The sequence below is a fragment of the Streptomyces sp. NPDC045846 genome, assembly GCF_056431605.1.
In genome coordinates this window covers 1-115,343 of the sequence record NZ_JBWKKJ010000012.1, presented here as the reverse complement: position 1 = coordinate 115,343, position 115,343 = coordinate 1, and the positions used below count along the sequence as shown (strand labels likewise).

Annotated in this window: 89 protein-coding genes, 1 tRNA gene, 1 rRNA gene and 1 pseudogene (1 of these 92 running past the window's edge); 28 read left to right on the top strand and 64 right to left on the bottom strand. The window is 71.5% G+C overall.

Annotated features, from left to right (window positions below):
• The 3 genes from AC07F3_RS30970 to AC07F3_RS30960 all read right to left on the bottom strand — a co-directional run.
• A protein-coding gene (locus tag AC07F3_RS30970) for an ABC transporter substrate-binding protein (protein ID WP_479117725.1) crosses the window boundary here: on the bottom strand, nucleotides 1–1,328 show its 5' portion. 91 nt of this gene lie to the left of the window's left edge; 1,328 of the gene's 1,419 nt are visible here — the first part of the coding sequence; the start codon lies at nucleotides 1,326–1,328; its stop codon lies beyond the left edge, outside the window.
• Nucleotides 1,329–1,540: 212 nt separating this feature from the next.
• On the bottom strand, nucleotides 1,541–2,548 hold the full coding sequence (locus AC07F3_RS30965) for a LacI family DNA-binding transcriptional regulator (RefSeq protein ID WP_479117724.1): 1,008 nt from the start codon (nucleotides 2,546–2,548) through the stop codon (nucleotides 1,541–1,543).
• Between the two features lie 138 nt (nucleotides 2,549–2,686).
• Complete coding sequence (locus AC07F3_RS30960) at nucleotides 2,687–6,994, bottom strand: discoidin domain-containing protein (protein ID WP_479117723.1); 4,308 nt, start codon at nucleotides 6,992–6,994, stop codon at nucleotides 2,687–2,689.
• A 420-nt stretch (nucleotides 6,995–7,414) separates the two neighbouring features.
• Between AC07F3_RS30960 and AC07F3_RS30955 the strand changes: the two genes are divergently transcribed.
• On the top strand, nucleotides 7,415–9,088 hold the full coding sequence (locus AC07F3_RS30955; RefSeq protein WP_479117722.1) for a sensor histidine kinase: 1,674 nt from the start codon (nucleotides 7,415–7,417) through the stop codon (nucleotides 9,086–9,088).
• Nucleotides 9,085–9,762 carry a response regulator gene (locus AC07F3_RS30950; protein ID WP_479117721.1) on the top strand — a complete coding sequence of 226 codons (678 nt, stop codon included), beginning with the start codon at nucleotides 9,085–9,087 and terminating at the stop codon, nucleotides 9,760–9,762. The genes AC07F3_RS30955 and AC07F3_RS30950 overlap by 4 nt, the downstream gene beginning before the upstream one ends.
• A 44-nt stretch (nucleotides 9,763–9,806) precedes the next feature.
• Here AC07F3_RS30950 and AC07F3_RS30945 read toward each other — a convergent pair whose 3' ends face one another.
• The 3 genes from AC07F3_RS30945 to AC07F3_RS30935 all read right to left on the bottom strand — a co-directional run bounded on the left by AC07F3_RS30945 (nucleotide 9,807) and on the right by AC07F3_RS30935 (nucleotide 12,671).
• The gene (locus tag AC07F3_RS30945; RefSeq protein ID WP_479117844.1) at nucleotides 9,807–10,799 is read right to left on the bottom strand and encodes an ABC transporter substrate-binding protein; all 993 of its coding nucleotides are present in this window, start codon (nucleotides 10,797–10,799) and stop codon (nucleotides 9,807–9,809) included.
• A 206-nt stretch (nucleotides 10,800–11,005) separates the two neighbouring features.
• Entirely contained in the window at nucleotides 11,006–11,866 is an 861-nt protein-coding gene (locus AC07F3_RS30940) for an ABC transporter permease (protein WP_479117720.1), read from the bottom strand.
• Nucleotides 11,856–12,671 (bottom strand): ABC transporter ATP-binding protein, encoded by an 816-nt coding sequence (locus tag AC07F3_RS30935; protein ID WP_479117719.1) that lies wholly within the window; start codon nucleotides 12,669–12,671, stop codon nucleotides 11,856–11,858. The genes AC07F3_RS30940 and AC07F3_RS30935 overlap by 11 nt, the downstream gene beginning before the upstream one ends.
• Before the next feature lie 160 nt (nucleotides 12,672–12,831).
• Here AC07F3_RS30935 and AC07F3_RS30930 point away from each other — a divergent pair, with 160 nt between their 5' ends.
• Nucleotides 12,832–13,515, top strand: a complete 684-nt coding sequence (locus AC07F3_RS30930; RefSeq protein WP_479117843.1) for a response regulator — start codon at nucleotides 12,832–12,834, stop codon at nucleotides 13,513–13,515.
• 83 nt (nucleotides 13,516–13,598) lie between these two features.
• Here the strand turns inward: AC07F3_RS30930 and AC07F3_RS30925 are convergent, their stop codons facing one another.
• The 6 genes from AC07F3_RS30925 to AC07F3_RS30900 form a co-directional block, all read right to left on the bottom strand.
• A complete protein-coding gene (locus tag AC07F3_RS30925) occupies nucleotides 13,599–15,191 on the bottom strand; it encodes a solute symporter family protein (protein ID WP_479117718.1) in 1,593 nt (530 codons plus the stop codon).
• A gap of 2 nt (nucleotides 15,192–15,193) precedes the next feature.
• Complete coding sequence (locus AC07F3_RS30920; protein WP_479117717.1) at nucleotides 15,194–15,772, bottom strand: DUF485 domain-containing protein; 579 nt, start codon at nucleotides 15,770–15,772, stop codon at nucleotides 15,194–15,196.
• A gap of 116 nt (nucleotides 15,773–15,888) precedes the next feature.
• Nucleotides 15,889–16,578 (bottom strand): response regulator transcription factor, encoded by a 690-nt coding sequence (locus AC07F3_RS30915; RefSeq protein ID WP_479117716.1) that lies wholly within the window; start codon nucleotides 16,576–16,578, stop codon nucleotides 15,889–15,891.
• Nucleotides 16,575–17,759, bottom strand: coding sequence for a sensor histidine kinase (locus AC07F3_RS30910; RefSeq protein WP_479117715.1), 1,185 nt, complete (start codon nucleotides 17,757–17,759; stop codon nucleotides 16,575–16,577). The genes AC07F3_RS30915 and AC07F3_RS30910 overlap by 4 nt, the downstream gene beginning before the upstream one ends.
• Nucleotides 17,756–18,274 carry a DUF1453 domain-containing protein gene (locus AC07F3_RS30905; RefSeq protein WP_479117714.1) on the bottom strand — a complete coding sequence of 173 codons (519 nt, stop codon included), beginning with the start codon at nucleotides 18,272–18,274 and terminating at the stop codon, nucleotides 17,756–17,758. Before AC07F3_RS30905 ends, AC07F3_RS30910 begins: the two co-directional genes overlap by 4 nt.
• 224 nt (nucleotides 18,275–18,498) lie before the next feature.
• Nucleotides 18,499–20,619: a DNA gyrase/topoisomerase IV subunit B gene (locus AC07F3_RS30900; RefSeq protein ID WP_479117713.1), complete on the bottom strand. Its 2,121-nt coding sequence runs from the start codon at nucleotides 20,617–20,619 to the stop codon at nucleotides 18,499–18,501.
• 433 nt (nucleotides 20,620–21,052) lie between these two features.
• Between AC07F3_RS30900 and AC07F3_RS30895 the strand changes: the two genes are divergently transcribed.
• A complete protein-coding gene (locus AC07F3_RS30895; RefSeq protein WP_053725523.1) occupies nucleotides 21,053–21,283 on the top strand; it encodes a DUF7455 domain-containing protein in 231 nt (76 codons plus the stop codon).
• A gap of 111 nt (nucleotides 21,284–21,394) precedes the next feature.
• Here the strand turns inward: AC07F3_RS30895 and AC07F3_RS30890 are convergent, their stop codons facing one another.
• The 7 genes from AC07F3_RS30890 to AC07F3_RS30860 form a co-directional block, all read right to left on the bottom strand.
• A complete protein-coding gene (locus AC07F3_RS30890) occupies nucleotides 21,395–22,207 on the bottom strand; it encodes a S1 family peptidase (protein ID WP_479117712.1) in 813 nt (270 codons plus the stop codon).
• Nucleotides 22,208–22,338: 131 nt separating this feature from the next.
• Nucleotides 22,339–23,892, bottom strand: a complete 1,554-nt coding sequence (locus AC07F3_RS30885) for an RNA polymerase sigma factor (RefSeq protein ID WP_479117711.1) — start codon at nucleotides 23,890–23,892, stop codon at nucleotides 22,339–22,341.
• A 322-nt stretch (nucleotides 23,893–24,214) separates the two neighbouring features.
• Nucleotides 24,215–25,099: a FadR/GntR family transcriptional regulator gene (locus tag AC07F3_RS30880; RefSeq protein ID WP_479117710.1), complete on the bottom strand. Its 885-nt coding sequence runs from the start codon at nucleotides 25,097–25,099 to the stop codon at nucleotides 24,215–24,217.
• A gap of 160 nt (nucleotides 25,100–25,259) precedes the next feature.
• Nucleotides 25,260–26,981, bottom strand: coding sequence for an ATP-binding cassette domain-containing protein (locus tag AC07F3_RS30875; protein WP_479117709.1), 1,722 nt, complete (start codon nucleotides 26,979–26,981; stop codon nucleotides 25,260–25,262).
• A 605-nt stretch (nucleotides 26,982–27,586) separates the two neighbouring features.
• Complete coding sequence (locus tag AC07F3_RS30870) at nucleotides 27,587–28,351, bottom strand: NUDIX hydrolase (protein WP_479117708.1); 765 nt, start codon at nucleotides 28,349–28,351, stop codon at nucleotides 27,587–27,589.
• Between the two features lie 95 nt (nucleotides 28,352–28,446).
• Nucleotides 28,447–30,480: a glycogen debranching N-terminal domain-containing protein gene (locus AC07F3_RS30865; RefSeq protein ID WP_479117707.1), complete on the bottom strand. Its 2,034-nt coding sequence runs from the start codon at nucleotides 30,478–30,480 to the stop codon at nucleotides 28,447–28,449.
• Between the two features lie 341 nt (nucleotides 30,481–30,821).
• Nucleotides 30,822–32,774 carry a DUF4192 family protein gene (locus AC07F3_RS30860; protein ID WP_479117706.1) on the bottom strand — a complete coding sequence of 651 codons (1,953 nt, stop codon included), beginning with the start codon at nucleotides 32,772–32,774 and terminating at the stop codon, nucleotides 30,822–30,824.
• Between the two features lie 471 nt (nucleotides 32,775–33,245).
• On the opposite strand from AC07F3_RS30860, the gene AC07F3_RS30855 reads away from it, so the two are divergent.
• Together AC07F3_RS30855 and AC07F3_RS30850 are read left to right on the top strand one after the other, a co-directional pair.
• A complete protein-coding gene (locus AC07F3_RS30855; RefSeq protein WP_479117705.1) occupies nucleotides 33,246–35,417 on the top strand; it encodes a RecQ family ATP-dependent DNA helicase in 2,172 nt (723 codons plus the stop codon).
• 217 nt (nucleotides 35,418–35,634) lie between these two features.
• Nucleotides 35,635–36,276, top strand: coding sequence for a hypothetical protein (locus AC07F3_RS30850; RefSeq protein WP_479117704.1), 642 nt, complete (start codon nucleotides 35,635–35,637; stop codon nucleotides 36,274–36,276).
• Nucleotides 36,277–36,478: 202 nt separating this feature from the next.
• Here the strand turns inward: AC07F3_RS30850 and AC07F3_RS30845 are convergent, their stop codons facing one another.
• The 6 genes from AC07F3_RS30845 to AC07F3_RS30820 form a co-directional block, all read right to left on the bottom strand.
• A complete protein-coding gene (locus AC07F3_RS30845; protein ID WP_479117703.1) occupies nucleotides 36,479–37,099 on the bottom strand; it encodes a hypothetical protein in 621 nt (206 codons plus the stop codon).
• Nucleotides 37,100–37,321: 222 nt separating this feature from the next.
• Complete coding sequence (locus AC07F3_RS30840) at nucleotides 37,322–38,032, bottom strand: ribonuclease HII (protein WP_388983562.1); 711 nt, start codon at nucleotides 38,030–38,032, stop codon at nucleotides 37,322–37,324.
• 527 nt (nucleotides 38,033–38,559) lie between these two features.
• Nucleotides 38,560–39,480, bottom strand: coding sequence for an ADP-ribosylglycohydrolase family protein (locus AC07F3_RS30835; protein WP_479117702.1), 921 nt, complete (start codon nucleotides 39,478–39,480; stop codon nucleotides 38,560–38,562).
• Nucleotides 39,481–39,492: 12 nt separating this feature from the next.
• Nucleotides 39,493–40,152 (bottom strand): histidine phosphatase family protein, encoded by a 660-nt coding sequence (locus AC07F3_RS30830; protein ID WP_053726372.1) that lies wholly within the window; start codon nucleotides 40,150–40,152, stop codon nucleotides 39,493–39,495.
• Nucleotides 40,153–40,230: 78 nt separating this feature from the next.
• Nucleotides 40,231–40,836 carry a YdbC family protein gene (locus AC07F3_RS30825; RefSeq protein ID WP_479117701.1) on the bottom strand — a complete coding sequence of 202 codons (606 nt, stop codon included), beginning with the start codon at nucleotides 40,834–40,836 and terminating at the stop codon, nucleotides 40,231–40,233.
• A gap of 88 nt (nucleotides 40,837–40,924) precedes the next feature.
• Nucleotides 40,925–41,776 (bottom strand): arylamine N-acetyltransferase family protein, encoded by an 852-nt coding sequence (locus tag AC07F3_RS30820; protein WP_479117700.1) that lies wholly within the window; start codon nucleotides 41,774–41,776, stop codon nucleotides 40,925–40,927.
• Nucleotides 41,777–41,937: 161 nt separating this feature from the next.
• On the opposite strand from AC07F3_RS30820, the gene AC07F3_RS30815 reads away from it, so the two are divergent.
• On the top strand, nucleotides 41,938–42,468 hold the full coding sequence (locus AC07F3_RS30815) for a TerD family protein (RefSeq protein ID WP_479117699.1): 531 nt from the start codon (nucleotides 41,938–41,940) through the stop codon (nucleotides 42,466–42,468).
• Between the two features lie 121 nt (nucleotides 42,469–42,589).
• Here AC07F3_RS30815 and AC07F3_RS30810 read toward each other — a convergent pair whose 3' ends face one another.
• Both AC07F3_RS30810 and nrdR read right to left on the bottom strand, forming a co-directional pair.
• Complete coding sequence (locus AC07F3_RS30810) at nucleotides 42,590–45,484, bottom strand: vitamin B12-dependent ribonucleotide reductase (protein WP_479117698.1); 2,895 nt, start codon at nucleotides 45,482–45,484, stop codon at nucleotides 42,590–42,592.
• 155 nt (nucleotides 45,485–45,639) lie between these two features.
• Entirely contained in the window at nucleotides 45,640–46,161 is a 522-nt protein-coding gene (gene nrdR, locus AC07F3_RS30805) for a transcriptional regulator NrdR (protein WP_479117697.1), read from the bottom strand.
• A 555-nt stretch (nucleotides 46,162–46,716) separates the two neighbouring features.
• Between nrdR and lexA the strand changes: the two genes are divergently transcribed.
• Nucleotides 46,717–47,508, top strand: a complete 792-nt coding sequence (gene lexA, locus AC07F3_RS30800) for a transcriptional repressor LexA (RefSeq protein ID WP_114040937.1) — start codon at nucleotides 46,717–46,719, stop codon at nucleotides 47,506–47,508.
• A 110-nt stretch (nucleotides 47,509–47,618) separates the two neighbouring features.
• Here lexA and AC07F3_RS30795 read toward each other — a convergent pair whose 3' ends face one another.
• The 5 genes from AC07F3_RS30795 to AC07F3_RS30775 are packed head-to-tail and all read right to left on the bottom strand — an operon-like array spanning nucleotide 47,619 to nucleotide 55,837.
• Nucleotides 47,619–49,589 (bottom strand): ATP-dependent DNA helicase, encoded by a 1,971-nt coding sequence (locus AC07F3_RS30795; RefSeq protein ID WP_479117696.1) that lies wholly within the window; start codon nucleotides 49,587–49,589, stop codon nucleotides 47,619–47,621.
• 37 nt (nucleotides 49,590–49,626) lie between these two features.
• Nucleotides 49,627–51,555 carry an IucA/IucC family protein gene (locus AC07F3_RS30790; RefSeq protein WP_479117695.1) on the bottom strand — a complete coding sequence of 643 codons (1,929 nt, stop codon included), beginning with the start codon at nucleotides 51,553–51,555 and terminating at the stop codon, nucleotides 49,627–49,629.
• A gap of 60 nt (nucleotides 51,556–51,615) precedes the next feature.
• Nucleotides 51,616–52,491, bottom strand: a complete 876-nt coding sequence (locus AC07F3_RS30785; RefSeq protein WP_479117694.1) for a GNAT family N-acetyltransferase — start codon at nucleotides 52,489–52,491, stop codon at nucleotides 51,616–51,618.
• Between the two features lie 30 nt (nucleotides 52,492–52,521).
• Nucleotides 52,522–54,390 carry an IucA/IucC family protein gene (locus AC07F3_RS30780; protein WP_479117693.1) on the bottom strand — a complete coding sequence of 623 codons (1,869 nt, stop codon included), beginning with the start codon at nucleotides 54,388–54,390 and terminating at the stop codon, nucleotides 52,522–52,524.
• Nucleotides 54,391–54,427: 37 nt separating this feature from the next.
• Nucleotides 54,428–55,837, bottom strand: coding sequence for a diaminobutyrate--2-oxoglutarate transaminase family protein (locus AC07F3_RS30775; protein ID WP_479117692.1), 1,410 nt, complete (start codon nucleotides 55,835–55,837; stop codon nucleotides 54,428–54,430).
• A gap of 348 nt (nucleotides 55,838–56,185) precedes the next feature.
• Between AC07F3_RS30775 and AC07F3_RS30770 the strand changes: the two genes are divergently transcribed.
• Nucleotides 56,186–57,406, top strand: coding sequence for a trypsin-like serine peptidase (locus tag AC07F3_RS30770; RefSeq protein ID WP_479117691.1), 1,221 nt, complete (start codon nucleotides 56,186–56,188; stop codon nucleotides 57,404–57,406).
• Between the two features lie 172 nt (nucleotides 57,407–57,578).
• Nucleotides 57,579–58,742 carry a trypsin-like serine peptidase gene (locus AC07F3_RS30765; RefSeq protein WP_479117690.1) on the top strand — a complete coding sequence of 388 codons (1,164 nt, stop codon included), beginning with the start codon at nucleotides 57,579–57,581 and terminating at the stop codon, nucleotides 58,740–58,742.
• Between the two features lie 78 nt (nucleotides 58,743–58,820).
• Here AC07F3_RS30765 and hflX read toward each other — a convergent pair whose 3' ends face one another.
• The 6 genes from hflX to miaA all read right to left on the bottom strand — a co-directional run bounded on the left by hflX (nucleotide 58,821) and on the right by miaA (nucleotide 66,956).
• Nucleotides 58,821–60,323, bottom strand: a complete 1,503-nt coding sequence (gene hflX / locus AC07F3_RS30760) for a GTPase HflX (RefSeq protein ID WP_114040943.1) — start codon at nucleotides 60,321–60,323, stop codon at nucleotides 58,821–58,823.
• A gap of 226 nt (nucleotides 60,324–60,549) precedes the next feature.
• A complete protein-coding gene (locus tag AC07F3_RS30755) occupies nucleotides 60,550–62,013 on the bottom strand; it encodes a M1 family metallopeptidase (RefSeq protein ID WP_479117689.1) in 1,464 nt (487 codons plus the stop codon).
• Between the two features lie 106 nt (nucleotides 62,014–62,119).
• The gene (locus AC07F3_RS30750; RefSeq protein WP_479117688.1) at nucleotides 62,120–64,204 is read right to left on the bottom strand and encodes a RelA/SpoT family protein; all 2,085 of its coding nucleotides are present in this window, start codon (nucleotides 64,202–64,204) and stop codon (nucleotides 62,120–62,122) included.
• A gap of 208 nt (nucleotides 64,205–64,412) precedes the next feature.
• On the bottom strand, nucleotides 64,413–65,276 hold the full coding sequence (dapF, locus tag AC07F3_RS30745) for a diaminopimelate epimerase (RefSeq protein WP_479117687.1): 864 nt from the start codon (nucleotides 65,274–65,276) through the stop codon (nucleotides 64,413–64,415).
• A gap of 64 nt (nucleotides 65,277–65,340) precedes the next feature.
• Nucleotides 65,341–65,910 (bottom strand): hypothetical protein, encoded by a 570-nt coding sequence (locus tag AC07F3_RS30740; protein ID WP_479117842.1) that lies wholly within the window; start codon nucleotides 65,908–65,910, stop codon nucleotides 65,341–65,343.
• Between the two features lie 107 nt (nucleotides 65,911–66,017).
• Complete coding sequence (gene miaA, locus AC07F3_RS30735; protein WP_479117686.1) at nucleotides 66,018–66,956, bottom strand: tRNA (adenosine(37)-N6)-dimethylallyltransferase MiaA; 939 nt, start codon at nucleotides 66,954–66,956, stop codon at nucleotides 66,018–66,020.
• Between the two features lie 182 nt (nucleotides 66,957–67,138).
• Between miaA and AC07F3_RS30730 the strand changes: the two genes are divergently transcribed.
• Both AC07F3_RS30730 and AC07F3_RS30725 read left to right on the top strand, forming a co-directional pair.
• Nucleotides 67,139–67,429 carry a hypothetical protein gene (locus AC07F3_RS30730; RefSeq protein ID WP_479117685.1) on the top strand — a complete coding sequence of 97 codons (291 nt, stop codon included), beginning with the start codon at nucleotides 67,139–67,141 and terminating at the stop codon, nucleotides 67,427–67,429.
• A 20-nt stretch (nucleotides 67,430–67,449) separates the two neighbouring features.
• The gene (locus AC07F3_RS30725; protein WP_479117684.1) at nucleotides 67,450–67,716 is read left to right on the top strand and encodes an antitoxin; all 267 of its coding nucleotides are present in this window, start codon (nucleotides 67,450–67,452) and stop codon (nucleotides 67,714–67,716) included.
• 75 nt (nucleotides 67,717–67,791) lie between these two features.
• Here AC07F3_RS30725 and AC07F3_RS30720 read toward each other — a convergent pair whose 3' ends face one another.
• The gene (locus AC07F3_RS30720; protein WP_479117683.1) at nucleotides 67,792–68,493 is read right to left on the bottom strand and encodes a class III extradiol dioxygenase subunit B-like domain-containing protein; all 702 of its coding nucleotides are present in this window, start codon (nucleotides 68,491–68,493) and stop codon (nucleotides 67,792–67,794) included.
• A 48-nt stretch (nucleotides 68,494–68,541) separates the two neighbouring features.
• Nucleotides 68,542–70,029 (bottom strand): tRNA (N6-isopentenyl adenosine(37)-C2)-methylthiotransferase MiaB, encoded by a 1,488-nt coding sequence (miaB, locus tag AC07F3_RS30715; RefSeq protein WP_479117682.1) that lies wholly within the window; start codon nucleotides 70,027–70,029, stop codon nucleotides 68,542–68,544.
• A gap of 69 nt (nucleotides 70,030–70,098) precedes the next feature.
• Between miaB and AC07F3_RS30710 the strand changes: the two genes are divergently transcribed.
• Complete coding sequence (locus tag AC07F3_RS30710) at nucleotides 70,099–71,094, top strand: TAXI family TRAP transporter solute-binding subunit (protein ID WP_479117681.1); 996 nt, start codon at nucleotides 70,099–70,101, stop codon at nucleotides 71,092–71,094.
• A 279-nt stretch (nucleotides 71,095–71,373) separates the two neighbouring features.
• On the opposite strand, the gene AC07F3_RS30705 is transcribed toward AC07F3_RS30710, so the two are convergent.
• Nucleotides 71,374–72,777, bottom strand: coding sequence for a sensor histidine kinase (locus tag AC07F3_RS30705; RefSeq protein ID WP_479117680.1), 1,404 nt, complete (start codon nucleotides 72,775–72,777; stop codon nucleotides 71,374–71,376).
• Nucleotides 72,778–72,792: 15 nt separating this feature from the next.
• A complete protein-coding gene (locus AC07F3_RS30700) occupies nucleotides 72,793–73,494 on the bottom strand; it encodes a response regulator transcription factor (RefSeq protein ID WP_479117679.1) in 702 nt (233 codons plus the stop codon).
• 285 nt (nucleotides 73,495–73,779) lie between these two features.
• Between AC07F3_RS30700 and AC07F3_RS30695 the strand changes: the two genes are divergently transcribed.
• From AC07F3_RS30695 to AC07F3_RS30660, 8 genes are all read left to right on the top strand, one after another.
• The gene (locus AC07F3_RS30695) at nucleotides 73,780–74,565 is read left to right on the top strand and encodes an amino acid ABC transporter ATP-binding protein (protein ID WP_479117678.1); all 786 of its coding nucleotides are present in this window, start codon (nucleotides 73,780–73,782) and stop codon (nucleotides 74,563–74,565) included.
• A 337-nt stretch (nucleotides 74,566–74,902) separates the two neighbouring features.
• Nucleotides 74,903–75,823: a glutamate ABC transporter substrate-binding protein gene (locus tag AC07F3_RS30690; protein WP_479117677.1), complete on the top strand. Its 921-nt coding sequence runs from the start codon at nucleotides 74,903–74,905 to the stop codon at nucleotides 75,821–75,823.
• Nucleotides 75,824–75,917: 94 nt separating this feature from the next.
• Entirely contained in the window at nucleotides 75,918–76,565 is a 648-nt protein-coding gene (locus tag AC07F3_RS30685) for an amino acid ABC transporter permease (protein WP_479117676.1), read from the top strand.
• Nucleotides 76,562–77,458, top strand: a complete 897-nt coding sequence (locus AC07F3_RS30680; RefSeq protein WP_479117675.1) for an amino acid ABC transporter permease — start codon at nucleotides 76,562–76,564, stop codon at nucleotides 77,456–77,458. The genes AC07F3_RS30685 and AC07F3_RS30680 overlap by 4 nt, the downstream gene beginning before the upstream one ends.
• Nucleotides 77,459–77,601: 143 nt before the next feature.
• On the top strand, nucleotides 77,602–79,263 hold the full coding sequence (locus AC07F3_RS30675; RefSeq protein WP_479117674.1) for an FAD-dependent monooxygenase: 1,662 nt from the start codon (nucleotides 77,602–77,604) through the stop codon (nucleotides 79,261–79,263).
• Nucleotides 79,264–79,614: 351 nt separating this feature from the next.
• A complete protein-coding gene (locus tag AC07F3_RS30670; RefSeq protein WP_311605579.1) occupies nucleotides 79,615–79,701 on the top strand; it encodes a putative leader peptide in 87 nt (28 codons plus the stop codon).
• A gap of 90 nt (nucleotides 79,702–79,791) precedes the next feature.
• Nucleotides 79,792–80,376, top strand: a complete 585-nt coding sequence (locus tag AC07F3_RS30665; RefSeq protein WP_479117673.1) for a cupin domain-containing protein — start codon at nucleotides 79,792–79,794, stop codon at nucleotides 80,374–80,376.
• On the top strand, nucleotides 80,373–80,804 hold the full coding sequence (locus AC07F3_RS30660; protein ID WP_479117672.1) for a rhodanese-like domain-containing protein: 432 nt from the start codon (nucleotides 80,373–80,375) through the stop codon (nucleotides 80,802–80,804). The genes AC07F3_RS30665 and AC07F3_RS30660 overlap by 4 nt, the downstream gene beginning before the upstream one ends.
• Nucleotides 80,805–81,087: 283 nt before the next feature.
• Here AC07F3_RS30660 and recX read toward each other — a convergent pair.
• Nucleotides 81,088–81,780, bottom strand: a pseudogene (gene recX / locus AC07F3_RS30655) (recombination regulator RecX); the annotation flags it as partial.
• A complete protein-coding gene (recA, locus tag AC07F3_RS30650; RefSeq protein ID WP_479117671.1) occupies nucleotides 81,714–82,838 on the bottom strand; it encodes a recombinase RecA in 1,125 nt (374 codons plus the stop codon). The pseudogene recX and the gene recA, both read right to left, overlap by 67 nt.
• A 376-nt stretch (nucleotides 82,839–83,214) precedes the next feature.
• Here recA and AC07F3_RS30645 point away from each other — a divergent pair, with 376 nt between their 5' ends.
• Nucleotides 83,215–83,589 (top strand): VOC family protein, encoded by a 375-nt coding sequence (locus AC07F3_RS30645; protein ID WP_479117670.1) that lies wholly within the window; start codon nucleotides 83,215–83,217, stop codon nucleotides 83,587–83,589.
• Between the two features lie 66 nt (nucleotides 83,590–83,655).
• Here the strand turns inward: AC07F3_RS30645 and AC07F3_RS30640 are convergent, their stop codons facing one another.
• On the bottom strand, nucleotides 83,656–83,964 hold the full coding sequence (locus tag AC07F3_RS30640; RefSeq protein WP_479117669.1) for a hypothetical protein: 309 nt from the start codon (nucleotides 83,962–83,964) through the stop codon (nucleotides 83,656–83,658).
• A complete protein-coding gene (locus AC07F3_RS30635; protein WP_479117668.1) occupies nucleotides 83,961–84,716 on the bottom strand; it encodes an AzlC family ABC transporter permease in 756 nt (251 codons plus the stop codon). Before AC07F3_RS30635 ends, AC07F3_RS30640 begins: the two co-directional genes overlap by 4 nt.
• 68 nt (nucleotides 84,717–84,784) lie before the next feature.
• Between AC07F3_RS30635 and AC07F3_RS30630 the strand changes: the two genes are divergently transcribed.
• Entirely contained in the window at nucleotides 84,785–85,465 is a 681-nt protein-coding gene (locus AC07F3_RS30630; protein ID WP_479117667.1) for a CGNR zinc finger domain-containing protein, read from the top strand.
• A gap of 19 nt (nucleotides 85,466–85,484) precedes the next feature.
• Here the strand turns inward: AC07F3_RS30630 and AC07F3_RS30625 are convergent, their stop codons facing one another.
• Together AC07F3_RS30625 and AC07F3_RS30620 are read right to left on the bottom strand one after the other, a co-directional pair.
• Nucleotides 85,485–86,573, bottom strand: coding sequence for an AI-2E family transporter (locus tag AC07F3_RS30625; RefSeq protein ID WP_479117841.1), 1,089 nt, complete (start codon nucleotides 86,571–86,573; stop codon nucleotides 85,485–85,487).
• Between the two features lie 309 nt (nucleotides 86,574–86,882).
• The gene (locus AC07F3_RS30620) at nucleotides 86,883–87,077 is read right to left on the bottom strand and encodes a DUF3046 domain-containing protein (RefSeq protein ID WP_479117666.1); all 195 of its coding nucleotides are present in this window, start codon (nucleotides 87,075–87,077) and stop codon (nucleotides 86,883–86,885) included.
• 80 nt (nucleotides 87,078–87,157) lie between these two features.
• Between AC07F3_RS30620 and AC07F3_RS30615 the strand changes: the two genes are divergently transcribed.
• A complete protein-coding gene (locus tag AC07F3_RS30615) occupies nucleotides 87,158–88,090 on the top strand; it encodes a hypothetical protein (RefSeq protein ID WP_479117665.1) in 933 nt (310 codons plus the stop codon).
• A gap of 57 nt (nucleotides 88,091–88,147) precedes the next feature.
• Here AC07F3_RS30615 and AC07F3_RS30610 read toward each other — a convergent pair whose 3' ends face one another.
• The 3 genes from AC07F3_RS30610 to AC07F3_RS30600 form a co-directional block, all read right to left on the bottom strand.
• Complete coding sequence (locus tag AC07F3_RS30610) at nucleotides 88,148–88,456, bottom strand: AzlD domain-containing protein (RefSeq protein WP_114040967.1); 309 nt, start codon at nucleotides 88,454–88,456, stop codon at nucleotides 88,148–88,150.
• Entirely contained in the window at nucleotides 88,453–89,271 is an 819-nt protein-coding gene (locus AC07F3_RS30605) for an AzlC family ABC transporter permease (protein WP_479117664.1), read from the bottom strand. Before AC07F3_RS30605 ends, AC07F3_RS30610 begins: the two co-directional genes overlap by 4 nt.
• A gap of 101 nt (nucleotides 89,272–89,372) precedes the next feature.
• Entirely contained in the window at nucleotides 89,373–90,227 is an 855-nt protein-coding gene (locus AC07F3_RS30600; RefSeq protein WP_479117663.1) for an AraC family transcriptional regulator, read from the bottom strand.
• A gap of 29 nt (nucleotides 90,228–90,256) precedes the next feature.
• Between AC07F3_RS30600 and AC07F3_RS30595 the strand changes: the two genes are divergently transcribed.
• The 3 genes from AC07F3_RS30595 (at nucleotide 90,257) to AC07F3_RS30585 (ending at nucleotide 96,569) form a co-directional block, all read left to right on the top strand.
• Nucleotides 90,257–94,882: an ATP-dependent helicase gene (locus tag AC07F3_RS30595; protein WP_479117662.1), complete on the top strand. Its 4,626-nt coding sequence runs from the start codon at nucleotides 90,257–90,259 to the stop codon at nucleotides 94,880–94,882.
• Between the two features lie 92 nt (nucleotides 94,883–94,974).
• A complete protein-coding gene (locus AC07F3_RS30590; RefSeq protein ID WP_479117661.1) occupies nucleotides 94,975–95,742 on the top strand; it encodes an Fpg/Nei family DNA glycosylase in 768 nt (255 codons plus the stop codon).
• Nucleotides 95,743–95,804: 62 nt separating this feature from the next.
• Nucleotides 95,805–96,569 carry an SDR family NAD(P)-dependent oxidoreductase gene (locus AC07F3_RS30585; protein ID WP_479117660.1) on the top strand — a complete coding sequence of 255 codons (765 nt, stop codon included), beginning with the start codon at nucleotides 95,805–95,807 and terminating at the stop codon, nucleotides 96,567–96,569.
• Here AC07F3_RS30585 and AC07F3_RS30580 read toward each other — a convergent pair.
• The 10 genes from AC07F3_RS30580 to AC07F3_RS30535 all read right to left on the bottom strand — a co-directional run bounded on the left by AC07F3_RS30580 (nucleotide 96,517) and on the right by AC07F3_RS30535 (nucleotide 111,249).
• Complete coding sequence (locus tag AC07F3_RS30580) at nucleotides 96,517–96,747, bottom strand: hypothetical protein (protein ID WP_479117840.1); 231 nt, start codon at nucleotides 96,745–96,747, stop codon at nucleotides 96,517–96,519. The genes AC07F3_RS30585 and AC07F3_RS30580 overlap by 53 nt on opposite strands.
• 167 nt (nucleotides 96,748–96,914) lie before the next feature.
• Complete coding sequence (locus AC07F3_RS30575) at nucleotides 96,915–97,385, bottom strand: Dps family protein (RefSeq protein WP_479117659.1); 471 nt, start codon at nucleotides 97,383–97,385, stop codon at nucleotides 96,915–96,917.
• A gap of 202 nt (nucleotides 97,386–97,587) precedes the next feature.
• The gene (locus AC07F3_RS30570; RefSeq protein WP_053726410.1) at nucleotides 97,588–97,977 is read right to left on the bottom strand and encodes a helix-turn-helix domain-containing protein; all 390 of its coding nucleotides are present in this window, start codon (nucleotides 97,975–97,977) and stop codon (nucleotides 97,588–97,590) included.
• Between the two features lie 109 nt (nucleotides 97,978–98,086).
• Nucleotides 98,087–98,596, bottom strand: coding sequence for a CinA family protein (locus AC07F3_RS30565; RefSeq protein WP_479117658.1), 510 nt, complete (start codon nucleotides 98,594–98,596; stop codon nucleotides 98,087–98,089).
• Nucleotides 98,593–99,261 carry a CDP-diacylglycerol--glycerol-3-phosphate 3-phosphatidyltransferase gene (gene pgsA, locus AC07F3_RS30560; protein ID WP_479117657.1) on the bottom strand — a complete coding sequence of 223 codons (669 nt, stop codon included), beginning with the start codon at nucleotides 99,259–99,261 and terminating at the stop codon, nucleotides 98,593–98,595. The genes AC07F3_RS30565 and pgsA overlap by 4 nt, the downstream gene beginning before the upstream one ends.
• Nucleotides 99,258–100,727, bottom strand: a complete 1,470-nt coding sequence (gene rimO / locus AC07F3_RS30555) for a 30S ribosomal protein S12 methylthiotransferase RimO (protein ID WP_479117656.1) — start codon at nucleotides 100,725–100,727, stop codon at nucleotides 99,258–99,260. The genes pgsA and rimO overlap by 4 nt, the downstream gene beginning before the upstream one ends.
• Before the next feature lie 61 nt (nucleotides 100,728–100,788).
• Nucleotides 100,789–101,631: a helix-turn-helix domain-containing protein gene (locus tag AC07F3_RS30550; RefSeq protein WP_479117655.1), complete on the bottom strand. Its 843-nt coding sequence runs from the start codon at nucleotides 101,629–101,631 to the stop codon at nucleotides 100,789–100,791.
• A 309-nt stretch (nucleotides 101,632–101,940) separates the two neighbouring features.
• Entirely contained in the window at nucleotides 101,941–104,700 is a 2,760-nt protein-coding gene (locus tag AC07F3_RS30545; RefSeq protein ID WP_479117654.1) for a DNA translocase FtsK, read from the bottom strand.
• 122 nt (nucleotides 104,701–104,822) lie between these two features.
• The gene (locus AC07F3_RS30540) at nucleotides 104,823–105,494 is read right to left on the bottom strand and encodes a response regulator (RefSeq protein WP_114040978.1); all 672 of its coding nucleotides are present in this window, start codon (nucleotides 105,492–105,494) and stop codon (nucleotides 104,823–104,825) included.
• 244 nt (nucleotides 105,495–105,738) lie between these two features.
• On the bottom strand, nucleotides 105,739–111,249 hold the full coding sequence (locus tag AC07F3_RS30535) for a HAMP domain-containing protein (RefSeq protein WP_479117653.1): 5,511 nt from the start codon (nucleotides 111,247–111,249) through the stop codon (nucleotides 105,739–105,741).
• A 305-nt stretch (nucleotides 111,250–111,554) separates the two neighbouring features.
• Between AC07F3_RS30535 and AC07F3_RS30530 the strand changes: the two genes are divergently transcribed.
• Nucleotides 111,555–114,257: a SpoIIE family protein phosphatase gene (locus AC07F3_RS30530; protein WP_479117652.1), complete on the top strand. Its 2,703-nt coding sequence runs from the start codon at nucleotides 111,555–111,557 to the stop codon at nucleotides 114,255–114,257.
• A 56-nt stretch (nucleotides 114,258–114,313) separates the two neighbouring features.
• Here AC07F3_RS30530 and AC07F3_RS30525 read toward each other — a convergent pair.
• The 3 genes from AC07F3_RS30525 to rrf all read right to left on the bottom strand — a co-directional run.
• A tRNA-Thr gene (locus AC07F3_RS30525) sits at nucleotides 114,314–114,386 on the bottom strand.
• Between the two features lie 90 nt (nucleotides 114,387–114,476).
• Nucleotides 114,477–115,154 carry a DegT/DnrJ/EryC1/StrS family aminotransferase gene (locus AC07F3_RS30520; RefSeq protein ID WP_479117651.1) on the bottom strand — a complete coding sequence of 226 codons (678 nt, stop codon included), beginning with the start codon at nucleotides 115,152–115,154 and terminating at the stop codon, nucleotides 114,477–114,479.
• A gap of 98 nt (nucleotides 115,155–115,252) precedes the next feature.
• Nucleotides 115,253–115,343 (bottom strand): 5S ribosomal RNA (gene rrf / locus AC07F3_RS30515); the annotation flags it as partial.

The window sequence follows — 115,343 nt, the reverse complement described above, 5'->3', positions numbered from 1 at the left end:
ATCGCGTTGTCGAGGACCTTGTAGACCTCCTGCGCCTTGGGCGGCTCGGCCTTCGCGGGGACCGGCTTGGCGAGGTAGGGCGCGAAGTTGGCGACCGGCATGGTGGCGTTGTCGGTACGGGACTTGAGGTCGGCGGCCTTCACGTCGCCGGTGAAGAAGTTGGGCTGCGGCACGCCGACGGGCAGCTGGTCGGCCTTGGTGCGCGCCCAGTCGAACTGCCCCTTGCCGGGGCTGAGGTTCTTGAAGTTGAGCCAGGCGATCGCGGCCTTGATCTTGTCGGGCGAGCTGCCCTGCTTGATCATGTAGCCGTTGCCGCCGGTGAGCGTGGCCTTGCCGCCGGGGATCGGGCCCATGCCGAAGTTCTCGTACCTGGCGCCGAGTTGCTGGACCATGTACGCGATGTCGTCGGGTGCGGCGAGGAACATGCCGAGCTTGTCGGCGGTGATCTGCTTCTGGAGGTCGCCCCACTTCAGGAGCTGCGTCTTGCTCATGCTCTGGTCGCTCCAGCGCATGTCGTGCAGCTGCTGGAGGACCTGCCGGCCGGTGGCGTTGCCGAAGGCCGCCTTGCCGTCGGCGCCCACCACGTCGCCGCCGAGGCTGTAGAGGGCGGCGGTGAAGTGCCAGCCGCCGGTGTTCTCCGCGCTGTACTCGCCGTAGCCGTAGACGCCGTGGCCGAGACCGGCGATGGCCCGGGAGTCGGCGCGCACCTCGTCCCAGGTGGCCGGAGGCCGGTCCGGGTCGAGTCCGGCCTGCTGGAACAGCTTCCGGTTGATCATGATGCCCATCTGGTAGTTGCTGGTGGGCAGGCCGTACATCTTGCCGTCCTTCTTGTACACCCCCAGCACGGCCGGGTCGATGCTGTTCAGGGCCGGTACGGACTTGTCGGTGACGTAGGCCGAGATGTCGGCGGCGCCGTTGTTGTCCAGGACCTGCTGGAGATCGGTGAAGTACGTGTAGAAGACGTCCGGTTGGGACTTCGCCTTGAGGGCGGCGGTGAAGCGGGCGGGCTCCTCGCACTGGCCGGGCGTGGACTTGCCGATGATGTGGACGTTCGGATAGGTCCTGTTGAACGTCGCGACGTCCTGCTTCCACTCCCTGAGCTCGGCGGCCTTGGCGGCCGGCGGCATGCAGTCGATGGTGAGGTCCACCTTGGCCCGGGGGTCGAGCGGAGCCGCGGGGTCGCTCGACCCGCTTCCGGGCCGGTTGTCGCCGCTTCCGGTGTCGCTGCTGGTCCCGCAGGCGGCGAGGGCGGTGAGCGCGACGGCGCTGACGAGTGCGAGGGCGGTGCGGCGTCCTGGTCGTGCGGGGCTGAACGAGGTGCGTCTCATCGGAGGACCCCTTCGGGGAGGAGCGTCGAAGCCCGGCCGGCGGCAGCGGGGCGCGGCACACTCAACCACCGGCATCACATCAGCGCAATATCTCGCGCTGATTTCGTAAAACTTCGACAGTCCTGTGTCCGCACGGGATGTGCCGGGCGCACACTCCAGCGCGCCGGGCGGCAGAGGCCCGGCGCGCTGGAGGAGTACGTACAGGGAAACGGCTAGCGGGGCGCCCGCGCGGTCGAGCCGCGCACCACCAGCTCGGGCTCGAAGAGCAGCTCGCCCGGGGGCACCACGCCGCCCTGGATCTGCGCGGAAAGCAGCTCGACGGCGGCGCGGCCCATCGCCTCGATGGGCTGGCGGACCGTGGTCAGCGGGGGCTCGGTGCAGTTCATGAACGCGGAGTCGTCGTAGCCCACGACGGAGACGTCGCGGGGCACGTCGAGCCCGCGCCGGCGGGCGGCCCGCACCGCGCCGAGCGCGAGCGGGTCGCTGGCGCAGATGATGCCGGTGAACCCGCGCTCCAGGAGCCTGGAGGCCGCGGCCTGGCCGCCCTCCAGGGAGAACATGGCGCGCTCGACCCGGTCGTCGCCGAGCTCGCCGCCGGCCGCCGCCACCAGCGCGCGGGCCGCGTCCAGCTTGCGCCGCGAGGGGACGTGGTCGGGCGGCCCGAGCACCAGGCCGATGCGCTGGTGGCCGAGCGAGACCAGGTGGCGCCAGGCCTGTTCCATGGCGACCGCGTCGTCGCAGGCGACACACGGGAAGTCGAGGTGCTCGATGGCCGCGTTGATCAGGACGACGGGGACCTTGCGGTCGGCGAGCTGCTGGTAGTGCCCGTGCGGGGCCTCCAGCTGCGCGAAGAGACCGCCCGCGAAGACGACGCCGGAGACCTGCTGCTGAAGGAGCAGGTCGACGTAGTCGGCCTCGGAGACGCCGCCCTTGGTCTGGGTGCACAGCACCGGGGTGAGCCCCTGCTGCGCAAGGGCGCCGCCGATGACCTCGGCGAACGCCGGGAAGATGGGGTTCTGGAGCTCGGGCAGGACCAGGCCGACGAGCCGGGCGCGCTCGCCGCGCAGCTGGGTCGGGCGCTCGTAGCCGAGCACGTCGAGCGCCGTGAGCACGGCCTGCCGGGTGGATTCGGAGACTCCCGGTTTGCCGTTGAGCACCCGGCTGACCGTGGCCTCGCTGACTCCAACCTTCTTCGCCACCTGAGCAAGTCGTCGCGTCATGCGCGCAAGACTAGCGCAAGCCATGCAAGCGGTTTGCGTTGCCGAGAGAGCCGAGGTGCGGACGCGGCGGGGCCGGGTCGGCGGGCATGCGGGATGCCGCCCCGGGCGGCCCGGGGCGGCATCCCGCCGCGGCCTCCGTTACGGATTGACGTTGATCTTGAAGGTGGAGGTGGTGTTCCTGATGTCCTGCGCGTTGTCGCTCAGCTTCAGGTCGTTGAACGTCACCTCGCCGACGGCCGGCCCCTGACCGGGCTCGGGCAGCTCGTTGGCCCAGATGCCGAAGCCGGACTTGGCGTCGAAGGCGTCGCCGCTCTTCTTCGCGCCGCTGATGCTGACGTGGCTGAGCACGCTGTCCTTGACGGGGTACAGCGGCGTGCCGCCGTTGTACTTCGTCTGGAACATGATCCCGGAGTACGTCGGGTCGGTGATGTCCAGGTCACTGACGCGGATCCCCTGGAACACGTACTCGGCGGAGTACATCCACAGGGCCCCGAAGGCCTGGGCGCCCCAGAAGTGCCCGCCGGAACGCACCAGGGAGATGCCCTGGAAGTTCGTCGGGTCGCTGCCGAAGCCGAGCGCCGGGATCGACCCGAACTTCAGCGTGCCGATGGTCAGTCCGGGATAGGTGAGCGTGTCGGCCGCGTACAGGTTCCGGAAGGTGTTGGCGGTGCCTCCGTAGACGGCGAACCCGGCGGCGCGCCAGGTGAGCAGGGCGCTCAGGTTCTGGAAGACGTTGCCGGTCTCGTCCGCGTTGTTGATGTCGGTCGCCGGGAACAGCGCGAAGCTGTCGTCTCCGGTGGAGCGGGCCTCCACATTGCTGATGGTGTTGTCACTGCTGCCGTTGGTGAGGTTGATCCCGTCCGCGTACAGGTCGCGGACCCGGGAGTTCTCGATGGTGATGTGGTCGGTGTTGGTGCCCCAGTACAGGCACATCATGTGCTCGACCCACACGTTGTCGATCGTCATGTTCGCGACGTTCGACCAGTTGAAGACCTTGCCGGGGCCGTCGTTGCGCGAGGTGTAGTTGCCGAAGAAGCCGAAGCCGGTGAAGGAGGAGCCGTTGGCGGAGGACTGGACGTCGAACCCGGCGTCGGTGTTCTCTTGGTCGGCCGGGGTGGCGAACCGGGTGAACCAAGGTCCGGCGCCCACCACCTTGACGGCCTTGCCGTAGACCTGGAACTTGTTGCTGGTCGCGTACGTGCCCGGCGGCAGATAGACGCCGACGAGCTTGCCGGTGGTGTCCATCCGCACCTTGTCCAGGGCGTTCTGGACGTCCTGCTGAGCCGTGCCGCCCGGCACCGCGTAGGCCGCCGGGTCCGGGTTGGGCACCTGGCTGACCTGCTCCAGGTTGATGAAGTCGATCGCGTACGTGGAGGTGTTCGCGGCGTCCTTCTGGAGCCGGATGGTGCTGCCCGCCTTCACGGTGTCGCCGAGCAGGACGTTGGCCTCGTCGTAGATGTGGCGCGGTCCTCCGGCGCTCGGCGCGTTGCTGGGGCTCGCCTCGGCGCCGTACTGCCACATGTACTTCGAGGTCAGGTCGATGGCCTTGCGGAACGTGCCGTCGACATAGAGGTCCAGGCTCGCGTTGATGCCGCCACCGCCCGGCGCGTCCGGCAGGGAGAAGCGCGTCACCAGGCTGTTGGCGTCGGCCCGGGTGGTGAACTCCACGTAGTTTCCGGTGGAGTTGAGCGTGACCGCCTTGCGGCCCGAGGCTTCGCCCGCGAGGTCGCCGATGGTCCGGTTGGGCCCGACGACCTGGGCGCCGCCGCCCGTCACCCCGTCCTCCGCCTCGTAGGTGTCGTACGGCATGTTGGCACCGCGCCCGACGAAGAACGCCTGCGAGCTGGTGTTGTTGGCGCGCTTCACCGGCAGTTCGTTGGCGTCGTCCGCGATCACCACCTTCGCCGTGTACCTGCCGTTGGCGGCCGTCCAGCTGCCGAGGATCACCGGGGGCGCCGTGGCGCCCGGTGCGAGCACGCCGTCGTAGGCGCCGGTGAGCGTCTTCACCGAGGCGCCCTGGTCGTCGAGCAGCGTCAGCGTGAGGGGATGGCTGCCGCCCGCCGTGGCCAGGGTGCCCTGGTTCTTCAGCGTCACGGAGAAGGCGACCGACTGGCCCGCCGAGGGGGCGCTCGGCGACCAGTTGACCGCGGCGGCCACCAGGTCGGAGGAGTCGACCGGCTTGATGACCAGGGGGCTTCCCGTGAAGCTGTTGTTGGTCTCGTTCTGTTCGATGACGGTGTTGTCCGGATCAACGACCGCGCTCAGCGGATAGGTTCCCGCGTCGTGCGTGCCGATGGAGGCGCTCACCGTCTGCGAGGCGCCGGCCGCCAGCGCGCCCACGGTCGCGGTGGCCGCCTTGGAGCCGCCGAGCTGGAAGGCGACGGTGGTCGCGGGCGAGGCGCTCGTCCCCCTGTTGTGCACGGTCGCCGCCAGCGTCACGGCGTCCGACTCGACGGGCGCGGACGGGGCGGCCGTCAGCGCGGTGACCTCCAGATCCGGGTTGGGCGCGGGCACCCCCACGACCTGGAACTCCGCGACCTGCCCGCCCGTTGCCCCGGTGTTGGAGGTGAACTTGAGCTGGACGTCGGCGACCCGCGCCGCGACCGCAATGGCCACCGTGTTCCCGCTCGCCGGGTCGAAGGTGTAGTCCTTGGCCGCCACGAGGCCGGTGTAGGAGGAGGCGCTCTGTTCGCGCCCGAGCACCTCGATGTTCTGGGTCCGCCTGCCCCAGGCGCTGTCCGGATTGAGCTTCAGGACCACGGTGTTGGTGTCCGCGTTGGCGCCGAGCTTGACCGTGAGGGTGCTCGGGTAGCCGCCCGGCGCGCTCTCCCAGTAGGTCGCCGTGTTGTTGTCGTCGGCGTTCTCGGCGACGAAGGTGAACGCGGCGGAGGAGGCCGTGATCGGCTTGCCCACCGCGAGGTTGGAGCCGTCCCCGCTCGACGTCCCGTTGCGGGTCACGGTGTTGCTCGCGGCGGACTGGTTGCCCGCCGCGTCCTTGGCGCGCACGTAGTACGAGACGGTCACGGTGACCGGCTCGCTGTCGGTGTACGTGGTGACATCGCCCGGCACGGTCTTGAGCAGCTGGTTGTTGGCGTAGATGTCGTACCCGGTGACACCCACGTTGTCGCTCGACGCCGTCCAGGCGAGCTTGACCTGACCGGCCGCGGGCTCGGTGAAGGCCAGCCCCGAGGGCGCGGTCGGGGCCTGGGTGTCGCCCGAACTCCCCTTGCGGGTCACGCTGTTGCTGTCGCCCGACTGGTTGCCCGCGGCGTCCCTGGCCCGTACGACATAGGTGACCGTGGCGCTCGCCGGCTGGGTGTCGGTGTACGCGGTGACGTTCCCGGCGACGCTGGTGCGCAGCTCGCCGTTGGCGTAGACGTCGTATCCGGTGACCGCGGTGTCGTCGGTGGCCGCGTCCCAGGTCAGCCGGATCTGGCCGGACGACGGCTCGCTGTAGGCGAGGTTGCGCGGGGCGGTCGGCGGCTGTGTGTCGCCGGTCGCGGGGCCGTAGATCTCCAGCTCGGAGAGCTGTGCGCCGGGCTGGACGGTGTTGGCCGAGACGAGCACCCGCAGATAGCGGGTCGTGGCCGGGCCGAACGCGACGGGCACGGTGAGGCCGTTGGCCGGAGTGAAGTCGTAGCCCTGGGACGCGGTCAGATCGGTGAAGTCGGTGCCGTTGGCGCTGCCCTGGATCTTGAGGGTCTGGGTGCGGGCTCCCCAGCCGTCGGGCAGCTTGAGGACCACCTTGTCGACCGGGACGCCGGCGCCCAGGTCGGCCTGGATCCACTGCGGGAAGGCGTTGTTGGCGCTCTCCCAGTAGCTCGCCTTGTTGCCGTCGTTGGCGTTGGCCGCGGCGTAGGTCTGCGTGGAACTGCTCGCGGTGAGGGTCCTGCCGAGGGCGAGGTTGGTGCCGTCGCCGCCGCCGGCCGCGTGCACTTCGAGGGAGGAGAGCTGGGCCGCCTGCCAGCCGGTGTTCGCCGTGATGTCGATCCGCACGAACCGGGCCGTGGCGGCGGCGAGGCCGATCCTGACCGTATTGCCGGAGCTCTGGGCGAAGGCGTACGCGGACGAGCCCACCAGAGTGGTGAATCCGGTGCCGTCCGTACTGCCCTGCACGGACAGGGTCTCCTTGCGGTCACCCCAGGAGGCGGGGAGCTTCAGAACGACCTCGTCGATGCGGCTGGAGGTGCCGAGGTCGGTCTGTATCCACTGCGGGAAGGCGCTGCCCGCGCCCTCCCAGTACGTCGACTGGTCGCCGTCGGTCACGTTCTTGGCGACGTACGGTCCGTTCGCGCCGGAGGCCGACGCGGGCTTTCCCGCGGCGAGGTCCGGGCCGCCCGCCGCCGAGGCGGAGAGCACGGGCCAACCGATCATGAACAGGCTGGTGGCGAGAACCGCGGCGAGCAATCGGACCCGCGTACGCCATCTCCAACGGTGCGTTCTCATGTGTCCCCGATCTGCGCGACTAGGGGGAGGTGTCGGCCAGGGCTCCTGCCGACCAGAGTTTCTTCAGGGAAGTGCCCATGAATTTGCGCTGAGCGGTGAGAGAGTTGCAGAGATGCGTCCACGCGTCCATCCCCGCGACCGGGCAGGAAACCGTGCCTCCCGTCCCGCCCGAGGAACCGGAACGATCGCTTTCCTCAGCGTCACCGGCGCACACTGCGGCTTTCTCCACGACCCGACAGCGGCCCGCAAGATATCCGCAAACAACGCAAGCGAATTTCACCGGGCCGAGCGCCGTGAAAGGAGCCGTCGCCGAACCACCCACGGGCCTGGCGGAGGCCTCCGCCGCGGCGTTCCCGGTGATCGCACTGTGATCCGTAGGGGATTTCGGGAAGCGCCCCGGGGCGTCTAACGTGCCTACCCATGACCGCCCCACCCACCAGGACCACCCCGCGTCGGCGGCGGCTGGGCTGGCCGCGGCGCGTCTTCTCCCAGGTGCTGCTCATGCAGCTGACCATCGCCGCCGGAGTCGCCGTGCTCGCGACGGGGCTCTTCCTGGCCCCGCTCAGCGCCCAGCTCGACGACCAGGCCATGCGGCGCGCGCTCGCCATCGCCGCGTCCACCGCGGCCCAGCCGCAGGTCGCCGAGGATCTGCTGGCCTCGCGCCCGACCGCCGCCGGACCGGTGCAGGCCGAGGCGGAGCGGGTCAGGCGGGCGACGGGCGCCGAGTACGTGGTGGTCATGGACACCCGGGGCGTGCGCTGGTCGCACACCGACACCGCGCAGATCGGCAGGCCCGTCTCCACCGACCCGAGCGACGCGCTCGCGGGCCAGGACGTCATGGAGATCGACAGCGGCACCCTGGGCCGCTCGGCCCGGGGCAAGGTGCCGCTGCGGGACGCGGGCGGCCGGATCGTGGGCGCCGTCTCGGTGGGCATCGAGTACGACAGCGTGCGGGCCCGTCTCCTGAACGCGATCCCGGGCCTGCTCGCCTACGCGGGCGGAGCGCTCGCGGTGGGCGCGCTGGCCGCGTACCTGATCGCTCGACGCATCCACAAGCAGACCCGTGACCTGGCCTTCTCCGATATCTCCGGGCTGCTCGCGGAGCGCGAGGCCATGCTGCACTCCATCCGTGAAGGCGTGGTCGCGCTCGACCGGGAGGGCCGGATCCGGCTGCTCAACGACGAGGCCCAGCGCCTTCTGGGCGTCGGCCCCGAGGCCGGGGGCCGGGCGCTGGACGAGGTGCTCGGAGCGGGACGTACGACCGATGTGCTCGCCGGCCGGGTCGAGGGCAGGGACCTGCTGACCGTGCGCGGCCACCGCGTCCTGGTCGCCAACCGGATGCCCACCGACGACGGCGGCGCGGTCGCCACGCTCCGCGACCGCACCGAGCTGGAGCGGCTCGGCCGCGAGCTGGACTCGACGCGCGGCCTCATCGACGCCCTGCGCGCCCAGGACCACGAGCACGCGAACCGGCTGCACACCCTGCTCGGCCTGCTCGAGCTGGAGCTGTACGAGGAGGCCGTCGATTTCGTGACGGAGGTCGTCGGGGTGCACCGGGCCACCGCCGAGCAGGTCACCGAGAAGGTCAGGGACCCGCTGCTCGCGGCCGTCCTGGTCGGCAAGGCGACGGTCGCCGCCGAGCGCGCGGTCGCCCTGAGCCTGTCCCCCGCGACCGCGCTGCCGGACCGCCTCGTCGACCCGCGCGGCCTGGTCACGGTCACCGGCAACCTGCTGGACAACGCGCTCGACGCGACGGCCGGGACGCCCGGCGCCGAGGTCGAGGTGGAGCTGCGCGCACAGGGACGCACCGTCGTGCTGCGGGTCCGCGACAACGGGCCCGGCATCCCCGCCGAGCAGCGCGAGCTGGTCTTCACCGAGGGCTGGACCACCAAGGAGCCGCCCGCGCACGGCAAGCGGGGGCTCGGGCTCGCGCTGGTCGGCCGGTTCGCGGAGCGCATGGGCGGCAGTGCGCGGGTGGGCTCCGCCCCCGGCGGCGGGGCGGAGTTCACCGTCGTCCTGCCCGACGCGCTGAGCGAGGCACTCGACGAGCCCGCCGGGGACGACGGGCGGGACAGGGCCGTGGAGGCGCGATGATCGACGTGCTGGTCGTGGACGACGATCCCCGGGTCGCCGACATCAATGCCGCGTACGCCGGAAAGGTTCCCGGATTCCGGGTGGTCGCCCAGGCGCATTCGGCCGCGGAGGCGCTCGCGCGGATCGTCGAGCGACCGGTGGACCTGGTGCTGCTCGACCACTACCTGCCGGACGAGAACGGCCTCGCGTTCGTGCGGGAGTTGCGCAGGCTCGGCCACCACACCGACGTGATCATGGTGACGGCGGCCCGTGACGTGGCGACCGTGCAGGCCGCGATGCGCCAGGGCGCGCTCCAGTACCTGGTCAAGCCGTTCAACTTCGCCGGGCTCCGCACCAAACTGGAGGCGTACGCCGTGCTGCGCCGCACCCTGGACGGCGGCGGCGAGGCCGAACAGGCGGAGGTGGACAAGATCTTCGGCGCGCTCTCGGTGGCCGCCGAGCCCGACCTGCCCAAGGGCCACTCCCCCACCACCGCCGACCTGCTGCGCAGGGTCCTCAAGGAGGCCGAGGGCCCGCTCTCGGCGCAGGAGATCGCGGAGCGGGCCGGGGTGAGCCGCCAGACGGCCCAGCGCTATCTGAAACTCCTGGAGCGAGCGGGCCGGGTACGCCTCGGCCTGCGCTACGGCGAGACCGGCCGCCCCGAGCACCGCTACGAGTGGGCCGCCTCACTGTAGGAGGCGGCCCGGCTCCCCGGGGTTCCGTTGTCGACCCGGCGGCCTCAGCCCTGCGGGGCCTTCTTCACGAACTCCGTCGTGTACGTCTGGGAAAGATCGACCTTGGCGGACTTGAGGTTCGGATTGAACGCCTTGAGCACCCTCTCGACCGTTTCCGGGCCGTCCTTGGGCATCACGCCGTCCTTGGTGAACATCGGCAGCGTGCTCTTGATCGACTGCGCGTACAGGTCCTTGCCGCCCTTCGCGTAGTCCGCGGGCATCTTCGCCGCGATCTCCTCGGCACTGTGCGTGGACATCCAACGCAACGTCTTCACCAGGGCGTTGACCAACTTCTGCACCGTCTGCTTGTGGCCGTCGACCCACTCCGTGTTCATGTAGAGGCTGGAGGACGGATACGGCCCGCCGAGCGCCTGCCGCGAGCCCTCGGGCGTACGCATGTCGATCAGCACCTTGCCGAGCTTCTGGTCGACGAGGGTGGCGACCGTCGGGTCGGTCGTCATGCCGCCCTGGATGGAGCCCTGCTTCAGCGCGGCGATGAACGTCTGCCCCGCGCCCACCGCGACCGGCGTGAACTCGCTCGTCTTCACCCCGTCCCGCACGGCGAGGTACTTGGTGAGGAAGTCGGTCGACGAGCCGAGCCCGGTGACGCCCAGCTTCTTGCCCTTGAAGTCCTTGGGCGAACCGATGCTCCCCGCCGCCTGGTTGGAGACGACCTCCACCTCTCCGGGCGCGTGCGAGAACTGCACCACGGACTCGATCTTCTTGCCCTTGACCTGGAGATCAAGCGTGTGGTCGTAGAAGCCGACGGCGCCCTGCACGTCGCCGGAGATCAACGCGGTCTCGGCCTGCACTCCTGCGGGCTCGGTGAGCAATTCCACGTTCAGGCCCTCGGCCTTGAAGTAGCCGAGCTGCTGGGTCAGCATCGCGGGCAGGTAGATGACCTTGTCGAGGCCGCCGACCATCACCTTGATCCTGGCCTGCCCGGAGGCGCTCTTGTCGTCCGAGGCCGAACCGCCGCCACATCCGGAGAGCATCATCACGAGGGCGACACAGAGCCCGCCCGCGAGGAAGGCCGAGGGCGCGGCGCGCAGGCGCCGTCGCGCTGCGGGTCGACGGTAACTGACATGTGTCATAAGAGAGTTGTTGTCATCCGATACGGCTTCGGGGTTGCTCGGCATGGTCATCATCACGTCCCTGGGATCAGGCGGCTGTACGGGAAGGGGCGGGGAGTGGCGGGGCACTGTCAGCGCTCGCTGCCGGCCTCGGGCGGGCGCCAGCGGAACAGCCGCCGTTCGGCGAAGGTGAGCAGCCCCTCGGTGAGCAGGGCGACGACGGCGAGGATGGCCATCGCCGCGTACACCCCGGCGGCGTTGAACGTCCCCTGCGAGGCGGCCACCAGCAGGCCCAGGCCCTTGGTGGCGCCGATGTACTCGCCGACGATCGCTCCGATCAGCGCGAAGCCGAAGCTGACGTGCAGGCTGGTGAAGATCCAGGAGGTGGCGGAGGGGATGACCACCTGGAGGGTAACCCGGCGGTTGCTCGCGCCCAGGATGCGGGCGTTGTCCACCAGGTTCCGGTCGACCTCGCGCGCCCCCTGGAAGGCGTTGAAGAAGACCGGGAAGAAGACGAGCACGACGGCGGAGGCCACCTTCGAGGCGGGGCCGAGGCCGAACCAGATCAGGAAGACCGGCGCGAGCACGATGCGCGGAATGGCGTTGAAAACCTTGATGTACGGGCCGAGGACGTCGGCGAGGAAGCGGATCCGGCCCAGGGTGATGCCGAGGACGACACCTCCCGTCACGCCGAGGACCCAGCCGAGCAGCGCCTCGTAGAGCGTGTACCAGATCTGTTCCCAGAGCGATCCCTGAGCGGTGCCGTGCACGGCCCACTCCCGGATCTGGTCCCAGATCGCCGACGGCATCGAGAAGTTGAACGGGTCGATGACCCCGGCGCGGGCCAGGATCTCCCAGAGGGCGACGACCAGTGCCAGGAGCAGGACCCGGCTGCCCAGCACCAGGAGGCGGCGGTTGCGGGCGGCCCGCGCGCGGGCCCTGGTGCGCGTGCCGGCCTTGAGGCCGATCGCGGCGACGGTGTCAGGCGACATCGGCGGCACCCCGCTCCCGGGTGATGCGGACCTCTTCGCCCAGCGATTCCCAGATCTCCCGGTAGATCTCGACGAACCGGGGCTCCAGGCGCACCGATTCGACCTTGCGGGGGCGCGGCAGGTCGATGTCGAAGATCCGCTTCACGGTGGCGGGGCCCGCGGTCATCACGACGACCCGGTCGGCCAGCGCGATGGACTCCTCCAGGTCGTGCGTGACGAACACGACAGAGGCACCCGTGCCGGACCACAGATCGAGGAGCTCGTCCGACATCAGGGCCCTGGTCTGGACGTCGAGGGCCGAGAACGGCTCGTCCATCAGCAGGATCCGGGGGTCGTTGACGAAGGTCGCGGCGAGGGCGACACGCTTGCGCTGACCGCCCGAGAGCTGGTGCGGATAGCGGTCCTCGAACGCCGCGAGGCCCACCTTGGCCAGCCAGCCGCGGGCCATCTCCTTCGCCTCGGCCTTGGGTACGCCGCGAAAGCGCGGGCCCGCCATGACGTTGGAGAGCACGGTGCGCCAGGGGAAGACGGCGTCCTGCTGGAAGACGAATCCGACCTGGTCGCCGATGCCCTCGACCGGCCTCCCGGCCACCAGGACCTCACCCTCGGTGGGCTCCTCCAGGCCGCTGACCAGGGTCAGCGTGGTGGACTTCCCACAGCCGGTGGGGCCGACGACGGCCACGAACTCGCCCTGCCGCACGGTCAGATCGAGCTCCCGCACGGCGGTGTGCAGCGTCCCCGACGGCGTGCGGAACGCCTTGCCTGCGCCCCTCAGCTCGATGGCGGGGCTGGTGTCTGTGTTCATGGAGCGGGACCGTAGATGCCGCTGCGGCCAGGACGTCAGGCTTGTGGGCGCTGGACGCACTTCTGCTCGCAAACCCCTGTTGTGCTCGTTTTGCGCGCGATACAACTGCGGGGTTCGGACAGCGGGAGAACGCCATGTCGGCATGCGGGAGGAGAACGCCTTGATCGACGTCCTGGTCGTGGACGACGACTTCCGTGTCGCTGAGATCAACGCGGCCTACGTCGGGAAGGTTCCCGGGTTCCGGGTCGCGGCGCGGGCGCACAGCGCCGCCCAGGCGCTGGCCACGCTGGAACGCCAGCGGATCGATCTCGTCCTGCTCGACCACTTCCTGCCCGACGAGACCGGGCTGAGCCTGGTCCGCCGGATGCGCCAGCAGGGCCACCACACCGACGTGATCATGGTGACCTCGGCGAGCGACGTGGCGACCGTGCAGGCCGCGATGCGCCACGGCGCGCTGCACTACCTGGTCAAGCCGTTCACCTTCGCCGGGCTGAGGGCCAAGCTCGACGCGTACGCGACGTTGCGGCGCACCGTCGACCGGGCGGCGGGCCCGGCCGGGCAGGAGCCCGCGGCCCAGGACCAGGACCAGGTCGACCGGATCTTCGCGGCCCTGCGCACCGGGCTGCCCAGCCGCCACTCCGTGCCCACGGCGGAGCTGATCCGCGACGTCCTGCACACCGCGGACCATCCGCTCTCCGCACACGAGGTCGCCGACCGCACGGGCCTGAGCCGCTCCACGGCCCAGCGATACCTCCGCCTCCTCGAACAGTCCGGCCGCCTGCGGCTGACCCTGCGCTACGGCGAGACGGGCCGCCCGGAACACCGGTACGCGTGGGCGGTGTGAACCCCGACAAGGCTGAGCCGCACGGCGGTTGGGGTCCTTGCGCCAGGCCTGTTCCGCCCGCCGCACCCGTCTGTCGCGCGGACCTACACCGCTCCCGCGCCCGTCAGCGCCCGGACCTCCGCCTCCGCGTGCTTGGCCCCGTCGGGCTCCTCGTGCGAGGTCACCGTGCCGAGCCATCCCGCGAGGAACCCCAGCGGAATGGAGACGAGCCCCGGGTTCTGCAGCGGGAAGAACTGGAAGTCCACCCCGGGGAAGAGGGACTCGGGGCTGCCGGAGACCACGGGCGAGATCAGCACCAGGACCAGGGCCGGGACCAGGCCCCCGTACACCGACCACACCGCCCCGCGTGTCGTGAAGTTCCGCCAGAACAGGGAGTAGAGGAGCACCGGAAGGTTCGCGGAGGCGGCCACCGCGAAGGCCAGGCCGACCAGGAACGCGACGTTCAGATCCCGTGCGAGCAGGCCCAGCGCGATCGCGACCGCCCCGATCCCCACCGCGGCCACCCGCGCGACCGCGACCTCGCTGCGCGGCTTGGCGCGTCTGCGCCTGAGCGAGGCGTACAGGTCGTGGGCGACGGATGCCGAGGAGGCCAGCGTGATACCCGCGACGACCGCCAGGATCGTGGCGAAGGCGATGGCGGCGACCACGGCGAAGAGAACCGTTCCGCCTGCGGAACCCGCGCCGCCTCCCAGGTTGTAGGCGAGCAGCGCGACCGCCGTGTTGCCCGCGGGGTTCGACGCCTTGACCTCGTCCGAGCCGACCAGCGCTGCCGCGCCGAAGCCGAGCACGATGGTCATCAGGTAGAAGCCGCCGATGAGTCCGATGGACCAGACCACCGAGCGGCGGGCCGCCCGCGCGGTGGGCACGGTGTAGAAGCGCGAGAGGATGTGCGGCAGTCCGGCCGTGCCGAGGACCAGGGCGAGGCCCAGGCTGATGAAGTCGAACCGCGCCGTCCAGTCCCCGCCGTACTTGAGGCCGGGTGAGAGGAACTCCTTTCCGTGGCCGCTGTGTTCGGCCGCTGTGTTCAGCAGCAGGTTGATGTCGCCGTGGAAGCGCAGCAGCACCATCACGGTGAGGGTGATCGTGCCGGCCATGAGCAGGACGGCCTTCACGATCTGGATCCAGGTGGTGGCCCGCATCCCGCCGAGCGACACATAGACCACCATCAGGGCGCCGACCCCGATGACCGTCCAGTTCCGCGCGGCGTCGCTGGTGCCGCCGAGCAGCAGGGCGACCAGGCTCCCCGCGCCGACCATCTGCGCCACCAGATAGAGAACGGACACGGTGACCGAGGAAGTTCCCGCCGCGATCCGCACGGGACGTTCGCTCATGCGGGCCGCGACCACATCGGCCAGGGTGAACTTGCCGCAGTTGCGGACCAGTTCGGCGACCAGAAGCAGCACCACCAGCCAGGCCACCAGGAAGCCCACGGAGTACAGCATCCCGTCGTAGCCGAAGAGCGAGATCAGCCCGGAGATACCGAGGAAGGAGGCGGCCGACATGTAGTCACCCGCGATGGCAAAACCATTCTCCATGGGCGAGAAGAGCCGGCCGCCGGTGTAGAACTCCTCGGCCGAGCCGTGCCGGTTGCGGCTCACCCAGGTGGTGATGGCGAGCGTGGCCGCCACGAACGCGCTGAACAGCAGCAGCGCCAGAGTCTGATGGTCCCCGCCCACGATCACTTGGTCCCCCGTGTCGTTCCCTGTCCGTTGATCCGCCGGGCCCCGCGGCCCTGTTCGGTCTGCCGGCTGTGCTCGGCCCGGCGACCGCGCTCGTGGTGCCGGGGGCCGTTCTGCTGGTTCTGTTCGAACACGACCCAGCGCAGTTCCAGCGCGGCCCGGTCCCGGCGCAACCGCGCGTGGCGGGTGTACGCCCAGGTCAGCAGGAACGTCGTGAGGAACTGGGCCAGCCCCGCGACCATCGCCACATTGACCGCGCCGACCACCGGGCGGGCCATGAGGCCGGGGGCGCCGACCGCGGTGATCACATAGGCCAGGTACCAGCCGAAGAAGGCGAGGGAGGCCGGGAGGACGAACCGGCGGTAGCGGCGGCGCACCTCCTGGAAGGCGGCGCTGCGGTGCACTTCGAGATAGATCTCGGCCGGGCTGAGACGTTCGTCCTCGTCGCCGGAGTGCTGGGCGGGCACGGGGGCGGGCACCGTCTCGCCGTCCAGTTCGCCCCAACCGGAGGCGAGGGCGTCATACCAGGGGTCGTCGATCCGCGCCGCCGCCGGATCAGGCCCCTCCTGCTTCTCCACCGCACAACTCTCCTTGCCCACGACCCCGTTCGGCCGCGTGCCCAAGGATGGGCAGAGGGGGCAGGCCCTGGGCTCTCCTACGCCCCGGCTTCACCCCATTAGGTGATGGGGCGACGTCACCCCCGGGGTGGCTGGGCCAGCCCGTACCGGTAGGCGTACCGCACGGCCTGGGTCCGGTCGCGTGCTCCGGTCTTGCCGAAGATGTTGTTGATGTGGGTTTTCACGGTGGCGGTCGAGATGTGCAGGGCCCGCGAGATCTCGGGGTTGGACATTCCCTCGGCCACGAGCGCGAGCACCTCGCCCTCGCGTGCGGTGAGGCCGTCGGGCAGCTCGGCCGGCGCGGCGGGGGCGGCCGGGGGCGCTGTCACCCGCTCCAGGAGGCGGCGCTGCACCGCGGGGGCGAGCCCGGCCTGCCCGGCCAGCACGTCCTCTATCGCCTTGACGATCTCCTCGCCCCCGGCGTCCTTGGTCAGGTAGCCGCGGGCTCCGGCCTGCAGGGCCGGGAAGAGGTCGTTGTCGTCCGCGTACGTCGTGAGGATCACCACCTCCGTACCGGGATGCCCGGCCCGGATACGGCGGGTCGCCTCGACCCCGTCGCACCGCGGCATGCGCAGGTCCATCAGGACGATGTCGGGCGCCAGTCGGGCCGTGAGGGCGACCGCCTCCTCGCCGTCCCGCGCCGAGCCGACGACCTCGATGCCGGGCAGCAGCCCGAGCAGCATCACGATGCCCTCGCGCACCACGGACTGGTCGTCGGCCACGACCACCCTGATCGTCCCCCGCGCCCCGGGCTCGCCCCCGCTCATGCGGGCACCCTCAGTCTCACCACGAAACCCTCCTCGTCCGGCCCGGCCTCCAGGGTGCCGCCGAGCAGTTCGGCACGCTCCCTCATCCCCAGCAGACCGTATCCGGAGCCACTGACAGCGAGCTCCCCCGCCCGTGTGCGGCCCCCCGAGTCCCGTACCTCCAGGGCCACTTCGTCCGGCAGGTACTCCAGCCGTACGGCCACGACGGCACCCGGCGCGTGCTTGCGCACATTGGTCAGGGCCTCCTGGGCCACCCGGCGCACGGTCTGCGAGGCCTCCGGGCGCAGGGCCCTGCGCTCACCGCGCACCTGCACCCCGGCCCCCGAAGCAAGACCCGTCCCCGGTCCCGCCCCCTCGATCAGGGTGTGCAGGAAGTCCTCCACCGGGGTCATCTCGCCGCGCAGCGCGGAGAGCGCCTGGCGGGTCTCGGCAAGGCCCTCGCGTGCCATGCCCCGGGCGGCCACCACCCGTTCGAGGATCCGCTCCCGGAACTCCCCCGGCGGCTCCCGCTCGATCAGCAGCCGGGCCGCCTCCAGGTGCACCAGCTGCGCCGAGAGGCTGTGCGCCAGTACGTCATGGATCTCGCGGGCGATCCTGGCCCGCTCATCGAGCGCGGCCGACTCCGCCTCGGCCACCCGCGCGGCCCGCTCCTGGGCGAGGAGCCGCTGGGCGGTGCCGCGCGCCTCGGCGTCAAGACGCAGCACATATCCGGCGAGCCCGAGTCCGACCGAAGTGACCGCCGTCGTCAGCCAGTTGTCGTTGTTGACCAGGATGTAGGCGCCCAGTGAGGCGACCGTGCACGGAATGGCGGCGGCCAGCGGAAGCCGTTCCAGCGCCGTCACCGCGCAGGCGCACCACAGCACCAGCGCCAGCACCGGCCAGCCCGCCGCCCTGGCACCGGCCGCGGCTCCCATCACGAGCAGGAGCGAGATCAGGGAGGGCCAGAGCCGGTGGTCCAGGGTGAAGCGGAAGAGCGCGCGGGCCAGCAGTCCGCAGACCAGCACCAGGGCCACGCCCGCCACCCACGCGTAGTGGCCCGGCCCGTTGCTGAACGTGGACCAGAGCAGGGCGCCGAACGCCACGAGCCTGATGCCCCGGGTGAGATTGCGCCTGGCGCGGCTCAGGCCCTCGCGGGAGAGCGCTTCCCGCGAGGGCCAGCTGAGCCAGGTCTCTGGGGTCACACGCGGTCCTTCCACACCTGCTGGGCGGGGCTTGCTGCGGCAACACCGTACGACGCGAGGGCCGGCTGGGCCCGCCACATCAGGATGCCGCCGCGGACGAGCAGGGAGGCGGCCAGGGCGAGCAGGAGCGCGTTGGTCCCCAGGTGGATCCCGGCCAGCGCGCCGAGGCCGGCGAGGCCCACGCGCAGGGCGATGCCCAGGACCCAGATCCCGGCGGTGGCCTTGGTGCCGCGGGACCACACCGTGCCGTCGGGCTCGGTCCATATCTTCGAGGTCCAGGCCCAGCCGACCCCCATGAGCACGCCGGTCACGAGCTCGGCGCCGAGCAGGGCGACGGACCCGGCCTGGTGGTGCTGGTCGACGAGGCCGCCGTCCTTCACCGCGAAGAACACGAGGACGGCGGGGACGAGCCACCACTTCTTCCCGGAGCCGCCCACCTGCTGCGGCTTGAACTGGCGGACCAGGATCAACGCCACCACCGCGACTGCCACCAGCACGTTGAAGAGCGCGGACATCGAAGCCTCCGGACGACGAGAAGACGAGAAGACAGGAACCGTCAGGGACGGGAGCGGGCTGTGCTTACGTCTACGAAGGTACGGAAACGACCTGGTCAGAGGCATCGGAGCAGGGGTGGAGCACGGGTGGATGTTTCGTCTCCACCCACGGGTGCAGAAGCCCGGGTTCGAAAAAGCGCACCGGCCCGCGGGAAACCCGCGGGCCGGTGCGCGTCAGGCCGGGTTCACGCGTCGATGCGTGAGCGGTCCAGGGTGGCGGCGGAGCTGGTGATGAACTCCTTGCGGGGCGCGACTTCGTTGCCCATCAAGAGGTCGAAGACCTGCTCGGAGGCCTCCAGGTCACCGATGTTGATCCGGCGCAGGGTACGGAAGCGGGGGTCCATGGTCGTCTCGGCCAGCTGGTCGGCATCCATCTCGCCCAGGCCCTTGTACCGCTGAATGGCGTCCTTGTACCGCACGCCCTTGCGCTGGAACTCCAGCAGCGTGGTGCGCAGTTCGTTGTCGGAGTAGGTGTACACGTACTTGTCCTGGCCCTTCTTGGGCTGGACGAGTTCGATGCGGTGCAGCGGGGGCACGGCGGCGAACACCCGGCCCGCCTCGACCATCGGGCGCATGTAGCGCTGGAAGAGGGTCAGCAGCAGAATACGGATGTGCGCGCCGTCCACGTCGGCGTCGACCAGCAGGACGATCTTGCCGTAGCGGGCGGCATCGAGATCGAAGGTACGGCCCGAACCCGCCCCTATGACCTGGATGATCGCGCCGCACTCGGCGTTCTTCAGCATGTCCGACACGGACGCCTTCTGAACATTGAGGATCTTGCCGCGGATCGGCAGCAGCGCCTGGAACTCGGAATTGCGGGCCAGCTTGGCCGTGCCCAGCGCGGAGTCGCCCTCCACGATGAACAGCTCACTGCGCTCCACGTCATCACTGCGGCAGTCCGCCAGCTTCGCCGGCAGCGACGACGACTCCAGAGCCGTCTTGCGGCGCTGGGCCTCCTTGTGCTGCCGCGCCGCGATCCGCGTCCGCGCCGCCGCGACAATCTTGTCGAGAACAGCCCGGGCCTGCGCCTTCGCATCACGCTTCGTCGACGTCAAGAACTCCTTCAGCTCCCGCGCCACCACATTCGCCACGATCCGGTTCGCCGCCGAGGTACCCAGCACCTCCTTGGTCTGACCCTCGAACTGCGGCTCCGCCAGACGCACCGTGACCACCGCCGTCAGCCCCTCCAGCGCATCGTCCTTGACCACATCGTCCTCGGCCACCCGCAACAGCTTCGCCGACCGCAGCACCTCATTGACCGTCCGCGTCACCGACCGCTCGAACCCGCTCACATGCGTACCGCCCTTGGGCGTGGCGATGATGTTCACGAACGACCTCAGCGTGGTGTCATACCCCGTCCCCCAGCGCAGCGCGATGTCCACACCCAGCTCCCGGGTCACCTCCGTCGGCGTCATGTGCCCACGCTCGTCCAGAACCGGCACCGTCTCCTTGAACGTCCCCGACCCCGACAGCCGCACCACATCACTGACCGCCTTGTCCTGCGCCAGATACTCACAGAACTCACTGATCCCCCCGTCGAAACGGAACGTCTCCTCGGTCTTGCCCTCCCCCTCCAGACCCCGCTCGTCCCGCACCACAATCGTCAGACCCGGCACCAGAAAAGCCGTCTGCCGCGCCCGCTGATACAACGTCTCCAGCGACAACCTCGCATCCTTCAGGAAGATCTGGCGGTCGGCCCAGTAGCGCACGCGCGTGCCGGTGCGGTTCTTGGGAACGCGCTTGCCCTTGAGCAGGCCGTTGCCCGGGTCGAAGGGCGAGTCGGGGCCCTGCTCGGTGAAGATGCCGGGCACACCGCGCCGGAAGCTGATCGCGTGCGTGGCGCTGTTGCGGTCGACCTCCACGTCGAGGCGGGCCGACAGCGCGTTCACCACGGAGGCGCCCACACCGTGCAGACCACCGGACGCCGCATAGGAGCCGCCGCCGAACTTCCCGCCGGCGTGCAGCTTGGTCATGACGACCTCGACGCCCGAGAGCCCGGTCTTGGGCTCCACGTCGACGGGGATGCCCCGGCCGTTGTCACGCACCTCGACGGATTCGTCGTCGTGCAGGATCACTTCGATGTGGTCGCAGTAGCCGCCCAGGGCCTCGTCGACGGAGTTGTCGATGATCTCCCAGAGGCAGTGCATCAGGCCGCGGCTGTCCGTGGACCCGATGTACATGCCAGGTCGCTTGCGGACCGCTTCGAGGCCTTCGAGTACGAGCAGATGCCGAGCGGTGTAGTTGGAGCCGTCGCGGTCTGCCCCGCTCAGCAGCGCAGTGGACGGAACGGACGTCTCGGCGGTCACGCAGTTCGCTCCTCGCTGAATTTCAATTGCGCCCCTGTGGGTAAGGGGCCGGCGTCGGTCGCCGGTCAGAGGGTACCGAGGCCTGGTAGAGCCGTTGTAACGCCACCCTCGCGAATCCTCATGCTAGTCCAGCATCGCAAACGTGTTCGATCCCTCGTGGGGGTGATGCGGATATCACGTTCCCATTCAGGCATGAACCATTTAGGCTCCGGGCACGTCCTCATGAACAACCGGCAACCCCGCCGGGAGGGCCAAACGAGACAAGCAACGCGAAACCCGTAAAGCTCCGCAATACGGCTCATTCGCCGCCAACCGGCAGCAGACAGCCACCTTGACCAAGAACTTTCGAGGAAAAGCCACGAGCGGGAACGTTTTCGGCCTGGTTGGATGTTGACCCTGGTACGACAGCTCGTCGAGCTAGAGAAGAGGCGACGTGACTACTGTTCTGACCCCCGCGAGCCCCCTGACGGCCGCCGACCGTTGCGACCGCTGCGGCGCACAGGCCTACCTTCGCGTAGTCCTGACCAGCGGCGGCGAACTGCTCTTCTGCGCTCATCACGGACGTAAGTTCGAGCCGGAACTGAAGAAGATCGCCGCTGACATACAGGACGAGACGGACCGCCTCACGGCGGTGCCCGAGTCCGCAGGCGACGAGGATCGCTGAGACCTCGCATCACGACGAGCCAGGGCCGGTCCAGGACCGGCGACGGGCGGTCGCTTCCCGTGCAGGGGAAGTGACCGCCCGTTTCTCATGCCCGCCCGCGGTGCGGGACGCTCAGACGCCCGAGGACCACGGCACGGCCGACATCCGGGTGTAGACGCCGGGGTTCTCCGCCTGCCCGCATCCGTTCCCCCAGGAGACCAGGCCGATGAGCCGGCCCTGGGCCACCAGCGGCCCGCCGCTGTCGCCCTGACAGGCGTCGTGGCCGCCCGCAGGATCGCCCGCGCACAGCATGGTGGACCGCAGGTACGTTCCGTCGGAGTTCGCCGGGTAGGCGCGCTCACAGGCCCCGTCCTGGAGGACCGAGACCGGAGCCGAGCGCAGCGCCGTCGGATAACTGCCGCCGCCCGTGGTGTCGCCCCAGCCGTAGACCGTGGCCCGGGTGCCCGGCTGGTACCCGGGGTCCCCGGCCGGAGCCGGGGCGATCACGGAGGAGGCGGGCAGCGGACTGGCCAGGGTCAGCACCGCCAGATCGCCCGCGTTGGTCCCCGCGTCGTAGCCGGGGTTGACCCACGTGGCGCTCACCGCGATCTCCTGCCCCGCGCTCGACCGCAGCTCCGTGCGGCCCGCGATCACCTTGAGATCCCGCACCCGCGACACGTCCACGCCCAGCACGTCACTGCGCAGGCAGTGCGCCGCGGTCAGGACCTTGGTGGGCGCCACCACGGCTCCCCCGCAGAACTGGCCCGCGCGCGTACCCCCGAACCGGTCACGGCTGGAGAGCGCCACCACCCAGGGGCTGTCGGAGATCCCGACCGGCTGCCCGCCGATGACGACCTCGTCGGCGGTCGCGGACGGCGGCGCGCCCAGGGCGGTGACCGCAAGGGCGGCCGTCCCCGTGACGGCTCGGGCGATCAAGCGGCGCATAGGGTCTCCTGACTCTCGGTGACACAGGCACACCCAGAGTCATTCAGCCAGCCACGAGCCGCACCCTCGGACACGCCCGAGGGCCCGGCCTCCCACGGGAGACCGGGCCCTCGGCGACGTACGACCGCGACCTAGTCGAGGTAGTCGCGCAGGACCTGCGAACGCGACGGGTGGCGCAGCTTCGACATGGTCTTGGACTCGATCTGGCGGATCCGCTCGCGGGTCACGCCGTAGACCTTGCCGATCTCGTCCAGCGTCTTGGGCTGGCCGTCGGTGAGGCCGAAGCGCATGGAGACCACGCCCGCCTCGCGCTCGGACAGGGTGTCAAGAACCGAGTGGAGCTGCTCCTGGAGGAGCGTGAAGCTGACCGCGTCGGCGGGGACGACGGCCTCGGAGTCCTCGATGAGGTCACCGAACTCGCTGTCGCCGTCCTCACCGAGGGGGGTGTGCAGCGAGATGGGCTCACGACCGTACTTCTGGACCTCGATGACCTTCTCGGGGGTCATGTCGAGTTCCTTGGCCAGCTCCTCCGGGGTGGGCTCGCGGCCCAGGTCCTGGAGCATCTGGCGCTGGACGCGCGCGAGCTTGTTGATGACCTCGACCATGTGCACCGGAATACGGATGGTGCGGGCCTGGTCGGCCATGGCGCGGGTGATCGCCTGACGGATCCACCAGGTGGCGTACGTGGAGAACTTGTAGCCCTTGGTGTAGTCGAACTTCTCCACCGCGCGGATCAGACCGAGGTTGCCCTCCTGGATGAGGTCCAGGAAGAGCATGCCGCGGCCGGTGTAGCGCTTGGCCAGCGAGACCACCAGACGGAGGTTGGCCTCCAGGAGGTGGTTCTTGGCGCGGCGCCCGTCCTCGGCGATGATCTCCAGCTCGCGCTTGAGCTTCGGCGCCAGCTTGTCGGCGTTCGCCAGCTTGTCCTCGGCGAACAGGCCGGCCTCGATGCGCTTGGCGAGCTCGACCTCCTGCTCGGCGTTGAGGAGCGGGACCTTGCCGATCTGCTTCAGGTAGTCCTTGACCGGGTCGGCGGTGGCACCGGCGACGGCGACCTGCTGGGCGGGAGCGTCGTCCTCGTCCTCGTCGGACAGGACGAAGCCCTTGCTCTCGCCCTCGGGCTCCTCTTCGTCACCCTTGCCGGGCGCGGCGTCCTCGAGGAGCTCGTCGCCCTCGACGACCTCTTCGTCGTCGCCCTTCTTGGCGGCGGTCTTCTTCGCCGTGGCCTTCTTGGCCACCGTCTTCTTGGCGGCGGTCTTCTTGACGGCCGCCTTCTTGGCGACGGCCTTCTTGGGGGCGTCCTCGGCCTCGTCGGCCGGCACGTCCACGGTCTCGGCCGGAGCCGCGGAGGCGGCGACGGTCTTGGTGGTGGTCACGGTCGTCTTGGCCGCGACCGTCTTGGTGGCGGTGCGCTTCGCCGGGCTCTTCGCTGCGACGCTCTTCCGTGTGCGCTTCGGTGATTCCGCGGCACTGACCATCAGCGTCACACCCTCTTCCTCGAGGATCTGGTTGAGGCTGCGCAGAACATTCTTCCACTGGGTCGGCGGAATCTGGTCGGCTTCGAAGGCCCGACGCACGTCATCGCCGGCGATCTGTCCATCAGCCTTTCCCCGCTCGATGAGCGCCATCACAGACTCGGACTCGGCGATCTCCGGCGGGAGCGTACGGGATGTGCTGGCCGACACGAACAACCTCTCGAAACGATGGAAAACGGCTTCCGGCCCCGCCCAGGATCGGGCCGGAGCCGACGACCACCGGCTGGGGATGTGCCGGGGGCGCGGGCTGAACCTCGGAGCTGCACAGCGCCACGCATGGCCGCTGTATTCCCTCCTCGGCTATTACCTCTTAAGTCATCGCATGGTTCCGAGGAGTGTTACGCGCAATCTTCGTGGCCCGAGTCACACCCCAAAGACGACCAAGGGGTCACAAGGGACAGATACCCCGTATTCGAGCGCGCCGGACCCCCTCCGGGATCCGGCGGCACAGCGTGTCCGGCGGAGGCCCGGGTCAGTGCTCGCGCGGCGCGGGAACGACCCGCTCCACCTCCGGGTGGACGGTGAGCAGTTGGCGCACGGCCGTCTCGGCCGCCATGGGGTCGCCGTTGGCGAGGGCGTCCACGATCCGGCCGTGGTGCGCGAGGGAGCCGTCCGAGGGGCGGTCACAGCCGGTGACCGGGGCCCCGGAGACCTGGAGCGCGGCCGAGACGATGCCGGAGAGGTGCTCCAGCATCCGGTTGCCCGCGAGCTGGATCAGCAGGGAGTGGAACTCGGCGTCGGCCCGGGAGAACGTGATCGCGTCCCCCTGCCCCAGGGCGTGGCCCATGATCTCCACCATGTCACCGAGGCGCTGCTGGACGTCCTCGCGGCCGTGGCCCGCGGCCAGGCGCGCGGCCAGCGGCTCGATGGTCCAGCGCAGCTCGGCCAGCTCGCGCCGTTGGTCGTCGCGCTGGGGGCCGAAGGCGCGCCACTCGATGATGTCGGGGTCCAGCAGGTTCCAGTCGCTGACCGGGCGGACCCGGGTGCCGACGTTGGGCCGGGCGCTGACCAGCCCCTTGGCTTCGAGCACGCGCAGGGACTCGCGGACGACCGTGCGGGAGACCTCGAACCGATGACCGATCTCCTCCGGTACGAGCGGGCGGTCCGCGCCGAGGTCGCCGGAGACGATCATCTGGCCGAGCTGCTGGACGAGTTGACCGTGCAGGCCTCGGCCCCGGCTGCCCGCCGCGCGCCGGCCGACCCGGCCCAGCTCCGTGTCCCCGCCGTCCCAGGAGGGGGCGCCGATCCGGTCGGACGGGCGCGCCTCCCCGTAGGGGTAGCGGTCGAGTTCGCCCGGGGCGGAGAGGCCGGCGTCGGCGGTGCGGGCGGTCATCATGGTGTGCGCAAGGGTGCTCATGCACCCTTTGTCGGCGGGACCGCGGCGGCCCTTGAGGTCTTTGGTGAAAAGCACACGAAAGGGTGATCACCGCCCACCCCGCAATTGACGCTTTATCGGAAAGAAGCGGGCATTCCCAAGGGAGTTGTGGGCAGATCCTCGCTCTCTGGTGCCCAGCGGCTCACCAACGGGCCCTGGCACGCAGGCCGGTGACCAGATATGCGCAGATCAGAACGGTGAGGGACAACGCGAGCGCGGCTCCGACCGGTTCGGCGAGCAGATGCAGGACGGCGATGAGCCAGTGGTCGAACGCGTGCGGCCACCGCACCCACGCCAGGTCGCGCAGCCGGTCGGGGAGCCCGGCGACCGAGCGCACCGACCGACCCTCCACCGCCTTCCTCAGGAGCGGTACGACCAGGACGGGCACGGCCAGCACCGCGGCGAGGCCCGCGGTGGTGGCCCGGAAGATCCCCGCGGCGAGCAGTCCGGCCCAGGCGCAGCCGACCGCGAGCCCGGCCCAACTGGCGCCCAGGGCAGGCCATTCGGGCGGCGCACCCGCCATGTCGCCCCCGTACAGCAGCCGCAGGGCCTCGTGGTCGACGGCGACCGTGAGGGCGGCGATGAGGAGGGCCATCGCGGCGCTCACGGCGAGCTTGGCGCAGAGCAGGCCGAGCCGGCGCGGAACGGTGCCCCGGTCGGCGGCGAGCGCCGGGTAGCGGTACTCGTCCCCGAAGGCGAGCGCGCCGAACAGGCCCGCGCCGAGTGCAGCGGGCGGCAGCGGGAGCAGCCCGGGCCAGGCGGCGAGGAGCCGCGGCAGCGGGGTGTGCCCGCCGCGGGCGAGCAGGACGGAGAGGATCGCAGACAGCGCCAGAACGCCCGCTGCGAGCAGGAAGGTTGTGCGTACGCCGAGGAGCCTGCGCAGTTCGTAGCGCAGGGGGCGCAGCGGCGTGCGGGCCGGTCGGAGGGTGATGGGCGGTTGGGAACTCCGGGGCCGGGCGGGGCGTTCCTGTGGTGGGACGGTGACGCTCGGGCCGGGGTCGCCGATCTCGTCCGCGAGCCGGTGCAGCAGCACGCCGTTGCGGTAGGCCGTCTCCCCGACCTCCGCGCAGCTGCTGCCGTACACGGACAGGTGGTTTCCGTCCTCGGCGACCACCTCCACGGAGCGCTGGGCGGCGCGCGCCTCGCGGCTGACCAGGTCGCCGAGACGGGCGGCGTGCGGAGTGGCGACGGCGACGCGCGGCCGCAAACGGGTGCGGGCGAACGCGATGGCGTCCTGGTCCGCTACGAGCCGGCCGCCGTCGATCGTGACCACGCGGTCGGCGATCCGTGCCGCCTCCTTGGGGTCGGTGAACGTGCACAGGACGGTGCCGCCGTGATCGGCGTGACCGCGCAACAACCCGTGGAGCCAGGCGTTCTCGCGGGGCGAGAGGCCCTCGGCGGGCTCGTCGAGGAGGAGGGTGTGCGGATCGCCGAGGAGGGCGGCGGCGAGGCCCAGGCGGCGGTCCATGCCGAGTGAGAGGGTGCCAAGGCGCTGGTCGGCTAGGCCGGAGAGGCCGACGACCTCCAGCATCTCGTCGGCGCGCGACATCGGCACGCCGGCGACGGTGCACATCAGCTTGAGCTGCCCCCGGACCTTGCGGGCGGGATGGCCGGGCACGTCACCGAGGAGGGTGCCCACCTCGCGTGCCGGGTGGGCGAGTTCGTGCATGGTGCGGCCGCGAAAGTAGGTGACGCCCCGGCCCGGTTCGAGTTCGAGCATCAGGCGCAGGGCCGTCGTCCGGCCCGAGCCCGGCGCGCCGAGCAGGGCGGTGAGCTGCCCGGGTCTCGCCTCGAAGGTGAGGTCGTCCACGGCGGGCGGAAGGTCTCGACGGGGGGCGCTGGTGAGTCCGATTGCCTGGAGCATCGCTTCTCTCGCGGTAGGTGAGACCGCTCGGCGGCAGGGGGCGGGTACCGCAGCAAGATAACGCGACATTTAGGACTTTTGACGCAGGGCTGGGGCGATGCGCCTCCGGATGTCAGGCCTTTGGACGCGACGGGGCCAGGCCCGTCGACAGCCGCCCGGCGCCAGGAGCCTTCGACTCCTGGAGGAGGCCGCCCGCGCGAAGACCCGGGATGCCGGCCCGTTGGGCCGCGGAAGGAGTCCGGGTCGCCTGCGCTGCTGACACCCCCGCCGACCCGCTGCCAGGGGACCGAACCGCGACGAACTACTTGTGGTCGGTCATGGTTCCGTGCCTGCTCCTTTGGCGCTTCCCGGCGCTCGGGACGCGCGCCCGCCGTGCCTCCCGAGCAGCATGCGGTGTGGCGAGCGGCACCGGTCGGCGGGGCGGCGCCCCACCTCAGCTGTTGCGGGCGGACCGGACCGTGCCCCCGGCGCCCCTCGCATCCGTTCGGCGTGGCGACCCGCCCCCGGACATGAGGACTGAAGGACGCACGCTCTGGGCCCAACTGCTTTGGTTCGCAACGCACTTGGGCCGACGGGTCCGCCTCCCGCCACCCCGTCGCCCGGGGTCAGACCTCGGGTCGCAGCATCGGCGGGTTGAGCAGCGTCGCGCCGCCGGCCCGGAACAGCTGGGCGGGGCGGCCTCCCTGCCGGGTCGTGGTGCCGCCCGCCGGGACGAGGAAGCCCGGGGTGCCGGTCACCTTGCGGTGGAAGTTGCGCGGGTCCAGGGCGACCCCCCACACGGCCTCGTACACCCGGCGCAGCTCGCCGACGGTGAACTCGGCCGGGCAGAAGGCGGTGGCCAGCGAGGAGTACTCGATCTTCGAGCGGGCGCGTTCCACCCCGTCCGCCAGGATCTGGGCGTGGTCGAAGGCGAGCGGGGCGGGCTGCTCGCCGTCCCGGCCGAATCCGCCTTCCTGGCCGAGCAGGTCCTCGACGGGGGCCCACCGCGCACTGTGCGCGTCGCCGCCCGCGCGCGGCGCGGGCAGGTCGGGCGCGAGGGCGAGGTGGGCCACGCTGACCACCCGCATCCGGGGGTCGCGCCGGGGGTCGCCGTAGGTGGCGAGCTGTTCGAGGTGGGCGCCGTTGGCGAGCGCCGGAGCCGACGGGTCCGAGGCGCACAACCCCGTCTCCTCGCCGAGCTCCCTGGCCGCGGCGGCGGAGAGGTCCTCGTCGCCGCGGACGAATCCGCCGGGCAGCGCCCAGCGCCCCTGGAACGGTGGCTCCCCGCGGCGCACCACGAGCGCGCAGAGCGCGTGACGGCGCACGGTCAGCACGACCAGGTCGACGGTCACGGCGAAGGGCGGAAAGGCCGACGGGTCGTAGGGCGACATGCGGCGATCATAGTCGTCTGCCTGACGATAAACACTCCCTTCGACACCGCCGGACACTTCTTCTCCTGGCGCACCTCCCGGGGTGCCCATCCGGCTCACCCTCCCAACTGGAGCCACTCGGCGGCCTGCTCGACCATGGCGACGCCGAGCCTGCTGATCCGTACGGTGAACGGCGCCCCCGCGACGCTGAGGCCCGCGAGCCTGACCGCACCCAGCGGGGCCGACCTCATCGGGTGCAGCGCGACCGTTCCGGCCGGGGCGTCGGGGCGGATCCCGGCGAGGGTGGTCAGCAACTGGATGCCCGCCGCGGCCGCCACCGCCGCGGGACGGCAGGCGGCCGGATGCGGCACGGGCGCGCTGTCGGCGGTGCGCTGCTCCCCCGCGTACATCTCGGGCAGTCGGTGGCGGAACGCCTCCGCGGCGGCGAGGACGCCCCGCAGCAGGGCGACGGCCTCCTTCTCGTATCCGGCCGCCGCCAGCCCCGCGACGGCCACGGCGCTTTCGTGCACCCGCACCGCGCCGGCCCGGTGTCCGAACGGGTTGTACCCGGGCTCCCGGACCGCGAGCCCGCGCAGCCCCCAGCCCGAGTCCATCGCGGGCCCGCCGAGCAGCCGGGCCAGCTGCTCCGTCTGCACCTTGTCGAGCAGCCCGGGCGCGAGCCGGCCGCCGCCGAGCAGGCCCGTGTCCAGCAGATGCGCGGCGCCCGCGCCGAGCAGCGGCACCGGCCTCCCGTCGGCGGTGCGGCCGGCGGCGGGGCGGCCGCCGCCAAGGTCGTCCACCCAGAACTCCGCCCGGAACCGCTCCCTGAGCGCCCCGGCCCGCGAGAGCCAGGCGTCGGCCCCGGGGCGCCCGCACTCCCGCAGCAGTTCGGCGCCGAGCAGCGCGGCCCGGTGGACATGGGCCTGGGTCTCCGCGCGGACGAACCCCGCGGCCCCCGGACCCGTCTCGGCGAGGTAGCCGTCGCCGTCCAGGGTGGCGGCCAGCCAGTGCAGACAGCGCTCGGCGGCGGGCAGCAGCTCGGTCACCTCCTGTTCGGGCAGCCCCCAGCGGCGCGCCTCCGCGAGCACCACCGGAAAGGCCAGCGTGGCTTCCACCCCCGTACACCCCGGCGGCAGGTAGGGACCCGCGTCCCGGAACGGGCCCGGAATGCGCCCCAACTCTGCTTCTGGCCCCGGGAGTTGTGTGCGTGCCAAGGTCCGGAGGGTGGCTGCGGCGAGCCGGGTGGACAGCGGCAGCGCCATCCGCGCCGCCCACAGCGCCTCCGCGGGCGCCGCCCCGCACCGCCAGGGGACCCCGGCCGCCGCGTACTGGTCGGCCGGGCGGGCCGGGTCGCGGATCAGCAGCGCCCGCAGATCGTCGACGCTGTGCTGGAGCAGCGCCGCCACCCGCGGATCGTCCCCCTCGGCCCTGACCTCCTCGGGCGAGGGCAGCGGGCTCGCGGCGTGGCCGGACGGGCGCACCGGCCGGTCGCTCCTGACGCGCAGCTGGATCGTGCACGAGCCGCCCGGAGGCAGTTCCACGACCCAGCGCAGCATTCCGGCGGAGGCGAGCGCGTCGGTCGGCGGCGGCTGGGCGGTCACCGCGCTGTGGGCGTTCCCCGCGGTCCAGCGCATGCCCGAGTCGTGCACGCTGGCGGGCAGGTCGGGCCCGGCGCGGCCCGCGGCGACCGCGCCCAGCTCGGCGAGGTCGGTACCGAGGGCGATCTCCACGGGGAGGCGCAGCGGCCGGGCCGACGAGCTGCTCAGGGTGATCCGTTCGGTGCCGTCCGCCTGCCGGAGGCGCTCCACGGTGATCTCGGGGTCGGGGCCCGCGTCCGCCGCCGTGCGGACCACCGCGAGGAAGCGGGCCCGGTCGGCCGATATCGACCTGCCCTGGACGGCGATCGGGTCGCGGCCCGCCACCCTCAACTGGCAGCGGGACAGCAGCCGTCGGCCATGCTGGTAGAAGCCTTCGAGGCCGTACCCCGTCAGCTGGCCGTGCTCCGGCGACACCGCGAGGCCGGGTAGCGCCACGCAGATCACCGCTGCGTGCACGGCCGGAAGCTCGCCGAGCGGCCCGGGCACTCTGGGCGGAACCGGCCCCGGTGTGCTCACGGTGCTGCCGGTGCGGGGAGGTGCGGTGGGCGCCATGCGTACCCTTCCGAGTGGGCCGGGCGACGAAGGCAAGCCCGGGCGGGTCCCGCCGCCCGTACGGCGCGGTGCCCGGTGCCGCGCTGCCACCCAGGTGAACGCCATGCCCCTGGAGGGGGTCACGGACGGATCGCCCGCCCGCCGCCTCCCCAGGACCGGACGGCCCCTACTCCCAGCCCTCACCCTCATCTCGCCCCCCCCTCCGATCGCTCCCGCCCCCGCCCGCCCCGTCTCCACGCCATCCCGCCCGTCGGGCACACACCGCCGCGTCACCTCCTCCGGGCCCCGCCCGGGCTTGCGCGTCCCGCCTCACCGGAGCCGAACGGCCCGCGCCTCCTTCGTCAGCGCTTCCGCTCCACCGGCTCGCCACCCCGGCGACGCACACGCACCCGCCCGTTCGCGGAGTTCGGGCGGCGTGAGTTCACACGACCGGAATCAGGGCGGCCGGGGTTGGGTCGAGTGGAGTCGGACCGAGTGGAGTCCGGCCGGGAGGGTTCGGGACGTGTCGACTCGGGACGAGAGGGCTCGGCGCGGTCCGAACTCCCCTTCCGAGTCGCCTTGTTGGCACCATCCCGCTGTGACGCGGCCGGTGTTCCGCGGCGGGACTTCGGGCGCGCTGCCCGAGAGGCGGACGGCTCCACCGGCCCCGGCGAGATATCCAGCGCGACGGTGGACCCGTTGTCGGACACGAGGGCTTCCGCATCCCCAGGCGCGGTGGCGCGCGTGCTCTCGGCGGCGGTGTGCCTACCCTCCGTCCCGTCGGCCCCGTCGGTCTCCTCGGTCGCGATGGCGTCCGCCTTCCCGGTCGCGGAGGCCTGGGTATCCCCGGCGGCGGCCTCCACGGCACCCTCGGCCACCGTGGCATCCGCCTCCGTCGCCGGGGCGAGTCCCGGGGATTCCACCGCGCCCCCGGCCGGGCCCGCGCCCCTTTTCTCGCCCTTCGGGGCGGCCGGTTCCGCCAGCCTCGCGGCGCGCTCCTCGCGCAGGCAGATGCGCAGGTCCTCCGGGTCGAGGCCGCCGTTGCAGGCTTGGTGCAGCAGCCGGGCGAAGCGGTAGTCGGGGTCGGCTCGCAGGGCGAGGCTGAACGCCACCCTGGCGTGGGGGTCGTCACCGGTCGACCAGGAGACCCAGCCCGCCAGGGTGAGCAGCGCGGCTGCGTGGTCGCCGTACGGGCCGACGCAACGGCGGGCCAGCGCCCGCCACAGGCGCAGCGCGGGCCCCGCTTCGGCCCCCTCCATCCACTCCGCCGCCCAGTCCCGGGTCGTGCGGTCCTGGAGGCCGAGGATCACGGCCGCCGCCTCGTCGTGGGCGATGAGCCCGTCGTCCTGGTCGTCCTCGGCATTCCTGCCGAGAAGCAGCGTGCCCGTGCCCCGCCTGCCCGCGGGGACGGGGTCGGGACCACGGCTCGGTGCGGGCGCCTCCGCGATCCGGCGCATGAGGCGGGCCGCCAGGTCCAGCGTCTCGTCCGCCACGGTGCGCCGGTCGCCCTCGCTGAGGATGCGCGGGAACATCTCCGCGGCCGCGGCGTCCAAGGCCCGCTCCTGCTCGGCCGCCGCCTCGGTCCGCCACGGCGCGTAGCGGGCCTCCATCTCCCGCAGGGAGCCCCGGACTTGAATGCCCGCGTAGGTGGCGGCGGCCGCCATGACGGACGTGCCCGGCAGGGCCAGCACGCTGCCTTCCGGTGGACAGCAGCGGGCGTCTGGGCAGCAGTACGACCAGTAGCGCCCGTCGGAGATGCAGAGTGCTTCGAGCACGGGCACGTCGAGGCCGCCGCACGCCGTGCGGAGCCGCTGGGCCAACGGCCGCAACCGCTCCATCACTTCGCGTCCGTCGCCGCCACCAGACGGGTCCTGGCAGAGGAAGACGACGATTCCGTCGGGCCGTCGACCGCGCCGCTCGCTTCCGGTGACCAGACAGTCGGCGAGCTGGTCGGCGATGTCCGGCCACTCCTGGGGCGAGGCGGGCAGCCCCACCCTGACCCGGCCCCCGAACCGGCCGCTCTCGCCGTGCAGCGCGACCAGCACGACCGAGTCGGTCGGGTGGAAGCCCATCAAGTACGGCAGCGCGTCCGCCAGTTCGGCCGGGCCGCGCAAAGTGATCCTGGGCTCGCCCGACGAGGCGTGGGATTCGGATCGGGAGGCCTCGGATTCATGGGACTCCGCATGACAGGGTGCGGAATCACTTGGTCCGAGGCCGCTGGTCTCGAAGCCGCGGGGGTCGCGATCGGGGGATTCGGGATCGCGGGATTCGATGTCACGGGGTTCCGATTCGTGGTGTTCGCTCATGTCTCGCATGTCCCGAGGGTTTCGCGATCACGGATCCCGTGCCACCCCTGTGGATAACCTTGTCCACAGGCCGAACCCGCCGGTCATACAAATGCAGCGGACGTCGTCCAGCCCCTCAACTTCGCCTCAGGAAAAGGCGCGTTGCCCCGCCCAGGCGGGGACGGCGAGTCGCACCAGGGTGTCCGTGCGTGCCCGCCCCGCAGGACAGGTAGGGAGCCTGTGCCGGTGCCGCCCGGGGCAGTCCGGCGACGACGGTGAGCCGGGGCACCGACGGGCCGTGCCCTGCCTCGGCGGATCGCGGTGGCGGCGGACCTGACGCCGCGGCGGCCTGGCACGGTCCCGCGGACCGACGTCCGTCGGGAGACGGAGGTCTCTTCACACCGGTCGCCCAGGGGCCCGCGCACCTCGGTGACCAGCGGGGACGGCTGATCAGGAACGGTTCGTTCCGCGATTGTCGGACCCGTCCTGTTGTATGGGGGCATGGAGCACACGAGCAACGCGGAACTGCGCACGGAAGCCGACACGGTCCTCGCCCGTCTCGTCGGGGACGCCACCGGCACCGCGCGGCTGCGCGAGGACCAGTGGCGGGCCATCGAGGCGCTGGTCGCCGACAAGCGGCGGGCGCTCGTCGTGCAGCGCACCGGGTGGGGCAAGTCGGCGGTGTACTTCGTGGCGACCGCCCTGCTGCGGGCCCAGGGAGCGGGCCCCACGGTGATCGTCTCGCCGCTGCTCGCCCTGATGCGCAACCAGGTCGAGGCGGCGGCCAGGGCGGGCATCAGCGCCCGGACGATCAACTCGGCCAACCCCGAGGAGTGGGACACCATCCAGGAGGAGGTCGCCGCGGGCGCGGTGGACGTGCTGCTGGTGTCGCCGGAGCGGCTCAACAATCCTGACTTCCGCGACAACGTGCTGCCCAAGCTCTCCGCGGCCACGGGTCTGCTCGTGGTGGACGAGGCGCACTGCATCTCCGACTGGGGCCACGACTTCCGGCCGGACTACCGCCGACTGCGCACCATGCTGGCCGAACTGACGCCGGGCGTCCCGGTGTTGGCCACCACCGCCACCGCCAACGCGCGGGTGACGGCGGACGTCGCCGAGCAGCTCGGCACCGGCGGCGGCTCGGACGCGCTGGTGCTGCGCGGTCCGCTGGACCGCGAGAGCCTCAGCCTCAACGTGCTCGCGCTGCCCGACGCGGCGCACCGCCTCGGCTGGCTCGCCGACCACCTCGACGAGCTGCCGGGCTCGGGCATCATCTACACGCTCACGGTCGCGGCGGCCGAGGAGATCACCGCGTATCTGCGCCGGAGCGGGCACACGGTCGCCTCGTACACCGGCAAGACGGAGAACGCGGACCGCCAGCAGGCGGAGGACGACCTGCTGGCCAACCGCGTCAAGGCGCTGGTCGCCACCTCCGCGCTCGGCATGGGCTTCGACAAGCCGGACCTGGGATTCGTCGTCCACCTGGGCTCGCCCTCCTCCCCCATCGCCTACTACCAGCAGGTCGGCCGCGCGGGCCGCGGAGTGGCGCACGCGGAGGTGCTGCTGCTGCCGGGCCGCGAGGACGAGGCGATCTGGAAGTACTTCGCGTCCGTGGCCTTCCCGCCCGAGGAGCAGGTCCGGCGCACCCTCGAGGTGCTGGCGCAGGCGGGTCGGCCGCTGTCGCTGCCCGCCCTGGAGCCACTGGTGGAGCTGCGCCGCACCCGGCTGGAGACGATGCTCAAGGTGCTCGACGTGGACGGCGCGGTGCGCCGCGTCAAGGGCGGCTGGACGACCACGGGCGAGCCCTGGGTGTACGACACCGAGCGGTACGCGTGGGTCGCCCGCCAGCGCTCCGCCGAACAGCAGGCGATGCGTGACTACGCCTCGACGACGGGCTGCCGGATGGAGTTCCTGCGCCGTCAGCTGGACGACGAGCAGGCGGCGCCGTGCGGGCGCTGCGACAACTGCGCGGGCGCGCGCTTCACCGCGGACGTCTCCGGCGCGGCCCTGGACGTGGCGCGCGGCGAGCTGACCCGGCCGGGCGTGGAGGTGGAGCCCCGCAAGATGTGGCCCACGGGTCTCGCGGCGATCGGCATCGACCTGAAGGGGCGCATCCCGGCGGGCGAACTGGCCTTCCCGGGCCGGGCGTTGGGGAGGCTTTCGGACATCGGCTGGGGCAACCGGCTGCGCCCGATGCTCGCGCCGGGCGCCCCGGACGGGCCGGTGCCGGACGACGTGGTGCAGGCGGTGGTGAGCGTGCTGGCCGACTGGGCGAAGGGTCCCGGCGGCTGGGCCTCGGGCGGTCCCGACGCGCCGCCCCGGCCCGCCGGTGTGGTGACGCTGCCCTCGCGCACCCGGCCCGCGCTGGTCTCCTCGCTGGGCGCGCGGATCGCGGAGATCGGCCGGATGCCCCTGCTCGGCTCCCTCGCGTATGCGCCGGGCGTCGAGGGCGAGCGGATCGCGCAGTCCAACAGCGCCCAGCGGGTCCGCGCCCTGCACCACGCCTTCGCGGTCCCGGACGCGCTGGCGGCCGCGCTCGGGGAGGCCCAGGGGCCGGTGCTGCTGATCGACGACGCGTCCGACACGGGCTGGACGCTGGCGGTGGCGGCCCGGCTGCTGCGCCGCTCCGGAGCCAGGGGGGTGTTCCCGCTGGTCCTCGCGATCCAGTCGTGACCGCAGGGGTGGCCGGCGGTGCCGCTGGGCAGGGATATGAGTGCCATACCCGTCGATTCAGGTCAGCGTCGTCAATTGCTCGTTGCCGCCCGACCGCGCGGCGGCAAGAATTGGAGCCGCCCCCGCACGGCCCCCCTGTGGTCCGGAAGGGCTGTGCCGTGGTGCGCCCTCACCCGACCCTGCCCGCTCTGTGGGCGCGTATCCGGAAGGGAGGACCGTGACCTTCGGATTCGCTCCGTCCGCAGCGTCGGCAGCAGCCTCTGCCCCCATGTCGGCCGACTCCGCGAACCGCCTCGGCAGGATCCTGGAACCCGCCGAGTGGGCCGCGGCCGGCATTCCGCTGCTGCGCAATCCCCGCGAGGTCGTCAGCGGGCTGCACGCCCGGCACCGGCCGACGCCCACGACCGCCGTCGTCGCGGTCCTGGACCACGAGGAACGGCTCGCCGCCAGCGCGTCGTTCGCGCGCCGCGCCGCACCGGCCGACGGCTGGGAGTTCCGCAACGCGCTGCTCGCGCACCTGCGCCGGGTGATCCCGCACGATCTGCGCCGCCGGGCCCCGGTGCGCACCGCCGTGCTGCTCTACTGCCGCGACGGCGACGAGCGCTGGACGGAGGAGGACGGCGCCTGGATGTGGGGGCTGCGGGACGCCTGCACCCTGCACGGGCTGCGCTGCGGCGCGTACATCACGCTCACGCGCGGCGGGTGGCAGGTGCTCGGCGAGGGCCGCGGCGGCCGCCGCCCCAGCTCGCTGTCCGGCCCGGGCTCACTGGCCGAGGCCGAGTCCGAACTGGCCGAGCCGCTGCCGCTGCGCTCGGGCGCCGGCGCGGTGGAGATGCTGCGGCGCACGGCCGCGCGCTGAACCGTTCCGGCACGGACGCGGACCGGCCCGCTCCCGGGTCGGCCCTATGGGGTCCGTCCGCCGCCCCGCCGGACGGATCCGGCCCGGGGCAGGGCGGCGCGGCCTCTGGGCTTCGGGCTCCGGAGCGCTCGCCCCGGATTCCCGACTCGGTCCCGCGCGCACGGACCGTCGTGCGCGGGGGCCGAAGTGGCCGAGCCGGTGCTCAGACTCCGGCGCCGAGCGCCGCGTTGATCCGCTGCGGGTCACCGCACACGATGAGCAGCGCCTCGGCACGGGCCAGGGCGAGCGGCAGGGCGCGACCGGCGTCGTCGGCCGCGGCGTCGTTGACGGCGACGACGACCACGGGCCGGGCCGAGGCCCGCTCCGCGGCGGCGGCATCGGCGTAGAAGACGTCGTCCCGGGCGTCGTGCTGGGCCCAGTAGGCGTCCTCGCCGAAGGACAGCTCGTGCGCCGCCCACGGGTGCGGCTCGCCGGTGGTGAGGACCAGGATGTCGCCCGGCGCGCGGCCGGAGTCGAGCAGCAGGTCCACCGCTTCGCCCGCGGCGTCGAGCGCGCCGCCGGCCGGAGCCGGGATCAGCTGGATCTGCGGACCGGACGAGGCCGGCGACGGGGTGGGCGGGGTCTGCGCGGCGGAGCCGTGGGACCGCTGCGCGGGAGGCGTGGGCCGGGCCGGGCCGGGGCCCGGACGTCCGGGACGCGGTGCGGCCGCGGAACGCGGACCGGGTACGGGGCGAGGGGTCTGCGCGGTGCGGCCGGCGGCCGGGGTGACGCGGGGACCCTGGGCACTCTCGTGAATCTGAGGCTCCTCGGGGATGAGAGGCATGAGTTGATGTCTATCAAATGCCGGTGAAGGCGTCACCGGCGGGTGGGCACAAAGGTGCGATCGGGGCGGAGTCTCCCCGCAACTGGGCGGGAAAGTCCAGGGATTTCAGGATGCGGGCCCGTACTTTCGCCCGTCCGCGAAGCGGACCGGAAGGCTCCGGGAACGGGGCCGCACCGTGCGGACAACGGACCGAGAACCTCCGGGACTCGGCCGTGATCCGGGTCAGAAGTCGAAGCCGAGCTGTCCCCCGCTTTCGAGTGCGGCCGCCTCAGCGGAGAGCCGCGTCTTCTTCAGGTGCCGCCACTGGGGCAGCGTGTCCAGGTACGACCAGGACAGCCGGTGGTACGGGGTGGGCCCCAGCTCCGCCAGCGCCGCCTTGTGGACGGGCGAGGGGTACCCGGCGTTCTCGGCGAAGCCGAATCCCGCGTACTCCCCCTGGGCGCCCAGGAGTTCGGCCATCATCGCGTCCCGGCGCACCTTGGCGATCACCGAGGCCGCGGAGACCGCGATGCAGGACTGGTCGCCCTTGATCACCGTACGGACCCGCCACGGCAGCCCGAGGTAGTCGTGCTTGCCGTCGAGGATGACCGCGTCCGGCCGGACCGGCAGGGCCTCGAGGGCGCGCACGGCGGCCAGGCGCAGGGCCGCCGTCATGCCCAGCTCGTCGATCTCCTCCGGCGAGGAGTCGCCGAGCGCGTAGGCGGTGACCCAGCCTTCGAGGACCGCGGCGAGCTCGGTGCGGCGCTTGGGGCTGAGCAGCTTGGAGTCGGTGAGCCCGGCGGGCGGGCGCCGCAGTCCGGTGATCGCGGCGCAGACCGTGACGGGACCGGCCCACGCCCCGCGTCCGACTTCGTCGACACCGGCGACGATCTTGGCCCCGGTGGTGGCGCGAATCGAGCGCTCGACGCTGTGGGTGGGTGGTTCGTACGGCATGGCGCCTGCAAGGTTACGCCGCCGGGTGCCGCCCGCGACACCCAGGTCTCCCAGGACCGTCCGCAGGCCCCGCGCGGGCGGTGCGAGGACGCGCCGCGGCGCCATGACGGGGACGGTCGTCGCGGCCGTGTTCCCTTCGCTCCCGCACACCTTCTGCCGGTGCGGCACCAGCCAGGGACGACGACGAGGGGCGGCCGCCAGGTGCGTTGCCGAACCCCCGGTGGAAGGGCTGGGGGAAGGGTTCGATCACCTGGTGCGGGGGCAGCTCCTGGAGTCGCCCGCCCGCGCCGGGGTCGCAGGCGTGAAGGGCCGAGCACGCCGCGTAGCCGGAGTGTGAACCCGCCATGCCGGGCGGGGAGCGAGGGCCGCGGTTCCGTGCGCGAGCACCGCCAACGACTCACCCGAGCAGGGGTCGCCCCCCTCAAGTCCCGTCATCTGCCCGCTTCTTGGGAGCGGCGAGGTTCTCGCCCGCGCACCGCCCCGTCCGCGCGGTGCGGGCGGGACGGCCAAGGCGGGCGAGGGACGGCTCAGCCGACGGGGGTCGCCGGGACCCAGTCCGGGAGGTCTTCGGTGCGCTCCAGCCAGGCGGTGGGCGGGGCTCCGGCCTTGGCGGCCGCGACCACTCCCCCGGCGATCGCACAGGTCGTGTCGACGTCGCCGCCCACCTGCGCGGTCGTCCAGAACGTGCGCTCGTAGTCGCCGAGCCCGCGCGCCGCCGACCAGAGGGCGAACGGCACGGTGTCGTGCGCGCTGGTGCGTCGCCCGGAGCCGAGCACCGCGGCCACGGTCGCCGCGTCGTCGTAGTCCAGCATGTCGCGCGCCCGCCGCAGCCCCGCGCCGACGGCGCTGCGCGGCACCAGCGCGATGACCGAGTCGAGCAGTTCGCCCGGCTCGGGGGGACCTGCGGGGGCGGCGGCCAGGGCCGCGGCCGCGGCGACCGCCATGGCGCCGACGACGGCCTCGCGGTGCTGGTGGGTGGTGTACGAGGAGATCTCGGCCTGGTGGGTGGCCTGCTCCGGGTCGTCGGCGTACCAGGCGCCGAGCGGCGCGATCCGCATGGCGGAGCCGTTGCCCCAGGAGCCCTGGCCCTTGAACAGCGCGGAGGCCAGCTCCCGCCAGTCCCCGCCCTCCCTGACCAGGCGGAGCATCCGGTTGACCGCGGGCCCGTAGCCCCGGTCGAAGTCGTGGTGGTGGGCGAAGGACAGCGCGAGCGCGTCCTGGTCGACGCGCCCGTGCGAGACGAGTACGGCAAGGACCGAACAGGCCATCTCGGTGTCGTCGGTCCACTGCCAGGGGCCGTCGGGCAGCTCGCGGCGCTTGAGGAGGGGGTAGTTGACGGGGACGAAGAACTGGGAGCCCAGTGCGTCGCCGACGGACAGCCCGCGCAGGCTGCCCAGCGCGCGTGCGAAACGCGGGTCGAGTGATTCGGTGGCGGAGTCAGCGGTCATCTCACAGCCACTCTATCCGGTGATCCCGTACGGCTCCGGGGCACGCCACCGCTGGAACGGCCGGTCCAGCGAGTACCGCCCGTCGGCGCCGAGGAGCAGCGTCCTGGTCTCGGCGTTCCCCGGATTGGACAGCGACTCGAAGTCCGCCACGCTCCAGTGGAACCAGCGCATGCAGAACAGCCTCATGGTGAGCCCGTGCGTCACCAGGAGCACGTTGGGCGGGTGGTCCGGCGCCTCGAAGCTCCGGTAGAGGCTCTCCAGGAACGCCCCCACCCGGTCGTACACGTCAGCCCCCGACTCGCCCTGCGCGAACCGGTAGAAGAAGTGGCCGTAGGCGTCCCGGTACGCCTTCTGGAGCTTGACGTCGTCCCGGTCCTGCCAGTTCCCCCAGTCCTGCTCGCGCAGCCGGGGCTCCTCCCGGATCCGTACCTGCTCCGGGTCGAGGCCGAACGCGCGGAACGTCTCGTGGGTGCGCCGGTAGGGCGAGACGTATACGCTGACCTTCTCGCTCCCGAACATCGCGCGCAGCCGCTCACCGGTCGCCTCGGCCTGGCGCAGGCCCGTCTCGGTGAGTCTCAGCGCGTGGTCGGGTTCGCGCTCGTACACGGTGTCGTCGGCATTGCCCTCCGACTCGCCGTGCCGGACGAGGACGATGCGCCGTGGTCGTGCCATGCCCAAACACTAGATCGCCGACGCTCCGATCGAGCACTTGTCCGGCCTCCATCCGGCGTAGGCGCGCGGCGGGCCGCCTCAGACCGTCCAGTCCGGGTCGAGCTGGACGACGTCACCGGTCAGGGCCGCTACGTCCTGCTCGGTCCCGGCGCGCAGCGAGAGCCGCTCCACCCGGTCGGCCCGGTACTTGCCGTGCTCGGCGGCCGACTGCCACATCGAGAGCACCAGGAACTCCTGGCCGGGCGCCTCGGCGAACAGCCCGCGCAGCATGCCCGGGGACCCCGCCATCGCGGGGTTCCAGACCTTCTCCTGCATCAGCGCGAAGTGCTCGACCCGCTCCTGGTGCACCGTGCAGTGCGCGACGCGGACCACGTCCGCGTCGGTGAAGCGCGGCTCGAAGCCGGTCTTCACGTCGAAGCGGTGGTCGAAGAGCCTCACCTCGATGTCCTTGTACGTGCCGGACTGGGCGGCCGCGAGCCGGTCGTGCGCCCGGGCCATGAAGGAGTCGTAGAACGCGCGGCTCTCCCAGAAGCCGAAGACATGGGCCACTTCCGGCCGCCTCCGGCTCCAGCCGCCGCCCTGCCCCCGGAAACCGGGCTCGCCCAGTAACCCCGCCCATTTCCGCTGCCCCCGCTCGAAACCGCGGCGGTCCACCACGGTGCAGCGAATCCACTTGACCAGCACCGCGCCATCGTACGGCGCGCCGCCACGCCCCGGTCAGGCTCGGACGGCGTACTTCCACGGGAGAATGCCGCGCGCCTCGAAACCCAGTTCACTCCCGAACGCCGGGTCGGGGCTCCCGCTCCTTCAACCCTTCTGCCAGTGCGCCCAGTTGTGCGACTTCTTCCCGCTCCATCACGATATCGAAGACCTCTGACAACACCGTTCCGAGCTCGTCGGCGGCCACCCGGCGCCGGTCCTCGGTGCCGTCCGTACCAATGGTGGTGAACTCGTCCCGGACCAGCGCCCGGCGCACTCCGGGCGCGGTCCGCTGCGCCACCACCTGGCCCACGAAACGGGAGCGGGGGTGCGAGGAGCTGTAGTGGTTCATGACCGTGAAGTCGGCCGGGTTGATCGCCTGCGGGGCGAAGGCGTAGAGGTCCAGCCACCCCTCGGGCCGCAGCGACCGCAGGACGTGGGTGCCGTCCTCCTCCGTGCCGACGCCGAACGTCCAGCCGCCCTGCTCCACGACCGCGCCGTCCCGCAACGGGACCGGCTCCAGCGGACCCTGGTGCCCGAACCCCGTGTCGCAGAGCCAGAGTTGGCCCTCGGCGGGGACCGCGAGCAGCGCGTGGGTCACCGGCGGCAGGACCGTGCCCCGGGCCCGGACGCGGGCGCCGCGTGCGGTGCACTCGAAGCCCAGCCGTTCCAGCACGGCGGCGAACAGCGAGTTCTGCTCGTAGCAGTAGCCGCCGCGCTCCTGCCCGACGAGCTTGGCCAGGAGGCTCTTCACATCCAGCCGCACGGGCCGGCCGAGGGCCACGTCCAGGTTCTCGAAGGGGATCGCCGCCACGTGCGCCCGGTGCAGCTCCCGCAAGGTGTCCAGGGTGGGCGCCCCGTCACCGTCGTAGCCGATCCGCGCGAAGTAGGCGTCCAGATCGACCTCTTGACCGTTCCACATCATGATCCCCCGTCGTCGGTCCGGGGACCCTCGCGGCCCCCGCCCGGCACCATGATCGCCGCCAGGAGGCCGGGCGCCAACCCGTTGACCGAACGACTTTCCCGCACGGCCGTGACAGCATGGGAGGGGTGCGGGGCGCAGGGCAGACACGGGGAGGGGTATGCATGAGCGGCATCGGCAAAGGGCTCGGCACGGTCGAGGTGGCGCTGCGCTGGGACCCCAGCCCGCTCGGCTCACCCGCCCACGACCTCGACGTGGTCGCGGGCGTCTATCCGGCGGCCGCCCCCTGCGGACCGCCCGACTACTGTGTGTACTTCGACCACCGCTCCCCCGACGGCACGATCTGGCTGGACCGCGACAGCCGGACCGGGCAGGGCCTCGGCTATGACGAGGTCATGACCCTGGACCTCGGCCGCATGTCCGCCGAGCACGGGCGCGTGCTGGTCGGCGTCGTCATCCAGCAGGGGTCGGGACGGCTCGTCTTCGGCGACGTGGCCGACCCGGGCGTCCGCGTCCGGGACGGATACACCGAGCTGTCCCGGCACGGCTTCGCGGAGGTGGCGGGCGCCAGAGCGGCGACGGTCGCGGAGTTCGTCCGGAACGCCTCGGGCGCGTGGGAGTTCCGCGAGGACGTCCGCGGTTTCGACCTCGACCCGGACGCCTTCATCGCGGCCATGGGCGCCGCGACCGCCTGAGCCGGACCCCGCCCGCCCCACACGCCCGAGGGGACCGGCGGTCGCCGGTCCCCTCAGTACGTCACCGGTCAGCCGGACCGGCGGGCTCCACCGGACGCTTCAGTCCGGCGGAGCCGCGGTGTCAGCTGCAGCCGCTGGTCGAGCCGCAGCCCTCGCAGATGTAGCAGGAGCCGGCCCGCTGCATCTTCGTACCGCAGGAGAAGCAGAGCGGCGCGTCCGCGCTGACGCCGAGCTGCATCTCGACGAGCTCGGCCGAGTTGTGCGCGACCTTCGGGGCCTCGACCGCGACCGGCGTCGGCGAGGAGACGGCCTTCAGGGGCTCCGTCTGGCGCGGGGCCGACTGGGCCAGGCTCTCCACGTCCAGCTCGTCGTCCTCCAGGGTCGGCTCGTACGAACCGGTGTCCAGGTGGCGCTGGCGCTCCTCGGCGGAGTGGATGCCGAGCGCCGAGCGGGTCTCGAACGGCAGGAAGTCGAGCGCCAGGCGGCGGAAGATGTAGTCGACGATCGACTGCGCCATCCGCACGTCCGGGTCGTCCGTCATGCCGGCCGGCTCGAAGCGCATGTTGGTGAACTTCGAGACGTAGGTCTCCAGCGGCACGCCGTACTGGAGGCCGACGGAGACGGCGATCGAGAAGGCGTCCATCATGCCCGCGAGGGTGGAGCCCTGCTTGGACATCTTGAGGAAGACCTCGCCGAGACCGTCGTCCGGGTAGGAGTTGGCGGTCATGTAGCCCTCGGCGCCACCCACCGTGAAGGAGGTGGTGATCCCCGGGCGGCCCTTGGGGAGGCGCTTGCGGACCGGGCGGTACTCGACGACCTTCTCGACCGCGGTGCGGATGGTCTCCTCGGCCTTGGTGGTGACCGCCTCCTTCTCCTTCTCCTTGGTCTTGGCGGAGAGGGGCTGGCCGACCTTGCAGTTGTCGCGGTAGATCGCGAGCGCCTTGACGCCCATCTTCCACGCCTCGAAGTAGACCTCTTCGACGTCCTCGACGGTCGCCGTCTCCGGCAGGTTGACCGTCTTGGACAGCGCGCCCGAGATCCACGGCTGGATGGCGGCCATCATGCGGACGTGGCCCATCGCGGAGATGGAACGCTCGCCCATGGCGCAGTCGAAGACCTCGTAGTGCTCGGGCTTCAGGCCCGGGGCGTCGATGACGTTCCCGTTCTCGGCGATGTGGGCGACGATCGCCTCGATCGCCTCCTCCTGGTAGCCGAGGCGGCGCAGCGCCTGGGGCACCGTGCCGTTGACGATCTGCATCGAGCCGCCGCCGACCAGCTTCTTGAACTTGACCAGGGCGAGGTCGGGCTCCAGGCCGGTGGTGTCGCACGACATGGCGAGACCGATGGTGCCGGTCGGCGCGATGACCGAGGCCTGCGCGTTACGGAAACCGTTCTTCGCGCCGAGCCGGATCACGTCCTGCCAGGCCTCCGTGGCGGCGGCCCAGATCGGGTTGTCCAGGTCGTCCATGTGGACGGCCGCGGCGTTGGCGTCGGCGTGCTGCTTCATGACGCGCTGGTGCGGCTCGGCGTTGCGGGCGTAGCCGTCGTACGCGCCGACGACCGCGGCGAGCTCGGCGGAGCGCTTGTACGAGGTACCGGTCATCAGGGAGGTGATGGCGCCGGCGAGCGCGCGGCCGCCGTCGGAGTCGTACGCGTGGCCCGTGGCCATCAGCAGGGCGCCGAGGTTGGCGTAGCCGATGCCGAGCTGGCGGTAGGCGCGGGTGTTCTCGCCGATCTTCTGGGTCGGGAAGTCCGCGAAGCAGATGGAGATGTCCATCGCGGTGATGACGAGCTCGACGACCTTGGCGAAGCGCTCGACCTCGAAGGACTGGTGGCCCTTGCCGTCGTCCTTGAGGAACTTCATCAGGTTCAGGGACGCGAGGTTGCAGGACGTGTTGTCCAGGTGCATGTACTCGCTGCACGGGTTCGAGCCGTTGATGCGGCCGGACTCGGGGCAGGTGTGCCAGTGGTTGATGGTGTCGTCGTACTGGATGCCGGGGTCGGCGCAGGCCCAGGCGGCCTCGGCCATCTTGCGGAAGAGCGACTTGGCGTCGACCTCTTCGATGACGTCACCGGTCATGCGGGCCCGCAGCCCGAACTTGCCGCCGGTCTCGACGGCCTTCATGAACTCGTCGTTCACGCGGACCGAGTTGTTGGCGTTCTGGTACTGGACGGACGTGATGTCGTCGCCGCCCAGGTCCATGTCGAAGCCCGCGTCGCGCAGCGCGCGGATCTTCTCCTCTTCCTTCACCTTGGTCTCGATGAAGTTCTCGATGTCGGGGTGGTCGACGTCGAGGATGACCATCTTGGCCGCGCGGCGGGTGGCGCCGCCGGACTTGATGGTTCCGGCGGAGGCGTCGGCACCGCGCATGAAGGAGACGGGGCCCGAGGCGTTGCCGCCGGAGGACAGCAGCTCCTTGGAGGAGCGGATGCGGGAGAGGTTCAGGCCGGCGCCGGAGCCGCCCTTGAAGATCATGCCCTCTTCCTTGTACCAGTCGAGGATGGACTCCATGGAGTCGTCGACGGCCAGGATGAAGCAGGCCGAGACCTGCTGCGGCTGGGGCGTGCCGACGTTGAACCACACCGGCGAGTTGAAGCTGAAGATCTGGTGCAGGAGTGCGTACGCCAGCTCGTGCTCGAAGATCTCGGCGTCGGCGGGCGAGGCGAAGTATCCGTACTCCTCGCCGGCCTTCGTGTAGGTCTTCACGATCCGGTCGATGAGCTGCTTGAGACCGGTCTCGCGCTGCGGGGTGCCGACGGCCCCGCGGAAGTACTTGCTGGTGACGATGTTGACCGCGTTCACCGACCAGAAGTCGGGGAACTCGACGCCACGCTGCTCGAAGTTGACCGAGCCGTCGCGCCAGTTGGTCATGACGACGTCACGGCGCTCCCAGGCCACCTCGTCGTACGGATGCACGCCGGGGGTGGTGTGGATGCGCTCGATGCGCAGACCCTTGGTGGCCCTGGATCCCTTGGCTCGGGAGCCTCGTGCCGGGCCGCTCGCCGTCTCTGTCATTGCCGCCTCCCATACGCGGGCAAAAACGCCCAAAAGTGCCTGAATGTTCCCAGGGCACGGTGTTTGTCTGTTGCCACGGGCGCAGCAGAAGCTCACCCCTGGCAGGTCCTGGATTGCCGCCGATCGGCGACCGCGGGCCCGTGCGGGCCCCTCGGTCAGTCGGCGGCGGTGGCGGGCACGGGGACCTCGGGGGTCGCGCCGGCCACGCACTCGTCTGATTGGCCTGCGGGAGGCTGCCGCTCGCGGAGTTCCACGATGGCGGCCTCGAAGTCTTCGAGCGTGTCGAAAGCCCGGTAAACGGACGCGAAGCGCAGGTACGCGACGAGGTCGAGCTCCTGCAACGGGCCGAGTATGGCGAGCCCCACGTCGTGGGTGGTCAGCTCGGCGCTGCCGGTGGCGCGCACCGCCTCTTCGACCCGCTGGCCGAGCTTGGCGAGGGCGTCCTCGGTGACGGGCCGCCCCTGGCATGCCTTGCGGACGCCGGAGATGACCTTGGTACGGCTGAAGGGTTCGGTGACGCCGGATCGCTTGATGACCATCAGCGAGGCCGTCTCCACCGTCGTGAAGCGACGGGAGCAGTCGGGGCACTGGCGCCGCCGGCGGATCGACGTACCGTCGTCGGTCGTACGGCTGTCGACGACACGGCTGTCGGGGTGCCTGCAGAAGGGGCAGTGCATGGTTCCCAACCCTCCTTCACAGCACGACTGAATAGCCTCACCGGGCTCGGAAACCTCCCGCGAAGCGACCACAAGCATAGGCGATGGCCAGGGCCTTGAAGGACCATGGACCACAACTTCTGGGTGGCTGCACCAATCCAACCACTAGATCTAGGGTTTCGCCGTTTATCCAGCCCTACCGCGTGTCGGCGAACCCCGGCCGCGGCCCGGCGATTTCCGGCCGCCCAAGAGGTTACGGGAAGCGCGTCGCAACGCGGGGTCGCGGGGTGCTGGATGACAGACTGGGCGCCGGCGCGGCGTCCTCGTGAGCGACACGCGGCGGCCGCCGGAACGGTCCCCGAAGGGGAGGACGCCGAGCGTCCGCCCCGGCGGTGAAGGGTACCGTAATCGACCGAATTGCCGTTCGACGGGCCCCCAATCGGGACTCGCACATACACCCACCCGCGAGGCCACGGAGCGCGTTCTGCGATTTTTCACTCGAACGTGTGTTTGGCGCAACCTTTCGAAAGCAACTACCGTTGTCCAGCTAGGGAGACCATTTCGAGAGGGGCCGACGTGACCACCACCGCAGACAGTGCCACCATCACTGCCCAGGACCGCTCCCAGACCCGACTTGAGCCGGTGCATGCCATGAATGACGCAGTCACGAACCAGGGGGCGGACGCCGGGCGGCCTGCCCGCTCCCTGCCAGGCCGCCCTCCAGGGATCAGGGCGGACAGCTCGGGGCTCACCGACCGGCAGCGCCGGGTCATCGAGGTCATCCGGGACTCCGTGCAGCGGCGTGGTTACCCGCCGTCGATGCGGGAGATCGGCCAGGCCGTCGGCCTCTCCAGCACCTCCTCCGTCGCCCACCAGCTCATGGCCCTGGAGCGCAAGGGCTTCCTGCGCCGCGACCCGCACCGGCCGCGCGCGTACGAGGTCCGCGGCTCCGACCAGCCGAGCAGCCAGCCCACCGACACCGCGGGCAAGCCCGCCGCGTCGTACGTGCCGCTGGTCGGCCGGATCGCCGCCGGTGGCCCGATCCTCGCGGAGGAGTCGGTCGAGGACGTCTTCCCGCTCCCCCGCCAGCTGGTCGGTGACGGCGAGCTCTTCGTCCTGAAGGTCGTCGGTGACTCGATGATCGAGGCCGCGATCTGCGACGGCGACTGGGTCACGGTGCGCCGCCAGCCCGTCGCCGAGAACGGCGACATCGTCGCCGCGATGCTCGACGGCGAGGCCACCGTCAAGCGCTTCAAGCGCGAGGACAACCACATCTGGCTGCTTCCGCACAACGCCGCCTACCAGCCGATCCCCGGCGATGACGCGACCATCCTGGGCAAGGTCGTGGCGGTGCTCCGGCGGGTCTGACCCCTCCGCCGGCTTCGACCGGGCCCCGGGACCCTCTGCGCCGGTCTCGGGGCCCTGCTGTGCCCCCGGCCCTTCGCGCTCCGCCCGCCGCGCGCGGGCGGAGCACCGGCCTACTTCCCGTCGGCCTTGGCCGCCGCGTCGATGGCCGCGAGCGAGCGGCGCGCCTGGTTTCGGTCCGTGGTGTACCAGAAGTCGGGCAGCGAGGCCCGCAGATAGCTGCCGTAGCGGGCGTTGGCCAGCCGGGGATCGAGCACCGCGACCACACCCCGGTCACCCGTCGCCCGTACGAGACGACCGGCGCCCTGGGCCATCAGGAGCGCGGCATGCGTGGCCGCCACCGCCATGAAGCCGTTGCCGCCACCCTCCTCCACCGCCTTCTGGCGGGCGCTCATCAGCGGATCATCGGGGCGCGGGAACGGAATCCGGTCCATGATCACCAGCTGGCAGCTCGGCCCCGGCACGTCGACGCCCTGCCACAGGGACAGCGTCCCGAACAGGCAGGTCTTCGGGTCGGCGGCGAAGGACTTGATCAGCTCGCCCAGCGTCTCCTCGCCCTGGAGCAGGATCGGATGGTCGAGGCGTCCGCGCAGCTCCTCGGCGGCGGCCTGGGCCGCCCGCATCGAGGAGAACAGGCCGAGGGTGCGCCCGCCGGCGGCCTCCACCAGCTCGGCCAGCTCGTCCATCATGTCGCCGCGCGAACCCTCCCGGCCCGGTGTGGCCAGATGCTTGGCGACGTAGAGGATGCCCTGCTTGGGATAGTCGAAGGGCGAGCCGACGTCCAAGCCCTTCCACTGCGGGACGTCATCGCCGGGGGTGCCTTCCGGGGAGAGCCCCAGCGAGGCGCCCACGCCGTTGAAGTCGCCGCCCAGCTTGAGCGTCGCTGAGGTGAGGATCACCGAACGGTCCGTGAAGAGCTTCTCCCTGAGCAGGCCCGACACCGACAGCGGGGCGACCCGCAGGGAGGCGCCGAAGCGGTCGTGGCGCTCGTACCAGACCACGTCCCACTCAGAGCCGTTGGTGATGCGCTCCGCCACGCCGTGCACCGTCTCCACCATGGCGAGGGCCTGCTTGCGCACCGCGTTCTCGTCCTGGACGGACTTGTCGCGCGTGGAGCCGAGCGCCGAGACCACCTCGCGGGCGGCGTCGCGCAGCGCCATCAGCGCATAGCCCAGGTCCTCCGGGATCTCCTCCAGGCGGCCCGGCAGGGCCAGCTCCATCACCCGCTCGAAGCCCTCGGCGGCCGTCTGAAGCCCGTCGGCCACCTTCTCGTTGACCAGCTTCGCGCTGCGCCGCACGGCCCGGTTGACCTGGCCGGGGGTGAGCTCGCCGGTGGCGACGCCGGTGACCCGGGAGACCAGCTCATGGGCCTCGTCGACGATCAGCACCTCGTGCTGCGGCAGCACCGGGGCGCCCTCGATCGCGTCGATGGCGAGCAGGGCGTGGTTGGTGACTACGACGTCGGAGAGCTTGGCGCGCTCACGGGCCATCTCCGCGAAGCACTCCGCCCCGTACGCGCACTTCGTGGCGCCCAGGCATTCACGGGAGGACACCGATGCCTGCGCCCACGCCTTGTCCGAGACGCCCGGGGTCAGGTCGTCGCGGTCGCCGGTCTCGGTCTCGTCCGCCCAGTCCCGCATCCTGAGCAGGTCCTGGCCGAGCTTGCTGGTGGGGGCTGCCGCCTCGAACTGGTCGAAGAGCCCCTCCTCCTCGTCCTGCGGCGCGCCCTCGTGGAGGCGGTGCAGGCACAGGTAGTTCGAGCGGCCCTTCAGCATGGCGAACTGGGGGCGCCTGCGCAGCAGTGGATGCAGCGCCTCCACGGTGCGCGGCAGGTCGCGCTCGACGAGCTGGCGCTGGAGCGCCAGCGTGGCCGTGGCGATCACGACGCGCTCCCCGTGCGCCAGGGCCGGCACCAGGTAGCCGAGGGACTTTCCGGTGCCCGTCCCGGCCTGGACCAGCAGGTGGGAGCTGTCGTCGACGGCGTCGGCGACAGCCGTCGCCATGGTGACCTGGCCAGGCCGCTCCACGCCGCCGACGGCGGTGACGGCGGCGTGCAGGAGCTCGGGGAGTGAAGGCTTTGTCATAGCCAGACCACCCTAAGGCTCGCCACTGACAATCCGATCACTCCGCCGGTGCGAGGGGGTTCGCCACGGTGCCGTGAACGGTGGCGTGCGGCCGCTCGGAGCGGTCCCGGTAGCCGTCGGTGTGCAGCCGGTTGCGGTTGAGGCAGAGCCGGTCGATCCGGGGCGTGAGCAGGTCGAAGGTCTCGTAGCGGTCCTTCTCGTGGGGAAAGCGCGCCTGGTGCCGCAGGATCTCCTCGCGCACCAGCGCCCAGAAGTCGGCCTCGGCGACGCCCAGTTGGTCCTCGCACAGCGGCGCCAGGAAGCGGTAGACCCCCACGAAGAGCCCCGAGTGGATGAACTGGGTGAGGAAGGAGGGCGCCTCGGTGAGCAGGATGTTCCGCACGTCCTGCGGCATCGAGTCGTGCTCGGGAAGGTGCTCGGCGCTCACGTTGATGTCGTCGACGAAGTCCTTGATCGCCAGGCGTACGGGCACGTCCCGCTCGTCGAAGACGACGATGGCGTTCTCGCCGTGCGGCGAGAAGACCGTTCCGTAGCGGTAGAGGAAGTGGAGCAGCGGCGGCAGCATGGCGCTGAAGAGCCGGCGCAGCCAGACCCGGGGCGCGAGGCCCGAGCGGGCGACGAGCTCGGCGGTGAAGGCACGCCCGTCGGCGTCGGTGTGCAGCAGCGCGGCGAGGGTGCGGGCCCGTTCGCCCCCGGCGAGCCGGGGCAGCAGTGGCTCGCGCCAGATCGCGCCCAGCAACTCCTTGTACTGGTAGGGCACTTCGCCGATGCGGTCGTACAGCGGGTGTTCCACGGCGACCGAGGCGACCTCGCCGAGAAGGATCACGCGGCACTCGTCGCGCAGGAAGGCGTCCGTCTCGCACAGGCCCTGCACCCAGGTCGTGACGGCGGGCGCGGCGACGGTGCGCTCTGTGGGCAGGCCCCGCCAGACCAGGGTGTTGAGGATGGACAGCGGGAGCTTCACCGTGTGGCGCTCGGGCCGCGAGAGGTTGAGGAAGGTGCGGATGGACTGCTGCGCGAGCCGTACGTCGCCGTCGGTGGGGAGCGGCACCACGGCGTTGTCGGCGACGGCCGGGGCGAAGAGCGGAAGGATCATTTCAGTCCACTGCCAGGGGTGGACGGGCAGATAGAGGTACGCCGCCGGATCCAGGCCCCGGGCCCGCAGCGCGGCGGCGAAGGACTCGCGGACGGCGGCGTCGAGCTCGCGGGCGTAGAGCCGCTCCGGCGTGGCCAGGCTCTGGACGCCCCGGTAGGTGGCGAGGTCGGTGCGCACGGCGATCCACGGCAGCCTGGCCGGAGTGCGGGCTTCCGGGCTCCAGCGTGCGGCGTCGTCGGCGGAGAAGCCGAGCCGGCCCTTGTTGAGCACCAGCCAGGGGTGGCCGGTCTGGTGGCCCTCCAGCTCCGCGTAGGGCAGGTCGGCGAGCTGGGCCGCCGACAGGGCGGTGGTGTGCAGGCGGGTGTCCGCGGCCAGGGTGGCGGAGAGCTCCCGTACGAGGTGGCCGAAGGTGGCGCCGTCCACGCCGAGGGTCCGGCGGGCGAGGGCGAGGAAGCGGACCGGGTCGCCGAACGGGCGGCCCGCGGGCGGGTGAGGTCGGCCGGACGCGGTCGGGGCGCCGGATTCCGCGGCGGGCGGGGGGCTCTGCTCGACGAGCCGGACGGAGTCGGGATCCACCCGCCAGCCGCCGTAGGCGCCGCGTTTGGCCCGGAAGGTCAAGGTGCTGCCGTCGTCCAGCGTGAAACCGTACTGACCTGCGTTTTTCCCGTCCGGACCGGCGTTGTCAGTGGCGGGACCTACCGTTGGTTTCACGATTTCCTCGTACGCGAAGGCTCCGATCATCTTCGCCAGGAGGAGGCGTGCCGCACGGTCCCAGGCCTCGCGGTTCAGCTCGGGCGGGGCCAGCAGCCCGGGCAGGGCCCCGGGGTCGGGAAGGCCGCGGGAGTCATGGAGGGAAGGAGGGTTCGGCACGGAGACTCCTCGGAGTGGAACCGATTCGGGGTAAGGGGGGCATGCGGAGCGGCGGGGCGTTCACAGCAGGTTCCTGAGCGCGCGGTCGCGGACCATCAGGGCGGCTCGCTTGTCGGGCAGGTCGACCTCCGCGTGGAAACGGAAGCCGGCGCTGAGGAACGCGGAGATGGAGGGGGTGTTGCGCAGATCGGGTTCGGCGATCACACGGGGGCAGTGCGGGCGGTTGTCGATGACCAGGTCGGCCACGGCCCTGAGCAGGGTGGTCCCGACACCCCGCCCGCGATCGGCGACGCCGCCGATGAGCAGATGGATCCCGGTGTCGTGCGGGCGGGCCGGATAGTGGCGGGCCAGCGGGTCCAGGTCCGCCCGGTAGATCTCCCAGTAGCTCATGGGGGTGGTGCCGAGGACGCCCAGGCAGGGCACGCTGCGGCCGTCGCCGTCCAGTTGGTTGCGCAGATGGGCGGCGGTGACGGAGGCGGGTCCCGCAAGGTCCCAGAAGGCGGCCACGGCCGGGTCGTTCATCCACTGGGTGAGGAGGGGGAGGTCGCGGTCGAGACGTACGGGGACGAGGCGGAACGCTCCGAGGGGCGTGGTGGCGGGCGCCCAGTCGCCGGGGGAATCGAGCAGGTCCTCCACAACGGGATGCGCCCACCGGGCTGCGCCGTCCGGCGGGGCCGGCAGGTCGCCGCCGGGGCGTGAGCCGTCGGCCGGGAGGGGCTCGGCGGTCGCGTGCGCGATCGCCGGGTCCGCCGGAGCGGCAGCGGCGCCCCGCTCGCCGGTCCGGCCGGGGGCCGACCCGCCGGGAGCGGCGGCCGGGTCGGCGAACAGGGCGACCAGTTCGTCGGGCAGCTCCAGGTCCAGGGTGTCCTCGGCCGCCTCCCCCGGTTGGGGGGGCGGGCCGGTGCCGGCGTCGGTGCTCGCATCGGTGGGAGGCACGGCGACGCTCCTCTCAGCAGTTCGTAAGGGTCAAGTTCCGTCGGTGTGAAGGGGGTTGGCGATGGTGACGTAGACGGACTGGGTGTCGACCGGGCCGACGAGCTCGTCGAGACCGTGCAGCCGGGTCAGCAGGTTGGCCTTGCAGCGCAGCGTGGCGCTGTCCAGCAACTGGGCGGGCAGGGGCGAGCCGAGGTCGACGGCCTTGGTGAGGAACTGGCGCAGGGCGGCGAGGAGCACGCGTTCGTCGGCGAGGTGCTGGGCGCCGAAGGCTCCGACGAGACCGAGGACGTTGTTGATGCCGAGGTAGTAGGCGAAGCGCTCGTCGGTGACGGCGTCGGCCACGAAGGTGTCGCTGGCGGCGCCGATGCCGGGCAGCCGCCGCTCCAGGGCCGCGCGGCACGACTCGCGGAAGTAGTAGCCCTGGTTGTCGCGGTAACGGCCGCCCACGGGCCAGCCGTTGGGGTCGAGCAGGACAATGGTGTTCTGCTGGTGCGCCTCCAGGGCGATGCCTGCCGTGCCGTCCAACCAGAGCAGCGGGCGTACGACCTGGTCGAGGTAACGCAGGAACCACTCGGCTGACACGGCCGTGGTGGGCCGGCCGGTGCGGGCGGCGAGCCGGCCCACGATCTCGGCCAGGCGCGAATGCGTCCCGGATCGGCCCGGCATGGGGCGCGGGGCGGTGAGCGCGGCGATGCAGACGGCGTCGTCGGTGGTGGTGAAGGGGTTGTGGCGGACCACGACGTCGAGCCCCGGCACCGGTGCGCCGTCCGGGGTGTCGACGGCCAGCCAGGCGGGGTCGCGGACGATGTCGAAGCAGGGGTGCGCGGACTGCCACTCCTCGCCGAGGCCCGCCCGCAACAGCCGGTGGACCTCCACGCCCCGGTGGAGTTCCTTGCGCAGGTTCTCCCGGCGGGAGTTGGTGATGCGTACGCCGAGCGACAGCTTGAGCATGGCGTCGGCGCCGGGGCGGTGGACGGTGCGGACCGACGACGTGGGGTGCCAGTCGTCGCCGTACGGGCCCAGGTCGTGCAGGAGTCCGGCGGCGAGGAGGGCCGCGACGGCCGGGCGCTGGACGACGTCGCGGGCCTGCCAGGGGTGGAGGGGCAACGGGACGGTGCCGGGCGGGAGTTGGAGGCCCTCCGCGAACCGCTGGGTCAGCGCTCCGGCGGCGACGGTGCGGCCGCCCTCGGTCCACGCCGAGTCGGCGGCCAGCACCGAGGGGTCGACGGCCATCCAGTGCAGCGGGAAGGAGCCGTGCAACTCGGGCGAGTAGCGGCGCACTTCGGTCTCGGAGAGGCCCTCGCGGCTTTTCGGGGTGGGGTGCAGCGGGTGGCCCAGGAGGAGGGACTGTTCGGCGGTGAGGAAGAGATCGGCCGTCTCGCGGGGGCCGGGGCGGGTGCGCCGGTCGGCGATGAAGTCCGCGGTGCGGCGCACCGAGTCGGCGACGCGGCCCACGAGGTCGGCGCCCTCGCTCTGGCCCGCCTCGCGGCCGAGCAGGGCGGCGACGGTGACGGCGTCCGCGGGCGGCGCGTCGGCGGAGCCGCCTTCCAGGGCGGGCCGACCGAAGCGGTGCCAGCCGGTGGCCGACCAGTACGCCACGGGCACGAGCAGGGCGGTGCCGCTGGCGGGCAGCGGGATGCGCAGCACCGGGCCGTCCGGCGCGGCCAGGTCGTTCTCCCGCACCCAGCAGCGCAGCAGGTTCTCGACGGCGGCCGCTTCGGCGGCGGCCTCCGGGTCGGCCGCGTCCAGCGGGTCCGGGTCGAGGCGGGCGGTGAGTCGTTCGCCGTGGATCCCGGCCTTCTGGCGCGGCACGGTCGTCGGCTCGGCCACCAGCGGGCCGCGGTGGGCGGTGACAGGGCCGTCGGCCTCGTGCGCGTCGGATGCGGGAGTGGGGTTCACGGCGGTCTTCCTTGGGAGCTCGTGGGGTGGTCCTGGGTCAGTGGGACGGCCCGGTCTCGGCCCGGTGGTGCCCGGCGGTCCCGGAGCGGGCGCCCGGCCGCGCGGAGCGTGCGGCGGCGGCCAGCGCGTCGGCGAGCCGGTCGAGGACGGCCACGGCCTGTTCGTCGGTGAGGGTGAGCGGGGGCAGCAGCCGTACGACGCTGGAGTGGCGCCCGCCGAGCTCGACGATGAGGCCGCGCCGCAGGCACTCCCGCTGCACGGCGGAGGCGAGGGCGGGCGCGGGCGGCGGCGGGTTCCCGGTGCTGAGGTCCTCGCGCTCCGGGTCGACGAGCTCGACGCCGATCATCAGGCCCCGGCCGCGTACGTCGCCGATGCAGGGGTGGTCGGCGGCGAGGCCCTGCAACTGGCCGAGCATCCGGGCGCCGAGCACGGCCGCGCGGTCGGCCAGCCGGTTCTCGCGGACGAAGGCGAGGGTGGCCGCGCCCGCCGCCATGGCGAGCTGGTTGCCGCGGAACGTCCCGGCGTGCGCGCCCGGTCCCCAGGCGTCGAGGCCCTCCCGGTAGACGATCACGGCGAGGGGCAGCGAGCCGCCGATGGCCTTGGAGAGCACCATGACGTCGGGCACCACCCCGCTGTGCTCGACCGCCCAGAAGGTCCCGGTGCGTCCGACGCCCGTCTGCACCTCGTCGGCGATCAGGGGGATGGAGCGGCTCGCGGTGATCTCGCGCATGCGGCGCATCCAGGTGTCCGGCGCCGGGACCACCCCGCCCTCGCCCTGCACCGGTTCGAGGATCATCCCGGCGGGCGCGGGAACCCCGCCCTTGGGGTCGTCGAGGAGGTTCTCGGTCCAGCGGGCGGCGGTCTCGGCTCCGCGTTCGCCGCCGATCCCGTACGGGCAGCGGTAGTTCTGCGGATAGGGCAGCCGGGTCACCCCGGCGTCCCGGCCGCCGCCGGAGACGGCGAGGGCGCCCGCGGTCATGCCGTGGTAGGCGCCGGTGAAGGCGAGCATCCCGCTGCGGCCGGTCGCGATGCGGACCAGCTTCAGTGCGGCCTCCACCGCGTCCGTGCCGGCCGGCCCGCAGAACTGGATCCGTCCGTGCTCGGCGAGTTCGCGCGGCAGGGTGGCGAACAGCTCGGTGGTGAAGGCGTCCTTGACCGGCGTCGCGAGATCGAGGATGTGCAGCGGCGCCCCCGAGTCGAGGACCTTGCGGATCGCTTCGAGCACGACGGGGTGGTTGTGCCCGAGCGCCAGTGTTCCGGCGCCCGAGAGGCAGTCGAGATAGCGCCGTCCGTCCGCGCCCTCGATCGTCAGCCCGCGCGCCCGCACCGGCACGATGGGCAGCGAACGGGCATAGGTGCGCGCCGCCGACTCCCTGAGGGACTGCCTGCGCAAAAGGCCCTCGGAGGTGCCGAGCGGCGCCGCCGGAGCTGGTTCGGTCACGGCCACGACTGCTGGTCCTCCCGCTGTGACGGTTCCGTATCGCGTCCGTTGCGCGGTGCGTACTCCCACGCTGAACGCTGACCTGATGTCCCCCGTACGTACCAACGACGCCGACACCGCGGGATCACGGCCTGGCGCCAAGTTCCTTGGCTTCAGGCAAGGTTCGCCTTACCAGGGCGGGCCCGGGGTCCCGGCGGGACGGAACCGCGGCCCTGCCGCGCACCGTCCCCCTCGGCACCGGCATAGTGGGGGCCGCACCGGCGGCACCGGCCCATGGCGCCGCGGTTCACGAGTGCGTTCACGAGCTCAGAAGACGAAGACGCTTTGATGACGAAGTTCCAGGGGGAATTCGAGATGCGACCGACACGCCCGTCCAGCGCCGAGCGCACGGGGAGGAGAACGCGTCGCGGAGCCTCCTCCATGCTCGCGGCCCTCGGCCTCACGGCCGCGCTGGCGCTGACCGCCACCGCGTGCGGGCCCGGGGACTCCACCGCCGACAGCAAGCCGACCGCCGCGGCCACGGGCGACAGCGGCAAGCTCCAGATCCCGGACGACGTCAAGGACCAGCTCAAGAAGCACGGGATCGACCCGGACAAGTGGAAGAACGGCGAGTGGCACAACTGGGACCGCGCCAAGTGGCTGCGCGAGGCCAAGGACTACGTCAACCCGATCATCCAGGACCTGTGGGACCCGGACCGGATGCGCAAGGCGGACAAGCCCCCGGAGAAGGCCGTCCCCAATGACATCTCCGGCGACAAGGGCGTCACGGACCGCACGCCGCTGCCCGTCAAGGCCGCCGCGGTGCAGGCTCCGTACCACCAGAGCCTGCCGGAGCTGGGCAAGCTGTTCTTCGACAGCCCCGAGGGTTCGATGGTGTGCTCCGCCACCGTCGTGAAGGACCCGGCGCACCCCGGCAAGTCCAACATGGTGTGGACCGCGGGTCACTGCGTGCACGCGGGCGCCAAGGGCGGCTGGTACCGCAACATCGCCTTCGTCCCCTCGTACAACAACTCCAGCCTGCCGACGGCGCAGCTCCAGAAGGCCACCAAGCAGCAGATCGCCCCGTACGGCGTCTACTGGGCGGACTGGGCGCAGACCTCGCAGCAGTGGATCGAGGGGGGCGGCCCGACCGGCGGCCAGGGCGCTCCGTACGACTTCGCGGTGCTGCACGTGACGCCGGAGAAGGGCTCCAACGGCAAGTCCCTGGAGGAGACGGTCGGCGGGGCGCTTCCGGTGGACTTCGACGCCCCGGCCGTGCCGAAGATCAGCGCCATGACGGCCAACGGCTTCCCGGCCGCGCCGCCTTACGACGGCCAGAAGCTGTACCAGTGCAAGGACAAGCCGGGCCGGCTGTCCCTCGACGCGAGCCTGCCGACGATGTACCGCATCGGCTGCACCATGACCGGCGGCTCCTCCGGCGGCGGCTGGATCGCCACGGGCTCGGACGGCAAGCCGTCACTCGTCTCCAACACCTCCATCGGCCCGGTCACCGCGGGCTGGCTGGCCGGGCCGCGGCTCGGCAAGGAGGCCAAGGGCGTCTACGACTCGGTGAGCACCAAGTACGCCGGGCAGTAGCGCTTTGCGGGGGTCCTGTGAACGCCGGGGCCCCCGTTCGTACCCCCCGTGCCGAGCAGGCATAGTAGGGGGCTGCACGGTGGCGGACGGGTCACAGACCCGCTCACCGTACTGACAAGTACATGGCAAAACCTGCTCTCAACGGGCAGGCTCATCAGGGGGAATCGTTTTCATGCGATCCATACGTCCGTTGCTGGCCGCTTCCGGCCTCGCCACGGCTCTCGCGCTGACCGCCACCGCGTGCGGTCCGGGCGGGAACGACGCGGACAGCAAGCCGTCCGCCTCCGGCTCCGCCCAGGCCGATCCCACCTCTTCCGCCTCCCTGGCCGACACCCTCAAGAAGCACGGGGTCGACCTCAACAAGTGGAAGGACGGCGGATGGAAGAACTGGGACAAGGACAAGTGGCTTCGTGAGGCCAAGGACTTCGTCAACCCGGTGATCGACGGCTTGTGGAAGCCCGACCGGATGAAGTCCGCCAAGGACCCGCAGAAGACCATGGCCGCCGGTGACGTCAACGGCGGTACGGGCATCTCCGACCCCGAGCCGGCACCTGTCAGGGCCGTCCAGGAGAAGCTGCCGTACCACAAGTTCGCGGCCCCGGTCGGCAAGGTGTTCTTCGACTCCCCCGAGGGCCCCATGGTGTGCTCGGGCACCGTCGTGAAGGACCCGGCGCACCCCGGCAAGTCCAACATGGTGTGGACCGCGGGCCACTGCGTCCACCAGGGCGGCTCCGGTGGCTGGTACCGCAACATCGCCTTCGTGCCCTCGTACAACGACCAGGGCAAGTCGGCCGCGGCGCTGAACAACGCGCAGCCGCAGGAAGTCGCGCCCTATGGCGTCTACTGGGCCGACTGGGCCTCGACCTCCGGTGAGTGGATCAAGGACGGCGGCCCGACCGGCGGCACCGGCGCGCCGTACGACTACGCGGTGCTGCACGTGAAGCCGCAGAACGGCTCCAAGTCCCTGGAGGAGACGGTCGGCAACGCGCTGACGGTCAACTTCTCGGCCCCGCAGGCCCACTCCGTGGGCGCGATGGGCGCCTGGGGCTACCCGGCGGCCCCGCCGTACGACGGCCTGCAGATGTTCAAGTGCGTCGACCGTCCCGGCCAGCTGTCCATCAGCCCCGGCACTCCCGCGATGTACCGCATCGGCTGCACCATGACCGGCGGCTCCTCCGGCGGCGGCTGGTTCATGAACGGCCCCGACGGCACGTCGCAGCTGGTCTCCAACACCTCGATCGGACCGGTCACTTCGGGCTGGCTGGCCGGCCCGCAGCTCGGCGCGGGCGCGAAGGCGCTCTTCGACGCGATGAGCGCGAAGTACGGCGGCCAGTAACCCCGGACGCCCACAGGGCCCGCCCCCTCCTGAGAGGGGGCGGGCCCTGCGTCGTACGTTCAGCGGCGGCGCGTTCCGTCAATGCGCGGCCGGCACATAGGGAGCGAGCTCGGCGGCGAGCACCTCGTGCACCCGGGCCTTGAGCACGGTGCCCTCCGCCACGTGCTCCTCGGAGATCACCTCGCCCTCGGCGTGCGCCCGGGCGACCAGCTGTCCGTGCGTGTACGGCACCAGCGCCTCGATCTCGATCTCGGGGCGCGGCAGTTCGCTGTCGATGAGCGCGAGGAGCTCCTCGATGCCTTCGCCGGTGCGGGCCGAGACGGCGATGGAGTGCCGCTCGATCCGCAGCAGCCGCTGGAGCACCAGCGGGTCCGCCGCGTCCGCCTTGTTGATCACCACGATCTCGGGCACGTCGACCGCGCCCACATCGCGGATGACCTCGCGCACGGCCGCCAGCTGCTCCTCCGGATCGGGGTGCGCGCCGTCCACCACGTGCAGGATCAGGTCGGAGTCGCCGACCTCCTCCATGGTGGAGCGGAACGCCTCGACCAGGTGGTGCGGCAGATGCCGGACGAATCCGACGGTGTCGGCCAGCGTGTACAGCCGCCCGCTGGGCGTCTCGGCCCGGCGCACGGTCGGGTCGAGGGTGGCGAACAGCGCGTTCTCCACCAGCACGCCCGCGCCCGTGAGGCGGTTGAGCAGCGAGGACTTTCCGGCGTTGGTGTATCCGGCGATGGCGACCGAGGGCACCTTGTTGCGGCGGCGCTCCTGGCGCTTGATCTCGCGGCCGGTCTTCATCTCCGCGATCTCACGGCGCATCTTCGCCATCTTCTCGCGGATCCGGCGCCGGTCCGTCTCGATCTTGGTCTCACCGGGACCACGGGTGGCCATGCCGCCGCCACCGCTGGACCCGCCGCCGCCCATCTGACGCGACAGCGACTGACCCCAGCCGCGCAGGCGCGGCAGCATGTACTGCATCTGCGCGAGCGAGACCTGCGCCTTGCCCTCACGGGACTTGGCGTGCTGGGCGAAGATGTCGAGGATCAGCGCGGTCCGGTCGACCACCTTGACCTTCACGACGTCTTCGAGGTGGATCAGCTGGCCGGGGCTCAGCTCACCGTCGCAGACCACCGTGTCCGCGCCGGTCTCCAGCACGATGTCCCGCAGCTCCTGCGCCTTGCCGGAGCCGATGTAGGTGGCCGGGTCGGGCTTGTCACGGCGCTGATAGACGCCGTCGAGCACCAGGGCGCCCGCCGTCTCGGCCAGGGCCGCGAGCTCCGCCAGCGAGTTCTCCGCGTCCTTGAGCGTCCCCGTGGTCCATACGCCGACCAGCACCACGCGCTCCAGGCGCAGCTGCCGGTACTCGACCTCGGTGACGTCCTCGAGCTCGGTGGAGAGGCCCGCCACGCGTCGCAGCGCGGCGCGCTCGGAGCGGTCCAGCTGTTCGCCGTCGCGCGCTCCGTCGATCTCGTGGCTCCAGGCGACGTCCTCTTCCATCAGGGCATCGGCCCGAAGGCTCTCCGTGCGGTGCGTGTCCGCGAAGCTCTGCTCGTCCTGGGAAGGGGATGAAGAGGAGGTCATTGGATCCTTTACGTCGTTGGAATTCCGGACCGGAATCCGCGAGGGAGACCGGTTGTGTCGGTCACAACGCGTAATGGGCCCCAATGATTCCCGGAGGAGGGTCCGGCCCCGGCTGCGCCGCCGACGTGAACGATGGTCGCACGGGGCCTCCGGGAGCGTCACCCCGGTTTTCGGGCCCTGCCCGGCCGGGGCGGGGCCCGGTAGGCCCCGTCACCCGCGCCCGGCGTCAGGACCGCTTCGGCGTCTGGCTGTGCCAGTCCGGGTGGCCGGGCATCGACGGCGTCTTCTCCCCGTACAGCCACGCCTTGAAGAACCCGGACAGATCACGCCCCGCGATCTGTGAGGCCAGTGCGGAGAAGTCGCCGGTCGTGGCGGTGGCGTCCCGGTGGTCGCGCACCCAGCGCCGCTCGAGGCGCTCGAAGGCCCTCGTGCCGATCTCCTCGCGGAGGGCGTAGAGCACCAGGGCGCTGCCGTCGTAGACGATCGGGCGGAAGATGCCGATCTTCTGGCCGGGGGCGGCCGCCCGGGGCGCCGCGGGAGGGCCGCCCGCGGCGCGCCAGCCGTCGGACAGGGCATAGGCGGCCCGCATCCGCTGCTCCATCGGCCGCTTGCCGAATTCCTCGGCATAGCGCGCCTCGTACCAGGTGGCGTGCCCCTCGTTCAGCCAGAGGTCCGACCAGCTGCGCGGCGAGACGCTGTCCCCGAACCAGTGGTGCGCCAGCTCGTGCACCATGACCGAGTCGACGTACCACTCGGGGAATCCCGGCCGGACGAACAGCGACCGCTCGAACAGGGACAGGGTCTGCGTCTCCAGCTCGAAGCCGGTCTCGGCGCCCGCGATCAGCACCCCGTACGTCTCGAAGGGGTAGCGCCCGACCTGCCGCTCCATCCACTCGATCTGCCCGGGCGTCTTCTTCAGCCAGGGCTCCAGCGTGGCCTGGTCGGCCGCCGGGACCACGTCGCGGACGGGCAGCCCGTGCGGCCCCTCGCGGTGCAGCACCGCCGAGTGCCCGATCGACACCTGGGCCAGCTCGGTCGCCATGGGGTGGCCGCTGCGGTACGTGGAGACGATCTGCCCGCCGTGGCGCTCGCGCGCGGTGGGCAGCCCGTTGGCCACGACCGTCACGTCCGCCGGGGCGGTCACCCGGAAGGTGAAGTACGCCTTGTCCGAGGGATGGTCGTTGCACGGGAAGACCCGGTGGGCGGCGTCGGCCTGATTGGCCATCACCAGACCGTCGGTGGTCCGCACCCAGCCGCCGTCACGCGCCGCGTTCGGGTCGCTGGTGTGCCGTACGACGATCCGCAGCGGCTCACCGGCATGGACGGGGCTCCGCGGGGTGAGCACCAGGTCCTCGTCCGCGCTCGCGAACTCCGCCGGCCGCCCGTTGACCTCGACGCCGTGCACCGTGCCCCGCGCGAAGTCGAGGTTGATCCGCTCCAGATCGGCCGTCGCCACGGCGTCGATGGTGGTGACGGCCTCCATCGGCTTCCTGTTGTCGCCCGGATAGGTGAGCCCGATGTCGTACGCGAGCACGTCGTAGCCGGGGTTGCCCAGCGTCGGGAACAAGGGGTCCCCGATTCCCAGGGGCACCGGGGCGGGCAGAGCCGCGGCGACTACGGAGGCCGCGGCCGCGGCCAGCAGCACGGCGCGCAGTCGGCGGGAACGGGGGCGGCGGGGGGTGAGCGGCATGCCCTACGGCTACCAGCGCGCGGGGCCGCGGGTCCGCCGACTCGCATGGAGGCCACCCGAACGGGGGCTGGCGGGACGCGCCGGACGAACGGTAGACCGCCTCGGCTCAGCCCGCGGCCGCCGGATGCTGGGCGCGGCTCACGTCGTACACCCCCGCCACGTCGCGCATGGCCCGCATGAGGGCGGGCAGGCCTGCGGCGTCCGGGAGTTGGAGGGTGTAGGTGTGCCGGACCCGTTGCTCGCTGGGGGGTTCCACCGTGGCGGAGACGATGGCCGCGCCCGCGGTGGCGATGGCCTCGGTGAGGTCGGCCAGGAGGCGGGGGCGCCCGAAGGCCTCGGCGACCAGGGTGACCCTGCATTCCGCGGCGTCCCCCCAGCGCACCTCCACGGGCGCGCGGCCCAGCGCCTTCATGCGGGCGACGGCCGGACACTCCTCGCGGTGGACGGTCACCGCCGCCCCGCGCACCGAGAAACCGGTGACCTCGTCGGGCGGCACGGGGGTGCAGCACCCGGCGAGCCGTACGGTCACATCGGGCAGGTCGGTCACCGCGTTGGCGGCCGCGCGCCGGTCGGCCGGGACGTTGACCTGCGGCCGGGGCGCGGCGGCCGGCACTTTGACGCCCTCCGGGTTGACCGCGAGCCAGCCGCTGATCGCGATCCGGGCGGCGGGCGTCCTGGCGTGGTCGAGCCACTCGGCGGAGGGGCCGGAGGTGGCGTCCTGGGCGAGCAGGGGCTGCACGGTGTCGCCGTCGTTCAGGACCGTACTGAGCGTCGCCAGGCGGCCGTTGACGCGCGCCCCGATACAGCTGTGGGCGTCCTCGCCGTACTGCGCGTACGCGGCGTCCACACAGCTCGCGCCGGCCGGCAGGACCAGGGTGTGGCCGTCGGCGCAGAAGACCGTGATCTCGCTGTCCCCCGCCAGTTCCTCGCGCAGGGAGGACCAGAAGGTGTCGGGGTCGGGGGCGTTCTGCTGCCAGTCCAGGAGGCGGGAGAGCCAGCCGGGCCGCGTGGGGTCCTCGCGTTCGTCCCCCGGCTGCTGGGCCCCGTCGCCGGGTCCCCCCGCGTACGGGTTGCCGAGCGCGATGACCCCGGCCTCGGCGACCTTGTGCATCTGGTGCGTACGGATGAGGACTTCGGCCACTTCGCCGCCGGGGCCGACGACGGCCGTGTGGAGCGACTGGTAGAGGTTGAACTTGGGGGACGCGATGAAGTCCTTGAACTCGGAGACCACTGGCGTGAAACAGGTGTGCAGTTCGCCCAGGACCGCGTAGCAGTCGGCGTCCTCGGCGACCAGGACGAGCAGCCGGCCGAAGTCGCTGCCGCGCAGCTCACCCCGCTTGAGCTGCACCCGGTGCACGGAGACGAAGTGGCGTGGCCTGATGAGGACTTCGGCGTTGATCCCTGCCTCGCGCAGCACCCCGCGCACCCCGTCGGCGATCCCGGTGAGCGGGTCGACCGTGCCGGAGTTGGCCGCGATCAGGAGCCGGGTGCGCTCGTATTCCTCGGGGTGCAGGATCGCGAAGACCAGGTCCTCCAGTTCGGACTTGAGGGCCTGGACGCCGAGCCGTTCGGCGAGCGGGATCAGGACGTCCCTGGTCACCTTGGCGATCCGGGCCTGTTTCTCGGGACGCATCACCCCGAGGGTGCGCATGTTGTGCAGCCGGTCGGCCAGCTTGATCGACATGACGCGTACGTCGTCGCCGGTGGCGACCAGCATCTTGCGGAAGGTCTCCGGCTCGGCCGCGGCTCCGTAGTCGACCTTCTCCAGCTTGGTGACGCCGTCCACCAGATAGGTGACTTCCTCGCCGAACTCGGCCCGCACCTGATCGAGCGTCACTTCGGTGTCCTCGACGGTGTCGTGGAGCAGCGACGCGGTCAGCGTGGTGGTCTCGGCGCCCAGTTCGGCGAGGATCAGCGTCACCGCGAGCGGATGCGTGATGTAGGGCTCGCCGCTCTTGCGGAACTGGCCGCGGTGGGACGTTTCGGCGAGCACGTACGCCCGGTGCAGCACGGCCAGGTCGGCGTCGGGGTGGTGGGCCCGGTGGGCGTCGGCGACGTGGCCGATTGCGTCGGGCAGCCGGTCCCGCGAGACCGGCCCGAGCAGTGCGGCGCGGCCCAGTCGGCGGAGGTCGATCCGGGGGCGGCCGCGTCGGCGGCTCTGCGCACCAGGATTCGTGGCCTCTGCACTCATGGGGCACCTCCGGCAGCATCGACCGGTGGTGGAGGGACCGGCGTGCCCCTCCGGACCGGTGCTTGATGCTACCGAGCCCACCACGTGGCGCAGTCCCGCTCTCGCTCAGCGTGAACCGGATCACCCATTCGAGCGAAGGTCCGGGACACAGCTGTTTCGATCCCGACCGCGCCGATCAAGGTGATCCGAACCACCCCGCGCGGCCCGGTCAGCCGGCCAGCAACGACGGATCGATGACGCCCTCGGCGACGATCACGGCGGGCCCGGTCATCTCGATCTCACCGTCCGGGTACTCGGTGATGACCAGGGTGCCGCCGGGCAGGTCGACGGTGTACGTGGCCGGGGTGCCGGTCGCCGCGGGGTCGACCCCGTCCCTGCGGGCGGCCGCGACGGCGACCGCGCAGGCGCCGGTCCCGCAGGAGCGGGTCTCGCCCGCACCCCGTTCGTGGACCCGCATCGCCACGTGCCCGGGGCCGCGGTCCACGACGAACTCGATGTTCACGCCGTCCGGGTAGACGTCCGCCGGGCTGAACGGGGGCACCGAACGCAGCTCGCCCGCGTGGTCCAGATCGGCCACGAAGGCGACGGCGTGCGGGTTGCCCATGTTCACGTTGCGCGCGGGCCAGCTGCGGCCGTCGACGCTGACCGTCACGCCGGCCTCGGGGAGCAGGGCACGCCCCATGGAGACCGTGATGTCACCGCCCTTGGCGAGGTGCACCTTCTTGACGCCGCCACGGGTGGCGACGGCCAGGTCGCCGTCCTCGACGAGCCCGGCACGCTGCAGGTAGCCGGCGAAGACGCGCACCCCGTTGCCGCACATCTCGGCGATCGAGCCGTCGCCGTTGCGGTAGTCCATGAACCATTCGGCTTCCCCGGCCATGGCCTTCGCCTCCGGGTGCGCCGCGCTGCGCACCACGTGGAGCAGGCCGTCGCCGCCGATTCCGGCCCGGCGGTCGCAGAGCCTGGCGACGGCGGACGCGGGCAGATCGAGGGCGTTGTCCGGGTCGGGGACGATCACGAAGTCGTTCTCGGTCCCGTGGCCCTTGAGGAAGGCGATCGGCGAAGTGTTCACGCGTCAATCGTACGGGGGCGCACCGACAGCGGGCCGGGACGGCCGCCCTGAACCGGCGTCGGGCTCAGCGGAGCCGGGCCACGCGCCAGATCGCGAGGGCGACGACCACACCGGCGACACCCACGTACAGGGCGAGGACCCGCCAGTCCGGGCGCTCCTTGGAGCCCCTGCCGGGCAGCCCCGGCCAGGTGTGGCCGACCCGGCGGGCGGCCATCATGCCCCAGCCGGCCGCGCAGCAGCTGATGAGGAGTCCGAGCATGGCCACGACCGGTCCGCCGTCGCCGAACTCGAAGGCCAGCGGGAAGGCGAACATGAGCGAGCCGACCGCCGCGAGCATCACGATGGGCGCGAGCTGCCAGATCCTCAACCGCCGCTGGGGGCGCAGCTCGACCTCGACCTCACCGCCGTCGGACATCGCTCCGACCGAGCCGTCCTCCGGCCCGTCGGGGCTCAGTCCCGAGGCGCCGAGCACGCCGGAACCCAGTGCCGGGGGCGTCGCCCCGGTGGCGTCCGCCGCCCCGTCGGCGGATTCCGCTTGCGCGGGGTTCGGCACCACCGCGCCGTGATCCGTCGAGCCCGGGCGCGCGGCGTCCTGCCGCGATCCTTGCTCTCTGTCGCGAGGGCCGGCCTCCATCGCCACGCGCCCTCCCAACTCGGACTCCACTGGTCGATCGACGTTTGATGATGGCACGCGCGAGAGTGCCGCATTGACCGGCGGAGCGTCCCGATGCCATCACGTGATCAGGCTGTAACCGCTCGTTCGACCAACGCCAGCGCCTGGTGCGGGAGTTCCGCCCGGTGCTCCGCGGCTCCGCTCAGCCAGTGGACGCGTGGATCGCGCCGGAACCAGGAGTCCTGACGGCGTGCGAAGCGCTTGGTGGCGCGCACGGTTTCGGCGCGCGCCTCGTCCTCGGTGCACTCACCGGCGAACGCGGCGAGAACCTGCTGGTAGCCGAGCGCCCGTGAAGCGGTGCGCCCTTCGCGCAGTCCGCGCTCCTCCAGAGCCCGCACCTCGTCGATCAGTCCCGCTTCCCACATCCGGTCGACGCGCACCGTGATCCGCTCGTCGAGCTCCGGCCTGCCGACATCGACGCCGATCTGGACGGTGTCGTACACCGACTCGTGGGTGGGGAGGTTGGCCGTGAACGGCCGGCCGGTGATCTCGATCACCTCAAGGGCGCGGACGATCCGGCGGCCGTTGCTCGGCAGGATCGCGCGGGCCGCCTCGGGGTCGGCGGCGGCGAGGCGAAGGTGCAGGGCGCCGGGCCCCTCCGCGTCCAGTTCGCTCTCCAGGCGGGCGCGTACGGCCGGGTCGGTGCCGGGGAAGTCCAGCACGTCGATCGCGCCGCGCACATAGAGCCCGGACCCGCCGACGAGGACAGGGGTCCGCCCCTCGGCGAGCAGCCGGTCGATCTCCGCGCGGGCCAGCTTCTGGTAGGTGGCCACGTTGGCGGGTTCGGTCACGTCCCAGATGTCGAGCAGGTGGTGCGGGACGCCGCCGCGCTCGTCGAGCGTCAGCTTGGCGGTACCGATGTCCATCCCCCGGTAGAGCTGCATGGAGTCGGCGTTGACGACCTCGCCGCCCAGCTGCTGGGCGAGGAAGACGCCCAGATCGGACTTTCCGGCCGCGGTCGGACCGACGACGGCGATGACCCGCGGTGCGGGAGCTGCACTTCTCACTGACACAGTCTCGCAAACCTCCCCGCCCCTCCTCGAACGAGCTACGTGACGAGGCACGGGTGGGTTCGTTGCCTGTTGCGAGGTTCCGAACGCCGGTTTGTTGACCGGTGCCGCCGGGCGACGCAATGAGGCGCTCCGATTGGCACGGGATTTCGCCCACACGAGTACGCTATGGAGTAGATATGGGCGTTTTTTCAAGGTTTCGCCGTAAGGCCGACGCGGCTGTCGCGGAGTCGACCGAGGAAGTGAAGGCCGCCACGCTGACGGCGGACCCGGAGACGAAGACCGAGGGCGACACCGACGCCTCGGCCGACGCTCCGGCGGCCGAGGCTTCCGAGGTCTCCGAGACGGACGAGCGGACCGGGGCGGCTGAGCCCGCCGAGTCCGCCGCCGCGGAGGGGGTCGAGATCCCCAAGCAGCAGTCGGCCGAGGAAGCGGCGGACAACGAGGCCGGCGAAAGCGCTCGGAAGTAGTTTCACAGGGAAGGTGCCCCATGGGTTTCCTGGACCAATTGAAAGCCAAGCTGGCCCCGGCCAGGGACAAGGTCTCCGACCTCGCGCAGCAGCACGGGGACAAGATCGACCAGGGCCTGGAGAAGGCCGCCAGGCTCGTCGACGAGAAGACCAAGGGCAAGTACAGCGACAAGATCCAGTCGGGTACGGGAAAGGCCAAGGAAGCCCTGGACCGCATGTCCCACAAGGACGACGGCGGCACGCCCCCCAACGAAGGCGGGGGGACGCCGCCCGCGTCCGCGTCCTGAACCACGCGCGCCGGAGGGCCGTGGAGCTGTCCGCTCCACGGCCCTCCGGCGTGTGCTCCTCCGCTTCGCGGGGTTTCAGGACCAGACGCCGACGAAGTAGCCGACTCCGTAAGGCGCGTCCTCATGGAGCAGCCGGCCGGCGAGGCCCGCGTCACGGGCCGCACCGGCGAGCACCTGCCAGGGCGCGCGGCCCGCGGCCTTCAGTTCGTACGCCAGCTTGTCGTCCAGGCCCATCAGGGTGTTGGTGTCGGCGGCGCCGAGGGCGGTGGACGCGACTTGGTCGAAGCTCGCGGCCCGCTCGTCCAGATAGCCGGGCGCCTTGAGGGTGCGGCAGGCGCTGCCGTCGCCCATGACGAGGAGCGCGACCCGGCCGCCCTTGGCGGCCAGTTCCTCTCCGGCGGCGACGCAGAGCCTGGGCTCCGTCGTCTCAGCGACGGCCAGTCCCTCGACGGGCGCGTCCGCCCACCCGGCCCGTTCCAGGAGCCAGGCGCCGACCGTGAGCGACAGCGGAAGCCGCTGCTCGCCGGCTTCGCCCGGCCCGAGGCGTACGGAGACGTCCACGCCGTACCCGGCGAACGAGCCGACCGCCCCTTGCAGGAATGCACCCCCGTGCTCCGCGGGGCCGACCACGACCAGAAGGTCGGGCCGGGACGCGGCGAGGACGCCGACGGCATCCGCGCAGGCGTCGCGCGCCGCGTCGAGTTCCGGCGCGGCACCGGCGGCGACCTCCGGCACGAGGAGAGGCGGGCAGGGGCAGACAGCGGCGGCTACGAGCATGATCCGCAGCCTAGTCCGCTTCCGGCGCCCGGGCCCTGCGGTCCGGACTCAGAGCACCGAACAGCCGCCAGTGGGTTCCGGGAGCGGCGCGGGGGCGCCGATCGACGGCAGGCCGAGCATCACACCGGCGGGCTTCTGCGCGGGCGCGGCGTTGCGCTTCTCCCAGGCGTCGCCCGCGCGGGTCCGGCGTACGGCCGTCGTCGGGCCCTCGGCGAGCAGGTGGTGCGGGGCGGCGTAGGTGATCTCGACGGTCACCACGTCGCCCGGGCGCACCTCTTCGTCCGGCTTGGTGAAGTGCACCAGGCGGTTGTCGGGGGCACGGCCGGAGAGGCGGTGCGTGGAGCCGTCCTTGCGGCCCTCGCCCTCGGCGACCATGACCTCCAGGACACGGCCGACCTGCTTCTTGTTCTCCTCCCAGGAGATCTCCTCCTGAAGGGCGGACAGGCGCATGTAGCGGTCCTGCACGACCTCCTTGGGGATCTGCCCGTCCATCGTCGCCGCCGGGGTCCCGGGGCGCTTGGAGTACTGGAAGGTGAACGCGTTCGCGAAGCGGGCCTCGCGGACCGTGTGCATGGTCTGCTCGAAGTCCTCCTCGGTCTCGCCGGGGAAGCCCACGATGATGTCGGTGGAGATGGCGGCGTGCGGAATGGCGGCGCGCACCTTCTCGATGATCCCGAGGAAACGCTCCTGCCGGTACGAGCGGCGCATCGCCTTGAGCACCGTGTCCGAACCGGACTGCAGGGGCATGTGCAGCTGCGGCATCACGTTCGGGGTCTCGGCCATGGCGGCGATCACGTCGTCCGTGAAGTCACGCGGGTGCGGCGAGGTGAAGCGGACCCGCTCCAGGCCCTCGATGGTGCCGCAGGCGCGCAGCAGCTTGCTGAAGGCCTCGCGGTCCCCGATGTCCGAACCGTAGGCGTTGACGTTCTGCCCGAGCAGCGTGATCTCGGAGACGCCCTCGGCGACCAGCGCCTCGATCTCGGCCAGGATGTCGCCGGGACGGCGGTCCTTCTCCTTGCCGCGCAGCGCCGGGACGATGCAGAAGGTGCACGTGTTGTTGCAGCCCACCGAGATGGACACCCAGGCCGCGTACGCCGACTCGCGGCGGGTCGGCAGCGTGGAGGGGAACGCCTCCAGGGACTCGGCGATCTCGACCTGCGCCTCCTCCTGGATGCGGGCGCGCTCCAGGAGCACCGGCAGCTTGCCGATGTTGTGCGTCCCGAAGACGACATCGACCCAGGGGGCCCGCTGCACGATGGTGTCGCGGTCCTTCTGGGCGAGGCAGCCGCCGACGGCGATCTGCATGCCGGGCCGCTTCGTCTTCATCGGGGCGAGCCTGCCGAGATTGCCGTACAGCTTGTTGTCGGCGTTCTCCCGCACCGCGCAGGTGTTGAAGACGACGACATCGGCATCACCGTCGGCGCCCTCGGGCGCGCGGACGTAACCGGCCCCCTCAAGGAGGCCGGACAGCCGCTCGGAGTCGTGGACGTTCATCTGGCACCCGTAGGTGCGCACCTCGTAGGTCTTCGCACTCATCTCGTACACCAGGGTACGGGGCCCGCCACCCCCTGGTCCTCGCGGGCGATGAACTGGCAGGATCCAGCCATGCTCCCCGCTCTGTCCCGGCTCGCCCGCAACCGCGTCCTGCAAGGGTCCGCGGCCGCCCTGGTGACCGTCGGGCTGCTCGCGTGGTGGCTCTTCCCCTTCGGCAGCCCGTCCCCCGCGGGGACCATCGACTTCAGCACGGGCGTGCGCACCGGGGTCTACCAGCGGTACGGCGAGCTGCTTGAGCAGGCACTCGCGAGCGACCTGCCGGACGTCCGCGTCAATCTCCGCACGAGCCAGGGTTCGCAGCAGAACCTGGAGCGCCTGGCCGACGGGATCTCCGACTTCACCGTCGCCACGGCGGACTCCGTCGACAAGTTCCGCCGGGACAACAAGCCCGGCGCGGACCGGCTGCGCGGCTGCGCCCGGCTGTACGACGACTACGTACAGCTGGTGGTGCCCCAGGACTCCCCGGTGCGCTCCGTCGCGGACCTGCGCGGCAAGCGGGTCGCCGTCGGGCAGGACGGTTCCGGGGTGCGCCTGCTCGCCGACCGCCTGCTCCCGGCCGCCGGACTGAACCCGCAGAAGGACATCACTCCCATCCCCGCGGGCATCGACACCATGCCCGACCTGCTGCGGAACAAGCAGATCGACGCCTTCTTCTGGTCCGGGGGGCTGCCGACGACGGCCGTCCTCAAGCTCTCCGAGGCATACCCGATCCGGTTGATCCCGCTCGCGGACCTGGTGTCGGCCCTGCACAAGGCGGACGGCAGCACGGGCTACTACCGGGCGGCGACCATGCCCGCCGACGCCTACCCGAAGGCCCAGCGGGGTGTCCCGGTGCCGACCATCGCCGTCGCGAACCTCCTCGTCACCACCGACCGCACGAACGCCGCCCTGACCGAGGGCTTCACCCGCACGGTGATAAACAGCCGCGACCGCATCGGACGCGAGGTGCACGCGGCCCAGCTGGTGGACCTCCGGACAGCGATCTATACGGACCCGCTGCCGCTGCACGACGGGGCGCGGGACTACTACCGGTCGGTCAAGCCGTGACGGATGGCTGTCCTGGCGAGGGTCGGGGGGCGGGGGTTGTCGGTCGTCGGTCGTCGGTCGTCGGTCGTCGGTCGTCGGTCGTCGGTCGTCGGTCGTCGGTCGTCGGTCGTCGGTCAGATGATGACCGCTGAACTCTGATCTCTGTCAGCCGTCAGCCGTCAGCCGTCAGCCGTCAGCCGTCAGCCGTCAGCCGTCAGCCAGATGATGACCGCTGGCATTTGAAATCTGTCAACGGTCGGCCTGGCATCCCACGACCTCACGCCCTCACGCCTCGCTCCCTCACGCCCCCGGTTGCGTACGCGGCACCGTGACGGTCACGCGGAGGCCGTGCGGGTCGTGGTGGGCGTAGGCGATGGTTCCGCCACCTGCCGCGAGCAGGGCGCGTGAGATGGAGAGGCCGAGGCCGGAGCCCTTGACGTTCTGGTGGCGGCTCGCGCGCCAGAAGCGGTCGCCGATGCGGCCCAGTTCCTCGTCGGAGAGGCCCGGGCCCAGGTCGGTCACGGTCACGGTGGCCCTGGAGCCGTCGACCGCGACGGTGACCCGCACGTCCTCGCCTTCGGGGGTGAACTTCAGCGCGTTGTCGATCACGGCGTCCAGGGCACTGGACAGCGCCACCGGGTCCGCCCAGCCGGTGGCCGCGGCCGAGCCGTCGGCGATCAGGCGTACGCCCTTGTCCTCGGCGAGCGGCCGCCACGCGGCGACCCGCTCCCCCACCAGCGCCCCGATGTCGGTGAGTTGGAGATCGGCCGCGGCGTGTTCGGCCAGCGCCAGGCCGAGCAGGTCGTCGAGCACCTGGGCGAGGCGCTTGCCCTCGGTGCGAACCGAGGCGATCTCCTCGTTCCCTTCGGGGAGTTCGAGTGCGAGGAGCTCGATGCGGAGCAGCAGGGCGGACAGCGGGTTGCGCAGTTGGTGCGACGCGTCGGCGACGAAGGCCCGCTGCTGTTCGAGCACCTCTTCGACGTTGTCGGCCATCTCGTTGAACGAGCGGGCCAGTCTTCGGAGTTCCGGGGGCCCTCCGGCAGCGGCGACGCGCGAGTTCATGCGTCCGGTCGCGATGTCGTGGGTGGCTGCGTCCAGGACGCGTACGGGCCTGAGCACCCAGCCGGTCAGCCGGACTGCCGCTCCGACCGCGAGCAGCATGGCCGCGAGCTCGCCCGCCGCGATGAGGAGCCAGCCGTGCAGGGTGTTGGAGCGCATGCTTCCGGTGGGCGACTCGGTGACCACGACCGCGATCACGTCACCCTCGCGCACCACGGGCGAGGCCACCACGAGGCGGCCTCGCTGCCAGGGCCACACCTGGGCGGGGTCGTGGCTGCGGCGACCGGCCAGGGCCTCGTGGAAGGCCATGTAGCCCTCACCCTTGGCGGGGATGTGCCAGCCGCGCGGGGCGCTCGCCATGGCCGTGCCGTTGCGGAAGAAGACGCCCGCGTTGATTCCGTACAGGGTCGAATAGCGGGTGAGCTCCTCCTCCAGCGTGGTCAGGCGTTCCGCGCTGTTGGTGTCGTTGCCGTCGGGGGCCGTGACGAACTGGGCCAGCGCGGCGAAGCGCGCCGTGTCGTCGATGCGGTCCACGACCACCCGTTGCTGCTGCGCGCGGGCCACGCTCAGGGCGAGCGGAAAGCCGAACGCGACCAGCACGAGCGCGAGCAGGAAGATGAGGAGCGGGAGAAGGCGGGTACGCACCGGGGTGCTCGGGCCTCAGTGGGCGGCCGGCGCGACGAGCCGGTAGCCGACGCCGCGCACGGTCTCGATCAGTGCGGGCATGCGCAGTTTGGAGCGCAGGGAGGCGACGTGCACTTCGAGGGTGCGGCCGGTCCCTTCCCAACTGGTGCGCCACACCTCGCTGATGATCTGCTCCCGGCGGAACACGACACCGGGCCGCTGGGCCAGCAGCGCGAGCAGGTCGAACTCCTTGCGGGTCAGCTGCACGCTCTCGCCGTCGACGCTGACCCGGCGGGTGGGAAGGTCGATCTGCACGCGGCCGAGCCGCAGTTCGGCCTCGACGGACTCGGGCCGGGCGCCCGGCGGCGGGCGCCGGATCACGGCGTGGATACGGGCGATGAGCTCGCCGGTGTCGTACGGCTTGACCACGTAGTCGTCGGCGCCCAGGTTCAGGCCGTGGATGCGCGACCGGACGTCGGCGCGGGCGGTCACCATGATCACCGGGGTGGCGGTGCGCTTGCGGATCTTGCCGCAGACCTCGTAGCCGTCCTGGTCGGGCAGCCCGAGGTCGAGCAGGACCACACCGAAGGGTGGTTTGGCACTGCGATCGTCAGGAAGGAGCGCCTGGAGCGCCTCCTCGCCGTTGCGGGCGTGCTTCACCTCGAACCCGTGCTTGCCGAGCACGGCGGACAGGGCGGCGGCGACATGGTCGTCGTCCTCGACGAGCAGCAGTCTCATGGCCCCCCTCCCTGGATGTTCCTCGGCCCACCGGCCTGGACTCTCATCGGCCGCATCACGGCATGTACCCCCGAATCCATGCCCATGGGCGCCGCTTCGGTCAAGGGGGCGCCCGCCCTTGCGCACCATCCGTTACGGAGCCGGTATTCCCCCGGTGTGCTCGCTCACCCAGAGTGCTTCCACGCAACCGGATCGTTATGCTCAAGTTCCGCTCAGATGTAATGACGCTGGTCACAACTCCCCACTACGGTCCTCCCCAACCGAGGAGGACGGAGCAAGAAGCCGATGAGCGGAGTATCAGTGGCCAAGGGGACCGAGGACGCCGTACCCGCGTCGGGTGACCTGGTCGTGCTGAACAACGTCAACAAGCACTTCGGCGCGCTGCATGTGCTCCAGGACATCGACCTGACCATCGCCCGTGGCGAGGTCGTCGTCGTCATCGGGCCCTCGGGGTCCGGGAAGTCCACGCTGTGCCGCACCATCAACCGCCTGGAGACGATCGATTCCGGGGCGATCTCGATCGACGGCAAGCCGCTGCCCCAGGAGGGCAGGGAGCTGGCGCGGCTGCGTGCCGACGTCGGCATGGTCTTCCAGTCGTTCAACCTCTTCGCGCACAAGACGGTGCTGGAGAACGTCATGCTGGGCCAGGTGAAGGTCCGCAAGGCCGACAAGCAGAAGGCCGAGCAGAAGGCCCGCACCCTGCTCGACCGGGTCGGCGTCGGCACCCAGGCCGACAAGTACCCGGCGCAGCTCTCCGGCGGCCAGCAGCAACGCGTCGCGATCGCACGGGCGTTGGCGATGGATCCGAAGGTGATGCTCTTCGACGAGCCCACGTCGGCGCTCGACCCCGAGATGATCAACGAGGTCCTCGAGGTCATGCAGCAGCTGGCGCGGGACGGGATGACGATGGTCGTCGTCACCCACGAGATGGGCTTCGCCCGCTCCGCCGCGAACCGGGTCGTCTTCATGGCCGACGGCAAGATCGTCGAAGAGGCCACGCCGGACCAGTTCTTCAGCAACCCTCGCAGCGACCGGGCCAAGGACTTCCTGTCGAAGATCCTGCACCACTGACGACCATCGGCTGACAGACGCCAACTGACGTACGGCAGCTGACAGATGACAGGTAGCAGATGGCGGATGACAGATGGCAACCACCGGATGCCGGGATGTCAGGCGCCAGCTGCCGGATGACACCGTCGGCCTGACGGATGACGTCCGCCGGGCCGACGGCTACCGCCCGATGTCCAGCGCCCGCCGCCCAACGCCTGACAGTCACCAGATCGCAACTGTCAGATGCCGGATAACGGATGACAGACGGCAGAGATCCGATGTCAACTGACCCTCGACGCTTGGCAATTGTCGGCCGACCGATGACGACCAACGACCCACGACGCAAGGAATGTTCGCCATGATGCTCCGCAAGTCCGCCGCCGTCGCGGCGATCGCCGCGCTCGCCCTGACCGCGACCGCCTGTGGCGGCAAGTCCGGCTCCGCCGGTGACAAGCAGTCGGCCCAGCCGGGCTCCAGCGGCGCACCGCAGCTGCCGACCTACACCGTCGCCTCGAACGTCACCCTCGACTCGGCGACCTTCAAGGCGGCCAAGTCGCGCGGCAAGCTGATCATCGGCTCCAAGGCCGACCAGCCCTACCTCGGCTTCGAGGACCAGTCGACCAAGGAGCGCTCCGGCTTCGACGTCGAGATCGCCAAGATGATCGCCGCCGACCTGGGCTTCAAGGCCGACCAGATCGAGTGGAAGACCGTCGACTCCGGCGTGCGCGAGACCGCGATCTCCAAGGGGCAGGTCGACTACTACGTCGGCACCTACACGATCAACGACAAGCGCAAGAAGCTCGTCGGCTTCGCCGGACCGTACTACAAGGCCGGTGCCGACCTGCTCGTCCGCAAGGACGACACCTCCATCACCGGCAAGGACTCCGTCAAGGGCAAGAAGGTCTGCTCGATCGTCGGCTCCACGCCGCTGCAGGAGATCAAGAAGCCCGAGTACGGCGCCTCCGTCGTCGAGCTCTCCAAGTACTCGGACTGCGTGCAGCAGCTCCTGTCCAAGCAGGTCGACGCGGTCACCACCGACGACGCGATCCTCAAGGGCTACGCCGCCAAGAACTCCGGCAAGCTCCACGTGGTCGGCAAGCCGTTCACCGAGGAGCCGTACGGCATCGGCATGAACAAGGACGACAAGGCGCTGCGCGACTTCATCAACGCCGCCCTGGAGAAGCACGAGCAGGACGGCACCTACAAGAAGATCTACGACGCCACGCTCGGCCTGTCCGGCTCCACCTACCAGGCCCCGCCGGCCGTCGTCCGCTACTGACCGACACCGCTGGAAGCGCCCCGTACCCGGTACGGGGCGCCAAGCCCTGCCGCCACCCGATGACCCAGCCGCTGCCCGCCGACGCGGAGACCTCATGAACGTACTGCTCGACCATTTCGCGGACTTCCGCGACGGCTTCATAGGCACCGTGGAGATCACGGCCGTCAGCTCGGTCATCGCCCTGGTGCTCGGCCTGCTGCTCGCCGGATTCCGGGTCTCCCCCGTGCCGCCGCTGCGCTTCTTCGGCACCGCCTGGGTGACGCTGCTCCGCAACACCCCGCTCACGCTGCTGTTCCTGGTCTTCTTCTTCGTCGTGCCGGAGATCCTCTTTCCCGGGATGAGCCCGTTCCTGCTGGGTTCGCTCGCGCTCGGCTTCTACACCGCCTCGTTCGTCTGCGAGGCCGTCAGGTCCGGCATCAGCACGGTGCCGCTGGGTCAGGCCGAGGCCGCGCGCTCGATCGGCATGAGCTTCACGCAGACCCTGCGCATCATCGTGCTTCCGCAGGCGACACGGACGGTCATCCCCCCGCTGAGCTCCATCTTCATCGCCCTCACCAAGAACTCGGCGATCGCCGGAGCCTTCAGCGTCACCGAACTGTTCGGCTGGCAGAAACTGATGAGTGACCAGGGATATGACATCGTCCCCGTCTTCCTGTGGGTTGCTCTCGGCTATCTGATCGTCACCTTCGCCATGAGCGGTCTCTTCCGCCTGCTTGAGCGCCGCATGGAGGTCGCCCGATGAGCGCCAGCGTTCTCTACGACGCCCCCGGCCCCAAGGCCGTCGTACGCAACCGGATCTACGCCGTCATCGGCTCCCTCGCGCTGCTCGCCCTGATCGCCGTCGCGATCGTCCGGCTCTCGGACAAGGGCGACCTCGACTACGCGATGTGGGACATCTTCAACTACGCGGGCATCCGGCAGAACATCGCCGACGCGGTCCTCGCCACCCTCAAGGCGTTCGGCCTCGCCGCCGTGGGTTCGCTGGTGCTCGGCGTACTGCTCGCGGTGGCCCGGCTCTCCGACCACAAGCCGGTCCGCTGGGCGGCCACCGCCTTCATCGAGCTGTTCCGTTCCATCCCGCTGCTCATCACGATCTACGCGGTCTGGGTCGGGTTCCTCACCGACTACTCGATGTGGGCACTGGCCCTCGGCCTGTCGATCTACAACGGCTGCGTCCAGGCCGAGGTGCTGCGCGCCGGCGTCAACTCCGTGCCCAAGGGGCAGCGCGAGGCGGCGTACGCACTGGGCATGAGCAAGACGCAGGTCATGACCAGCGTCCTCATGCCGCAGGCCGTCCGGGCGATGCTGCCGACGATCATCAGCCAGCTCGTCGTCACCCTCAAGGACACCTCGCTCGGCTTCATCATCCTGTACCCGGAGCTGCTCCAGACCGCGCGTCTGATCGCGAGCAACACCCAGGTCAACGGCCAGTACCCGTACGTCTCGACCATTGTCGTCATCGGCTCCATCTACGTGGCGATGTGTCTGGTGCTCTCGGCGCTCGCCACCTGGATCGAGAAGCGCGGTCGCCGGGCGAAGACCGGCATCGCCATGGGGTCGGCCCCCGGCACGGGCACCCTGCTTGCTGCCGAAGGGGCCGACGGTCCCGACGTGGCACCCGCGTCGACGAACTGACGGCACATGAGGCAGTGACGTTCGCGTCGCTGCCTCCGTCACTTGACGCAAGCACGCGCAGTGGGTTGCATACGTTCTGTGATCGTGCACCGGGTTCCCCGCGCCACCTGCAAGCCGTCCCGACCCGCGTCGGGAGCCACGCCGTGGACCCGGTGATCGTCGTCGGCGCGGGTCCGGTCGGACTCGCGCTGGCACTCTCCCTCGCCGCCCAGGGTGTGCCGTCCGTGGTCCTCGACGAAGGCCCGGGCGACGACGAAGCCCGCCCCGTCCGCACCGTCGTACTGCGCCCGGACACCGCCTCCTTCGTGGCGGGCCTCGGCGGCACCACGGTGCGCGACGCGGGCACCCGCTGGGTCGCCTGGCGGTCCATGCGGCGCGGTCGGCTGGTGCGCCACGTCGCGTTCGGCGAGGCCCCGGACGCGGACCCGTCGCCGGTCCACCTGCCACAGCACGCCTTGACGCGCGGGCTGCGCGACACCCTCGCCGCGTCCGGTCTCGTACGCGTGGTCACGCAGAGCCGCGTCGACACATTGGAACAGGACGCCGCAGGGGTCTCGGTCCACACCTCGGGCCCCGGCGGCACCTGGTGGCGCGGCAGCTACGTCATCGGCTGCGACGGCGCCCGCTCCACCGTCCGCAAACTGCTCGACATCCGCTTCGCCGGTCGCACGGCGGTGGAACGCCAGGCCGTCGTGACACTGCGCACCGAACTCCCCTGGCCCGGCGAGGCGTTGCTCCACCGGCTGCCTCCGTGGCGCGCCAGCGGCGACGAGGTGACGGCCCGCCCGCTCCATGACGGCGTCTGGCGACTGGACTGGCTGCTCCCGCCCCGCGCCGAACTGGTCACGCCCGACGCCCTGGTGGGCCGCGTCCGGGACACGCTGGCGGGCTGGTGCGGGTCGACACCGCCGTACGAGCTCCTCGACACCGGCGTCCACACCGTGCACCACCGTCTGGCTCGGCGCTGGCGGGTCCGCCGCGCCTTCCTGGCCGGGGACGCCGCGCACCTCCTCGGCGCGCTCGGTACGCAGGCCCTGGACGAGGGCCTGCGAGACGCGCAGAACCTCGCCTGGAAGCTGGCCCAGGCCTGGCACCACGGCGCCTCGGAGGTGCTCCTGGACAGCTACCAGACGGAACGCCGGGCGGCGGTCGCGGCCCGGCTGCGCGCGGCCGACCAGTCCCTGCCGATCCTGCGCGGCGGCGCCGGGCCGCGCGGCTGGATTCCGGGCGCCGCACGCGGCCACGACGCGCTCGTGACCGACGGCCACCTGGGGCGCGGGCCGCTCGGCGCGCCCCCCGCCTACCCGCACTCCCCCCTCATGCCCCCCTACGCCGAGTCCCATATCCCGGTGGGCACGCAACCGGGCGCACCCGTCGCCGACGTGGGCGTCACGGCCCCCGACGGCTCGGCCGTGACCCTGCGGGACCGGCTCGGCAAGGGCAGACTCCTGGTCGTCCTGGTCGCGCCGGGCACCGGCGTGTGGGACCGCCGCCACTGGCTCACGGCCGGCATCATGCCCCGCTTGACCGCCGCGGTGTCGGCACTGCCCTTGGACGCCGAACTCCTGGTGGCCGAGGACTACCCCGGCGCCCCCGCCCACACCGTCCTACTCGTACGCCCCGACGGGCATTTGGTCGCAGCGTTCAACGGCGTACAGCCCGCACAACTGCACGCTGCAGCCGATGCGGTACGGGGTGAAGCGGGGAGGGGCGATGCTGGTGGGGGTGTTGAGGATCCTGGCGCGAGTGCTGGCGCGGCAGCAGATGTCGCGGAGGCGGAGGGACGGACGGCGGACGTCAACTGACTTCTGTTAGTGGTCAGTTGATGCACGAATTGGCCTGGTTGGTATCTGTCAGCCGGTGATTGGTGCCTGTCATCTGACGGCGGCTAATTGAAATCTGGCGTCTGTCCTCTGCCATCTGTCATCTGTCATCTGTCATCAGCCAGCGGTGATGGGTCATGGGTCGCCTGACGGCTGACGGCTGACGGCTGACGGCTGACGGCTGACGGCTGACGGCTGACGGCTGACGGCTGACAATCAACGACTGGCAGACGACCAACAGCCACCCCACACCCAGCCGCCCCTACTCACCTCCGATATCCGCCATCTGAACACCGATTGACCGACACCTCCGCTCATGGTCTACTCCGGAACGTGACCGACACCGATGTGCGCCTGTGGCGGAGGGTCCATATGGACCTCGTCCGCTATGCGGGCTGCGTGTGTCGTCCGTCCTGCTGATTCGCCTTCTTCCTTCGCGCCGTGCCGCCGCGCCCTTGTGTCGCCGACGGCCGTACGCGCGCATTCGCGAACTCCTCAGGACGGTCTGCCGTGTCGCTCTCCGTAAGTACCCCTGCCACCCCCGCCCCTGGCCCCGACTCCGACTCCGCCTCCGCCTCCGACTCCGCCTCCGCCTCCGCCTCCGCTCCGACCGAAACAGAACTGCTCGACTTCGTTCGACGTACCGCTGCGGACTCCGCGCTGGTCGCCTCCTTGCCCCTCGACGTGGAGGGCCGCACCTGGATTCGCCTCGACGGGCCGGGCGGCAGCGAAGCCTGGCTGATCGGCTGGCCGCCGGGGACCGGTACGGGATGGCACGACCACGGCGGCTCCCACGGCGCGTTCGCCACCGCGTCCGGCGCGCTGCGCGAGGACTCGCTGGCGGCCCGGCTGCCCACCGAGGGCTGGAAGACCCTGGAACTGGCCGAAGGGCTGGACCGTTCAAGGGAGTTGGGCGCCGGGAAGGGGCGGGCGTTCGGGCCGCATCATGTGCACGAGGTGCGGAACGAATCGGGCACCCAGCATGCGATCTCCGTGCACGCCTACTATCCGCCGCTCCCGCTCATCCGGCGTTACAGCCGTACGGGCGCGGTGCTCCGCATCGAGCAGGTCGAGCGTCCGGAGGACTGGCAGTGAGCGCGGAACGTACACAACCGGTGGGCATCGACGTCCTGCTCGACCGGGTCAGGGCCGACCTCGACCGGGTGACCGCCGAGGAGGCCTTCGCGGAAGCAGCCGCCGGTGCCCTTCTGGTGGACATCCGGTATGCGGCGCTGCGCGACCGGGACGGCCTGATCCCCGGAGCCCTGGTGGTGGAGCGCAACGAACTGGAATGGCGACTCGATCCTCAGGGCAGCCACCGCGCCGTCGAGGCGACCGGCCACGATCTGCGGGTGGTGGTGATCTGCAACGAAGGGTACGCCTCGTCCCTCGCGGCAGTGTCGCTACGGCAGTTGGGGCTGCACCGGGTGACCGACCTGATCGGCGGCTATCAGGCGTGGCGCGCGGCCGGTCTACCGATCACTGCTCCAGCCACGGCTCCAGCCACCGCTCCGGCCGACTGACCAGCCCGGGCGCAGCGGCGCCCCTGGTCGACCGGCCAGGGGCGTGCGCGTCCAGGCCGAAGGCCACACGCCACCCTCGCGAGTCACCACATCCCCGGACCATGCCTCACCCGTCACACCTCACGGATCACACCTCGCAGGCAACACCGCGCCAGCCCCGCCCCATGCCACTCGCAGGCGACACCGCGCGGACTCCACCTCACGCCACGCGGATCACGAGGCGCGCAACGCATGACGTGCCCCACCCTGCGCCCCTCGCCCATCGGCTCAAGCGGCGCACGCCTCACATCTCGTACAGGTCGTCCGCGTTCTCGCCCTCCTGCTCCAGGGCCTGGCGGACCACTCTCAGGGCCATGCCCTCCGGATACCCCTTGCGGGCCAGCATCCCGGCGAGGCGGCGGATCCGGCGGTCGCGGTCGAGGCCCCGGGTGGAGCGGAGTTTGCGCGCCACCAGTTCGCGTGCCGTGTCCTCCTCCCGGTCGGAGTCGAGCTGGGCGACGGCCTCGTCGATGACCGAGGAGTCCACACCCTTGGTGCGCAGCTCGCGTGCCAGTGCGCGACGGGCGAGGCCACGCCCGTGGTGGCGGGACTCCACCCAGGCGTCGGCGAACGCCGCGTCGTTGATCAGTCCGACTTCCTCGAAGCGGGAGAGGACCTCGTCGGAGACGTCATCGGGAATCTCCCGCTTCTTCAGGGCGTCGGCGAGCTGTTTGCGTGTCCGGGGGGTCCCGGTGAGCAGGCGCAGGCAGATGGCCCGCGCCCGCTCAGCCGGGTCCTGCGGCGGCGGCTCCTTCTCGGCCCTCGACGAGTCGGTGCCGTCGCCCGTTCCATCCGGGCCGCCCCGTCGGGAGCGGGTCCTCCTCGGACCCGGCTCCTCGGGGTCGGCCCATTCGGTCCTGCGCGTCACCGCTAGCTCTTGGCAGCGGCGGCCTTGGCCGTCTTGGCCTTGGTGGCCGGGGCCGGCACCGCGGCCGCGTCCGCCGCGGGGGCGCTCTCGCCGGAGGCGTCCTTGCCGGGCTCGGCCGTCGGCTCCTCCGGCCGGACACCGACGCCCAGCTTCTCCTTGATCTTCTTCTCGATCTCGTTGGCGAGATCGGGGTTGTCCTTCAGGAAGTTACGGGCGTTCTCCTTGCCCTGGCCGAGCTGGTCGCCCTCGTACGTGTACCAGGCACCCGCCTTGCGGACGAAGCCGTGCTCGACGCCCATGTCGATCAGGCCGCCCTCGCGGCTGATGCCCTGGCCGTACAGGATGTCGAACTCGGCCTGCTTGAAGGGCGGCGCGACCTTGTTCTTGACGACCTTGACGCGGGTGCGGTTGCCCACCGCGTCCGTGCCGTCCTTGAGCGTCTCGATGCGGCGGATGTCGAGACGTACCGAGGCGTAGAACTTCAGCGCCCGGCCACCGGTCGTGGTCTCCGGGGAGCCGAACATCACGCCGATCTTCTCGCGGAGCTGGTTGATGAAGATCGCGGTGGTCTTGGACTGGTTGAGCGCGCTGGTGATCTTCCGGAGCGCCTGGCTCATCAGACGGGCCTGGAGGCCCACGTGCGAGTCGCCCATCTCGCCCTCGATTTCCGCGCGCGGCACCAGGGCCGCCACGGAGTCGATGACGATCAGGTCGAGCGCGCCGGAGCGGACCAGCATGTCGACGATCTCCAGCGCCTGCTCGCCGTTGTCCGGCTGCGACAGGATCAGGTTGTCGATGTCGACGCCGAGCTTCTTCGCGTACTCGGGGTCAAGGGCGTGCTCCGCGTCCACGAACGCCACCGCGCCGCCGGCCTTCTGGGCGTTGGCCACGGCGTGCAGCGTCAGGGTCGTCTTGCCGGAGGACTCCGGGCCGTACACCTCCACCACGCGGCCGCGCGGCAGACCGCCGACGCCGAGCGCCACGTCGAGCGCGGTCGACCCGGTGGGGATGACCTCGATGGGCTCATTCGGCCGCTCGCCCAGGCGCATCACCGCGCCCTTCCCGAATTGCCGTTCAATCTGTGCGAGCGCGGCGTCGAGCGCCTTCTCGCGGTCAGTTCCTGCCATGGGTTCCACCCGATTTGCTTGAGTCGATCGCTTCACGTCAAAGACGCTAACCCCTGCCACTGACAATGGGCCCCGACGTCCTTCCAGCCTGTGGATAACTCCACCGGAATCGCGGTGGAACCCGTGCAAACACAGGGCCGGAACCCCATGAGAATGGATGTTCGATTTTGGTGTCAAGCGCACCACGCGGGCCGGAGCGCCCCGTTCCGGCCCGCCGCCAGTTCCGGCCCACCTTCTTGCCGCTCCGCCTCGATCGAGCCCCGCCACGCACCCCACGGCGAACGGCCCGGCGCCGCGCATGGCCGACCTTGCGACGGGTACGACCCCTCCCGTAACGGGGACGTCGCGGAAGCGGCCGGAGAGCGAGGAGTACGTCATGATCCGAAAGCTGCAGGCGGTCGCGCTGGACTGCGCCGACCCGGTACGGCTCGCGGAGTTCTACGCGGAGCTGCTGGGCGGCCGGGTGGTGGCGGACCAGGACGACGACGGCTGGGTCGAGGTGCACGGGTTCGAGGGAGCGCCGCTGGCCTGTCAGCGGGTGGACGGCTACCGGCCGCCCGAGTGGCCCGGCCAGCAGCACCCGCAACAGCTCCACCTGGACTTCGACGTGGACGACCTCGACGGGGAGGAGAAGCGGGCGCTCGCCCTCGGCGCGACCGTGCTGGAGCGGACGGACCAGCTCCGCCCGGAGGCCAACTGGCGGGTCTACGCGGACCCGGCGGGCCACCCCTTCTGCCTCTGCTTCCACTGAGCGCGCCGAAGCCGGGCCACCCCTTTCGCGGCAGGCAGCCCGTCCAGCGTCCCGACCCCGCACGTCTCACCCCAGGGTGAACCTCAGCAGGGCGGCGACGGCCACCGCGCCCAGCAGGGCGACCGGCAGGGGCGCGCGGGCGAGGCGCAGGGCGACGGCGGCGGCGAGACCCGCCAGGGCCGTGCCGTCGACGGCTGCCCAGCGCGGCCCCGCAACCTCCACGACGACGAACCCGGCGAGCAGGGCGGGGGCCAGGAGGGCGATCACCGAGCGCGTACGGAACGGGAGTTCGCGGCCGCCGAGCAGCGCCGGGCCGACGCCCTTCAGGACGAAACTGAGCACCGCCACGGCGCCGATCGCCGTCCAGAGCATCATCGCGAGGCCTCCTTCGTGTCTGCCCGTTCCGCCGGGTCCGAACCGGTCGGTGTCGCTGCCGGGCGGCGGACCTGCGCGAGGAGGGCGGCCGCCGCGGCCCCGATCAGGGCCGGGCCGCTCGGCAGCACGAGGAGCAGCACCCCCGCGATCACCGCGCCCAGGACCGCGGGCAGTCGGCCCGCGCGGTTTCGGCGCACCTCGTCGAGCAGCAGGACCACGAACAGCCCTGGCGTGAGCACGTCGAGGCCAAGGGTGCGCAGCAGCGCGGGGTCGGGTGCCACCGCGACGCCCAGGGCGGTGCCCGCCACCCAGGCGGGCCACTGTGCGGCGGTCGCGCCGAAGAGGAAGGGGCGGTCGAACCGTCCGCCGCCCAGGTGCGCGGCGGCCCACGAGCCGTCGACCACGGCCTGCCCCTCCAGGGCGCGGCGCAGCCGGCCGCCGCGCAGATCCCTGGCGACGGCTATGCCCATAGGAACGAATCTGACGTTGACCAGCGCCGCGGCGGTCACGGCCGCGATCACTCCGCCGCCCGCTCCGAGCGTCGCGGCCAGCGCGAACTGCGCCGAGCCGGAGAAGACGATCAGCGAGCAGACGATGGGGGCGACCGGCCCCCAGCCCTGCGCCTGGCTGATCGCACCGAAGCTGATGGCCAGCAGGAACGACGCTGTCGCCAGCCCGGCTCCCGCCCTCAGTCCGGCGTGGAAGCGCTCGCGCGGCGTACCGCCGCCCCGCTCCGGCAGTTCACTGTCCATAACTCGACTCTAACAAGTTAAAGAGCTTTTGCTCGTTAGTTTTTCTGTCGGCCGCTTAGGATGGAACGGTGAGCTACACGAAGACCAGCCCCCCGGACCCGGGCCCGGCGGACCGGAGGGGCCAGGGCAGGGAGCAGGACCCGGTCGGGCCCTCGTTCGTCGGCGGCCATCCCGTCCTCGACTTCGTCAACACCGAGGCGTGGCGCTTGGACGAGACCCGCCGGGCCGAGCGGGTCACGGAGGGCTTCGCGGGCTGGCTCGACTGGGCTGCGAGGGCCGGACTATTCGGCGCCGACGCGACGGCGCGGTTGCGTGCCGCGGCCGACACGGCCGGCGAAGGCGCGACCGCGCGCGAACTGGCCGCGCTGCGGGCGCTGCGCGACTGTCTGGGTGCGCTGCTGGACGCTCTCACGCAGGGCCAGGAGCCTCCCGGGGCCGCCTGGGCGGCATTGCGTCAGACGCTGCTGCGCGCCCGTGAGGCGGCCGATCTGCCGCCCTCGCTTCCGCTGCGCTGGGAGCCGCGCGCCGAGCGGGCAGCGGATCTGCGGCACGCGCTCGCACTGCGGGCGGAGGAACTGCTGAGCGGCCCCGAGCTGTCGCGGGTGCGGCGTTGCGCGGGCCCCGGCTGCGGCTGGTTCTTCCTGGACCGCACGCGCGGCGGCACCCGGCGCTGGTGCAGCTCGGGCGACTGCGGCAACCGCGACCGCGCGCGCCGCCACTACGCGCGGACCCGGCGGGCCGCCTCCTGAGGCGGCTCGGGGAGTCGGTTCAGGCGGCGTCCGCGGGGGCCGAGGCGCGCGGCTGGTGCCTGCCGTGGACCCGGGGGTCGTCGCTCACGTCGTACCGCTTCACATAGGCGCCGAGGAACGCCTGCAGCGTGGCGACCGCCGGGATCGCGATGAGGGCGCCGACCGCGCCCATGAGGGCCGTGCCCGCGATCACCGAGCCGAAGGCGACCGCCGGATGGATGTCCACCGTCTTCGCCGTGAGCTTGGGTTGCAGCATGTAGTTCTCGAACTGCTGGTAGACCACGACGAACCCGAGCACCCACACCGCGTACCAGGGGTCCACGGTGAAGGCGATCAGCGTGGGCAGCGCCCCCGCCAGGTAGGTGCCGATGGTGGGGATGAACTGGGAGACCAGGCCCACCCAGACCGCCAGCGCCGGAGCGTACGGAACGCCCAGGATCACCAGCAGTACGTAGTGCGCGATGCCGGAGATGAGCGCCATGAGGCCGCGCGAGTAGAGGTAGCCGCCGGTCTTGTCGACCGCGATCTCCCAGGCCCGCAGCACCTCCGCCTGCCGGACCGGGGGCAGCACGGAGCAGATCGCCCGGCGCAGCCGCGGCCCGTCGGCGGCGAAGTAGAACGAGAACAAGAAGATCGTCAGCAGGCGGAACAGGCCGCCGAGGACGGTCGCGGAGACGTCGAGCACGCCGGTCGCGCTGTTCTGGACGTACTTCTGGAGCCAGTCGGAGTGGAGCAGACTGTCGCGCACCTCGACCCGCGAGAGCTCCGTGTGGAAGGTGTGGTTGACCCAGTTGATCACCGAGTCGAGGTACTTGGGGAACTGCTCGACCATGTCGACGATCTGCCCCGCCAGCATCGAGCCGAGCAGCACCACGAAGCCGACCGTGGCGATCGTCAGGGCGAGGAAGACCAGGAACGTGGCCAGGCCCCGGCGCATGCCGCGGGCCGCCATCCGGCCGACCGCGGGCTCCATGGCGAGGGCGACGAAGAACGCGATCAGGATGTTGATCAGCAGGCCGATGAGCTGGTGGAAGGCCCAACTGCCCAGCTGGAAACAGGCGTACAGGGCAAGGACGAGCACCGCGGCCCGGGGCAGCCAGCGGGGCATGCGGGCGGGACCGCCTGCCCTCAGGGGGCTCGCCGGAGGTTCGCCGGAGCCCGGCGGGTCGCCGCGCAGGCCGTCCGCCGGGCCGGCTCCGCGGTCGTCAGTGTCGATCTCATCAGTCGGTGCCACGGAGCAAGTCTCGCCCATGGGTCCGACAACGGGCCGCCGTACCCGATCCGGCCGCCCGACGGGGAGCCGCCCCCGTCACCCACAACAGGGGCCTTCACCCGAAGGCGGCCGTCCCGCGGTCCCGCGGCGGCGCGCACCCATCCTGTTTCGGCCACCGTCACGCGCGCCCCCGAGGGGCTGATGTCACCGCCTGTCGGCGGGCACGTCCATGGCGGCGCAGACCGCCCGCCAGACGTCCTTCGCCTCCCAGCCCGCGTCGAGCGCCTCGTGCACGGTGCGCCCGCCCAGTTCCGTCATCACATGGTCCCGTGCGAAGGAGTCCGCGTAGCCGGCGCCGAAGTGCTCGGACATCCGCTCCCAGAAAATCGTCAACCGCATGACTCAAGTATCCCGCCCCTGAGAGTGCAGCCCCGGCCGCAGGGCTTGCCCACGGCTCCAGGAGCCCTACCGTCTCCCCCATGGCTGGTTCCGGAGCATCCCCCCACTCCCCCGACTCACCCCTCGCGCGCGCCGAACACTTCATCTGGCTGACAGCCAGGGTGCTCGAACAGCGCCGGTTCGCCTATCACTTCCTCGGCAGGGACGCCGACGCCGTCGAGGCGGCACTCTCCGCCTATCAGGGTGACGACGGCGGCTACGGCCACGCGCTCGAACCCGATCTGCGCGGCCCCGTCAGCCAGCCCCTGCACACCGCGCACGCGCTGCGGGTCCTGGACTCGGTGGGCCGGGTCGGCGGGCAGCGCGTGGAGCGGATGTGCCGCTATCTGACGGACGTCTCCACCAAGGACGGCGCGCTGCCCGCGCTGCACCCCTCGCAGCGCGGCTATCCGGCAGCGCCGTTCGTCCCGGTGCTCGACGACCCGCCCAGCGCCCTGCTGACCACGGGCCCGGTGGTCGGGCTGCTGCACCGCAACGAGGTGTGGCACGCGTGGCTGTTCCGGGCCACCGACTTCTGCTGGGCCGCGGTCGACTCGCTGGGGCGGACGCATCCGTACGAGGTGGAGGCGGCCGTCGCCTTCCTGGACGGTGCCCCCGACCGGTCCCGCGCCGAGGCGGCCGCCGACCGGCTCGGCCGACTGGTCAGGGAGCAGGGGCTCGCGGTGCTCGACCCGGCACGGGCCGCCGACTATCCGGTCGCCGAGGGGTACGCCCCGGGCGAGCACCACTTCCCGCACGACTACGCGCCGGTGCCCGAGTCGCTGGCCCGCCGCTGGTTCACCGACGAGGAGATGAAGCGCTCGCTCGACCACCTGGAGGCGGAGCAGTGCGAGGACGGCGGCTGGCCGATCCGCTGGCGCGCGTGGGCGCCCGGCACGGCCCTGGAGTGCCGCCCCATGGTGACGATCGAGGCGCTGCGCACACTGCGGGCCCACGGCCGCGCCATCGGGTGACCTGGCGGGGCAGGGCGGGGTGGCCGGGCGCAGACCCGTCCGGCCGCCCCGCCCCGGTCAGCCGCCGAGGGCGCGTACGCCCGCCGTGACGAGTACGGCCGCCCCCACGATCACCAGGAACGGGGCGCGCAGCACCAGCGCGACGGCCGCTGCCGCGAGCCCGGCCGCCCGGGCGTCGAGCAGCACCTGGTGGCCGCTGCTGAAGGTCTGCTGCGCGGTGAGGGCGGCGAGCAGGGCCACCGGCAGCAGCGCGGCGAGCCGCTTGACGAGCGGTCGCTCCAGGGCTCCGGCGGGGACCAGCAGGCCGAGGAGCTTGACGAGGTAGCAGCCGAGGGCGGTGGCCGCGATGGCGATCCAGACGTTCAACGCGCTTCTCCCTTCGCGGAGTTCCCGCTCTCGCCCGGCCGTTCCGGGTCCATGCCGCCCTGGGACCCGTGTGTCCCGGACCCGGCCGGGTCGGTCCGCCCCGCCGGGGTCCGCCCCTTCAGGAAGAGCACGACGGGCGCGGCGAGCGCGGCGACCAGGACGGGCGCTCCGGCGGGCAGCACCGGCAGCAGCGCCAGGACGAGGACGACGGCGAGGGCGGCCGTGATGCGCTCGGTGGAGGTCGTGAGCATGGGCGCGAGGAGCGCGAGGAAGACCGCCGGGCTCGCGGCGTCCAGCCCCCAGGCGTCGGTGTCGCCCAGGGCCCGCGCGCCCAGGGCTCCGGCGAGCGTGGTCAGGTTCCACAGCACGTACAGGCTGAGACCGGTGACGGCGAAGCCGATGCGCGCGGCCCGCCGGGTCGGCTGGGCGAGGGTCACCGCGGTGGTCTCGTCGATCACCCATTGCGCCGCCAGTGGACGCAACGCCCTTGGCAGGGCGAGCAGTTGGGAAAGGCGCAGTCCGTAGAAGGCGTTGCGGGTGCCGAGGAAGAAGGCGCCCGCCGCCGCGGTGAACGGGTTCCCGCCCGCCGCGAGCGCGCCGACGAGGGCGAACTGCGAGGCGCCGGTGAACACGAGCAGGCTGAGCGCGCAGGTCTGCAGGAGGCCGAGTCCGGACCCGGCCGAGGTCACGCCGAAGGCGAACCCGGAGAGCCCGACGGCGATGCCGACGCCCAGGGCGTCGCGCACGACGGCCGCGTCGGGCTTCACCTCGGCTTCGGGGCGTATGTCTGGGGGTGCTGTCTGTTCTGCTGCCACCCCCCGGACGTTAGAAGAAGGCGGCGTCCCGTTCTTGTACGTTCTTGCACGCCGCCGTTCCGACGCGGCCTCCACCGCACTGCGCCCCCGCGTGCGCGCCCTCAGGCGCCCGCCCGCTCGCGGCGGTAGGCACCGGGCGTGACGCCGACGATCCGGGTGAAGTGCCGGTTGAGGTGCGGCTGGTCGGTGAAGCCCACGGCGACGGCGGCCTCGGCCGGGGCGGTTCCCGCGTCCAGGAGGCGGCGGGCCCGGCGTACCCGCTCGCCCGTTAGCCAGGTGTGCGGCGGCAGCCCGTACTCGGCCTTGAAGGCGCGCAGCAGCGCGAACGGGCTCGTGCCCAGCTCCTTCGCCAGCTGTTCCAGGGACGGCGGCTCGGCCAGCCGCTCCACCAGCCGGGCCCGCGCGGCCACCGCGGCACGCGCGCCCGCCGAACGGGCCGTGCGCTCGGGCAGGGCGTGGCCGTGGCGGCGCAGCAGCCGGGCGACGGCGATGCGCAGCACGCTGTCGGCGGTCAGCGCGTTGCCCTGCTCCGCCGCCCGGTGCACGTCCCGGATGAGCCGGGCGGTGTCCGGGTCCTCGACGATGTTCTCGGCGAATCCGGCGGTGCCGCGCAGGGTGGTGGTCTCCGCCGCGATCTCGGCGACGAGCCGCGCGGAGGGATAGAGCGTGGCGTACGTCCAGCCCTCGGGGACCCCGGCGTGCGCGGCGTGCGGAACCTCGGGGTTGATCATGACGACGGTGCCGGGGCGCGCCCGGAGCGTCTCGCCGGGCAGGACCACGTCCTCGACCCCGGTGCGGACCGCGCCGAGGACGAAGCCTTCGTGGGCGTGCCGCGGGAAGGAGTGGCTCACATATCTGGCCCGGAGCAGATCCAGGCCGGGCAGCTCCGGGTACCGCCAGTGCCGTGCCCATTCCTCGACCCCGTCCACGCCTTCATTCTCGCAGGTCCGGGCCATTGTCAGTGGGTGGGTGCACGATGGGGACCATGGCACGGACAGCGCTGGACACCTTCTCCCCCGCGACGCGCGGCTGGTTCACGGGGGCCTTCACCGCGCCCACCGCGGCGCAGGAAGGCGCGTGGCGGGCGATCGCGGAAGGGTCGGACGTCCTGGTCGTCGCGCCGACCGGGTCCGGCAAGACCCTCGCCGCCTTCCTCGCCGCGCTCGACCGGCTGGCCGCCACGCCCCCGCCCGCGGAGGCGAGGAAGCGCTGCCGGGTGCTGTACGTGTCTCCCCTCAAGGCCCTCGCGGTCGACGTGGAGCGCAACCTGCGCTCCCCGCTGACCGGGATCCGCCAGGAGTCGGTCCGGCTCGGGCTGCCCGAGCCGGAGATCCGGGTCGGCATCCGGTCCGGTGACACCCCGGCCGCCGAGCGCCGGGCCCTGACCACCCGGCCGCCGGACATCCTGATCACCACCCCCGAGTCGCTGTTCCTGATGCTCACGTCTGCCGCGCGCGAGGCGCTCGAAGGCATCGAGACGGTGATCCTGGACGAGGTGCACGCGGTAGCCGGCACCAAGCGGGGCGCCCATCTGGCGCTCTCCCTGGAGCGGTTGGACGAGCTGCTCCCGAAGCCCGCCCGCCGCATCGGCCTGTCCGCGACGGTGCGTCCGGTCGACGAGGTAGCGCGCTACCTCTCGCCCCAGCGCAAGGTCGAGATCGTCCAGCCGCCCTCCGCCAAGGAGTTCGACCTCTCCGTGGTCGTGCCGGTGGAGGACCTGGCCGAGCTGGCGGGCTCACCGGCGGCCGACGCCCAGGAGGGGGCCGAGAAGCCGTCGATCTGGCCGCATGTCGAGGAGCGCATCGTCGACCTGGTCCAGGCGCACCGCTCGACCATCGTGTTCGCCAACTCGCGCCGTCTGGCCGAGCGTCTGTGCAACCGGCTCAACGAGATCGCGTACGAGCGGGCCACCGGCGCGCCGCTCCCCGAGGCGCACTCCCCGGCGGACCTGATGGGCGGTTCGGGCGCGGCCACCGGGGCCCCGCCACTGCTCGCCAAGGCGCACCACGGTTCGGTCTCCAAGGAGCAGCGGGCGCTCGTGGAGGAGGACCTGAAGGCCGGGCGGCTCCCGGCGGTGGTGGCCACCTCCAGTCTTGAACTGGGCATCGACATGGGCGCGGTGGACCTGGTGGTCCAGGTCGAGTCGCCCCCGTCCGTCGCCTCCGGGCTGCAACGGGTGGGCCGAGCGGGCCACCAGGTGGGCGCCGTCTCCACCGGGGTGGTCTTCCCCAAGTACCGCGGCGACCTGGTCCAGTCGGCGGTGGTCACCGAGCGGATGCGCACCGGGGCGATCGAGTCGCTGCGCGTCCCGTCCAACCCGCTGGACGTGCTGGCCCAGCAACTGGTCGCGATGACCGCGCTCGACACCTGGCAGGTGGACGACCTGATGGCGCTGGTGCGCCGGGCCGCGCCCTTCGCCGCGCTTCCCGAGTCGGCGTTCACCGCGGTCCTGGACATGCTGGCGGGGCGCTACCCCTCCGACGCCTTCGCGGAGCTGCGGCCGCGGGTCGTGTGGGACCGGGTGGCGGGCACGGTCACCGGGCGGCCCGGCGCCCAGCGGCTCGCGGTCACCTCGGGCGGCACCATCCCCGACCGGGGCCTGTTCGGCGTCTTCCTGGCCGGGGCCGACCCGAAGAAGGGCGGCGGCCGGGTCGGCGAGCTCGACGAGGAGATGGTGTACGAGTCGCGCGTGGGCGACGTCTTCACCCTGGGCACCACCTCCTGGCGGATCGAGGACATCACCCGCGACCGGGTCCTCGTCTCGCCCGCCCCCGGAGTGCCCGGCCGGCTGCCCTTCTGGAAGGGCGACCAATTGGGCCGCCCGCTCGAACTGGGCCGCGCGCTCGGCGCGTTCCTGCGCGAGGTCGGCTCGCTCACGCCCGACGACGCCCGGCTGCGCCTGCTGAGCGCGGGCCTCGACGCCTGGGCCGCGGACAACGTGATCGGCTATCTCGACGAGCAGCGCCGCGCCTGCGGCCACATCCCGGACGACCGCACGATCCTGGTCGAGCGCTTCCGGGACGAGCTCGGCGACTGGCGCGTCGTCATCCACTCCCCCTTCGGCGCCCAGGTGCACGCCCCCTGGGCGCTCGCGCTCGGCGCCCGCCTGGCCGAGCGGTACGGGATGGACGCCCAGGTCATGCACGCCGACGACGGCATCGTGCTGCGGCTGCCCGACGCCGACCTGATGGGTCTGGACCTCCTCGACCAGGACCCCGCGCACCTCGACTCGACGTACGACAGCGACCAGGCCCCCGTGGGAGCCGCGGACGCGGTGTTCGACAAGGGCGAGATCGAGCAGATCGTCACCGACCAGGTGGGCAGTTCCGCGCTGTTCGCCTCCCGCTTCCGCGAGTGCGCCGCCCGCGCCCTGCTGCTGCCCCGGCGCAACCCGGGCAAGCGCACCCCGCTGTGGCAGCAGCGTCAGCGTGCGGCCCAACTGCTGCAGGTGGCAAGCGAGTTCGGCTCGTTCCCCATCGTCCTGGAGGCGGTCCGCGAATGCCTCCAGGACGTCTTCGACGTGCCCGGCCTGACCGAACTGATGGGAGATCTCGAAGCCCGCCGGGTGCGCCTGGTCGAAGTCACCACGCCCGAGCCGTCCCCGTTCGCCCGCTCCCTCCTGTTCGGCTACGTCGCCCAGTTCCTGTACGAGGGCGACTCCCCCCTCGCCGAACGGCGGGCCGCCGCGCTCTCCCTCGACTCCCGCCTGCTCGCCGAGCTCCTGGGCCAGGCCGAGCTGCGCGAGCTGCTCGACGCCGAGGTCCTGACCGAGCTGGAGCAGGAGCTCCAGTGGCTCACCGAGGACCGCCGCATCAAGGACGCCGAGGGCGTCGCCGACCTGCTGCGGGTCCTCGGACCGCTCACCGAAGCCGAGTTGGCGGCCCGGGGCGCCGAGCCCGGCTGGGCCCCGGAGCTGGGTGCGGCGCGCCGCGCCATCCGGGTCCGCATCGCCGGCACCGACCACTGGGCGGCGATCGAGGACGCGGGGCGCCTGCGGGACGCGCTCGGTACGGCGCTGCCGGTCGGCGTCCCCGAGGCGTTCACCGAACCGGTCAAGGACCCGCTCGGCGATCTGCTGTCCCGGTACGCGCGTACGCACGGCCCGTTCACCTCGGCCACCGCCGCGGCCCGGTTCGGCCTGGGCGCCGCGGTCACCGACGGCGCGCTGCAACGCCTCGCGGCCTCGGGCCGGGTCGTCCAGGGCGAGTTCCATCCGGCGGGCATCGGCCAGGAGTGGTGCGACGCGACGATCCTGCGCAGGCTGCGCCGCCGCTCCCTGGCCGCGCTGCGCCAGGAGCTGGAGCCGGTGCCGCCCGCCGCCCTCGCCACCTTCCTGCCCCAGTGGCAGCACCTCGGCAGCAGCGGCCTGCGCGGTATCGACGGGCTGGCCCGTGCCGTGGAGCAGTTGCAGGGCGCCGCCGTCCCCGCCTCGGCCCTGGAGAAGCTGATCCTGCCGTCCCGGGTGTCCGACTACGGCCCAGCCCTCCTCGACGAGCTGACCACGACCGGCGAGGTCGTCTGGGTGGGGGCGGGCGCGCTGCCCGGCAAGGACGGCTGGGTCTCCCTCTACCTCGCCGACGCGGCCCCGCTCCTCCTGCCGCCCCCGCATCCGCTCGAACTGACCGCGCTCCACGAATCGGTGCTCACCGCGCTGGCGCCCGGCTACGGCCTGTTCTTCCGCCAGCTCGCCGATCAGGTCCGCGCCACCACCCACCCCGAGGCAACCGATCCCCAACTGGCGGACGTCGTATGGGACTTGGCGTGGTCCGGGCGGCTCACCAACGACACCCTGGCCCCCCTGCGGGCCCTGCTCGGCTCCGGGCGCACCGCGGGTTCCACCGCCCACCGCGCCAAGCGGCCCGTCCCGCGCGGCCGTTACGGCACCCTGACCGCCGCGGCCCGCCCGGCCTCGCGCACCGGCCCGCCGACCGTCTCGGGCCGCTGGTCCCTGCTCCCACCGCGCGAGCCCGACCCGACCCACCGCGCCCACGCCCTGGCCCGCACCCTCCTGGACCGGCACGGCGTGGTCACCCGGGGTGCGGTGCAGGCCGAGGGAGTCGAGGGCGGCTTCTCGGCCACGTACCGGATTCTGGCCGCGTTCGAGGACAGCGGGCAGGCCCGGCGGGGCTATGTGGTGGAGGGGCTCGGGGCGGCCCAGTTCGCGATGGACGGCGCGGTGGACCGGCTGCGGGCGGCCGCCACCGCCCGGGACCGGTCCTCCGACGCGCACACCGCCCCGCAGGCGGTCGTCCTCGCGGCCGCAGACCCGGCCAACGCCTACGGGGCCGCGCTGCCCTGGCCCGAGCCGCCCAACGGCGCCGGGCACAAGCCGGGCCGCAAGGCGGGCTCCATGGTGGTCCTGGTCGACGGCGAGCTGGTGCTGTATCTGGAGCGCGGCGGCAAGTCCCTGCTCTGCTGGGCGACCGAGCCGGACGATGCGGCCCTGACCGCTGCCTCCGGGGCCCTCGCGGGTGCGGCGCGGGCGGGCCGGCTCGGCACGATCACCGTGGAGCGGGCCAACGGCGACCCCGCCCTGACGTCGCCCCTCGCCCGGACCCTGGAGACCGCGGGCTTCGTCCCGACCCCGAGGGGGCTGCGCCTGAGACCCTGACCCGCCCCGGGCAAGGGCGCCCTGCGGCGGCCCCGCTCGCAGGCCGGCCCCGCCCGGCGGCATTCCCCGGCCACCCCCGGCAGAATGGACCCATGCCCGAAGGCGACACCGTCTACCAGGCCGCGCGCCGACTGCACACGGCGCTGGCCGGGCAGGTGCTGACCCGGTCCGATCTGCGGGTGCCGCGGTTCGCCACGGCGGACCTCACCGGGCGGGCCGTCCTCGACGTGACCCCGCGCGGCAAGCATCTGCTGACCCGGATCGAGGGCGGCCTCACCCTCCACTCCCATCTGCGCATGGACGGGTCCTGGCGGATCTACCGGCCCGGCGAGCGCTGGGGCGGAGGCCCCGCCCACCAGATCCGGGCGATCCTCGGCAACCCGGAGCACACAGCCGTCGGCTACCGGCTGCCGGTACTGGAACTGCTGCGCACCCAGGACGAGTCGAAGGCGGTCGGGCATCTGGGCCCGGACCTCCTCGGCCCGGACTGGGACGCGGACTGTGCCCTGCGCAACCTCCTCCAGGACCCCGACCGCACCATCGGCGACGCCCTGCTCGACCAGCGCAACCTCGCCGGGGTCGGCAATGTCTTCAAGTCGGAGATCTGCTTCGCCCTGCGGGTGGTGCCCTGGCTGCCGATCGGCGAACTCCCCTCCCCCGAGCGCCTCGTGACCACCGCGAAGCAGCTCCTGGAAGCGAACAAGGACCGTCCGGTCCGCCAGGCGTACATCTACGGCCGGGCCGGCCGCCCCTGCCCCCGCTGCCGGACGCCCATCCGCACCGCGGCCCAGCGCGATCCGGCGGGCCGCGAGCGCCCCACCTACTGGTGCCCCAAGTGCCAGCCCGCGCCCGCCCTTTGAAGCCACCACAGCCTCTCGCGCGCTTCTTGACGCCCCGTCAGATCCGGCCGTACCGTCCCGGCATGCCCCTCACGGCGTACGACCTCACCGACCGCACCGCCTTCGTCACCGGCGCCGCCAACGGGATAGGGCGCGCCAGCGCTCTGCTCCTCGCGGAGGCCGGTGCCACGGTGCACTGCGCGGACCTGGACGAGGCGGGCCTGGACGAGACCAGGGCGCTGATCACCAAGGCGGGCGGCACCGCCCGGCTCCACCCGCTCGACGTCGCGGACCGCGCCCGGGTCAGGGCGGCACTGACGGCCGCCGGGCCGGTCGACGTCCTGGCCGCGATCGCCGGGATCATGCACACCAGCTCGGTCCTGGACACCGAGGACGCCGACCTCGACCGGGTGCTCGCCGTCAACTTCAGGGGCGTACTCCACGTCTGCCAGGAGGGGGCCCGCGCGATGATCGACCACGGCGTCCGCGGCTCCATCGTCACCATGGCCTCGGGCGCCGTGGACTCCGCACGGCCGGGCCTGTTCTGCTACAGCGCGTCCAAGGCCGCGGTCGTCCAGCTCACCAAGACGCTCGCCTCCGAGCTGGGCCCGCACGGGATCCGCGTCAACGCCGTGGCCCCGGGCTGGGTGCGCACCCCGATGACCAGCCGGCACGCCGCGGAGCAGCAGGAGCAGATGGAGTCGACGATGCGGCGGCTCTCGCCGCTCGGCCGGCTCGGCGAACCCGAGGACATCGCCCACGCCGTGCTCTATCTGGCCGCGGACGCCTCGGCGTTCACGACGGGCCAGATCCTGCGTCCGAACGGCGGCGTCTCGATGCCCTGGTAGACCGCGGAGACCGGCCGGACACGGAGGCCACGTGCACCGGCAGCAGGCTCAGCCCCCAGCCGCCCGCGACCATCGCGCCCTCGACGAACCCCGTCTGGCCGGGCACCAGCACCATGCGCAGCACGGCCCACCACCACAGCGCCGCAACCACCAGCGCGGGCACCCAACGCACCGCCACCGTCATGGGCCGCCTCCTCGGGCCGACGCTAGACCGCCGGGCGAGCGGCGGGGAGGGCGCACCGGGTGCAGGCCCGGGGCGCTCCGCGTCCCGGGCGCTTCATCCCGTACGACCTCGCCCTCGGCCGGCGCACCTCCGCGCGGCGGCGCACGGACGCGTCCAACGGTTCAGACCGTCTCCGCCTGGAACATCCAGGCGTGCTTCTCGAGGTCGGCCGTGAGACCGATGAGGATGTCCTGGCTGATCGGGTCCGGGTCGGCGGTCGCCTCGATGCGCTCGCGCATCCGGCCGATGACCACACCCAGCGCGTCCACGAGGACCTTCACGGCCTCGGTGTCCTTGATCCAGCCGTCCGGCACGGTGTCGATCGCGCTCGACTTCGCGACCGTCGCGGACCGTCCGTCCGGGCTGACCCCGACGGCGGAGGCCCGTTCGGCCACCGTGTCCGAATGCAGCCGCGCGGTGTCGACGACCTCGTCGAGCTGGAGGTGGACGGACCGGAACCGGGGCCCGACCACGTTCCAGTGCACCTGCTTGGCCACCAGCGAAAGGTCCACGAGATCCACCAGCGCGCCCTGCAGAGCGTCGCCGACCACCTTGAGGTCGGCGTCGGACAGCGGGCTCTTGATGTAGGACATGCATTTCCTCCACTCAGGACGGAACGCCCGCGGGGCATCCGCACGAGGGGAACGCTCGTACGGACTGTGCGGACGTATGCGCGATCTCCTACCACCCTGCCACAGAAGCCCCGAATCGGGCGCGGCGGAAAAAGGCTGAGCCCCGGCCGGTCACCAAGTGACCAACCGGGGCCCAGTACAAGCCTGGGCGCGCGCCTGGATATCAGGCCGCGACGACGTCCACCGCTTCCGCGGGCGCCTTGATCGTCACCCGCTCCGTCGGCACACCAGTCACCGACGTCACGGAGATCGAATTGAGCATCGGACGTACCGGCGCACGCACCGGCACCGGGTCACTCGCTGCCGCAGAGGCAGCGAGCTCGGCGAGTGCCAGCTCGTCGCTCACTTCCCGCATGAGCTCGGACATCCGTACGTCAAGCGCGTCGCAGATCGCGGAGAGCAGTTCGGAGGAAGCCTCCTTCTGCCCCCGCTCCACCTCGGAGAGATAGCCGAGTGAGACTCGGGCGGACGAGGAGACTTCGCGCAGAGTACGGCCCTGGCGCTGGCGCTGCCGACGCAGCACGTCACCCAGCAGGCGACGGAGCAGAATCATCGGTGGCTCCCTCCTCGGACCGCGTAGCCGCATCCTTCACGCCCCACCGTACCGCCTCGCGCCGCGGCCGTGCGGGGAGCGATGTCGTGTTCACTCAGGGCTGCAAACATCAAATCCCCCCGTTCTGTTCCGTATCCTGTGCCCGCCCATCCTTGCGGAGTTCACTGGAGAGCAGTTCGAGCACGCTGCGTACACTCTCCCTACGAATTTCCGCCCGGTCGCCGTTCAACCGCAATGCGACCGTTTTCTTGACTCCCGCCGGACCAACGGCCGAAACGTATACCGTCCCGACCGCTTGGCCGTCCTGGGGTTCGGGCCCCGCGACACCCGTGGTCGCGATCCCCCAGTCGGCGCCCAGAACCTCGCGCACCCCGGCCGCCATCTGCGACGCGACCGCGGGATCGACCGCGCCGCGCTCGGCCAGAAGGGTCCCGTCCACCCCTAGGACGTCCCGCTTCAGCGCGGTCGCGTACGCCGTCACGGAACCGCGGAAAACCCGCGAGGCCCCCGGCACCGCGGTGAGCTCGGCGGCCACCAGGCCACCCGTCAGCGACTCCGCCACAGCGAGCGTCTGGTCACGCTCCGTGAGCAGCTGGAGAACCCGGGCCGCCTCGCTCACGACGCGGGCCCTCCGGCGGCGCGCTGCGCGGCAAGTCCCTTGCGCCTCAGCACGATCGCCTGGCGCACGTAGTCGAGCCCCGTGACCACCGTCAGCACCACCGCGACGGCCATCACCCAGAAGCGCAGGGTGGCCAGCGGACCCGTCAGCGCCAGGACGTACATCCCTGTCGCGGTGCCCTGGGCGAGGGTCTTGAGCTTCCCACCGCGGCTGGCCGGAATCACTCCATGCCTGATGACCCAGAAACGCATGAGCGTGATGCCGAGTTCCCGGAACAGGATGACCGCGGTGACCCACCACGGCAGATCGCCGAGCACGGAGAGACAGATCAGCGCCGCACCCATGATCGCCTTGTCGGCGATCGGGTCGGCGATCTTCCCGAAGTCGGTGACCAGGTTGTAGGTGCGGGCCAGATGTCCGTCGAAGATGTCGGTGATCATGGCGACGGCGAAGGCCGCCCAGGCCCACGCCCGCATCGCCGGGTCGTACCCGCCGTCCGCGAGCAGGAGCATGACGAAGCCCGGCACGAGCACGAGCCGGATCATCGTGAGGATGTTGGCGATGTTCCAGAGGCTGGCCTGGTTGACGGCCGCAGCACCCAGCTTGCCGCCGGGCGCCGGCGTCCGGCCGGTACCGCCCGCCGCCGATGCCGGGACTCCGGTCATCTGCCCGCCTCCTCAGCCCCACCGAGCAACTCGACCACGAGGTCGACACCTTCGGTACCGACCACCTTGGCCTCGACCATACGGCCGGGCGCAAGACCGGCGCTCCGGGTGAAGATCACCTGTCCGTCGGTCTCGGGCGCCTGGTGCTCCGCGCGGCCGACCGCGCCGTCCTCCTCGTCGACGCTCTCGACCAGGACGCGCACGGTGTCGCCGATGCGCTCCTCGGCGCGCTGTGCGGTGAGCTCCTCCGCGAGCCGCGAGAGGTGCGCGAGCCGCTCGGCGATGGTGTCCGCGTCCAGCTTGTTCTCGTAGCCGACCGCTTCGGTGCCCTCCTCGTCGGAGTAGCCGAAGACGCCGATCGCATCCAGGCGGGCGGCCGTGAGGAAGCGTTCCAGCTCCTTGAAGTCCTCCTCGGTCTCGCCGGGGAAGCCGACGATGAAGTTGGACCGCACGCCGGCCGCGGGCGCCTTGGCGCGGATCGTGTCGAGCAGTTCGAGGAAGCGCTCGGTGTCACCGAAGCGCCGCATCGCGCGCAGCACGCCGGGCGCCGAGTGCTGGAAGGAGAGGTCGAAGTACGGCACGACCTTCTCGGTCGACGTCAGGACGTCGATGAGGCCCGGCCGCATCTCGGCGGGCTGGAGGTAGCTGACGCGTACCCGCTCGATGCCGTCGACCGCCGCGAGCTCCGGAAGCAGCGTCTCCAGCAGCCGGATGTCGCCGAGGTCCTTGCCGTACGAGGTGTTGTTCTCGGAGACCAGCATGACCTCCTTGACGCCCTGCTCGGCCAGCCAGCGGGTCTCGCCGAGCACGTCGCTGGGACGGCGCGAGATGAAGGAGCCGCGGAAGGACGGGATGGCGCAGAACGAGCAGCGGCGGTCGCAGCCGGAGGCCAGCTTCACCGAGGCGACCGGGCTGGTGTCCAGGCGGCGGCGCAGCGGGGCGCGCGGCCCGGAGGCGGGCGCGAGGCCTTCGGGGAGGTCCTCGGGGGCGGTGTCCTGCGCGTGCCCGGGCAGCGCCACGTCCGGGGCGGCCTGGCGCTCGGCCGGGCTGATCGGCAGCAGCTTGCGGCGGTCGCGCGGGGTGTGCGAGGCGTGGATGCCGCCGTTGAGGATGGTCTGGAGGCGGTCGGAGATGTCGGCGTAGTCGTCGAAGCCGAGCACCCCGTCGGCCTCGGGCAGCGCCTCGGCGAGGTCCTTGCCGTACCGCTCGGCCATGCAGCCGACCGCGACGACGGCCTGGGTCCTGCCGTGATCCTTCAGATCGTTGGCCTCGAGGAGGGCGTCGACGGAGTCCTTCTTGGCGGCTTCGACGAATCCGCAGGTGTTGACGACGGCGACGTCCGCGTCCGATGCGTCCTCGACGAGCTCCCAGCCGTCCGCTGCCAAGCGGCCTGCGAGCTCCTCCGAGTCCACCTCGTTGCGGGCGCAGCCAAGAGTGACAAGGGCGACGGTGCGGCGTTCGGGCATGGACTCAAGACTACTTTGTCCTGGCCCACGCCCCCGCCGCGAGGGTCGCCGGGGCCGGCACTCAGCCGACCTGCGGGTCGCCCTTGGTGTAGCTCAGGCGCTCGACCTGGCCGTCCTCGAACTTGCTCTCGATCTTCTTTCCGTTGACGTAGAGCTCGATCGCCCCGGCGTTGCCGAGGATCAGGTCGACCTGCTGGCCGTCCTGGAACGTCTGGGCCTCGCCCTTCTGGAGCAGGCCGTCGAAGAGCATCTTGCCGTTGTGGTCCTTGGCCGAGATCCAGCTCTTGTCGTTGACCGCGGTGACCTTCACGGTGACCTTGTCGGCCGGAACGGCGGCGATCGCGCTGTCCGAGGGGGACGGCGTCGGCTTGGGCGGCGGCGCGGGCTTGGACGGGGCGGGGCTGGCCGGCGGCGAGGGCGGCTTCTGCTGGCTGGGGCCCTCGGCGACGGAGGTGCCGCCCTTGCCCTTGTCGCTGCCGCCGCTGAACATCGTGAAGCCTACGAAGCCGACGACCACCACGATCGCGGCGACCATGGCGGCGGTCCAGTTGGGCCGACGCGGCTCGGGCCGGATGCGCTCCGCCTCGAACAGGGGGGCCGCGGGGGTGGGCGCGGGACGGCCGCCGTGATCGGCGTCGTACCGCGCGACCAGCGGATCCGGGTCGAGGTGGACGGCCTGGGCGAGCGTACGGATGTGGCCGCGCGCGTACACATCACCGCCGCACCGCGAGAAGTCGTCCTGCTCGATCGCGTGCACGATGGGGATGCGCACCCGCGTGATGGAACTGACCTCGTCGACCGTGAGTCCGGCGGCGATACGGGCCTGCTGAAGTGCACGACCGATCGATGGCCCGTCGTCTTCGATCGAAGGCCGGTCGTCTTCGGGAGAGTTGCCGATGGACACGGGGGCGCCTTTCGAGCGTGAGCCACCTGCTGGGTGTTCAGTCTAGGGGGGGTAAGAAAGAGTGGGGCAACCGGGAGAGCGGACTTTGTACGCCATCGGTATGGCCGCGCCCCTGACAGCGGAACACTGGCCACACTTGCTTCCACGTCTCCCTCAACTTGACGTACGGCCAAGGGAAACGGTTGCTCGGGCATCCCGTACGAGTGCTGTTTGGTCCGGTCGGCGGTCAGCCGACCGGACCTGTCCGGCGGAAATGGGCTGTCAATGGTCGGAATCTGCCAGTTGAACACCCTCCGCCGGCGGTCGCACTCAGGGAGCCTCCCCCCGGATGACGGCCAGCACTCCATCGAGCTCGTCCGGCTTGACCAGGACGTCGCGCGCCTTGGAGCCCTCGCTGGGACCGACGATGTTGCGGGACTCCATCAGGTCCATCAGGCGGCCCGCCTTGGCGAAGCCGACGCGGAGCTTGCGCTGGAGCATCGACGTCGAGCCGAACTGCGTGGACACCACCAGTTCGGCCGCCTGGCACAGCAGGTCCAGGTCGTCGCCGATCTCCTCGTCGATCTCCTTCTTCTGCTTGGTGCCGACCGTGACGTCGTCCCGGAATACCGGGGCCATCTGGTCCTTGCAGTGCTGGACGACGGCAGCGATCTCGTCCTCGGTGACGAAGGCGCCCTGGAGCCGGGTCGGCTTGTTCGCGCCCATCGGCAGGAACAGGCCGTCTCCCTTGCCGATCAGCTTCTCGGCGCCCGGCTGGTCGAGGATGACCCGGCTGTCGGCGAGCGAGGAGGTCGCGAAGGCGAGCCGCGAGGGCACGTTCGCCTTGATCAGGCCGGTGACGACGTCGACCGAGGGCCGCTGGGTGGCCAGCACCAGGTGGATGCCGGCCGCGCGGGCCAGCTGGGTGATGCGGACGATCGCGTCCTCCACGTCGCGCGGGGCCACCATCATCAGGTCGGCGAGCTCGTCGACGATCACTAGGAGATAGGGATACGGCGTCAGCTCGCGTTCGCTGCCCTCGGGGAGCTTGACCTTGCCGTTGCGGATCGCCTCGTTGAAGTCGTCGATGTGGCGGAACCCGAACGCCGCGAGGTCGTCGTAGCGCAGGTCCATCTCGCGCACCACCCACTGGAGCGCCTCTGCGGCCCGCTTGGGGTTGGTGATGATCGGCGTGATCAGGTGCGGAATGCCCTCGTACGCCGTCAGCTCCACGCGCTTGGGGTCGACCAGCACCATGCGGACGTCCTCGGGCGTGGCCCGCACCATCACCGAGGTGATGAGGCAGTTGATGCAGGAGGACTTTCCGGAACCGGTGGCTCCGGCGACCAGGACGTGCGGCATCTTGGCGAGGTTGGCCATGACGTAGCCGCCCTCGACGTCCTTGCCGAGCGCCACCAGCATCGGATGGTCGTCCTCGGCCGCGTCCGCGAGGCGCAGCACGTCACCGAGGTTGACCATCTCGCGGTCAGTATTGGGAATCTCGATTCCGACAGCTGATTTCCCTGGAATCGGCGAGATGATCCGCACGTCCGGACTGGCGACCGCGTACGCGATGTTCTTGGCGAGGGCGGTGATCCGCTCGACCTTGACGGCGGGCCCGAGCTCGACCTCGTACCGCGTGACCGTCGGACCCCGGGTGAAGCCGGTGACGTTCGCGTCGACCTTGAACTCCATGAAGACGTTCTGCAGCGAGGCCACGACCGCGTCGTTGGCGGCGCTGCGGGTCTTGCCGGGGCCGCCCTTCTCCAGCAGGTCGAGCGAGGGCAGCGCGTACGTGATGTCCCCGGCGAGCTGGAGCTGCTCGGCGCGCGGGGGCAGCGACTCGGCCGCGGGGGGCGCCGGCTTCGTCAGATCCATGACGACGGGCTTGGCGCCGGGGGTGGCCTTCGGCGCCTTCTCCGCGGGCGCCTCGGTCTCGGCGGCGCGGGCGGTCGGCAGCGGGGTGGCCTGCTCGCGGTCCCGCTCGACGGAGACGCCCTGCGTGAGATCGGCGACGACGGGCGAGGGGGGCAGGCCGTTGAGGACGGCGCCGTCCAGCGCCGCGGCCGCGGCGGCGGCCACGTCGACCGGGTCCAGGCCGTTCTCAAACGCCGGTTGGACCGATGTGCGCCGGGGCTTGCGGCGCCGCGAGAGTGCCTCTTCCTCGGCCCGGTCCGGGTCCTGCTCGACCGGGGCGGCGGGGCGGCGCCGGGAGCGCGGCGCGGGCTCGTCCTCGCGCCACTCGTCGTCGTAGAGCCCCTCCTCGCCGATCTCCTCCGGGAGCGGTTCGATGACGCCGAGCCTGACACCGAGCAGCCGCAGCCGCTGCGGGATGGCGTTGACCGGCGTCGCGGTGACCACCAGCAGACCGAAGACGGTGAGCAGCACCAGCATCGGCACGGCCAGGACGTCGCCCAGCGTGAACTCCAGCGGCTTGGACGCGGCCCAGCCGATCAGGCCGCCCGCGTCCTGCATGGCGTCGGTGCCGTCGTTGCGGCCGGGCGAGCCACAGGCGATGTGGACCTGCCCGAGAATGCCGAGGACGAGCGCGGACAGGCCGATCACGATCCGCCCGTTCGCCTCCGGCTTCTCGGGATAGAGGATGAGCCGGATCGCGATGGCGCCGAGCAGCAACGGCACCACCACGTCGAGCCGGCCGAACGCGCCGGTCACCAGCATCTGCACGAGGTCTCCGACCGGGCCGCGCAGATTCGACCAGGTACCGGCGGCGACGATCAGCGCGAGCCCGAGCAGGAGCAGGGCGACGCCGTCCTTGCGGTGAGCCGGGTCCAGCCCCTTGGCTCCCCGCCCTATGCCGCGGAACATCGCGCCCACGGCGTGCGCGGCGCCGAGCCAGACGGCGCGCACCAGCCTGTACAGGCCCCCGGTCGGCGACGGTGCCGCCTTGGGGGCGGGCTTGGGCGTCACCGCCTTCTTGGCGGTTGCCCTCTTCGGTGCGGTCTTCTTCGCGGGCGCCTTGGGGGCCGCGGCTTTCTTCGCGGGCGCAGCCTTCTTCGCCGGGGTACGGCCGGTGCGCTTCGCGGTGCCCGCCGTGCCCTGGGAACCCTTGCCGGACGTACGTGAGGCCATGGTGCTGAGGTTACCTGGGTCGGCGGCGGTGGACACGTGTGCCTCCGGCATCACCCGTCCGTGTCGTACGCCCCAAGGATGCTGACGCCATGTCAGCCGGACATGGCGTCAGTTCCCTGCCGTCAGTTCTGCGAGGGGAGCGTGGGCGCGCCGCCGGTCCCGGGCTCCAGCGCGTCCAACGCCCGCCGCAGGCCGGTGAGCTTGCGCTCGAGGTGGGCGGCCGTGGCGACCGCGGCGGCGTCGGCCGAGTCGTCGTCGAGCTGCTTGGAGAGCGCCTCGGCCTGCTCCTCAACTGCCGCGAGCCGCGCGGACAGTTCGGCGAGCAGGCCCGCGGACTCCTTGGCCGCGCCGCCCTGGCCGCCTTCCAACTGGAGCCGCAGCAGCGCCGCCTGCTCGCGCAGCTGGCAGTTCTTCATGTACAGCTCGACGAAGACCGAGACCTTGGCGCGCAGCACCCACGGGTCGAACGGCTTCGAGATGTAGTCCACGGCACCCGCCGCGTAGCCCCGGAAGGTGTGATGGGGGCCGTGGTTGATGGCCGTGAGGAAGATGATCGGGATGTCCCGCGTCCGCTCGCGCCGCTTGATGTGTGCGGCGGTCTCGAACCCATCCATTCCGGGCATCTGGACGTCCAGCAGAATGACCGCGAAATCGTCCGTAAGCAGCGCTTTGAGCGCTTCCTCCCCTGACGATGCCCGCACCAGTGTCTGATCGAGCGCAGAGAGGATGGCCTCCAGCGCCAGCAGATTCTCCGGCCGGTCATCGACCAGGAGGATCTTGGCCTTCTGCACCATGGCCCGTCCTCCTCGCCCCGGCAGTGCACCGGGCGCCGCCCCAGGGGACGACTCCCTTGCGTCGCCCGTCCTTGTGCCGGTCATGGTAGCCGCACCCCGCCTGTCGCCACACCCTGTCACCGCGATGTCACTGTGCACGTAGCAGAAACGCAGTGGGAGACCAGAAGGTTCCCCGAATACCGCCGCCTCACACGCCCTCGGCCACAGTGAGTCAACGACACCCGGGGCTCCCCCCGGCCGACGATCACTTCCCTCGCATCCACTCCTCCATCACGGAGAGCAGATGGTCCGGGTCGACCGGCTTGGTCACGTAGTCCGACGCGCCGGACTCGATGGCCTTCTCGCGGTCCCCCTTCATCGCCTTCGCGGTGAGCGCGACGATCGGCAGACCGGCGAACTGCGGCATCCGGCGAATCGCCGAAGTCGTCGCGTACCCGTCCATCTCCGGCATCATGATGTCCATCAGGACCACCGCGGTGTCCTCGTGCTGTTCGAGGACCTCGATGCCCTCCCGCCCGTTCTCCGCGTACAGCACCGAGAGCCCGTGCTGCTCCAGGACGCTGGTGAGCGCGAAGACGTTGCGTACGTCGTCGTCGACGATCAGGACCTTCTCGCCGGCGAACTGGAAGGTCCGCGCGGGCGTCCGCTCCGGCTCCGCCGCCTCCCAGCTCTCCTCCGTGCCGACGGCCTGCCCGGCCTGCCCGGACGGCGCGGCCTCCCGCTGCGCTTCCGCGCCGAGCGCCTTGCGGCGCCGCCTGAACAGCCCGGCCGTGCCCGGCTGCGAAGTGGTGGGCCCCGCCTGCGTGCCGCCGTTGTGCTGGGCGAGGTCGGAGCGTACGGCGTCGATGGCGAGCCCGACCGCGCCCTCCATCCCGCCGGGCGCGAGCTGCGGATAGCCCTGCGCGGGCAACTCGCTGAGGTGCAGCGGGAGATAGAGGGTGAAGGTGGAGCCGCGGCCCGGCTCGCTCGCCGCGTGGATCTCGCCGCCGAGCAGCCGCGCGATCTCGCGGCTGATGGACAGGCCGAGGCCGGTGCCGCCGTACTTGCGGCTGGTCGTGCCGTCCGCCTGCTTGAACGCCTCGAAGATGACCCGCATCTTGCTCGCCGCGATCCCGATGCCGGTGTCGGTGACCGAGAACGCGATCAGGTCGGCGTCGGCGTCGCGCAGCGAGCCCGCCTCCAGGAGCTGCTCGCGGATGGCGTGCGGGACGTCGGAGCCGGCCGGGCGGATCACGAGCTCGACAGCGCCGCTGTCGGTGAACTTCACCGCGTTGGACAGCAGGTTGCGCAGCACCTGGAGCAGCCGCTGCTCGTCGGTGTGCAGCGTCGCGGGCAGCTCGGGCGAGACCCGCACCGAGAAGTCGAGGCCCTTCTCCGCGGTGAGCGGCCGGAAGGTCGCCTCCACGTAGTCGACGAGCTGGACCAGCGCGATCCGGGTCGGCGAGACGTCCATCTTGCCCGCCTCGACCTTCGACAGGTCGAGGATGTCGTTGATCAGCTGGAGCAGGTCGGAGCCCGCCCCGTGGATCGTTTCGGCGAACTCGACCTGCTTCGGCGAGAGGTTGCCCTCCGCGTTGTCGGCGAGCAGCTTGGCGAGGATCAGCAGCGAGTTGAGCGGCGTACGCAGCTCGTGCGACATGTTCGCGAGGAACTCGGACTTGTAGCGCATGGAGACGGCCAGCTGTTCGGCGCGCTCCTCCAGGACCTGCCGGGCCTCCTCGATCTCGGTGTTCTTCACCTCGATGTCGCGGTTCTGCTGGGCGAGCAGTTCGGCCTTCTCCTCCAGTTCGGCGTTGGACGCCTGGAGCGCCCGCTGGCGGTTCTCCAACTCGGCCGAACGCTCGCGGAGTTGCTCGGTGAGCTCCTGCGACTGCTTGAGCAGCACCTCGGTCTTGGAGTTGACCGAGATGGTGTTGACGCTGGTCGCGATCATCTCGGCGATCTGGTTGAGGAAGTCCTTCTGGATGTGCGTGAACGGCTGGAACGAGGCCAGTTCGATCACTCCGAGCACCTTGCCCTCGAAGAGGACCGGCAGCACGATCACATGGGCCGGGGGCGCCTCGCCGAGGCCGGAGGAGATCTTGAGGTAGCCCGGCGGCACGTTCTCCACCAGGATCGTCCGCTTCTCCTCGGCGGCCGTGCCGATCAGCGTCTCGCCGGGCCGGAAGGAGGTCGGCATGGACCCGGCCGAGTACCCGTAGCTCCCGCGCATCCGCAGCTCGTACGAGCCCTCGCCGTCCGCGCTCACCTCGGGGCCGCCGCCCGTCGGCATCGCGAGGAAGAACGCGCCGTGCTGAGCCGAGACGACCGGGGTCAGCTCGGTCATGATCAGCGAGGCCACGTCGTCCAGGTCGCGGCGGCCCTGCATCAGGCCGGAGATGCGGGCCAGGTTGCCCTTGAGCCAGTCCTGCTCCTTGTTCGCGACGGTGGTGTCGCGCAGGTTGGCGATCATCGTGTTGATGTTGTCCTGGAGGGCCTGGATCTCGCCCGCCGCGTCCACGTCGATCTTCAGGTTGAGGTCGCCGCGCGTCACCGCGGTCGCGACGGCCGCGATCGCGCGGACCTGCCGGGTCAGGTTCCCGGCCATCTCGTTCACCGATTCGGTGAGATCGCGCCACGTCCCGTCGACGTCGCGCACCCGGGCGTGACCGCCCAACTGGCCCTCCGTGCCCACCTCTCGGGCGACGCGGGTGACCTCCTGGCCGAACGAGGACAGCTGGTCGACCATCGTGTTGATGGTGTTCTTCAGCTCCTGGATCTCGCCGCGCGCGTCGATGTCGATCTTCTTGGTGAGGTCGCCCTGCGCGATGGCGGTGGTGACGGTGGCGATCTGGCGCACCTGCCCGGTGAGGTTGTCGGCCATGGAGTTCACCGATTCGGTGAGGTCCTTCCACGTGCCGGAGACGCCGGGCACCCGCGCCTGGCCGCCCAGGATGCCGTCCGTGCCCACCTCGCGGGCCACCTTGGTGACCTGCTCGGCGAACGAGGACAGCGTCGTCACCATGGTGTTCACGGTGTCGGCGAGCTCGGCGACCTCGCCGCGCGCCTCGACCGTCACCTTCTTGGTGAGGTCTCCGTTGGCGACGGCCGCCGAGACCCGGGAGATGTTGCGCACCTGGGTCGTCAGGTTCGCGGCCATCAGGTTGACGTTGTCGCTGAGGTCCTTCCAGATGCCGGTGACGCCGCGCACCCGGGCCTGGCCGCCCAGGATGCCCTCGGTGCCCACCTCGCGGGCGACGCGGGTCACCTCGTCGGCGAAGTTGGAGAGCTGGTCGACCATCGTGTTGACCGTCGTCACCAGCTCCAGGATCTCGCCCTTGGAGTCGACGGTGATCTTCTTGGAGAGATCGCCCTCGGCGACCGCCGTGGTCACCTCGGCGATGTTGCGCACCTGCGAAGTCAGGTTGTTGGCCATGAAGTTGACGGACTGGGTGAGGTCCTTCCAGGTGCCGGACACGCCCTGCACCTCGGCCTGACCGCCCAGGATGCCCTCGGTGCCCACCTCGCGGGCCACCCGGGTCACCTGCTCGGCGAAGTTGGAGAGCTGGTCGACCATCGTGTTGAGCGTGTTCTTCAGCTCCAGGATCTCGCCGCGCGCGTCCACGTCGATCTTCTGCGACAGGTCACCCCGCGCCACCGCGGTGGCGACCTGGGCGATGTTGCGCACCTGGGCCGTGAGGTTCCCGGCCATGCCGTTCACCGAGTCGGTCAGATCGCGCCACACACCGGCGACGCCGGGCACCTGCGCCTGACCACCGAGGCGGCCGTCGGTGCCCACCTCGCGGGCCACCCGGGTCACCTGCTCGGCGAAGGCGGAGAGCTGGTCGACCATCGTGTTGATGGTGTTCTTCAGCTCCAGCATCTCGCCGCGCGCGTCCACGTCGATCTTCTGCGACAGGTCGCCCCGCGCCACCGCCGTCGTCACCTGGGCGATCTGGCGCACCTGCGAAGTCAGGTTCCCCGCCATGAAGTTGACGGAGTCGGTCAGTTCCTTCCACGTGCCCGAGACGCCGTCGACGCGCGCCTGGCCGCCAAGCCGTCCCTCGGTGCCCACGTCCCGCGCCATCCGCGTGACCTGGTCGGCGAACGAGGACAGCTGCGCCACCATCGTGTTGACGGTGTTCTTCAGCTCCAGCATCTCGCCCGCGACATCCACGGTGACCTTCTGGGACAGGTCGCCATTGGCCACCGCCGTGGTCACCTGCGCGATGTCGCGCACCTGACCGGTGAGGTTGCGGAAGGCGGTGTTGACGGAATCCGTCAGGTCCTTCCAGGTGCCCGCCGCGCCCGGCACTTCCGCCTGCCCGCCGAGCCGTCCCTCGATGCCGACCTCGCGGGCCACCCGGGTCACCTCGGAACCGAACGACTGCAACTGGTCGACCATCGTGTTGACAGTGTTCTTTAGCTCCAGCATCTCGCCGGCCACGTCCACGGTGACCTTCTGCGTCATGTCACCGCTGGCGACCGCCGTCGTCACCTGCGCGATGTCCCGCACCTGGGTCGTCAGGTTGCGGAACACGGTGTTCACCGAGTCCGTCAGGTCCTTCCAGGTGCCGGCCGCGCCCGGCACCTGCGCCTGCCCGCCGAGCAGACCCTCGGCGCCGACCTCGTTGGCCACCCGGGTGACCTCGTCCGCGAACGTACGCAGCGTCTCCGTCATCTGGTTGATGGTCTCCGCGAGCTGCGCGACCTCGCCGCGTGCGTTGACCGTCACCTTCTGCGACAGGTCTCCGCTCGCCACGGCCGTCGTCACCTGGGCGATCCCGCGCACCTGAGCCGTCAGGTTCGTCGCCATCACGTTGACGGAGTCCGTCAGGTCCTTCCAGACCCCGGCCACGCCCGGCACCTGCGCCTGCCCGCCGAGCTCGCCCTCGGTGCCCACCTCGCGGGCGACCCGGGTGACCTCGGAGGAGAAGGAGGACAGCTGGTCGACCATCGTGTTGACGGTGTTCTTCAGCTGGAGCATCTCGCCGGCCACGTGCACCGTGACCTTGCGCGACAGGTCACCCTTGGCGACCGCCGTCGTGACGAGAGCAATGTCACGCACCTGAGCCGTCAGCCGGTACGCCATCGTGTTGACGGAATCTGTCAGATCCTTCCAGGAACCGGACATACCGCGCACCTGGGCCTGACCGCCGAGCTTGCCCTCCGTACCGACCTCGAGGGCGACCCGCGTGACCTCGTCGGTGAAGGCGGACAGCTGGTCGACCAGGTTGTTGACGGTCCTGCCGACCTTGAGGAATTCCCCGCGCAACGGCCGCTCGGCCCCGTCGCTGCCGTGCGAACGCAGGTCCATCCGCTGTTCCAGATCACCCTCGGCCACCGCCGAGAGCACCCGCCCGACCTCCGAGACCGGCCGCGCCAGATCGTCCACCAGCGCGTTGGAGGCATCGATCGCGGCGGCCCAGGAGCCCTCACAGGCCCCGTTCTCCAGCCGTTCGGTCAGCTTCCCCTCACGGCCCACCATCCTGCGCACCCGGGCGATCTCCCCGGTCAGGTGCAGGTTCCGGTCCGCGACCTCGTTGAAGACGGCGGCGATCTCCGCCATCACGCCATCGCCCGAGACCGTCAGCCGCTTGCGGAAATTCCCGTCCCGCATGGACGCGAGGGCGGCGAGCAGCCGCTGCAGGGCCGCCGTGTCCACCTCGGTCGTCCCGTTGCCTCCGCGCTGCTTGTGACTCCGGGCCTGTTGAGTCCGGGACTGATCGTCTTTCGCGCGCGTGCTTACGCCCCGCGCCGCTGCGCCAGACTCCACCGTGTCCCTCCCGCAAGGGTTGACCGCACTGCCCGGGCTGTTTCCGGAAACATGCCCAGTGTTTCACCATGGCCGAACCAGGCCATAACAGTTCGGCAGCTTCGCATATCCGTCCCCGCCCACGGAGGGCGGAAACACTGGTGACCGGCATCCGCTCGGACAGCGAAGGTAAGTAACCTGGCTTCCGGCTGTCCAACCGCCCCGGTCCGCCCGGCATGGGGGCGGTTCGTACCCTTCTGCTCGGTAAAGCTTGGGGGAGGGCGGCACAAAGGACGACCACGGGACACCGGAGGGGGCGGGCCGACATGGGACTGTTGATTCCCGGAGAGCACGTTCCGGAGCCCCGGCAGGAAACACCGGGCGACGAGACGCGTACGAGGAGTTCTGTGATCACCGCGCGGGCGGCAGCCAGCTTCGACCCTGTCGGGCGGTCGGTCGCGACCGCCCGCGCCTTCGTCCGGGACACCCTCCAGGGGTGGGGGTACGCCGACGTCGTCGACGACGCCGTGGTCCTCACCAGCGAGCTCGTCACCAACGCGGTGGTCCACGCCGGCACCAAGGCGGACGTCCTGTGCCTGCGGTCCGACGACGGCGTACGCGTCGAAGTGGCCGACCGCTACCCCGAACGTGAGGTTCCGCTCCTCGGCTCCCCCGCCGACATCGCGGGCCCCGACCGAGAGAACGGCCGGGGGCTGCTGCTCTGCGCCGCCCTCGCCTCCCGCTGGGGCGTGGAGTACACGCCGACCAGAAAGAACGTCTGGTTCCAACTCGACCTCCCCAACCGGCCGGTGGGCACCCGCTCGGCCGGCCCCGCCCTGCCGACCGCGCTGCTCCCCGTCGCCGACGGCAGAGTCCGCGTCGCGGTCGTCCAGATCGACCGCGCCGGCGCCGTACGCGCCTGGAACGAGGACGCCGAGGAACTCTTCGGCTACCCCGCAGAGCAGGTCACGGGCAAGGCGCTCACCGACTTCGCGGCCTGGCCGCACACCCCCGGCACCTCCACCGGCATCGTCGAGGCTCTCCAACTCTCGCGCTGGGAAGGCACGTACGGGATAAGGGGCGCCGACGGCCGGGTGGTCCCGGTCTACGCCTCGCACCTGCGCGTCCGCGACACCGAGGGCGAGCCGTCCACGGTCTGCCTGCTGGTACGCGACGACGAGCGGGCGGTCCTTCAGACCCCGGCCCGCCAGCCCGCCACCGACCCGGCCACCCTGGGCGAGAGCCGCAACATCGACCCCTTCGAGGTCTTCATCGGCTCCCCCGCCCCCGACGACCTCGACGGCCTGCTCCAGCGCACCGTCGAACGCGCCCGCGACATGCTCGACGGCGACTCCGCCTTCCTGCTGCTCGCCACCGACGACGAGACCGAACTGGAGGTCCGCGCCACCACCGGCCTCCCCTCGGCCCGCCAGCGCTTCGCCCGCGTCCCCGTCGAGGCCGGGACCGGACGGTACGGCTCGGCGCGGATGCCCGCCGTCCACGAGGACCTCGCGGCGGTGCCCGGCGCGGTTCCGCTCCTCGAAAGCACCGGCATGCGCTCGGTCGTCACCGTGCCGCTCAAGGTGGAGGGCCGCCTCACCGGCTCGCTCGGTGTCGCCGCCGAATCGCCCGGCCGGTACTCCAACGAGGAGGCCCTGCGCCTCCAGTTCGCCGCCGACCGCATCGCGCTGGCCGTCGAATCGGCCCGCCTCGGCGAGCTGGAACGCCTGCGCAGGGGATCCCTGAGCTTCCTCGTCGAGGCCTCCGACCTGCTGGCCGGCACCCTGGACCGCGACCAGACGCTGGCCCTGATGGCCCAGATGACCGTCCCCACCCTGGCCACCTGGTGCGCCGTCTACACGATCGCGGACCAGTCCTCGGACCCGTACCTCTCCTATGTGCTCCACGAGGACGAGGAGCGCATCGACGGCCTCAAGGCCCTCCTCTCCAAGATCAACCCGCCGGAGCCGGTGCCGACCCCCGGGGCCCGCGTCTGGACGGCCCCCGGCGAAGCGGCCCACCAGGCGGCGCTCCGGGTGTCCATGCGCGACCTCGGCCGCTCCGGCAGCCCGCACACGGGCGGCGGTCTCGGCACCACCTTGTCGACCGCGGCCGCGGTCGGCGGCGAAACCGTCGTCCTGCCGCTCGTCGCCCGCAACCGCGTCATCGGCATGCTGACACTTGGCAAGCCGTCAGATGACCATTTCCGTCAGGAGATTCTCGAACTCGCCGAGGACCTCTCCCGCCGGGCCGCGCTCGCCCTGGACAACGCGCGTCTGTACTCCGAGCGCATGGCCATCAGCCGCTCCCTCCAGCGCTCCCTGCTGCCGCCCGGCCTGCCGCAGATCCCGGGCGTCGAGGTCGAGGTGATCTACCGAGCGGCCGGCGAGGGCAACGAGGTGGGCGGCGACTTCTACGACCTCTTCCCCATCCGGGACGGCGCGTACGGCTTCGCCATCGGCGACGTCTGCGGCACGGGCCCGGAGGCCGCCGCGGTCACCGGCCTCGCCCGGCACGCCCTGCGCCTGCTCGCCCGCGAGGGCTTCGGCGGGCCCGCGGTCCTGGAGCGCCTGAACGCGGCGATCCTCGACGAGGGTGCCCGCAGCCGCTTCCTGACGCTCCTGTACGGGGAGTTGTGGCCGCAGGAGGACGGCAGCGCCATCCTGAAGATCGTCTGCGCCGGCCACCCCCTCCCGCTGCGGCTGCGCCAGAACGGCACGGTGGAACCGGCCGCGGACCCGCAGCCGCTGCTCGGCGTGATGGAGGACCTGGAGCTGTACGAGCAGACCATCACCCTCGACCCGGGTGACGTCCTGCTCTGCGTGACCGACGGGATCACCGAGCGCCGCGAGGGCACCCGCATGCTGGGCGACGACGGCCTCACGGACGTCCTCGCCACGTGCACGGGGCTCACCGCGGGCGCGGTCGCGGCACGCGTTCTGCGCGCCGTGGAACGCTTCGCCGCCGAACCGGCCTCCGACGACATGGCGATCCTCTCCATGCGCATCCCGGAGCAGGCCAACCGATAGGGCCGGGTGGGTACGCGAAAGGCCCCGCCCATTGGGCGGGGCCTTTCAGATTGCTGAGCCCCCATGCGGAATCGAACCGCAGACCTTCTCCTTACCATGGAGACGCTCTACCGACTGAGCTATAGGGGCCGGTTGTTGTTTTCGGGGTTTCCCCCTCACCAACGAGATAAAGCATACCCCGAATCAGACGGTGTTCCGAACCACGGTCACCGGTTCCGGCTACGCGGGTTGCAGCAGCCCCCCGAGCGCATTGCAGACGGACACCAACCGCCGCAATTCCGGCTCGGAAAGCCCGTCGAGCGAGGGCAGCGCAAGTGTCTCCTCGGCGGCCCGCTCCGTCTCGCCCAGCTCCCACCCGTCCCGCCTGAACTCCCGCGTCCTGTGTACGGGGATGGGCACCGGCACCTCGCACGCGACCCCGCGCCGCCGCAACAGCCTTGCGAACGCGTCCCGGTCGGGCCGCCCGTTCCCGGGCACGCGCACCACGTACCGCTGATAGCCATGCCCTTCGGCGGGTGCGGGCGTCTCCACTCCGACAAGCCGCCGGTCCAAGTACCCGGCCCGCGCCCGCCGTTGGGCCGCGTCACCGCCGAGGCCCTGGCGGTCCTCCTCCTCAAGGAGCAACAGCCCGTGTCCGGCGACCAGTTCGGCGAACGGCGCACTGTCCACCGGATACCCGAAGCGACGGACGAGCAGGACGGCTGCGGTCCTGGACGTGACGGCCCCGCGTACGGCTTCCGGCGCCAGGCAGTAGGTCAGCGGATCGATGTCGGCGAACACCGGCACCGCCCCCGCGGCGACGACGGCTCGGGCCAACTCCCCCGTGTCGTAGGCCGGCACGATCACCTCGTCACCCGTCGCGACACCGGCGGACTTGAGCGCTGCTGTCATCCCCATGACAGCGGATCGTCCTCTTGCCACATGAACGCCAGGTGAGCGGGCACAAAAAAACGCTGGCCCCCGAACCGAAGTTCAGGGACCAGCGTTGAAGATTTGTTCGGCGGCGTCCTACTCTCCCACAGGGTCCCCCCTGCAGTACCATCGGCGCTGAAAGGCTTAGCTTCCGGGTTCGGAATGTAACCGGGC

Bases quoted from the DNA above. Each gene is read 5' to 3' on its own strand.
- AC07F3_RS30635 (WP_479117668.1), bottom strand. From the start codon at position 84,716: ATGGACAGTGAACTGCCGGAGCGGGGCGGCGGTACGCCGCGCGAGCGC.
- AC07F3_RS30950 (WP_479117721.1), top strand. From the start codon at position 9,085: ATGATCGACGTGCTGGTCGTGGACGACGATCCCCGGGTCGCCGACATC.
- AC07F3_RS30945 (WP_479117844.1), bottom strand. From the start codon at position 10,799: ATGATGCTCTCCGGATGTGGCGGCGGTTCGGCCTCGGACGACAAGAGC.
- AC07F3_RS30905 (WP_479117714.1), bottom strand. From the start codon at position 18,274: ATGTCCGCGCTCTTCAACGTGCTGGTGGCAGTCGCGGTGGTGGCGTTG.
- AC07F3_RS30590 (WP_479117661.1), top strand. From the start codon at position 94,975: ATGCCCGAAGGCGACACCGTCTACCAGGCCGCGCGCCGACTGCACACG.
- AC07F3_RS30845 (WP_479117703.1), bottom strand. From the start codon at position 37,099: ATGCCTCTCATCCCCGAGGAGCCTCAGATTCACGAGAGTGCCCAGGGT.
- pgsA (WP_479117657.1), bottom strand. From the start codon at position 99,261: ATGACCGGAGTCCCGGCATCGGCGGCGGGCGGTACCGGCCGGACGCCG.
- AC07F3_RS30860 (WP_479117706.1), bottom strand. From the start codon at position 32,774: ATGCGAGACATGAGCGAACACCACGAATCGGAACCCCGTGACATCGAA.
- AC07F3_RS30795 (WP_479117696.1), bottom strand. From the start codon at position 49,589: ATGACAAAGCCTTCACTCCCCGAGCTCCTGCACGCCGCCGTCACCGCC.
- AC07F3_RS30915 (WP_479117716.1), bottom strand. From the start codon at position 16,578: ATGAGCGGGGGCGAGCCCGGGGCGCGGGGGACGATCAGGGTGGTCGTG.
- AC07F3_RS30540 (WP_114040978.1), bottom strand. From the start codon at position 105,494: ATGGTGCAGAAGGCCAAGATCCTCCTGGTCGATGACCGGCCGGAGAAT.
- AC07F3_RS30765 (WP_479117690.1), top strand. From the start codon at position 57,579: ATGCGATCCATACGTCCGTTGCTGGCCGCTTCCGGCCTCGCCACGGCT.
- AC07F3_RS30750 (WP_479117688.1), bottom strand. From the start codon at position 64,204: ATGAGTGCAGAGGCCACGAATCCTGGTGCGCAGAGCCGCCGACGCGGC.
- AC07F3_RS30960 (WP_479117723.1), bottom strand. From the start codon at position 6,994: ATGAGAACGCACCGTTGGAGATGGCGTACGCGGGTCCGATTGCTCGCC.
- AC07F3_RS30585 (WP_479117660.1), top strand. From the start codon at position 95,805: ATGCCCCTCACGGCGTACGACCTCACCGACCGCACCGCCTTCGTCACC.
- AC07F3_RS30640 (WP_479117669.1), bottom strand. From the start codon at position 83,964: ATGATGCTCTGGACGGCGATCGGCGCCGTGGCGGTGCTCAGTTTCGTC.
- AC07F3_RS30830 (WP_053726372.1), bottom strand. From the start codon at position 40,152: ATGGCACGACCACGGCGCATCGTCCTCGTCCGGCACGGCGAGTCGGAG.
- AC07F3_RS30935 (WP_479117719.1), bottom strand. From the start codon at position 12,671: ATGAACACAGACACCAGCCCCGCCATCGAGCTGAGGGGCGCAGGCAAG.
- AC07F3_RS30725 (WP_479117684.1), top strand. From the start codon at position 67,450: ATGGGTTTCCTGGACCAATTGAAAGCCAAGCTGGCCCCGGCCAGGGAC.
- AC07F3_RS30770 (WP_479117691.1), top strand. From the start codon at position 56,186: ATGCGACCGACACGCCCGTCCAGCGCCGAGCGCACGGGGAGGAGAACG.
- recA (WP_479117671.1), bottom strand. From the start codon at position 82,838: ATGGCAGGAACTGACCGCGAGAAGGCGCTCGACGCCGCGCTCGCACAG.
- AC07F3_RS30955 (WP_479117722.1), top strand. From the start codon at position 7,415: ATGACCGCCCCACCCACCAGGACCACCCCGCGTCGGCGGCGGCTGGGC.
- AC07F3_RS30620 (WP_479117666.1), bottom strand. From the start codon at position 87,077: ATGCGGTTGACGATTTTCTGGGAGCGGATGTCCGAGCACTTCGGCGCC.
- miaB (WP_479117682.1), bottom strand. From the start codon at position 70,029: ATGAGTGCGAAGACCTACGAGGTGCGCACCTACGGGTGCCAGATGAAC.
- AC07F3_RS30570 (WP_053726410.1), bottom strand. From the start codon at position 97,977: ATGATTCTGCTCCGTCGCCTGCTGGGTGACGTGCTGCGTCGGCAGCGC.
- AC07F3_RS30855 (WP_479117705.1), top strand. From the start codon at position 33,246: ATGGAGCACACGAGCAACGCGGAACTGCGCACGGAAGCCGACACGGTC.
- AC07F3_RS30575 (WP_479117659.1), bottom strand. From the start codon at position 97,385: ATGTCCTACATCAAGAGCCCGCTGTCCGACGCCGACCTCAAGGTGGTC.
- AC07F3_RS30875 (WP_479117709.1), bottom strand. From the start codon at position 26,981: ATGCTCCAGGCAATCGGACTCACCAGCGCCCCCCGTCGAGACCTTCCG.
- AC07F3_RS30685 (WP_479117676.1), top strand. From the start codon at position 75,918: ATGAACGTACTGCTCGACCATTTCGCGGACTTCCGCGACGGCTTCATA.
- AC07F3_RS30880 (WP_479117710.1), bottom strand. From the start codon at position 25,099: ATGAGCACCCTTGCGCACACCATGATGACCGCCCGCACCGCCGACGCC.
- AC07F3_RS30755 (WP_479117689.1), bottom strand. From the start codon at position 62,013: ATGCCGCTCACCCCCCGCCGCCCCCGTTCCCGCCGACTGCGCGCCGTG.
- AC07F3_RS30700 (WP_479117679.1), bottom strand. From the start codon at position 73,494: ATGAGACTGCTGCTCGTCGAGGACGACGACCATGTCGCCGCCGCCCTG.
- AC07F3_RS30615 (WP_479117665.1), top strand. From the start codon at position 87,158: ATGGCTGGTTCCGGAGCATCCCCCCACTCCCCCGACTCACCCCTCGCG.
- AC07F3_RS30890 (WP_479117712.1), bottom strand. From the start codon at position 22,207: ATGCGCCGCTTGATCGCCCGAGCCGTCACGGGGACGGCCGCCCTTGCG.
- AC07F3_RS30730 (WP_479117685.1), top strand. From the start codon at position 67,139: ATGGGCGTTTTTTCAAGGTTTCGCCGTAAGGCCGACGCGGCTGTCGCG.
- AC07F3_RS30965 (WP_479117724.1), bottom strand. From the start codon at position 2,548: ATGACGCGACGACTTGCTCAGGTGGCGAAGAAGGTTGGAGTCAGCGAG.
- AC07F3_RS30940 (WP_479117720.1), bottom strand. From the start codon at position 11,866: ATGTCGCCTGACACCGTCGCCGCGATCGGCCTCAAGGCCGGCACGCGC.
- AC07F3_RS30530 (WP_479117652.1), top strand. From the start codon at position 111,555: ATGGGACTGTTGATTCCCGGAGAGCACGTTCCGGAGCCCCGGCAGGAA.
- nrdR (WP_479117697.1), bottom strand. From the start codon at position 46,161: ATGCACTGCCCCTTCTGCAGGCACCCCGACAGCCGTGTCGTCGACAGC.
- hflX (WP_114040943.1), bottom strand. From the start codon at position 60,323: ATGACCTCCTCTTCATCCCCTTCCCAGGACGAGCAGAGCTTCGCGGAC.
- AC07F3_RS30720 (WP_479117683.1), bottom strand. From the start codon at position 68,493: ATGCTCGTAGCCGCCGCTGTCTGCCCCTGCCCGCCTCTCCTCGTGCCG.
- AC07F3_RS30545 (WP_479117654.1), bottom strand. From the start codon at position 104,700: ATGGCCTCACGTACGTCCGGCAAGGGTTCCCAGGGCACGGCGGGCACC.
- AC07F3_RS30595 (WP_479117662.1), top strand. From the start codon at position 90,257: ATGGCACGGACAGCGCTGGACACCTTCTCCCCCGCGACGCGCGGCTGG.
- AC07F3_RS30870 (WP_479117708.1), bottom strand. From the start codon at position 28,351: ATGTCGCCCTACGACCCGTCGGCCTTTCCGCCCTTCGCCGTGACCGTC.
- AC07F3_RS30740 (WP_479117842.1), bottom strand. From the start codon at position 65,910: ATGGAGGCCGGCCCTCGCGACAGAGAGCAAGGATCGCGGCAGGACGCC.
- AC07F3_RS30625 (WP_479117841.1), bottom strand. From the start codon at position 86,573: ATGCCCCGCTGGCTGCCCCGGGCCGCGGTGCTCGTCCTTGCCCTGTAC.
- AC07F3_RS30865 (WP_479117707.1), bottom strand. From the start codon at position 30,480: ATGGCGCCCACCGCACCTCCCCGCACCGGCAGCACCGTGAGCACACCG.
- AC07F3_RS30695 (WP_479117678.1), top strand. From the start codon at position 73,780: ATGAGCGGAGTATCAGTGGCCAAGGGGACCGAGGACGCCGTACCCGCG.
- AC07F3_RS30690 (WP_479117677.1), top strand. From the start codon at position 74,903: ATGATGCTCCGCAAGTCCGCCGCCGTCGCGGCGATCGCCGCGCTCGCC.
- AC07F3_RS30680 (WP_479117675.1), top strand. From the start codon at position 76,562: ATGAGCGCCAGCGTTCTCTACGACGCCCCCGGCCCCAAGGCCGTCGTA.
- AC07F3_RS30600 (WP_479117663.1), bottom strand. From the start codon at position 90,227: ATGGCCCGGACCTGCGAGAATGAAGGCGTGGACGGGGTCGAGGAATGG.
- AC07F3_RS30820 (WP_479117700.1), bottom strand. From the start codon at position 41,776: ATGATGTGGAACGGTCAAGAGGTCGATCTGGACGCCTACTTCGCGCGG.
- AC07F3_RS30810 (WP_479117698.1), bottom strand. From the start codon at position 45,484: ATGACAGAGACGGCGAGCGGCCCGGCACGAGGCTCCCGAGCCAAGGGA.
- AC07F3_RS30815 (WP_479117699.1), top strand. From the start codon at position 41,938: ATGAGCGGCATCGGCAAAGGGCTCGGCACGGTCGAGGTGGCGCTGCGC.
- AC07F3_RS30645 (WP_479117670.1), top strand. From the start codon at position 83,215: ATGATCCGAAAGCTGCAGGCGGTCGCGCTGGACTGCGCCGACCCGGTA.
- AC07F3_RS30835 (WP_479117702.1), bottom strand. From the start codon at position 39,480: ATGACCGCTGACTCCGCCACCGAATCACTCGACCCGCGTTTCGCACGC.
- AC07F3_RS30710 (WP_479117681.1), top strand. From the start codon at position 70,099: ATGCTCCCCGCTCTGTCCCGGCTCGCCCGCAACCGCGTCCTGCAAGGG.
- AC07F3_RS30840 (WP_388983562.1), bottom strand. From the start codon at position 38,032: ATGCCGTACGAACCACCCACCCACAGCGTCGAGCGCTCGATTCGCGCC.
- rimO (WP_479117656.1), bottom strand. From the start codon at position 100,727: ATGCCCGAACGCCGCACCGTCGCCCTTGTCACTCTTGGCTGCGCCCGC.
- AC07F3_RS30520 (WP_479117651.1), bottom strand. From the start codon at position 115,154: ATGGGGATGACAGCAGCGCTCAAGTCCGCCGGTGTCGCGACGGGTGAC.